The sequence below is a fragment of the Microbacterium sp. AG790 genome (genome assembly GCF_003634765.1).
Taxonomy (GTDB): Bacteria; Actinomycetota; Actinomycetes; order Actinomycetales; family Microbacteriaceae; genus Microbacterium.
Window position 1 is genome coordinate 1 of record NZ_RBWZ01000011.1, and the last position, 110,868, is coordinate 110,868.

At 69.0% G+C, this 110,868-nt stretch carries 114 protein-coding genes and 4 tRNA genes (1 of these 118 only partly in view); 42 read left to right on the top strand and 76 right to left on the bottom strand.

The features are described from left to right. Nucleotides 1-90 precede the first annotated feature (90 nt). Genes DEU37_RS12120 through DEU37_RS12130 form a run of 3 tightly spaced genes read right to left on the bottom strand, consistent with a single transcriptional unit; the run spans nt 91 to nt 2,626 of the window. Nucleotides 91-663, bottom strand: coding sequence for a dihydrofolate reductase family protein (locus DEU37_RS12120; protein ID WP_183043683.1), 573 nt, complete (start codon nt 661-663; stop codon nt 91-93). A gap of 47 nt (nt 664-710) precedes the next feature. Further along, on the bottom strand, nt 711-2,009 hold the full coding sequence (locus tag DEU37_RS12125; RefSeq protein WP_121190926.1) for an MFS transporter: 1,299 nt from the start codon (nt 2,007-2,009) through the stop codon (nt 711-713). Further along, the gene (locus DEU37_RS12130) at nt 2,006-2,626 is read right to left on the bottom strand and encodes a helix-turn-helix domain-containing protein (RefSeq protein ID WP_121190927.1); all 621 of its coding nucleotides are present in this window, start codon (nt 2,624-2,626) and stop codon (nt 2,006-2,008) included. Before DEU37_RS12130 ends, DEU37_RS12125 begins: the two co-directional genes overlap by 4 nt. A 70-nt stretch (nt 2,627-2,696) precedes the next feature. Here DEU37_RS12130 and DEU37_RS12135 point away from each other — a divergent pair, with 70 nt between their 5' ends. Continuing rightward, nucleotides 2,697-4,754 (top strand): M3 family metallopeptidase, encoded by a 2,058-nt coding sequence (locus DEU37_RS12135; RefSeq protein ID WP_121190928.1) that lies wholly within the window; start codon nt 2,697-2,699, stop codon nt 4,752-4,754. Between the two features lie 49 nt (nt 4,755-4,803). On the opposite strand, the gene DEU37_RS12140 is transcribed toward DEU37_RS12135, so the two are convergent. The 6 genes from DEU37_RS12140 to DEU37_RS12165 form a co-directional block, all read right to left on the bottom strand. Continuing rightward, nucleotides 4,804-5,319 (bottom strand): hypothetical protein, encoded by a 516-nt coding sequence (locus DEU37_RS12140; RefSeq protein WP_121190929.1) that lies wholly within the window; start codon nt 5,317-5,319, stop codon nt 4,804-4,806. A gap of 52 nt (nt 5,320-5,371) precedes the next feature. Further along, the gene (clpX, locus tag DEU37_RS12145; RefSeq protein ID WP_005050338.1) at nt 5,372-6,640 is read right to left on the bottom strand and encodes an ATP-dependent Clp protease ATP-binding subunit ClpX; all 1,269 of its coding nucleotides are present in this window, start codon (nt 6,638-6,640) and stop codon (nt 5,372-5,374) included. A 157-nt stretch (nt 6,641-6,797) separates the two neighbouring features. Beyond that, nucleotides 6,798-7,463, bottom strand: coding sequence for an ATP-dependent Clp protease proteolytic subunit (locus DEU37_RS12150; protein WP_005050337.1), 666 nt, complete (start codon nt 7,461-7,463; stop codon nt 6,798-6,800). 11 nt (nt 7,464-7,474) lie between these two features. Beyond that, complete coding sequence (locus DEU37_RS12155) at nt 7,475-8,059, bottom strand: ATP-dependent Clp protease proteolytic subunit (RefSeq protein ID WP_016465111.1); 585 nt, start codon at nt 8,057-8,059, stop codon at nt 7,475-7,477. Nucleotides 8,060-8,231: 172 nt separating this feature from the next. After that, the gene (gene tig, locus DEU37_RS12160) at nt 8,232-9,725 is read right to left on the bottom strand and encodes a trigger factor (protein ID WP_121190930.1); all 1,494 of its coding nucleotides are present in this window, start codon (nt 9,723-9,725) and stop codon (nt 8,232-8,234) included. A gap of 70 nt (nt 9,726-9,795) precedes the next feature. Further along, nucleotides 9,796-9,869 (bottom strand) — tRNA-Pro (locus tag DEU37_RS12165). Nucleotides 9,870-9,975: 106 nt separating this feature from the next. Between DEU37_RS12165 and DEU37_RS12170 the strand changes: the two genes are divergently transcribed. Further along, nucleotides 9,976-10,049: transfer RNA gene (locus DEU37_RS12170), tRNA-Gly, on the top strand. Nucleotides 10,050-10,250: 201 nt separating this feature from the next. On the opposite strand, the gene DEU37_RS12180 is transcribed toward DEU37_RS12170, so the two are convergent. Both DEU37_RS12180 and DEU37_RS12185 read right to left on the bottom strand, forming a co-directional pair. Beyond that, complete coding sequence (locus tag DEU37_RS12180) at nt 10,251-10,976, bottom strand: uridine kinase (protein ID WP_183043684.1); 726 nt, start codon at nt 10,974-10,976, stop codon at nt 10,251-10,253. Nucleotides 10,977-10,981: 5 nt separating this feature from the next. Continuing rightward, a complete protein-coding gene (locus tag DEU37_RS12185) occupies nt 10,982-11,521 on the bottom strand; it encodes a gamma carbonic anhydrase family protein (protein ID WP_036283518.1) in 540 nt (179 codons plus the stop codon). 132 nt (nt 11,522-11,653) lie between these two features. Between DEU37_RS12185 and DEU37_RS12190 the strand changes: the two genes are divergently transcribed. Beyond that, nucleotides 11,654-12,139 (top strand): Dps family protein, encoded by a 486-nt coding sequence (locus DEU37_RS12190; RefSeq protein WP_121190931.1) that lies wholly within the window; start codon nt 11,654-11,656, stop codon nt 12,137-12,139. Between the two features lie 60 nt (nt 12,140-12,199). Here the strand turns inward: DEU37_RS12190 and DEU37_RS12195 are convergent, their stop codons facing one another. Genes DEU37_RS12195 through DEU37_RS12210 form a run of 4 tightly spaced genes read right to left on the bottom strand, consistent with a single transcriptional unit; the run spans nt 12,200 to nt 15,960 of the window. Beyond that, nucleotides 12,200-13,696: an amidohydrolase gene (locus DEU37_RS12195; RefSeq protein WP_259457290.1), complete on the bottom strand. Its 1,497-nt coding sequence runs from the start codon at nt 13,694-13,696 to the stop codon at nt 12,200-12,202. A gap of 5 nt (nt 13,697-13,701) precedes the next feature. Next, complete coding sequence (locus DEU37_RS12200; RefSeq protein ID WP_121190933.1) at nt 13,702-14,412, bottom strand: FMN-binding negative transcriptional regulator; 711 nt, start codon at nt 14,410-14,412, stop codon at nt 13,702-13,704. A 7-nt stretch (nt 14,413-14,419) separates the two neighbouring features. After that, nucleotides 14,420-15,418 carry an Fpg/Nei family DNA glycosylase gene (locus DEU37_RS12205; RefSeq protein ID WP_121190934.1) on the bottom strand — a complete coding sequence of 333 codons (999 nt, stop codon included), beginning with the start codon at nt 15,416-15,418 and terminating at the stop codon, nt 14,420-14,422. After that, nucleotides 15,418-15,960, bottom strand: a complete 543-nt coding sequence (locus tag DEU37_RS12210) for a ribose-5-phosphate isomerase (RefSeq protein WP_121190935.1) — start codon at nt 15,958-15,960, stop codon at nt 15,418-15,420. The genes DEU37_RS12205 and DEU37_RS12210 overlap by 1 nt, the downstream gene beginning before the upstream one ends. Nucleotides 15,961-16,028: 68 nt before the next feature. Here DEU37_RS12210 and DEU37_RS12215 point away from each other — a divergent pair, with 68 nt between their 5' ends. From DEU37_RS12215 to DEU37_RS12260, 10 genes are all read left to right on the top strand, one after another. Then, a complete protein-coding gene (locus DEU37_RS12215) occupies nt 16,029-16,397 on the top strand; it encodes a helix-turn-helix transcriptional regulator (RefSeq protein ID WP_016465102.1) in 369 nt (122 codons plus the stop codon). After that, the gene (locus DEU37_RS12220) at nt 16,394-18,040 is read left to right on the top strand and encodes a SulP family inorganic anion transporter (protein WP_121190936.1); all 1,647 of its coding nucleotides are present in this window, start codon (nt 16,394-16,396) and stop codon (nt 18,038-18,040) included. Before DEU37_RS12215 ends, DEU37_RS12220 begins: the two co-directional genes overlap by 4 nt. Before the next feature lie 74 nt (nt 18,041-18,114). Continuing rightward, a complete protein-coding gene (gene pepN, locus DEU37_RS12225) occupies nt 18,115-20,661 on the top strand; it encodes an aminopeptidase N (protein WP_121190937.1) in 2,547 nt (848 codons plus the stop codon). 110 nt (nt 20,662-20,771) lie between these two features. Next, nucleotides 20,772-21,683, top strand: coding sequence for an ABC transporter ATP-binding protein (locus DEU37_RS12230; RefSeq protein ID WP_016465099.1), 912 nt, complete (start codon nt 20,772-20,774; stop codon nt 21,681-21,683). Beyond that, nucleotides 21,680-22,495: an ABC transporter permease gene (locus tag DEU37_RS12235; protein WP_121190938.1), complete on the top strand. Its 816-nt coding sequence runs from the start codon at nt 21,680-21,682 to the stop codon at nt 22,493-22,495. The genes DEU37_RS12230 and DEU37_RS12235 overlap by 4 nt, the downstream gene beginning before the upstream one ends. Before the next feature lie 10 nt (nt 22,496-22,505). Then, entirely contained in the window at nt 22,506-23,750 is a 1,245-nt protein-coding gene (locus DEU37_RS12240) for a sensor histidine kinase (RefSeq protein WP_121190939.1), read from the top strand. Then, nucleotides 23,747-24,469, top strand: a complete 723-nt coding sequence (locus DEU37_RS12245) for a response regulator transcription factor (RefSeq protein WP_121191060.1) — start codon at nt 23,747-23,749, stop codon at nt 24,467-24,469. The genes DEU37_RS12240 and DEU37_RS12245 overlap by 4 nt, the downstream gene beginning before the upstream one ends. Before the next feature lie 10 nt (nt 24,470-24,479). Further along, the gene (locus DEU37_RS12250) at nt 24,480-25,625 is read left to right on the top strand and encodes a mechanosensitive ion channel family protein (RefSeq protein WP_121190940.1); all 1,146 of its coding nucleotides are present in this window, start codon (nt 24,480-24,482) and stop codon (nt 25,623-25,625) included. Further along, the gene (locus tag DEU37_RS12255) at nt 25,622-26,080 is read left to right on the top strand and encodes a globin (protein ID WP_121190941.1); all 459 of its coding nucleotides are present in this window, start codon (nt 25,622-25,624) and stop codon (nt 26,078-26,080) included. Before DEU37_RS12250 ends, DEU37_RS12255 begins: the two co-directional genes overlap by 4 nt. A 41-nt stretch (nt 26,081-26,121) precedes the next feature. Continuing rightward, entirely contained in the window at nt 26,122-27,783 is a 1,662-nt protein-coding gene (locus tag DEU37_RS12260) for an FAD-binding dehydrogenase (protein ID WP_121190942.1), read from the top strand. Nucleotides 27,784-27,817: 34 nt separating this feature from the next. On the opposite strand, the gene DEU37_RS12265 is transcribed toward DEU37_RS12260, so the two are convergent. Next, a complete protein-coding gene (locus tag DEU37_RS12265) occupies nt 27,818-28,486 on the bottom strand; it encodes a hypothetical protein (protein WP_121190943.1) in 669 nt (222 codons plus the stop codon). Between the two features lie 56 nt (nt 28,487-28,542). Here DEU37_RS12265 and DEU37_RS12270 point away from each other — a divergent pair, with 56 nt between their 5' ends. Then, on the top strand, nt 28,543-29,409 hold the full coding sequence (locus DEU37_RS12270; protein ID WP_121190944.1) for an acyl-CoA thioesterase II: 867 nt from the start codon (nt 28,543-28,545) through the stop codon (nt 29,407-29,409). Between the two features lie 22 nt (nt 29,410-29,431). On the opposite strand, the gene DEU37_RS12275 is transcribed toward DEU37_RS12270, so the two are convergent. The 4 genes from DEU37_RS12275 to DEU37_RS12290 form a co-directional block, all read right to left on the bottom strand. Beyond that, entirely contained in the window at nt 29,432-29,905 is a 474-nt protein-coding gene (locus tag DEU37_RS12275; protein ID WP_005050305.1) for a thioesterase family protein, read from the bottom strand. After that, complete coding sequence (ettA, locus tag DEU37_RS12280; protein ID WP_061683240.1) at nt 29,898-31,577, bottom strand: energy-dependent translational throttle protein EttA; 1,680 nt, start codon at nt 31,575-31,577, stop codon at nt 29,898-29,900. The genes DEU37_RS12275 and ettA overlap by 8 nt, the downstream gene beginning before the upstream one ends. A gap of 92 nt (nt 31,578-31,669) precedes the next feature. Further along, a complete protein-coding gene (locus DEU37_RS12285) occupies nt 31,670-32,161 on the bottom strand; it encodes a DUF6993 domain-containing protein (RefSeq protein ID WP_121190945.1) in 492 nt (163 codons plus the stop codon). A gap of 19 nt (nt 32,162-32,180) precedes the next feature. Beyond that, nucleotides 32,181-32,705 carry a single-stranded DNA-binding protein gene (locus DEU37_RS12290; RefSeq protein ID WP_121190946.1) on the bottom strand — a complete coding sequence of 175 codons (525 nt, stop codon included), beginning with the start codon at nt 32,703-32,705 and terminating at the stop codon, nt 32,181-32,183. Between the two features lie 207 nt (nt 32,706-32,912). On the opposite strand from DEU37_RS12290, the gene DEU37_RS12295 reads away from it, so the two are divergent. Further along, nucleotides 32,913-33,203, top strand: coding sequence for a DNA mismatch repair protein (locus DEU37_RS12295; protein WP_259457280.1), 291 nt, complete (start codon nt 32,913-32,915; stop codon nt 33,201-33,203). 17 nt (nt 33,204-33,220) lie between these two features. On the opposite strand, the gene DEU37_RS12300 is transcribed toward DEU37_RS12295, so the two are convergent. Next, complete coding sequence (locus DEU37_RS12300; protein ID WP_121191061.1) at nt 33,221-34,636, bottom strand: PLP-dependent aminotransferase family protein; 1,416 nt, start codon at nt 34,634-34,636, stop codon at nt 33,221-33,223. Nucleotides 34,637-34,698: 62 nt separating this feature from the next. Here DEU37_RS12300 and DEU37_RS12305 point away from each other — a divergent pair, with 62 nt between their 5' ends. Next, complete coding sequence (locus tag DEU37_RS12305) at nt 34,699-35,346, top strand: YitT family protein (RefSeq protein ID WP_121190947.1); 648 nt, start codon at nt 34,699-34,701, stop codon at nt 35,344-35,346. A 37-nt stretch (nt 35,347-35,383) separates the two neighbouring features. Here the strand turns inward: DEU37_RS12305 and DEU37_RS12310 are convergent, their stop codons facing one another. Beyond that, nucleotides 35,384-35,593, bottom strand: coding sequence for a hypothetical protein (locus DEU37_RS12310; RefSeq protein WP_005050294.1), 210 nt, complete (start codon nt 35,591-35,593; stop codon nt 35,384-35,386). 68 nt (nt 35,594-35,661) lie between these two features. Then, a complete protein-coding gene (locus DEU37_RS12315; protein WP_121190948.1) occupies nt 35,662-36,603 on the bottom strand; it encodes a LysR family transcriptional regulator in 942 nt (313 codons plus the stop codon). Nucleotides 36,604-36,723: 120 nt separating this feature from the next. Between DEU37_RS12315 and DEU37_RS12320 the strand changes: the two genes are divergently transcribed. Beyond that, nucleotides 36,724-37,716, top strand: a complete 993-nt coding sequence (locus DEU37_RS12320) for a putative oxygenase MesX (protein ID WP_121190949.1) — start codon at nt 36,724-36,726, stop codon at nt 37,714-37,716. Next, nucleotides 37,713-38,774: a methionine synthase gene (locus DEU37_RS12325; RefSeq protein WP_121190950.1), complete on the top strand. Its 1,062-nt coding sequence runs from the start codon at nt 37,713-37,715 to the stop codon at nt 38,772-38,774. The genes DEU37_RS12320 and DEU37_RS12325 overlap by 4 nt, the downstream gene beginning before the upstream one ends. A 17-nt stretch (nt 38,775-38,791) precedes the next feature. Here DEU37_RS12325 and DEU37_RS12330 read toward each other — a convergent pair. Then, a tRNA-Arg gene (locus DEU37_RS12330) sits at nt 38,792-38,863 on the bottom strand. A gap of 86 nt (nt 38,864-38,949) precedes the next feature. On the opposite strand from DEU37_RS12330, the gene orn reads away from it, so the two are divergent. The 5 genes from orn (at nt 38,950) to DEU37_RS12355 (ending at nt 40,822) form a co-directional block, all read left to right on the top strand. Further along, nucleotides 38,950-39,573, top strand: a complete 624-nt coding sequence (gene orn / locus DEU37_RS12335) for an oligoribonuclease (protein ID WP_121190951.1) — start codon at nt 38,950-38,952, stop codon at nt 39,571-39,573. A 34-nt stretch (nt 39,574-39,607) separates the two neighbouring features. Continuing rightward, nucleotides 39,608-39,683 (top strand) — tRNA-His (locus DEU37_RS12340). Nucleotides 39,684-39,708: 25 nt separating this feature from the next. Next, nucleotides 39,709-40,059 (top strand): metallopeptidase family protein, encoded by a 351-nt coding sequence (locus DEU37_RS12345; protein ID WP_121190952.1) that lies wholly within the window; start codon nt 39,709-39,711, stop codon nt 40,057-40,059. Further along, complete coding sequence (gene clpS, locus DEU37_RS12350) at nt 40,056-40,340, top strand: ATP-dependent Clp protease adapter ClpS (protein ID WP_005050286.1); 285 nt, start codon at nt 40,056-40,058, stop codon at nt 40,338-40,340. The genes DEU37_RS12345 and clpS overlap by 4 nt, the downstream gene beginning before the upstream one ends. Beyond that, complete coding sequence (locus DEU37_RS12355; RefSeq protein WP_121190953.1) at nt 40,337-40,822, top strand: DUF2017 family protein; 486 nt, start codon at nt 40,337-40,339, stop codon at nt 40,820-40,822. Before clpS ends, DEU37_RS12355 begins: the two co-directional genes overlap by 4 nt. 12 nt (nt 40,823-40,834) lie before the next feature. Here DEU37_RS12355 and DEU37_RS12360 read toward each other — a convergent pair whose 3' ends face one another. From DEU37_RS12360 to gatC, 6 genes are all read right to left on the bottom strand, one after another. After that, entirely contained in the window at nt 40,835-41,410 is a 576-nt protein-coding gene (locus DEU37_RS12360; RefSeq protein WP_121190954.1) for a hypothetical protein, read from the bottom strand. Further along, the gene (locus DEU37_RS12365) at nt 41,394-41,714 is read right to left on the bottom strand and encodes a hypothetical protein (RefSeq protein WP_005050282.1); all 321 of its coding nucleotides are present in this window, start codon (nt 41,712-41,714) and stop codon (nt 41,394-41,396) included. Before DEU37_RS12365 ends, DEU37_RS12360 begins: the two co-directional genes overlap by 17 nt. A 22-nt stretch (nt 41,715-41,736) precedes the next feature. Then, nucleotides 41,737-42,996: a DNA polymerase IV gene (gene dinB, locus DEU37_RS12370; RefSeq protein ID WP_121190955.1), complete on the bottom strand. Its 1,260-nt coding sequence runs from the start codon at nt 42,994-42,996 to the stop codon at nt 41,737-41,739. Nucleotides 42,997-43,057: 61 nt separating this feature from the next. After that, nucleotides 43,058-44,572, bottom strand: coding sequence for an Asp-tRNA(Asn)/Glu-tRNA(Gln) amidotransferase subunit GatB (gatB, locus tag DEU37_RS12375; protein WP_121190956.1), 1,515 nt, complete (start codon nt 44,570-44,572; stop codon nt 43,058-43,060). Then, nucleotides 44,572-46,083, bottom strand: a complete 1,512-nt coding sequence (gene gatA, locus DEU37_RS12380) for an Asp-tRNA(Asn)/Glu-tRNA(Gln) amidotransferase subunit GatA (RefSeq protein WP_121190957.1) — start codon at nt 46,081-46,083, stop codon at nt 44,572-44,574. Before gatA ends, gatB begins: the two co-directional genes overlap by 1 nt. Further along, nucleotides 46,080-46,379: an Asp-tRNA(Asn)/Glu-tRNA(Gln) amidotransferase subunit GatC gene (gene gatC / locus DEU37_RS12385; RefSeq protein WP_005050276.1), complete on the bottom strand. Its 300-nt coding sequence runs from the start codon at nt 46,377-46,379 to the stop codon at nt 46,080-46,082. The genes gatA and gatC overlap by 4 nt, the downstream gene beginning before the upstream one ends. A 58-nt stretch (nt 46,380-46,437) precedes the next feature. Here gatC and DEU37_RS12390 point away from each other — a divergent pair, with 58 nt between their 5' ends. Next, nucleotides 46,438-48,156 (top strand): long-chain-fatty-acid--CoA ligase, encoded by a 1,719-nt coding sequence (locus DEU37_RS12390; RefSeq protein ID WP_121190958.1) that lies wholly within the window; start codon nt 46,438-46,440, stop codon nt 48,154-48,156. Nucleotides 48,157-48,162: 6 nt separating this feature from the next. Here DEU37_RS12390 and ligA read toward each other — a convergent pair whose 3' ends face one another. The 3 genes from ligA to DEU37_RS12405 form a co-directional block, all read right to left on the bottom strand. Then, nucleotides 48,163-50,490 carry an NAD-dependent DNA ligase LigA gene (gene ligA / locus DEU37_RS12395; RefSeq protein ID WP_121190959.1) on the bottom strand — a complete coding sequence of 776 codons (2,328 nt, stop codon included), beginning with the start codon at nt 50,488-50,490 and terminating at the stop codon, nt 48,163-48,165. A gap of 96 nt (nt 50,491-50,586) precedes the next feature. Continuing rightward, nucleotides 50,587-51,684: a tRNA 2-thiouridine(34) synthase MnmA gene (gene mnmA / locus DEU37_RS12400; protein WP_121190960.1), complete on the bottom strand. Its 1,098-nt coding sequence runs from the start codon at nt 51,682-51,684 to the stop codon at nt 50,587-50,589. Between the two features lie 9 nt (nt 51,685-51,693). Further along, nucleotides 51,694-52,902, bottom strand: a complete 1,209-nt coding sequence (locus tag DEU37_RS12405; RefSeq protein WP_121190961.1) for a cysteine desulfurase family protein — start codon at nt 52,900-52,902, stop codon at nt 51,694-51,696. A gap of 54 nt (nt 52,903-52,956) precedes the next feature. Here DEU37_RS12405 and glgX point away from each other — a divergent pair, with 54 nt between their 5' ends. From glgX to glgB, 3 genes are all read left to right on the top strand, one after another. Further along, entirely contained in the window at nt 52,957-55,056 is a 2,100-nt protein-coding gene (gene glgX / locus DEU37_RS12410) for a glycogen debranching protein GlgX (RefSeq protein ID WP_121190962.1), read from the top strand. Between the two features lie 188 nt (nt 55,057-55,244). Next, the gene (locus DEU37_RS12415; RefSeq protein ID WP_121190963.1) at nt 55,245-57,212 is read left to right on the top strand and encodes an alpha-1,4-glucan--maltose-1-phosphate maltosyltransferase; all 1,968 of its coding nucleotides are present in this window, start codon (nt 55,245-55,247) and stop codon (nt 57,210-57,212) included. Then, nucleotides 57,209-59,347 carry a 1,4-alpha-glucan branching protein GlgB gene (gene glgB / locus DEU37_RS12420; protein ID WP_121190964.1) on the top strand — a complete coding sequence of 713 codons (2,139 nt, stop codon included), beginning with the start codon at nt 57,209-57,211 and terminating at the stop codon, nt 59,345-59,347. The genes DEU37_RS12415 and glgB overlap by 4 nt, the downstream gene beginning before the upstream one ends. Before the next feature lie 31 nt (nt 59,348-59,378). Here glgB and DEU37_RS12425 read toward each other — a convergent pair whose 3' ends face one another. Both DEU37_RS12425 and DEU37_RS12430 read right to left on the bottom strand, forming a co-directional pair. Next, on the bottom strand, nt 59,379-60,308 hold the full coding sequence (locus DEU37_RS12425; RefSeq protein WP_121190965.1) for a tetratricopeptide repeat protein: 930 nt from the start codon (nt 60,306-60,308) through the stop codon (nt 59,379-59,381). After that, nucleotides 60,309-62,066: a glycosyl transferase gene (locus tag DEU37_RS12430; protein ID WP_121190966.1), complete on the bottom strand. Its 1,758-nt coding sequence runs from the start codon at nt 62,064-62,066 to the stop codon at nt 60,309-60,311. It abuts the gene before it with no gap. A gap of 167 nt (nt 62,067-62,233) precedes the next feature. Between DEU37_RS12430 and DEU37_RS12435 the strand changes: the two genes are divergently transcribed. Continuing rightward, the gene (locus tag DEU37_RS12435; protein WP_183043685.1) at nt 62,234-63,313 is read left to right on the top strand and encodes an AI-2E family transporter; all 1,080 of its coding nucleotides are present in this window, start codon (nt 62,234-62,236) and stop codon (nt 63,311-63,313) included. A gap of 3 nt (nt 63,314-63,316) precedes the next feature. Here DEU37_RS12435 and DEU37_RS12440 read toward each other — a convergent pair whose 3' ends face one another. The 9 genes from DEU37_RS12440 to rpsB form a co-directional block, all read right to left on the bottom strand. Further along, complete coding sequence (locus DEU37_RS12440; protein ID WP_121190968.1) at nt 63,317-64,030, bottom strand: alpha/beta hydrolase; 714 nt, start codon at nt 64,028-64,030, stop codon at nt 63,317-63,319. A gap of 1 nt (nt 64,031) precedes the next feature. Continuing rightward, entirely contained in the window at nt 64,032-64,313 is a 282-nt protein-coding gene (locus tag DEU37_RS15115) for a hypothetical protein (protein ID WP_121190969.1), read from the bottom strand. Between the two features lie 4 nt (nt 64,314-64,317). Then, nucleotides 64,318-64,920, bottom strand: coding sequence for a lytic transglycosylase domain-containing protein (locus DEU37_RS12450; RefSeq protein ID WP_121190970.1), 603 nt, complete (start codon nt 64,918-64,920; stop codon nt 64,318-64,320). Nucleotides 64,921-65,103: 183 nt separating this feature from the next. Next, on the bottom strand, nt 65,104-65,670 hold the full coding sequence (locus tag DEU37_RS12455) for a DivIVA domain-containing protein (protein ID WP_121190971.1): 567 nt from the start codon (nt 65,668-65,670) through the stop codon (nt 65,104-65,106). Continuing rightward, nucleotides 65,667-66,689, bottom strand: coding sequence for a phosphatidate cytidylyltransferase (locus DEU37_RS12460; protein WP_121190972.1), 1,023 nt, complete (start codon nt 66,687-66,689; stop codon nt 65,667-65,669). The genes DEU37_RS12455 and DEU37_RS12460 overlap by 4 nt, the downstream gene beginning before the upstream one ends. A 4-nt stretch (nt 66,690-66,693) precedes the next feature. Further along, nucleotides 66,694-67,248, bottom strand: a complete 555-nt coding sequence (gene frr / locus DEU37_RS12465; RefSeq protein ID WP_005050254.1) for a ribosome recycling factor — start codon at nt 67,246-67,248, stop codon at nt 66,694-66,696. Between the two features lie 57 nt (nt 67,249-67,305). Beyond that, on the bottom strand, nt 67,306-68,025 hold the full coding sequence (gene pyrH, locus DEU37_RS12470) for a UMP kinase (protein ID WP_016465040.1): 720 nt from the start codon (nt 68,023-68,025) through the stop codon (nt 67,306-67,308). A gap of 89 nt (nt 68,026-68,114) precedes the next feature. Further along, nucleotides 68,115-68,942, bottom strand: a complete 828-nt coding sequence (tsf, locus tag DEU37_RS12475; protein ID WP_121190973.1) for a translation elongation factor Ts — start codon at nt 68,940-68,942, stop codon at nt 68,115-68,117. Between the two features lie 89 nt (nt 68,943-69,031). Next, nucleotides 69,032-69,901, bottom strand: coding sequence for a 30S ribosomal protein S2 (gene rpsB, locus DEU37_RS12480; protein ID WP_061683708.1), 870 nt, complete (start codon nt 69,899-69,901; stop codon nt 69,032-69,034). Nucleotides 69,902-70,245: 344 nt separating this feature from the next. Between rpsB and DEU37_RS12485 the strand changes: the two genes are divergently transcribed. Next, the gene (locus DEU37_RS12485) at nt 70,246-70,773 is read left to right on the top strand and encodes a M23 family metallopeptidase (RefSeq protein WP_121191062.1); all 528 of its coding nucleotides are present in this window, start codon (nt 70,246-70,248) and stop codon (nt 70,771-70,773) included. Between the two features lie 116 nt (nt 70,774-70,889). On the opposite strand, the gene DEU37_RS12490 is transcribed toward DEU37_RS12485, so the two are convergent. From DEU37_RS12490 to DEU37_RS12530, 9 genes are all read right to left on the bottom strand, one after another. Continuing rightward, nucleotides 70,890-71,786, bottom strand: coding sequence for a tyrosine recombinase XerC (locus tag DEU37_RS12490; protein WP_121190974.1), 897 nt, complete (start codon nt 71,784-71,786; stop codon nt 70,890-70,892). Between the two features lie 87 nt (nt 71,787-71,873). Next, nucleotides 71,874-73,085, bottom strand: coding sequence for a DNA-processing protein DprA (gene dprA, locus DEU37_RS12495; RefSeq protein ID WP_121190975.1), 1,212 nt, complete (start codon nt 73,083-73,085; stop codon nt 71,874-71,876). Continuing rightward, the gene (locus DEU37_RS12500; RefSeq protein WP_121190976.1) at nt 73,082-74,614 is read right to left on the bottom strand and encodes a YifB family Mg chelatase-like AAA ATPase; all 1,533 of its coding nucleotides are present in this window, start codon (nt 74,612-74,614) and stop codon (nt 73,082-73,084) included. Before DEU37_RS12500 ends, dprA begins: the two co-directional genes overlap by 4 nt. Further along, nucleotides 74,611-74,973, bottom strand: a complete 363-nt coding sequence (locus DEU37_RS12505) for a YraN family protein (RefSeq protein ID WP_121190977.1) — start codon at nt 74,971-74,973, stop codon at nt 74,611-74,613. Before DEU37_RS12505 ends, DEU37_RS12500 begins: the two co-directional genes overlap by 4 nt. Nucleotides 74,974-75,085: 112 nt before the next feature. Further along, entirely contained in the window at nt 75,086-75,409 is a 324-nt protein-coding gene (locus DEU37_RS12510) for a DUF2469 family protein (RefSeq protein WP_005050243.1), read from the bottom strand. A gap of 53 nt (nt 75,410-75,462) precedes the next feature. Further along, on the bottom strand, nt 75,463-76,122 hold the full coding sequence (locus DEU37_RS12515; RefSeq protein ID WP_121190978.1) for a ribonuclease HII: 660 nt from the start codon (nt 76,120-76,122) through the stop codon (nt 75,463-75,465). Further along, a complete protein-coding gene (gene lepB / locus DEU37_RS12520) occupies nt 76,119-76,871 on the bottom strand; it encodes a signal peptidase I (protein WP_121190979.1) in 753 nt (250 codons plus the stop codon). The genes DEU37_RS12515 and lepB overlap by 4 nt, the downstream gene beginning before the upstream one ends. A 157-nt stretch (nt 76,872-77,028) precedes the next feature. Further along, the gene (rplS, locus tag DEU37_RS12525) at nt 77,029-77,376 is read right to left on the bottom strand and encodes a 50S ribosomal protein L19 (RefSeq protein WP_005050240.1); all 348 of its coding nucleotides are present in this window, start codon (nt 77,374-77,376) and stop codon (nt 77,029-77,031) included. 168 nt (nt 77,377-77,544) lie between these two features. After that, nucleotides 77,545-78,039: an MFS transporter permease gene (locus tag DEU37_RS12530; RefSeq protein ID WP_121190980.1), complete on the bottom strand. Its 495-nt coding sequence runs from the start codon at nt 78,037-78,039 to the stop codon at nt 77,545-77,547. A gap of 52 nt (nt 78,040-78,091) precedes the next feature. On the opposite strand from DEU37_RS12530, the gene map reads away from it, so the two are divergent. Then, entirely contained in the window at nt 78,092-78,874 is a 783-nt protein-coding gene (gene map, locus DEU37_RS12535) for a type I methionyl aminopeptidase (RefSeq protein WP_005050238.1), read from the top strand. 38 nt (nt 78,875-78,912) lie between these two features. Here the strand turns inward: map and trmD are convergent, their stop codons facing one another. The 4 genes from trmD to rpsP are packed head-to-tail and all read right to left on the bottom strand — an operon-like array spanning nt 78,913 to nt 80,905. Next, nucleotides 78,913-79,605, bottom strand: a complete 693-nt coding sequence (gene trmD, locus DEU37_RS12540; protein WP_121190981.1) for a tRNA (guanosine(37)-N1)-methyltransferase TrmD — start codon at nt 79,603-79,605, stop codon at nt 78,913-78,915. 1 nt (nt 79,606) lies between these two features. Continuing rightward, on the bottom strand, nt 79,607-80,239 hold the full coding sequence (gene rimM, locus DEU37_RS12545) for a ribosome maturation factor RimM (protein ID WP_121190982.1): 633 nt from the start codon (nt 80,237-80,239) through the stop codon (nt 79,607-79,609). Nucleotide 80,240: 1 nt separating this feature from the next. Beyond that, nucleotides 80,241-80,471: an RNA-binding protein gene (locus DEU37_RS12550; RefSeq protein ID WP_121190983.1), complete on the bottom strand. Its 231-nt coding sequence runs from the start codon at nt 80,469-80,471 to the stop codon at nt 80,241-80,243. Nucleotides 80,472-80,476: 5 nt separating this feature from the next. Further along, nucleotides 80,477-80,905, bottom strand: a complete 429-nt coding sequence (gene rpsP, locus DEU37_RS12555; protein WP_005050234.1) for a 30S ribosomal protein S16 — start codon at nt 80,903-80,905, stop codon at nt 80,477-80,479. Nucleotides 80,906-81,088: 183 nt separating this feature from the next. Here rpsP and DEU37_RS12560 point away from each other — a divergent pair, with 183 nt between their 5' ends. Next, the gene (locus DEU37_RS12560; RefSeq protein ID WP_121190984.1) at nt 81,089-82,252 is read left to right on the top strand and encodes a glutamate--cysteine ligase; all 1,164 of its coding nucleotides are present in this window, start codon (nt 81,089-81,091) and stop codon (nt 82,250-82,252) included. A 123-nt stretch (nt 82,253-82,375) separates the two neighbouring features. Beyond that, entirely contained in the window at nt 82,376-83,086 is a 711-nt protein-coding gene (locus DEU37_RS12565) for an SGNH/GDSL hydrolase family protein (protein WP_121190985.1), read from the top strand. Nucleotides 83,087-83,090: 4 nt separating this feature from the next. Here the strand turns inward: DEU37_RS12565 and ffh are convergent, their stop codons facing one another. Together ffh and DEU37_RS12575 are read right to left on the bottom strand one after the other, a co-directional pair. Continuing rightward, nucleotides 83,091-84,644: a signal recognition particle protein gene (ffh, locus tag DEU37_RS12570; RefSeq protein WP_121190986.1), complete on the bottom strand. Its 1,554-nt coding sequence runs from the start codon at nt 84,642-84,644 to the stop codon at nt 83,091-83,093. Nucleotides 84,645-84,711: 67 nt separating this feature from the next. Further along, nucleotides 84,712-85,260 (bottom strand): TetR/AcrR family transcriptional regulator, encoded by a 549-nt coding sequence (locus DEU37_RS12575; RefSeq protein ID WP_259457282.1) that lies wholly within the window; start codon nt 85,258-85,260, stop codon nt 84,712-84,714. Nucleotides 85,261-85,333: 73 nt separating this feature from the next. Here DEU37_RS12575 and lipB point away from each other — a divergent pair, with 73 nt between their 5' ends. Both lipB and lipA read left to right on the top strand, forming a co-directional pair. Beyond that, nucleotides 85,334-85,981 carry a lipoyl(octanoyl) transferase LipB gene (lipB, locus tag DEU37_RS12580; RefSeq protein WP_121190987.1) on the top strand — a complete coding sequence of 216 codons (648 nt, stop codon included), beginning with the start codon at nt 85,334-85,336 and terminating at the stop codon, nt 85,979-85,981. Then, nucleotides 85,978-87,006, top strand: a complete 1,029-nt coding sequence (lipA, locus tag DEU37_RS12585; protein WP_121190988.1) for a lipoyl synthase — start codon at nt 85,978-85,980, stop codon at nt 87,004-87,006. Before lipB ends, lipA begins: the two co-directional genes overlap by 4 nt. Nucleotides 87,007-87,027: 21 nt before the next feature. Here lipA and DEU37_RS12590 read toward each other — a convergent pair whose 3' ends face one another. The 4 genes from DEU37_RS12590 to smc form a co-directional block, all read right to left on the bottom strand. Beyond that, on the bottom strand, nt 87,028-87,528 hold the full coding sequence (locus tag DEU37_RS12590) for a DUF2004 domain-containing protein (RefSeq protein ID WP_121190989.1): 501 nt from the start codon (nt 87,526-87,528) through the stop codon (nt 87,028-87,030). A 48-nt stretch (nt 87,529-87,576) separates the two neighbouring features. Then, nucleotides 87,577-88,449 (bottom strand): signal recognition particle-docking protein FtsY, encoded by an 873-nt coding sequence (gene ftsY, locus DEU37_RS12595; RefSeq protein WP_121190990.1) that lies wholly within the window; start codon nt 88,447-88,449, stop codon nt 87,577-87,579. A gap of 59 nt (nt 88,450-88,508) precedes the next feature. Beyond that, a complete protein-coding gene (locus DEU37_RS12600; RefSeq protein WP_121190991.1) occupies nt 88,509-89,174 on the bottom strand; it encodes a hypothetical protein in 666 nt (221 codons plus the stop codon). Between the two features lie 73 nt (nt 89,175-89,247). Further along, nucleotides 89,248-92,754 carry a chromosome segregation protein SMC gene (gene smc / locus DEU37_RS12605; protein WP_121190992.1) on the bottom strand — a complete coding sequence of 1,169 codons (3,507 nt, stop codon included), beginning with the start codon at nt 92,752-92,754 and terminating at the stop codon, nt 89,248-89,250. Nucleotides 92,755-93,151: 397 nt separating this feature from the next. Between smc and DEU37_RS15120 the strand changes: the two genes are divergently transcribed. The 3 genes from DEU37_RS15120 to DEU37_RS15125 are packed head-to-tail and all read left to right on the top strand — an operon-like array spanning nt 93,152 to nt 95,497. Further along, nucleotides 93,152-93,283, top strand: coding sequence for a hypothetical protein (locus DEU37_RS15120; protein WP_005050221.1), 132 nt, complete (start codon nt 93,152-93,154; stop codon nt 93,281-93,283). Between the two features lie 58 nt (nt 93,284-93,341). Then, nucleotides 93,342-94,427, top strand: coding sequence for a GNAT family N-acetyltransferase (locus tag DEU37_RS12610; protein ID WP_121190993.1), 1,086 nt, complete (start codon nt 93,342-93,344; stop codon nt 94,425-94,427). After that, nucleotides 94,424-95,497: a GNAT family N-acetyltransferase gene (locus DEU37_RS15125; protein ID WP_259457284.1), complete on the top strand. Its 1,074-nt coding sequence runs from the start codon at nt 94,424-94,426 to the stop codon at nt 95,495-95,497. The genes DEU37_RS12610 and DEU37_RS15125 overlap by 4 nt, the downstream gene beginning before the upstream one ends. On the opposite strand, the gene mutM is transcribed toward DEU37_RS15125, so the two are convergent. Genes mutM through DEU37_RS12650 form a run of 6 tightly spaced genes read right to left on the bottom strand, consistent with a single transcriptional unit; the run spans nt 95,490 to nt 100,620 of the window. Continuing rightward, nucleotides 95,490-96,395 carry a bifunctional DNA-formamidopyrimidine glycosylase/DNA-(apurinic or apyrimidinic site) lyase gene (gene mutM / locus DEU37_RS12625; protein ID WP_121190994.1) on the bottom strand — a complete coding sequence of 302 codons (906 nt, stop codon included), beginning with the start codon at nt 96,393-96,395 and terminating at the stop codon, nt 95,490-95,492. The genes DEU37_RS15125 and mutM overlap by 8 nt on opposite strands. Then, on the bottom strand, nt 96,388-97,080 hold the full coding sequence (gene rnc, locus DEU37_RS12630) for a ribonuclease III (RefSeq protein ID WP_121190995.1): 693 nt from the start codon (nt 97,078-97,080) through the stop codon (nt 96,388-96,390). Before rnc ends, mutM begins: the two co-directional genes overlap by 8 nt. Before the next feature lie 16 nt (nt 97,081-97,096). After that, nucleotides 97,097-97,306 (bottom strand): 50S ribosomal protein L32, encoded by a 210-nt coding sequence (gene rpmF / locus DEU37_RS12635; protein ID WP_005050211.1) that lies wholly within the window; start codon nt 97,304-97,306, stop codon nt 97,097-97,099. A gap of 2 nt (nt 97,307-97,308) precedes the next feature. Then, nucleotides 97,309-97,857: a DUF177 domain-containing protein gene (locus tag DEU37_RS12640; protein WP_121190996.1), complete on the bottom strand. Its 549-nt coding sequence runs from the start codon at nt 97,855-97,857 to the stop codon at nt 97,309-97,311. A 52-nt stretch (nt 97,858-97,909) separates the two neighbouring features. Continuing rightward, nucleotides 97,910-98,407 carry a pantetheine-phosphate adenylyltransferase gene (gene coaD / locus DEU37_RS12645; protein WP_005050208.1) on the bottom strand — a complete coding sequence of 166 codons (498 nt, stop codon included), beginning with the start codon at nt 98,405-98,407 and terminating at the stop codon, nt 97,910-97,912. Nucleotides 98,408-98,442: 35 nt separating this feature from the next. Beyond that, a complete protein-coding gene (locus tag DEU37_RS12650; protein ID WP_121190997.1) occupies nt 98,443-100,620 on the bottom strand; it encodes an ATP-dependent DNA helicase RecG in 2,178 nt (725 codons plus the stop codon). Nucleotides 100,621-100,696: 76 nt separating this feature from the next. On the opposite strand from DEU37_RS12650, the gene rsmD reads away from it, so the two are divergent. Genes rsmD through DEU37_RS12675 form a run of 4 tightly spaced genes read left to right on the top strand, consistent with a single transcriptional unit; the run spans nt 100,697 to nt 104,175 of the window. After that, on the top strand, nt 100,697-101,257 hold the full coding sequence (gene rsmD, locus DEU37_RS12655) for a 16S rRNA (guanine(966)-N(2))-methyltransferase RsmD (protein ID WP_121190998.1): 561 nt from the start codon (nt 100,697-100,699) through the stop codon (nt 101,255-101,257). Nucleotides 101,258-101,314: 57 nt separating this feature from the next. Then, nucleotides 101,315-102,070, top strand: coding sequence for a hypothetical protein (locus tag DEU37_RS12665; RefSeq protein ID WP_183043686.1), 756 nt, complete (start codon nt 101,315-101,317; stop codon nt 102,068-102,070). Between the two features lie 48 nt (nt 102,071-102,118). Beyond that, on the top strand, nt 102,119-102,799 hold the full coding sequence (locus DEU37_RS12670) for a response regulator (protein WP_121191000.1): 681 nt from the start codon (nt 102,119-102,121) through the stop codon (nt 102,797-102,799). Next, entirely contained in the window at nt 102,796-104,175 is a 1,380-nt protein-coding gene (locus DEU37_RS12675; protein ID WP_121191001.1) for a sensor histidine kinase KdpD, read from the top strand. Before DEU37_RS12670 ends, DEU37_RS12675 begins: the two co-directional genes overlap by 4 nt. 26 nt (nt 104,176-104,201) lie before the next feature. Here the strand turns inward: DEU37_RS12675 and thiL are convergent, their stop codons facing one another. Then, entirely contained in the window at nt 104,202-105,185 is a 984-nt protein-coding gene (thiL, locus tag DEU37_RS12680) for a thiamine-phosphate kinase (RefSeq protein WP_121191002.1), read from the bottom strand. Nucleotides 105,186-105,207: 22 nt separating this feature from the next. On the opposite strand from thiL, the gene DEU37_RS12685 reads away from it, so the two are divergent. After that, nucleotides 105,208-105,687 carry a DUF3515 domain-containing protein gene (locus DEU37_RS12685; RefSeq protein ID WP_259457285.1) on the top strand — a complete coding sequence of 160 codons (480 nt, stop codon included), beginning with the start codon at nt 105,208-105,210 and terminating at the stop codon, nt 105,685-105,687. Between the two features lie 25 nt (nt 105,688-105,712). Here the strand turns inward: DEU37_RS12685 and DEU37_RS12690 are convergent, their stop codons facing one another. From DEU37_RS12690 to leuC, 6 genes are all read right to left on the bottom strand, one after another. Continuing rightward, nucleotides 105,713-106,795 (bottom strand): D-alanine--D-alanine ligase family protein, encoded by a 1,083-nt coding sequence (locus tag DEU37_RS12690; RefSeq protein WP_121191004.1) that lies wholly within the window; start codon nt 106,793-106,795, stop codon nt 105,713-105,715. Further along, nucleotides 106,695-107,831: an NAD(P)H-dependent glycerol-3-phosphate dehydrogenase gene (locus tag DEU37_RS12695; RefSeq protein ID WP_121191005.1), complete on the bottom strand. Its 1,137-nt coding sequence runs from the start codon at nt 107,829-107,831 to the stop codon at nt 106,695-106,697. Before DEU37_RS12695 ends, DEU37_RS12690 begins: the two co-directional genes overlap by 101 nt. After that, the gene (locus DEU37_RS12700; protein ID WP_121191006.1) at nt 107,821-108,606 is read right to left on the bottom strand and encodes a 1-acyl-sn-glycerol-3-phosphate acyltransferase; all 786 of its coding nucleotides are present in this window, start codon (nt 108,604-108,606) and stop codon (nt 107,821-107,823) included. The genes DEU37_RS12695 and DEU37_RS12700 overlap by 11 nt, the downstream gene beginning before the upstream one ends. Further along, nucleotides 108,603-109,961: a UDP-N-acetylglucosamine 1-carboxyvinyltransferase gene (gene murA / locus DEU37_RS12705; RefSeq protein WP_005050187.1), complete on the bottom strand. Its 1,359-nt coding sequence runs from the start codon at nt 109,959-109,961 to the stop codon at nt 108,603-108,605. The genes DEU37_RS12700 and murA overlap by 4 nt, the downstream gene beginning before the upstream one ends. Before the next feature lie 78 nt (nt 109,962-110,039). Then, complete coding sequence (gene leuD, locus DEU37_RS12710; RefSeq protein ID WP_005050185.1) at nt 110,040-110,636, bottom strand: 3-isopropylmalate dehydratase small subunit; 597 nt, start codon at nt 110,634-110,636, stop codon at nt 110,040-110,042. Between the two features lies 1 nt (nt 110,637). Further along, on the bottom strand, nt 110,638-110,868 hold the 3' end of the coding sequence (leuC, locus tag DEU37_RS12715; protein ID WP_121191007.1) for a 3-isopropylmalate dehydratase large subunit. The gene runs 1,215 nt beyond the window's last position; only the last 231 of its 1,446 coding nucleotides appear in the window; its start codon lies off the right edge, out of view — the gene reads right to left on this strand; its stop codon occupies nt 110,638-110,640.

Here is a 110,868-nt window from a genome sequence, read left to right on the forward strand (position 1 = left end):
GCTGCACTCCTACAATCACCACAGGCCCCACACCGCGATCGGCGGCCACCCACCCATCAGCAGATTGACCAACGTCCCTGGGCAGCACAGCTAGCCGTCGGCCCGCGTCGGTGTGACGACGTCGTAGACGAGCCGAGCGAACGGCCCGGCCACATCCGCCGATCGCAGTGAGAGATGCTCGGACTCGATGCGCCGAGGCAGGAGAGGCGCCCCCGAGCCGAGCGTGACGGGGGCGATCGACACGGCGATCTCGTCGAGGGCGCCGGCATCGAAGAACTGACCCGCCAGGTCGCCGCCGCCGACGACCCAGATGTCACGATCGCCGGCTGCGGCGCGGATGCGGGGCAGGGCTTCGGCGACCGCTCCGGAGACGAAGGTGACATCGGCGCCGGCAGGAGTCGGGAGTGTGCGCGTGGTGAAGACGAACGTGGGTGTGTCTGCGTAGAGCTGCCGCCAGCGCTCGGGGTGCGCCAGCACGTCCTCCGCGGCGAGCACCCAGTCGTACGTCGTCGCTCCCTCCACGAGCACGCCGGCGTTCGAGGGAAGCAGATCCGGATCGGGGTCGGCCCCACCCGCCGCAGCGAACAGCCAGGCGAGGGAGCCCTCCGCATCGGCGATGAACCCGTCGAGCGAGACGGCGGTGTCGAAGACGATTCGTCCCATGTCGTCGACCGTAGGGACCCCCTCCGACACCGCCGTCTCGAGCGCGCTCAGGCGATCTCCGCGCCCGCCTGCCGTGTTCCGACGATCAGCAGTCGCACGCCGAAGAGAGCGACGATCGCCGTCGCCGCTCCACCGATGAGGAAGGGCAGACGCAGATCGATACGCGCAACGAGGCCGCCGAGGATCGTCGCGATCGGGAACAGCCCCCAGGTGAGGGCGCGCGTGACCCCCAGCACCCGGCCGAAGATTTCGGGCGGGATGATCTGCTGACGAAGGCTGCCCCACGGCACATTCCAGATCGACACCGCGCACGCGGCGAGGGCGAAGGCGATGATGGCCGTCCAGACCGACGGTGCGATGCCGGTGAGCAGCATTGCGACGCCCCCGCTGAAGATGGCCCAGAACATCACCGGCCCCCGGCCCCATCGGGCGACGAGGCGGGGCGCGAGGAGCGATCCGCAGAGGGCCCCCACGCCGAGGCCGGCGGTGACGAACCCGATCGCGGCCGCCGGGACTGCCATCGCATCGACGAAGAAGAGGATGATCACGGCTTGCGCGAAGGCGAGTGCGCATCCGGTGAAGGCGGTGAAGACCACCATCGTGCGCAGATACCGGTGGTGCCACAGGTAGGCGAGCGCTTCGCGTGTGCCCGCACGCGGCGTGGCGGGCTCTGTTGAGCCGGCCGGATCAGGGACGGTGCGAAGGGAGCGTGCCGCCGAGAGGGGCAGGAACAGAGCGAGAACGACGGGGACGAGGTAGCCCGCTGAGCCGATCCAGAGCGGCAACGCGAGCGAGACGGCGAACAGGACGCCGGAGATCGGTGTGGCGATGAAACTGTCGACGGTGACCTGGGCGGCTTGGATCCAGCCGTTCGCCCGGTCGAGCTGATCCCGCTCGACCACCCCGGGGATGACCGCATTCGTGGCGTTGTCGAACAGGGTCTCGCCCAACCCGAACACCAGCGTCGCGACGAACAGCGCCCAGAGGCTGAGGCTTCCCGATGCCCCGAGGATCGCGAGCCACAGTGCGACGGTGCCGCGGATCACGTTGGCCAGCGCCATGACATGGCGACGGTCCATGCGGTCCACGATCATTCCCGCAGGCAACCCGAAGACCAGCCACGGAAGGAACGCGAGGGCCGTCAACGCGGAGATCACGAGAGGGTCGGAGCTCAAGGTGATGGCGATGAGTGGAACCGCGGTGCGTCCGATCCCGTCGGCGAGATTGCTGAAGACCGCTGCCGACCACAGGGTGCGAAAGCCGCGCCCGAGGGGGGAACGGTGCACACGCGGGCGCGGGGAGGATGCCGGTGTCTCGGCATCCTGGTGGGCGGTGGGAGCGGTCACGAGCTGAGTCCTTCTTCGGGGAGGGGGAACACATCGGTGCGGATGCTGATCGGATGGAGGTCCGCGCCGGTCTGGTCGCGGTAGAGATCGCCGTAGCGGAGCACGAGCTCGTGCATCTCTGTGATGAGCGCCTCCGTCTGTGCCGGCGTGAGTCGCAGGGTCGATGTGGCGACCATCGCGGTGGCCTCGTCGAGGCCTTCGGGAGAGGTCAAGGTCTCGTTGACGTACCGCATCAACTGCTGGTGACGCCGGGTGAGAAACTCGCTCATCACGAGCTGCGTCGCGGCTTTGCCGGCGGGTGTCTTCAACGCCTCGGGGTTGGTGAACGAGATGCCGCCCCTGGGCCGCTCCCACCACCGCTCGCGACCGGTGCCACGACCGCTGACCTCTCGGATGAGGTCGTGCTTCGCCAGCGCGCGCAGGTGATAGCTGGTCGCCCCGGAGGACTCCCCCGTCATCGCCGCGAGCGAGCTGGCTGTCTGCGGCCCGTACTGATTGAGGATGTCGTAGATCTCGATCCGCAGCGGGTGCGCGAGCGCGCGCAGAGCTCCGGGATCGAGGGGGTGCTCTTCCGCCCGCTCGCGCGGGGCTCCGGGAGCGGCATCGTCTGTTGTCATGGTGCAAAGATAGCGTTGCAAAGAATGCTTTGCAAGCAGAGGCTTGTACTTTCCGTCCTACGCTGGAGTGATGACCGATGTCGACGCCAATCCTCTGCTGGTTCCTTCCTCCTTGCCCTATGGCCTGCCCGACTACCCGTCGATCTCGCCGGCGCATTACCTGCCCGCCTTCACCGTGGGATTCGCGCGTCACCGCGAGGAGATCGACGCCATCGTCGCGGACGACTCCTCCCCCACGTTCGAGAACACGATCGTCGCGCTGGAGCGCGCCGGAGAGCTGTTGGGCCAGGTCGCGCGCACCTTCTACACGGTCTCCTCAGCCGACGCGACGCCCGAGATCCAGGAGATCGAAGAGACGCTTGCGCCGCTGATGGCCGCGCACCACGACGCCGTGCAGCTCGACGGAGCCCTGTACGCGCGGGTGCAGGCCGTCTATGAGAGCCGCGACGCGCTCGGACTGACCGCAGAGGAGTACTACCTCGTCGAACGTCGCTTCCGCGAGATGACGCACGCCGGCGCGGGACTCGACGATGCCGAGAAGCAGCAGCTCACGGCCCTCAACCAACGATTGTCGGTGCTCACGACGACGTTCGAGAAGAACCTGCTGGCCGACACGAATGAGCTCGCCGTCGTCTTCGACTCCGCCGACGAGCTCGACGGGCTGACGGAGGGCGAACTTTCTGCCGCTGCGCAGAACGCCGTCGACCGCGGACTGTCGGACCGGTACGTGGTGACGCTCACGCTCTTCACCGGACACCCGTATCTGTCCAGTCTCACGCGCCGCGAGAGCCGCCGGCGTCTGCTCGAGGCCTCGCGATCCCGGGGCTCTCGAGGAAACGCGAACGACAATCGCGACGTGCTGCGTCAGATCGTGAGTCTGCGTGCGCAGCGCGCGAGCCTGCTCGGCTGCGACAGTCACGCCGCGTACGTGACCAGCGACGAGACGGCCGGCTCTCCCGAGGCCGTGCACGCGCTGCTGCGGCAGCTCGCCGCACCGGCGGCGGCCAACGCGCGGGCGGAGCAGGCGGCCCTGCAGGCGATGGTGGATGCCGGGTCCGAGCCGTTCCCGCTCGAGGCACACGACTGGGCGTTCTATACGGAGCGCGTCCGCGCCGCCGAGTATGCCGTGGATCGCACGGCGCTGCGGCCCTGGTTCGAGGCTGAGCGGGTGCTCGTGGACGGCGTGTTCCATGCGGCGACCGCGCTGTACGGCGTCACGTTCACCGAGCGCCCCGATCTGCCCGCGTACCACCCCGACGTTCGCGTCTTCGAGGTCCGTAACGCAGACGGCTCCGAGCTGGGTCTGTTCCTCTTCGACCTGTATACGCGTGACACCAAGCGTGGCGGGGCGTGGATGAACTCGATCGTGACCCAGTCGCACCTGCGCGGTACGCGCTCGATCGTGGTGAACAACCTCAATGTGCCCAAGCCGGCCGCCGGGCAGCCGACGCTGTTGACGCTCGACGAGGTCACGACGATGTTCCACGAGTTCGGGCACGCGCTGCACGGCCTGTTCGCGACGGTGACCTTCCCCCACTTCGCGGGGACTGCCGTCTTCCGCGACTTCGTGGAGTTTCCGAGCCAGGTGAACGAGATGTGGATCCTCTGGCCGGAGGTGCTCTCGTCGTACGCGCGGCACATCGACACCGGTGAACCGCTGCCCGCCGATGTGGTCGACAGGCTTCACGCCTCCGAAGCCTTCAACCAGGGGTTCGCGACGAGCGAGTATCTGGCGGCGGCGTGGCTCGATCAGGCCTGGCACGGACTGGACATCGACACAGTGGATGCTGTGGCGGACGTCGCCGCGTTCGAAGCCGCGGCCCTCGCCGACATCGGGTTGGACAACCCCGTCGTTCCGACGCGGTACTCCTCGACATACTTCGCCCATGTGTTCTCGGGTGGGTACAGCGCGGGCTACTACTCGTACATCTGGAGCGAGGTGCTCGATGCCGACACCGTGGAGTGGTTCGCGGAGAACGGCGGCTTGACGCGTGCCGGGGGCGATCGCTTCCGCGAGCGGGTGCTCGGAGTGGGCGGATCGAAGGATCCCCTGGAGGCCTACCGCGATTTCCGCGGGCGGGACGCGGACATCGCCCCCCTCCTGGTACGGCGGGGGCTCGGAGGCTGACGAGCGGGCGGGAGACGGTGGGCGAACGCCCGGTCTCCCGCTTCGCCGTTCAGGGCGCCGCGGACGGGGTCGGAAGGGTTGTCGGCGACGGCGAAGCCGTCGCGGGAGGCTGCGGCGTCGGTGTCGCGGACGGCATCGACGCGGGGCACTCGATCGGGCGGTAGGACGCGCGACCCTGCCGGACGTGGAAGCGGAAGCACTCCGCGGCGCTTCCTGCGGCGACCCCCGGCTGGAACAGTTCGCGTGACGCCTGCGGCTGGACACTCGCGCGAAGGCGAACGTCCACGCGTGCGCCGTCAGCATCCGATGTCGATCCGCGCCACGCATATGCCTGCACGTCGGCACCCGCGACAGCGCCGGTGAACTGGGTGGCGGCAAGCGTCTGTGCATCCACGCCCGGTCCGGGCTGGTTGACCCTGCGCTCCAGTTCGCGCGCTGCCATGTCGACACGGGCGTGCGCGATCGATTCGCCATCGCGTGGGCCGAAGGCGTGCATGAAGGTGACGGCACCGACTCCGGCGAGGATGAGGGTAGCCATCACGATGGCGACGGCGATGCGGAGCACGCGAACGCCTTTGCGTGGCTGGTCCCGGTATGTGTGTGGTGCGGACACCGTTTCAGGCGCTCTTGCGCTTGTGCTCCAGCACGAGGGTCGGTGGAGCTCCCTCGGTGACGGCTGCGCGGGTCACGATGACCTTGGCAACGTCATCCGTGGAGGGGATCTCGAACATGATGGGACCGAGCACATCCTCGAGGATCGCGCGCAGGCCGCGGGCGCCGGTCTTGCGGGCGACGGCGAGGTCTGCGATCGCGCGGAGAGCGTCGTCCTCGAACTCCAGCTCTGCGCCGTCGAGTTCGAACATGCGCTGATACTGCTTCACGAACGCATTCTTCGGTCCGGTGAGGATCTCGATGAGTGCCGCCTGGTCGAGCGGCGCGACGGACGTCACGACGGGCAGGCGGCCGATGAACTCGGGGATCAGGCCGAACTTGTGGAGGTCTTCGGGCTGGACCTCGCCGAAGAGGTTGAGGTCCTCGGACTTGCGATGCAGCGGTGCACCGAAACCGATGCCGTGCTTGCCGACGCGCGCGGAGATGATGTCCTCGAGGCCCGCGAAGGCGCCCGCGACGATGAAGAGCACGTTGGTGGTGTCGATCTGGATGAACTCCTGGTGCGGGTGCTTGCGGCCCCCCTGCGGGGGCACGGAGGCGACCGTCCCCTCCAGGATCTTCAGCAGTGCCTGCTGGACGCCTTCGCCGGACACGTCGCGCGTGATCGACGGGTTCTCGGCCTTGCGGGCGATCTTGTCGACCTCGTCGATGTAGATGATGCCGGTCTCGGCGCGCTTCACATCGAAGTCGGCCGCCTGCAGGAGCTTCAACAGGATGTTCTCGACGTCTTCGCCGACGTAGCCGGCCTCGGTGAGTGCGGTGGCATCCGCAACGGCGAAGGGAACGTTGAGGCGCTTCGCGAGCGTTTGGGCGAGGTAGGTCTTTCCGCACCCCGTGGGGCCGAGCAGGAGGATGTTGCTCTTCGCGATCTCCACCTCATCGGCGCGCTGCTCGGCCGACTGCAGGGTGCCGTGGGCGCGCACGCGCTTGTAGTGGTTGTACACGGCGACGGCGAGAGCCCGCTTGGCCGGCTCCTGACCGACGACGTACTCCTCGAGGAACGAGAAGATCTCGCGCGGCTTGGGCAGATCGAAGTCGCTGACGACGCCGTCCGACGACTCGGCCATGCGCTCTTCGATGATCTCGTTGCAGAGCTCGACGCATTCGTCGCAGATGTAGACGCCGGGACCGGCGATCAGCTGCTGCACCTGCTTCTGGCTCTTGCCACAGAAGGAGCATTTGAACAGGTCGGCGCTCTCACCGATGCGAGCCATGATGCTCCTCCTCCAGAAACCTCTCAGGGATGCGATTCGAGCCTAACCGCTGCGACCGACATCTCGTCGGATTGCGACACGGTTGTGAAACTCTCGACACCTGACGAGGCCCCGCAGTCGGGGGTGACGGCGGGGCCTCGGTCGCGGTGTCGTCGGGTCAGGACGTCAGTGCCGCCGGAACGCGCTTGCGCGAGGTCAGCACCTGGTCGACGACGCCGTACTCCAGGGCCTCGGATGCCGACAGGATCTTGTCACGGTCGATGTCCTTGTGCACCTGCTCCTGCGTGCGGTTGGTGTGGTGCGCCATCGTCTCTTCCAGCCACGTGCGCATGCGCATGATCTCGGCGGCCTGGATCTCGATGTCCGACGCCTGACCGTGGCCGGACTCGCCGACGGCGGGCTGGTGCATCAGGATGCGGGCGTTCGGCAACGCCAGACGCTTACCCGGGGCTCCGGCCGCCAGCAGCACCGATGCGGCGGAAGCCGCCTGGCCGAGCACGACGGTCTGTATCTCGGGCGAGACGAACTGCATCGTGTCGTAGATGGCCGTCATCGCGGTGAAGGAGCCGCCCGGCGAGTTGATGTACATGATGATGTCGCGGTCGGGATCCTGCGACTCGAGCACGAGCAGCTGCGCCATGACGTCGTCGGCGGACGCGTCGTCGACCTGGACGCCGAGGAAGATGATCCGATCCTCGAACAGCTTGTTGTACGGGTCCTGACGCTTGTAGCCGTAGGCGGTGCGCTCCTCGAACTGCGGCAGGATGTAGCGGCTGGAGGGCATCTGAAAGCCCTGCGGGATGCCGGCGGTGGGCATGTTCATTCTCGGTTCCTTCAGTTCTTGGTGCCGCCGCCGCCGATGACATCGGTGGCCGACTCGCGGATGTGGTCGACGAAGCCGTACGCCAGGGCCTCCTCGGCGGAGAACCAGCGATCCCGGTCGCCGTCGGCGTTGATCTGCTCCACGGACTTGCCGGTTTGGGCGGCGGTGATCTCCGCCAGGCGCTTCTTCATGTCGAGGATGAGCTGCGCCTGCGTCTGGATGTCGCTCGCCGTGCCGCCGAAACCGCCGTGCGGCTGGTGCAGCAGCACGCGCGCGTTGGGCGTGATGTAGCGCTTACCCTTGGTTCCCGCCGTCAGCAGGAGCTGTCCCATCGAGGCGGCCATGCCGATGCCGACGGTGACGATGTCGTTCGGAACGAACTGCATCGTGTCGTAGATCGCCATGCCTGCGGTGATGGAGCCGCCGGGCGAGTTGATGTAGAGGTAGATGTCCTTCTCGCTGTCTTCGGCCGCGAGAAGCAGGATCTTGGCGCAGATCTCGTTCGCGTTCTCGTCGCGCACCTCCGACCCCAGCCAGATGATGCGGTCTCTCAGCAGCCTGTCGAAGACGCTCGTAGCGACAAGTGGTTCAGCCATGGATACTCCTGATTCCGGGTTTCCGTACGCCATTGAATCTATCTGCGCGGGCACGCCGCCTCGCCCGTGTTCGCCGTCGGCGGAGCCTCGTGTCGCGCGTATCGGCCCGGGCAACGACGAAGGGCCGGATGCCGCAGCATCCGACCCTTCGTGGGAACGCGTCCCCGTGGACTTACTCCGCGTCGGCCTTCTTCGCCGGCGCCTTCTTGGCAGCGGGCTTCTTGGCTGCGGGCTTCGTGGCGGCCGGCTCCTCGGCGGCATCCGTGTCGGCCTTCTTGGCGGCGGGCTTGCGCGCCGGTGCCTTCTTGGCCGGCTTCGCCTCGGCATCGGCTGCCTCGTCGGCGATCTCATCCGCCTCGGCGACAACCTCGGCCTCGGCTTCGGCCTCGTCCTCCACGACGAAGCCGGTCAGGTCGACCGCCTTGCCGTTGGTGTCGACGACCGACACCTTGCCGAGGGCGATGGCGAGCGCCTTGTTGCGGGCGACCTCACCGACCATCGCCGGGAGCTGGTTGCCCTGCTGGAGCGCGTCGACGAACTCCTGGGGTGCCATGCCGTACTGCGCGGCGGACTGGATCAGGTACTGGGTCAGCTCCTCCTGCGAGACCTGCACGTCGTGCGCCTCGGCGAGCTTGTCGAGGATCATCTGGGTGCGGAACTGCTTCTCGCTCGCCTCGGTGACCTCGGCGCGGTGCTCGTCGTCCTCCAGGCGCCCCTCGCCCTCGAGGTGGGTGTGCACCTCGTCTTCGACGAGCTGCGCCGGGACGGGGATCTCCACCTTGGCGAGCAGCGCCTCGATGAGCTTGTCGCGCGCGGCGGCACCCTGCACGTAGACCGACTGCTCGGAGACGCGCTCGGCGAGGCTCGCGCGCAGCTCCGCGATCGTGTCGAACTCGCTCGCCATCTGCGCGAAGTCGTCGTCGGCCTCGGGAAGCTCGCGCTCCTTGACGGCGGTGACGGTCACGGAGACCTCCGCCTCCTGGCCGGCGTGGTCGCCGCCGACGAGCGAGCTGCGGAACGTCGTGTCCTCGCCCGCGGTCAGCGACTCGACGGCCTCATCGATGCCCTCGAGCAGCTCGCCGGAGCCCACCTCGTACGACACGCCCTCGGCGCGGTCGATCTCGGCGCCGTCGATGGTGGCGACGAGGTTCAGCTCGACGAAGTCGCCCTTGGCCGCGGGACGGTCGACGGTCACGAGCGTGCCGAATCGACCACGCAGGCGGTCCAGCTCGGCGTCGATCGCGGCGTCGTCGGTGTCGACGGCGTCGATCTCGACGGTCACGCCGTCCAGGGCCGGCAGATCGAACTCGGGACGCACGTCCACCTCGACCTCGACCTTGAGGTCACCGGAGAAGTCCTTGTCGCTCGGCCACTCGATGACCTCCGCCGACGGGCGACCGACGATGCGGACCTCGTTGGCGGTGACGGCTTCGCGGTAGAACGTGTCGAGGCCCTCGCTGACCGCGTGCTCGATGACGGCGCCGCGGCCGACGCGCTGGTCGATGATGGGCGCGGGCACCTTGCCCTTGCGGAACCCGGGGATCTGGATGTCCTGGGCGATGTGCTCGTACGCGTGCGAGATGCTCGGCTTGAGCTCGTCCGGGGTGACCGTGATGTGGAGCTTGACCCGGGTGGGGCTGAGCTTCTCGACGGTGCTGGTGACCATGCCTGTGTTCTCCTCGTGTCCGGACGCACACGTGTGCGTCCGTGGTTTCTTAGGTCTGGCGGTCGTTCTGTCGGGGCGACAGGATTTGAACCTGCGGCCTCCCGCTCCCAAAGCGGGCGCTCTACCAAGCTGAGCTACGCCCCGGGCGCGCACTCACTTTTTCAGGTCGCATGCGCCGATTAACGGCCGTTGGTCAGTCTAGCCGACAAGACCTTGTAGACTCTTCGGGATGCCGCTCGCGGGCGGCCTCGGGGATGTAGCTCAATGGTAGAGCCTCAGTCTTCCAAACTGATGGTGCGGGTTCGATTCCCGTCATCCCCTCCACATGATCCCTGCGACGCCGGTCTTCCAGCGCTTCCAGAGCGCCGTCCCCAACCGTCACGGCAGATTCCCCGGCGTGTTCGCCCTCGTGAACGGTCTTCGGGACGAGGGCCGGTTGTCCCCTCGCGATGCCGCATGGGTGGGCGCGTCCCATCGTCGCGCCGATGCGCTCTACGCCGATCCGACATCGATCGTTGCGAACTGCTACGACCCCGTCGTCAACCCTGGTGCGCGTTCGTGGTTTCGCGCCTCCGCGACCGTCCTCACGCGGTCGCCGCGGGACGCGCGGACGATCTCCGGCGCGTGGATGTCGGAGTAGTCGACGAGAATGGACGCCCGGTCGCGGGGCGCGCAGGACTCGAAGTAGAGGCGTTGACCGTCGACATAGCGGCGCTGACTGCTGTCGGCGGCATCCGGCGTCGAGCCGTCGCGGTGAGACAGGCGCCGTACCGATTCCGCGAAGGGCACGTCCAAGAAGACGCTGCAGTCCCAGATATCGCGGAGCTCCGCGCGGTGCAGGAAGATGCCGTCGACGATCACCGTCGCCCCGGCGAGGACGGGATGCCGAGGAGCGGAGAGGTCGGCGTCACTGTCGACATCGTGGATCGCGGCAAGGTAGGTGCCTGTCCCTGACCGGAAGGGGGCGACGACCTCACGGTGGAAGGCCTCGTAATCGTAGGAGTCGAGCCAGAATCCCTCGGGCGAGCGGGGGCCCCGCGCGTGGCGTTCGCGGCGCGGTCGATGGAATCCATCGATGGAGATCCGCACGACCGGGGCCATGGGCCGCAGGACATCGGCGAGGTCGTCGGCGAGGGTCGTCTTTCCGGCACCGTCGACGCCGTCGATCCCCACGAGGACGCAGGAGTGCCCCGTGGGGCAGGGCAGCAGTCGAGCCAGTTCCTCGACGAAGTGGCGATGTGCCGACGACACCGACCTCACCGCGCGTCGGATGCCGTGGCGTGGGCTGCCGAGTGCGCGCGGTAGATCTGGGCGTTGCGGAGGATCCCCGCCTTCTCCTCGTCGGTGAGCTCGCGGCGGACTTTGGCGGGCACGCCGGCAACCAGCGATCCCTCCGGGATGACGGACCCTTCGAGCACGACGGCTCCCCCGGCGATCAGGCACCCCGAGCCGATGACCGCACCCGACAGCACCACGCTGCCCATGCCGATCAGCGAGCCATCGCCGATCGTGCACCCGTGCACCACGGCGTTGTGACCCACCGACACATCCCGCCCGATGACCACGGGGTGCTCGGCATCCACGTGCACCGAGACGTTGTCCTGCAGGTTGCTTCCGGCTCCCAGCGTGATCGAAGCGCTGTCGCCGCGGACGACGGCGTTGTACCAGACGCTTGCGCCCTCTTCGAGGGTGACGTCGCCGACCAGGCGTGCGCCGGAGGCGACGAACGCGGTCGCGTGTACGACCGGCCGACCGGCCGGGATGGACAGAATCGAGGCGTCGTCGGCGATCGTCATGTGGCCGACGATAGTCGCTGCGGCATATTCACGGCCCATCCGTAAGCCCAGCCTTCTCTACCTTGCGGAATGCAGGGCGCTCGGTAGCGTTGTCATCAACGTGGGAGAACCCCGACGAACGGAGACGAGATCATGACCAAGACGCAGAACATTTCCATGACCGCTGCCGGCCCCGAGGCGGCCGCCGGCACCGCCCAGTTCCTGACGCCCGTCGTGCTCGGACTGCAGGCCCTGGCTGTCAACGGCAAGCAGGCGCACTGGAACGTGCGCGGCGCGAACTTCATCGCGATCCACGAGCTCCTCGACCAGATCGTCAGCAACGCTCAGGGCTTCGCCGACCTCGCAGCGGAGCGCATCGTCGCCCTCGGTCTGCCGGTCGACGCGCGCGTGTCCACGGTCGCCGAGAAGACCGGCGCCACCTCGGTGCCGGCCGGCTTCGCGCAGTGGCAGGACGAGATCGTCGCCATCGTCTCGGACATGGATGCCGTCATCTCCGACGTGCAGGCCGCGATCGACGGACTCGACGAGACCGACCTCACCAGCCAGGACGTCGCGATCGCCATCAAGGCCGGCATCGAGAAGGACCGCTGGTTCCTCTCGGCCCACCTCGCCGCGTAATCACAGCTCGACACGAACGCCCCGGGAGGAGATCCCGGGGCGTTCGTTGTTCGTCGGGGCTCATGACACGTGCGTGAGACGTCCCTCGATCATCGTCGCCTGGGCGACTGTCGCGCGCAGGCTCGCCTCGGCGGCGCTCAGCGGGTCGCGGTCGACCACGACGAGATCGGCCACGTCGCCGGGGAACAGTGCCGAGCCGGTGTGCGATCCGCCGTCGGTGGAGGCGGCGAGGGCGGTCGCGGCATCCACGCCCTCTTCCGGGCGCCAGGCCGGGCGCCCGTCGCGGGTCCGGAACACGGCGGCGGCCATCGCTGCCCACGGATCCAGCGGGGCGACGGGCGCATCGGATCCGAAGAAGAGGTTGGCGCCGGATGCCGCCAGCGAACGCAGCGCGTACGGGATGCCGGTCTGCGTCGCCCAGATCGTGTCGGTCATATCGCGGTCATCGATCGCGTGCTCCGGCTGCACGCTGGCACCGACGCCGAGGCGCGCGAAGCGGGGGATGTCGGCGTGGGCGACCAGCTGTGCGTGCTCGATGGTGCCGGTCGCACCGGTGGTCGCGAACGCGTCGAGCGCGTGCGAGTTCGCGACGTCGCCGATGGCGTGCACGGCGCACGCCAGCCCTCCCCCGGTGGCGCGGGTCATCAGCTCCGCGAGCGTCTCCGGGGGCACGGTGAGCAGCCCGTGGTTGTGGGGGTCGCCGGGATAGGGGTGCGAGCATGCTGCCGTGCGGGTGCCGAGCGAGCCGTCGGTGATGATCTTCAGCGGCCCGACGCGGACGAGCCCCGCCCGATCCAGCGCATCGCCCGACGCCAGCCCCTCCGCCAGGGCGCGGTCGAGCTGCGCCGGATAGATGCCGAAGCGGACGCGGGCGGCGTCGAACCCGGCATCCAGCCGGCGGCGCCACGCATTCGCGTTCCACGCCATGTCGAGATCGACGATGCCCACGATCCCGCGCGCGGCGGCGTCGTCGAGTGCCGCCGTCACCAGCCGGTCGCCGACGAGAGGATCGGCGGCGTTCAGTCGACGGGAGATCTCGAACGCGGGTTCTTCCCGCAGCACACCGGTCTCATCGGCCGTGAAGCCCTCGCGTCGCAATGCCGCGGTGTTGAGCCACACGCTGTGCACGTCGGCGTTGATCAGGTACGTGGGCACATCGCCGGTCGCCGCGTCGAGAGCCGCGAGGGTCATCTCGTCGGGCCACAGCGCATCGCGAAAACCGGTGCCGATACGTCGACCGTCGCCGAGCGGCGCCGCACCGGCCATCAGAGCGGCGGCCTCGGCGGCCGAGCCCATCGAGCCCAGCGCCACGCGCTGCGCCACGAGTGCCCACTGGACGGTGTGCACGTGGTGATCCCAGAGCCCCGGGATCACCCAGCCGCCATCCGCGTCGAGCACCTCTCCGCGTCGGGGAAGGGCACGCACCGGGGCGATGTCGACGATCCGCCCCTTGGCGAGGTGGATGTCGACCGGGTCGTCACCGAACGGGTCGAGCCGGTCGGCACCGGTGAGGCGGGCGTTGGCGATGACGTCGACGGTCGCGCCTCGCGGCGGCATCCCGTTCACAACTCCTCCTCAGGACGCGTCGACGGCGCAGGTGAGGCCTCTTCCGTCCCGTTCAGGCGGAGTTGTGCACCACGCGCGGCCCGGAGAGTCTCGTGCGCGCGGCGCATCTCCCCCGCCAGCCGTGGATCGGCGTAGGGGCTGCCGGCCTCCAGCTGCACGATGACCTCGTCGACGGTCGCGTCGGGCTTGTTCTGGCTGAGCTTGCGCTTGGCCGCCACCTTTGTGGGCGTCAGCCGGAAGCCAACGGTGCCGCGCTCCAGTCGCCGGACGAACTCCTCATCGTTCGGCGGCTGCCACATCAGCCGCGGCTGCGGCAGGGCGCTCTCGAACCGTGCCACCAGTCGCTCCAGCACCCGGAGGTTCTCTTCCGGCGTGAGGATCTCGGGGATGCCGGACAGGTGCACGGCGACGTAGTTCCAGGTCGGGACGTTGGGTCCGGGGAGGTACCACTGCGGAGAGATGTACCCGTGGGGCCCTTGCGCGATGACCAGCAGCTCGTGCTGCCCGAGGCCGTGGATCGCATCGTCGGGCCTGCCGACGTGGCCGACGACCGTGAGATCGTCGCGGCCATCGTCCAACAGCACGGCGTAGTGCGAGGCGACCAGACCGTCGGGTCCCTGGCTCACGAGCGTCATCCAGGGGTTCTCGTCGAGGATGCGCCGCAGCTCGGCGACGTCGGTCATGGTGAAGCTGGGGTTCTGTCTCATCGGTGTTTCACTTCTGGCAGTTCGGGCACCAGTAGAGCTTTCGGGCGGCCATCTCCTCGAGGACGATCTCGGTGCCGCAGATGCGACACGGCAGCCCTGCCCGGTGGTATACCCAGTGTCGATCGTCGCGGCTCGCCATGGCGCGCCGGTAGGCCTCGGCGTCGAGGTCGTCCATGGTCATCATCTGGCCCGTCTCGACCCCGATCACGAGCAGGCGCGACCAATCGCGCCAGAGCTGTCGCACGAGCTCTTCGGGAACCAGCTTTCCCGGCGTGTGCGGGTCGAGCAGGGCGCGGTACAGCAACTCCGCCCGATAGACGTTCCCGATGCCGCTGACGACGGATTGGTCCATGAGCAGCAGACCGATCGGCGTGGGCTTGCGGCGGACGGCCGCGACGAAGCGTTCCTCGCTCTCGGCGAGATCATCGACCAGAGGGTCGGGTCCGAGTTTCGCGATCGTCGCCTGCACGTCGTCCGGAGTCTGCAGCTCGCAGGCGGTGGGGCCGCGCAGATCCGCGGAGGTGAGGGCGGTGAGCAGTCGCAGCCGGACCTGGCCGACGATCGGTGGCGGCCACTCGGTGTCGTCGGCGCCTTCCAGGCCGCGCGTCTGCTCACTCATCCGCACATGCACGCGGGTCTTGCGCGGCGCGCCGATCGAGCTCAGAGAGTTCTCGCCCGCGGCGTCGTAGACGGCGTCCGGATCGGTCCCGCGCTGATTGGTCTGTCCCATGCGCCCGTTGGCCGAGGCGATCGTGGGATCGATCTCGATTTCGCCCGCGAAGTCCCACGCGCCGTACATGCCGAGGTGCACCCGGAGCCAGACGTCTCCGTCGAAGGCGAGGAACATCTGCTTGCCGACAGCGCGCACCTCGATCGCTTCGCGGCCGTCGATGACCGCGGCGCCCTCGGCGAAGCGGCCCTGCGGACTGGATGCCGCGACCTCGCGTCCGACGATGTTTCGATCGAACTGGCGGGCGATGCGGTGTACGGAGTGTCCCTCGGGCATCAGCCGGCTTCGGGATCCATCGCGTCGACGGACTCGCCACCCGCCGGCGCGGGCGCCGCTGCCCGCGGGTCGGGAAGGAGACTGCCGTCGTGCTCGAACGCCGCCAGCTGGGCGATGCGGCGCGCGTGGCGCTCCTCCCCCGAGAACGGGGTGGCGATGAAACGGTCGATGAAGGCGATGGCCTCGTCGACGGTGTGCTGACGGGCTCCGATGGAGATCACGTTGGCGTCGTTGTGCTCACGCGCCAGCTCGGCGGTCGCGATGCTCCAGACGAGGGCGGCGCGGACACCGCGCACCTTGTTGGCGGCGATCTGCTCGCCGTTTCCCGACCCGCCGAACACGACGCCCAGCGTCTCGATCCCGGCGGCCTGATCGCGGACGACGGCCTGGGCGGCGCGGATGCAGAACGCGGGATAGTCGTCGAGCGGGTCGTACTCGATCGGCCCGTGGTCCACGACGTCGTGGCCCTGCCCCGCGAGGTGGTGCTGCAGCTGCGTGGAGAACTCGAGCCCCGCATGATCGGTGGCGATGTGGATGCGCATGCCCCCATCCTAGGGAGCCCCCGGGGTGCCTGCGGCGGCGCGTGAAGAGGCGATATGATGGCTTTATCATGCCATTCACTCAGAGCCAGCGCCCCCTCTACGAGGTCAAGGCGAACCTGTTCAAGGGGCTGGCGCATCCCCTCCGCATCCGTCTTCTCGAACTGCTCGCAGGGGCTGAGGAGGTCCGCGTCGCGGACCTCCAGTCCGAAACGGGCCTGGAGGCTTCGCATCTGTCGCAGCACCTCTCCGTGCTGCGCCGTCACCGACTCGTCGAGTCCGAGCGTCGCGCCAGCCACGTCTACTACCGGTTGGCCGACCCCCGCGTCGCGGACCTGCTGACCGCGGCTCGTGAGCTGCTTCTCGGCATCCTGAGCGCGGATGGCGAGCTTCTCGTCGATGCGCAGTCCCTGCCCGCCCTGCCTGCGGCGCGCTCGTGAACGTCCGGATCCGCAACCTGCTGCCCTCGGGTCGGGACTACGCGGGGCTGCGGCGCACGTGGCGCGGTGACCTCGTCGCCGGCGTGACCGTCGGCATCGTCGCGCTCCCGCTGGCGCTGGGCTTCGGCGTGAGCTCGGGTCTCAGCGCGGAGGCGGGCCTGGTGACGGCCGTCGTGGCCGGCGTGATCGCCGCGGTCTTCGGCGGCTCGCACGTGCAGGTGTCCGGGCCCACCGGGGCGATGGTCGTCGTCCTGGTTCCGATCGTGGCCAGCCACGGTCCGGGCGCCGTCGTGGTGGTGACGCTCCTGGCGGGCGTCCTGGTGGTCCTTGCCGGCGTGCTCCGGCTGGGGCGCGCCGTCTCCTTCATCCCGTGGCCCGTCATCGAGGGATTCACCCTCGGCATCGCGGTGATCATCTTCGCCCAGCAGATCCCCGCGCTCGTGTCGTCCCACGTCGCCGGTGCGAGCGAGCACAGCTCCAACGCGATCGTCGCGGCCGTGCAGGCCTTCGCCACTCTCGACCCTGCGTATGCCGCGTGGGCGCTGGGAGCAGTGGCCGTCGTCACGGCATGCATGTGGGGTGCGCCCCGGCTGCACCGCAGTGTGCCCGGCTCTCTGGTCGGCATCGTCGTCGTCGCCGTCGCGGCCCTCGTCGTCGGCGCCCCGTTGGCCCGGATCGGTGCCCTCCCCGGCACACTGCCCGCTCCCGCGCTGCCGGCGATCGACCTCTCCAGCCTCGCGGCCCTGACGGCCCCGGCCGCGACGGTCGCGGCGCTGGCCGCCATCGAGTCGCTCCTGTCGGCGCGCGTCGCCGCGAGCTTGGGTGACACGGGGACCTACGACCCGGATCGGGAGCTGATCGGGCAGGGGCTCGCATCGATCGGTTCGTCCCTGTTCGGCGGGATGCCGGCGACCGGCGCGATCGCACGGACCGCCGTCAACGTGCGATCGGGTGGGCGCAGTCGCCTGGCCGCGGTGACGCATGCCGTCGTTCTGCTGCTGGTCGTGCTCGCGGCCGCCGGCCCCGTCGGGCAGATCCCGCTGGCAGCCCTCGCGGGCGTGCTCATGGTCACGGCCGTCCGGATGGTGCATCTCGACACCGTCCGCGCCATCCTGCGCTCCACGCGAGCGGATGCCGTGGCCTTCGTCGCCACGGCGGTCATCACCGTCTCGTTCGATCTGATCGTCGCGGTCGTGATCGGCGTCGCCTTCGCGGGCTTCTTCGCGCTGCGCGGCATGTCGCAGGCGTCGCAGGTGCGGCGCGAAGCCGTGCGCGGACAGACGCAACCGGGCGACGAACGGATCGCGATCCTGCGCTTCGACGGGCCGCTGTCGTTCACCTCCGCTGATCGGGTGTCGGCCGAAGTCGACGCGGTTCGCGACGTGTCGGTCGTCATCATGCGGATGAGTCAGCTGGAACTGGTCGATGCGACGGGGGCGCACATGCTCGGCGAGATCACCCAGACGCTGGAGCGCCGCGGCATCACCGTGCTCATCAAGGGCGTGCAGCCCCGACACGAGGACCTGTTCCGCACGGTGGGCGTGCTGGCCGCCCTGCGCCACCACAACCACCTGTTCACCGACCTCCCCTCCGCCATCGCACACGCCCGCAGCCACGTGCAGCGTGAAACGACGACCGCGTAGGCTGGATGGGTTGCCGTCGGCGCCAGCAGTGCCGGATGGTTCAGACCCCACCCCTCACCCACGGGAGTACCGCAGTGCCTGGAGAGAACCTCACCCGCATCGAGGCGCAGGAGCGCCGCGCGATCGTCGACACGCAGTCGTATGACATCGCGCTCGATCTCACCCGTGGGGCGGAGGTGTTCGGCTCACGCACGGTCGTGCGTTTCGGCGCGACCGAAGGTGCGTCGACGTTCATCGACCTGATCGCCCGCGACGTCCGCGAGATCACGCTCAACGGCACCCCGGTGGACGCGTCCGCCTTCGGCGACTCTCGCATCGTGCTGGAGGGTCTGCGCGCCCAGAACGAGCTGATCGTCGACGCCGACTGCCTGTACACCAACACCGGCGAGGGCCTGCACCGCTTCGTCGACCCGGTCGACGGCGAGGTCTACCTCTACTCGCAGTTCGAGGTTCCCGACTCCCGTCGCGTGTTCGCCGTGTTCGAGCAGCCCGACCTGAAGGCGACGTTCCGCTTCACCGTGACGGCGCCCGCCGCCTGGAAGGTGATCTCCAACTCCCCCACGCCCGAGCCGGTGGCCGGCGATGGTGGCGCCGCGATCTGGGCGTTCGAGCCCACCCCGCGGATCTCGTCCTACATCACCGCCATCGTCGCCGGCCCGTACGAAGCGACCTTCAGCGAGCTGACCAGCGCCTCGGGCGCCGTCATCCCGCTCGGTGTCTACGGCCGAAAGAGCCTCTGGCAGCACCTGGATGCCGAGTACATCTTCGACAAGACGCGTGAGGGGTTCGCGTACTACGAGGAGAAGTTCGGCGTCCCCTATCCTTTCGCCAAGTATGACCAGCTCTTCGTCCCCGAGTTCAACGCCGGCGCGATGGAGAACGCCGGGGCCGTGACGTTCACCGAGACGTACGTCTTCCGCAGCAAGGTGACCGACGCCGTCAAGGAGCGCCGCGTCGTCACGATCCTGCACGAGCTGGCGCACATGTGGTTCGGCGACCTGGTGACCATGAAGTGGTGGAACGACCTCTGGCTCAACGAGTCCTTCGCCGAGTGGGCGTCGACGATCGCCACCGCGGAGGCGACCGAGTGGACCGAGGCGTGGACGACCTTCAACGCGATGGAGAAGACCTGGGCGTACCGCCAGGACCAGCTGCCCTCCACGCACCCGGTCGTCGCCACGATCAACGACCTCGAAGACGTGCAGGTCAACTTCGACGGCATCACCTACGCCAAGGGTGGCTCCGTGCTGAAGCAGCTGGCGGCGTGGGTGGGCATCGACGCCTTCTTCGCCGGCGTCGGTCAGTACTTCCAGAAGCACGCGTTCGGCAACACCGAGCTGTCCGACCTGCTGGTCGAGCTGGAGGCCACGAGCGGCCGCGACCTGTCCGGCTGGTCGCAGAAGTGGCTCGAGACCGCTGGCGTCAACACACTGGCACCCGAGCTGCGCGTGGGCGATGACGGCGTCATCTCACGGTTCGCCATCGTGCAGACCGCGCCTGCCGATTACCCGACGATCCGTCCGCATCGCCTCGGCGTCGGCTTCTACGCGCTCGAGGGTGGGGCGCTCGTGCGCACACGCCACATCGAGCTCGACGTCGATGGCGACCTCACGGAGGTGCCCGAACTCGTCGGTGAGCGTCAGCCCGACCTCATCCTCCTGAACGACGAGGACCTCGCCTACGCGAAGATCCGTCTCGACCCGCGCTCGCTGACCACCGCGATCGACCACCTCGCCGGTATCAGCGATCCGCTGGCGCGCTCGCTCGTGTGGGGTGCGGCCTGGGATCAGACACGGGATGCCGAGGCGTCGGCATCCGATTACATCGATCTGGTCCTGCGCAACATCGGCGCCGAAACCGAGTCCACGACGGTGCGCACCACCCTCGCGCAGCTGCAGCTCGCGGCGAACGCGTACGTCGCTCCCGACAAGCGCGAGGCTGCGCGGGTGCGTGTCGCCGACGGCCTGTGGGCGCTGGCTCAGGGCGCCGAGGCGGGCAGCGACAGCCAGCTCCAGTTCGTCACGGCCTTCGCCTCCGCAGCGGCGACGGCCGCACAGTGGGAGACGGTGCGCGCTCTGCGCGACGGTGAGCTGACGTTGCCTGAACTCGAGATCGACGCCGACCTCTCGTGGGCGCTGCTGGTGTCGTTGGCAGCCGGCGGCGTCGTCTCGTCCGAGCAGATCGATGCGGCGTTGGCAGCGGACAACACGGCGAAGGGCGGAGAGTTCGCGGCGCAGGCGAAAGCGGCCCTGCCCACGGTCGAGGCCAAGCGTGCGGCCTGGGCGTCGCTCGTCGACAGCGCCGACCTGCCGAACACCGTCGTGCGCTCCGCCGCTCTCGGATTCGTGCACCCCGCCGGCATCGCGGCGCTGGAATCGTTCGTCCAGCCGTACTTCGACATGCTGCTGCCGGTGTGGGAGTCGCGCACCTACCAGATCGCGAACTACCTCATCACGGGGCTGTATCCCGCGCCGCTCGCCTCCCTGGCGTTGCGCGACGCGACCCGTCAGTGGCTCGCCTCGCACACCGAGGCCCCGGCGGCCCTCCGCCGACTCGTGAACGAGAACCTCGCGGGCGTCGAGCGCGCCCTCGCTGTGCAGGAGCGCGACGCCGACAGCTGATCGCGTCCCGCCACGCTCAGCCGCGCATCCTTCGTCCGGACGAGGGTGCGCGGCTGATCTCATCCTCTCGCAGGATGTGGTGCCGACATCGGTCGCCGTAGCGTCGAAGCATGATTGTTGCTGAGAACCTCACGAAGAGATACGGAAGCACCACCGCCGTCGACGACGTCTCGTTCACGGTGCGACCCGGGCAGGTGACCGGCTTTCTCGGCCCCAATGGCGCCGGAAAGTCGACGACCATGCGCATGATCGTCGGGCTCGACGCCCCATCGGCGGGCCGCGTGAGCGTCGGTGGGCACCGGTACACGCAGAGTCGTTCACCGCTCACGGAGGTCGGCGTGCTGCTCGATGCGAAAGCCGTGCACACGGGGCGTTCGGCGCGTGGGCACCTGCGTGCCATGGCGGCGACCCACGGCATCGCGAACACGCGCGTCGACGAGGTCATCGCCCTCACCGGTCTGGAGGCTGTCGCGGGCAAGCGCGCAGGGAAGTTCTCCCTCGGCATGGGACAGCGACTCGGCATCGCGGCGGCGCTTCTCGGCGACCCGCAGACGCTGATTCTCGACGAGCCGGTCAACGGCCTCGACCCCGAAGGTGTGCGGTGGGTGCGTCAGCTCGTGCGTCATCTGGCGGGAGAAGGCCGCACCGTGCTGTTGTCGAGCCACCTGATGAGTGAGATGTCGCAGACCGCCGACCACGTGATCGTCCTCGGTCGCGGACGCGTGATCGCCGACGCGCCCCTTCCCGAGCTGGTGCGGGCATGGACGCGCAACGAGGTGCTCGTCCGTACCCCGCGCGCATCCGATCTCGCCGCAGCGCTCGGCTCGCCGGACGTCACGGTGACCGATGCCGGCGACGGAGGACTGCTCGTCGCAGGCGTCAGCGCTCGCGCGATCGGCGACCTCGCCGCTGAGCGCGGCATCCCCCTGCACGAGCTCACACCACGAACCGGTTCGCTCGAAGAGGCCTACATGGCGCTCACCGAAGGCGCCGTCCAGTACAAGACGAAGGAGATCGCATGAGCACCGCGACCGCCCCCACGGCATCGACCGCCTCGCCGACGCCTGCCCCCCGCTCGCCGTACCACCTCACCTTCCCCCGCGTCGTTCGCAGCGAGTGGCTCAAGCTCCTGTCGCTGCGCTCGACCTGGTGGTCACTCGCGATCACCGTCGCTCTGTCCGTCGGCATCTCGCTGTTGATGGCCTCCGCATTGCGCGACTTCGACGCGGGGTTCGCACCGGTGATGGTCATCGTCATGCCGATGCAGTTCACGATGCTCGTCGCAGGCATCCTGGGAGCGATCGCCATCACCGGCGAGTACTCCACGGGCATGATCCGCTCCACCCTGACCGCGGAGCCGCGCCGTGGCGCGGTGCTCGTCGCCAAGGCTCTCGTCGTGGCCGTGGTGCTGGCCGTGACGACGGCGATCACCTACGCGATCGCCGCCCTGGTGACGGCCCCGATCCTCAAGACCGCGATCGACTGGTCCGACCCCAAGACGTCGTGGTTCCCGCTGCTGGCGGGCGTTTTCGCCATGGCGACGTTCGCGTTGATCGGTCTCGGCTTCGGCTTCATCGTGCGTAACGGTGCCGGCGCGATCGCGGCGACCGTGGGCGTGCTGTTCGTCCTGCCGATCGTCCTCAGCATGTTCTCCTTCGCCGGCGAGGGCTGGAAGTGGATCGTGGATGCCAGCGCCTATCTGCCGATGTCGGGGGCGCAGTCCGCGACCACCGCCGGTGGTGAGGACGTGCTGCGAGGCGTGGCGACTCTCGCCGCATGGCCTGCCGCGCTGCTTCTCGGAGCCTGGGCGAGCCTGCGCGGTCGGGACGCCTGAGCTGCAGGAGATGACCGCTGAGAGCCGCAGCTCGCTGGACACGGGGTCCAGCGAGCTGCGGCTTCCGCGTCCACCCGGCGTGATCCGCCGCTTCTGGGCGCGCCATCCTCGCCTGACCGACGTCATCGTCGCTCTTCTCACCGCCCTGGTGACGTTTCCCGCCCCAGGACGGGACGATTTCGCCGGCGACGCGCGGCTGTGGACGGGGGTGCGTCCCATCGTCGTCGTCGTGCTCACCCTCGCGTGCGTGGCGATGCTCTGGCGTCGCCGTCTCCCGCTGGTGCCGTTTTCGCTCGCGGCCGTGGGCGCCGTTCTCGCCGTGTCATCCGGTGCGGGGGTGGGAGCGGCTACGACGGCCGTCGCCGTCTACGCCGTCGCGGTGTACGCGGGGTCGTCGGCCGCGTGGATCGCGTCGGGGATCGTCGTCGGTGGGGCGGCGATGGCTGCCGGAGCCACCGTCCTGGTCGGCGTGCTGCCCTGGTCTACGGCGGTCAACGGGTGCGCGGCTCTCGCGGTGGGACTTCTCGTCGGGTGCCTGGTCGGCGTCAATGTCGGAAATCGCGCGCGCTATGTCGCCGCCTTGATGGAAACGTCTCGTCGGCTGTGGGCGGAGCGTGCCCAGCAGGCGCAGCTCGCCGCTGCCGCCGAGCGCGCGCGCATCGCGCGGGAGATGCATGACGTCGTGTCGCACTCGCTCACGGTGATGGTCGCGCTGGCTGAGGGGGCGACGGCGACGGATGACGCGCCACGTGCGCGCGCAGCGACGGCGCAGATCGCGACGACCGGCCGGGGGGCGCTCGACCAGATGCGCGCCATGCTCGGTGTGCTGCGAGATGGCGACGCCCAGCGGGCGCCGCTGGCGCCGCTCGACGGCGACACCGTCCGTGACGCCGTCGCGGCCGCCCGAAGCGCGGGCGTGCCCGTCGTGCTGCGGACCACCGGTGGCGAGATCACAGATCTCCCTGTGCGCCTAGCCGTCGCGCGCGTGGTGCAGGAGGGTTTGACCAACGTCATCCGGCACGCGCCGTCGGCGCAGGAGGTGACCGTGACGATCTCGTCGACGGCGAGCGAAGTGGTCGTCGAGGTCGTCAACGACGGGGTCGAGGGCCCGGCATCCGGCGGAGGCTACGGCATCCGCGGACTGCACGAGCGCGCCGCTCGCGTCGGCGGCGTCGCGGAGGCGGGCCGCCGGCCCGACGGCCGGTGGCGTGTCCGGCTGACCGTGCCGAGACCGCCGGGGAGGACGTCGGCATGACAGAGCCGATCCGTGTCGTGATCGCCGACGACCAGCAGCTCATCCGGCTCGGGTTCGGGCTGGTGCTCGACGCGGAGCACGACATCACGGTGGTGGGCGAAGCCGCCGACGGCGCCGACGCCGTCGCCCTGTGCATCGCCCTCCGGCCGGACGTGGTGCTCATGGACGTGCGCATGCCCCGCCTGGACGGTGTGGCGGCGACGGCGCGTGTCGTCGCCGAGGCGCCGGAGACGCGGGTGCTGGTGCTCACGACGTTCGACCTCGACGAGTACGCTTTCGGCGCTCTGGATGCCGGGGCCAGCGGATTCCTGCTGAAGGACGTCGAGCGCAGCGCGCTGGTGACGGCCATTCGCGCCGTGGCAGCCGGCGATGCCGTGCTGGCGCCGCGGGTGACCCGTGAAGTGCTGCGTCGGCGCGCCGTCCGGGCGCCCGCGTCGCCCTCCGTGGACGATGCCGAGAGGTCGGCCATCGAGGCGCGGGTGGGCGAGCTCACGCCTCGGGAGAAGGACGTGTTCTTCGCGCTGGCGCGCGGGCTGACGAACGCCGAGATCGCGCGCGAGCTGTTTCTCAGCGAGACGACCGTGAAGACCCACGTCGGTCGCGTGCTCGCCAAGCTGGGTGCGCGAGATCGCATTCAGGCCGTCATCATCGCCCATTGGGGTGGGTGGGTCGACGACTCCCCCGCGGGTTCCCAGAACGGGCAGAGCCGGCCTCGTTAGGATCGAGGAGATGCGGTACTTCTCTGACTCCGGCGGCGGAGCGACGGCCCCCGTGATCGACCCCGGGGTGTGGACGGCGATCCTCACCTGGCTGGGCGAGGCCGGGGTGAACCTCCTCACGAGCGCGGGCATCATCGTCGGTGCGTTCATCGTCTCGTGGGTGCTGCGCCTGGTCATCCGGCGGATCGTCAACCGGATCGTCTCCGGCGCCAAGAGCAAGGCCAACGTCGATGACACGCAGGCGTTGGAGCGCTCACCGCTTGCCGCCATGCGGCTCGTGCAGCGCACCCGCACGCTCGGGTCGATCCTGCAGAACATCGTCAACGTCGCGATCGTCACCATCGCCATCCTGCTGATCTTCGGACGGATCGCTCCCGACGCGCTCGGCTCCTTCGCGCTGCTGTCGGCGGCCATCGGCGCCGGCCTCGGCTTCGGCGCGCAGAACATCGTCAAGGATGTGCTCAACGGCATCTTCATCGTCGCCGAGGATCAGGTCGGCATCGGCGACGTCGTCGATCTGGGTCTGGCCACCGGCATCGTGGAGTACGTCAGCGTCCGCATCACGCACGTCCGGGACGTCAACGGGACACTCTGGTATGTGCGCAACGGCGAGATCACCCGCATCGGCAACATGTCCCAGGGATGGTCTCGTGTGATCATCGACCTCGCTCTGCCTGTCGACGTCGAGATCGATCAGGTCGAGAAGACCATGCTCGCCACGGCGAAGAACCTCGCGAAGGATCCGAAGTGGCGCACCCGCGTGATCGAGCAGCCCGAGGTGTGGGGCCTGGAGTCGATCACCGGCGACGCGCTCGTCATCCGTCTCGTCATGAAGACGCGTGCCAACGCGAAGGACGATGTCGCCCGGGAACTGAGGATGCGTCTGAAGCGGGCGATGGACGACATGGGCGTCACCCTTCCGTCGATGAACACGGTCATGCTGGCCGGCCTCGAGGGCGCCCAGCGCGTGCGCGGCGCCAACCCGCCGCGCACGCGGCCGACACCCGTCGCGACGGCGGACGGCAAGGGCATCTGGAAGCCCAAGCGCGGCGGAAAGGCGGCCCCCGCGCCGACGGCCTCCGGCGGGGCGGATGCCGCGACGTCCCCGGACGGCTCGACGACGGCACCGAAGAAGACGGATGAGGAGAGTTCGTGAGCGACGACGCGGAGACGTTCTATGCGCAGGTCGGCGGGCACGAGACCTTCGTGCGGCTCGTGGATGCCTTCTACCGCGGCGTGGCCGCCGATGACGTGCTCAAGCCGATGTATCCCGAGGACGACCTGGGCCCCGCCGCCGAGCGGCTCACCCTCTTCCTCGAGCAGTACTGGGGCGGACCGACGACGTACAGCGAACGACGCGGGCATCCACGTCTGCGCATGCGGCACATGCCATTCCACGTCAATCCGGACGCGCGGGATCGATGGTTGACGCACATGCGCCGTGCCGTGGACGAGCTTGAGCTGTCTCCGCTGCACGAAGCCACACTCTGGGACTACCTCCAGCGCGCCGCGCATGCCATGGTGAACACATTCGAGCCGAGTGGGATCGGTCCCGAACGGACCCCCACGGCATCCTCGCTACCGCTTCATCCCGCGGATCCGACGAGCTGACGCTCCCCCTCCGGCACGGGACCACGACGAAGGAGTCGACGATGGCACAGTCACAGCATCACGAGGCGGACGTGCTCGTGATCGGGTGGGGCCTTGCCGGGCTCGTGGCCGCGACGGAAGCGGCCGCCGCCGGGCGGCGCGTGATCATCGTCGACCAGGAACCACGCGCCAACCTCGGCGGCCAGGCGTTCTGGTCGTTCGGCGGCCTGTTCTTCGTCGATTCTCCGGAGCAGCGACGGCTCGGAATCTCCGACTCCCTCGAGCTAGCCCGTCAGGACTGGTTCGCCACGGCGCAGTTCGACCGCGACGATGATCATTGGCCGCGCCAGTGGGCCGAGGCCTACCTCGACTTCGCGAGCGGAGAGAAGCGGGCCTGGTTGCGGGAGAAGGGGGTCGGCTTCTTCCCCGTCGTCGGGTGGGCGGAGCGCGGTGGATACAACGCGACGGGCCCGGGAAACTCTGTGCCGCGCTTCCACATCACCTGGGGAACAGGCCCAGGACTGGTCGCGCCCTTCCAGGCGTCCGTGGAGGCCGCGGAAGCGACCGGGCGCATCACGATCCTCCCCCGTCACCGCGTCACGGCGCTGATGACCCACGCGGGGGGTGTGACGGGCGCGCACGGCGACGTGCTCGCCCCCTCAGCGGCCGCGCGAGGAGAGCCGACGTCGCGCGACGTCGTCGGCTCGTTCGAGATCCTCGCGGCCGCGACGATCGTGTCCTCCGGCGGCATCGGCGGCAACCACGATCTCGTCCGCGCACAGTGGCCGGCGCGATTGGGCACGCCGCCGACGCGGATGATCACGGGCGTCCCCGCGTACGTCGACGGGTCCATGCAGCCCGTCGCGCGGGCGGCCGGGGCGCACCTGATCAATGGGGACCGCATGTGGCACTACGTCGAGGGCATCCAGAACTGGAGTCCGATCTGGCCGAACCACGGCATCCGGATTCTCCCGGGCCCGTCGTCGGTGTGGCTCGAGGCGACGGGTGCGCGCCTCCCGGTGCCGTTGTACCCCGGGTTCGACACGCTCGGCACACTGGCGCACCTGCGGCGCACGGGACATGACCATTCCTGGTTCGTGCTGTCGCAGAAGATCATCGAAAAGGAGTTCACGCTCTCCGGAAGCGAGCAGAATCCCGATCTCACCGGGAAGGACGTGCGTCTGCTGCTGCGTTCGCGACTCGGCAAGGGAGCCGCAGGTCCCGTCAGAGCATTCATGGACCGGGGAGCGGATTTCGTCGTCCGCAGGTCGTTGGACGAGTTGATCGAGGGCATGCGGGCCCTTCCCGGTGGCGAGGTGCTCGACCCGGAGCTCGTGCGCCGCGAGATCGAGGCGCGTGACCGCGAGATCGCCAACGACTTCACGAAGGATGCGCAGATCGCGATGCTCAGATCCGCACGCGCGTTCCGCGGCGACCGCCTCATCCGCACCGCGGCACCTCACCGGATTCTCGACCCGGCGAACGGGCCGCTGATCGCCGTCAAGCTCCACGTCCTCACGCGGAAGTCTCTCGGGGGCATCAAGACAGACCTGTCGGCACGGGCGTTGGACGAACGGGGCTCCGTGATCCCGGGGCTGTTCGCCGCCGGTGAGGCGGCGGGCTTCGGCGGCGGCGGTGTGCACGGCTACCGGGCTCTGGAGGGCACCTTCGTCGGCGGATGCCTCTTCTCCGGTCGCATCGCGGGACGGGCGGCAGCCGGTTAGTGTGCCATCGCCGCGGGGCTGGTCAGATCACGTTTCAGGCGACGCCCGTCGCCCGGACCTCCGTCAGCCCCGTGTGCACGCGCGTCCGTGTCAGCACGTGCCCGCGTTGCAGAGTGATCCGCGTCCACGGGCCGCTGCGCCGAACCGCAGCCGTCTCGCCACCGGCGATGAAGCCCAGAGCGAAGGCGGCGAACGCCACCCCACGCGGCAGCTGGCCCAGCTCCCCGTCGGCCTCCCCCCAGACCTGGGCGCGCACGAGCCGGACCACGTCTTCGCCGGCGGCTTCGGGGACCGCTTCGGCCACGGCCGCGATGCCCCATTGCGCGCGCGAGGCGAGTGTGGCGGCCTCGACGCCGCTCTCATCCACCCAGCCGCCCCGCGGCGGAGACACTCCCGCCCACGGTGCCGTGACGGCGGAGTCGGGGAGAACAACCGCGCGCGGGTCGTCGCCGATCGTGAGTGACGCGGCATCCACGACGAGATCGCACTCGAGTTCGGGGTCGACGCGCACGAACCGCATCCCCAGCACGGTCGGGGTGGACTCCAGCAGGCTCTGGGGTGCCAGCGGCGCCGACGTCAGCGCGAGTGTCCCCCCTGCGGCGCGTAGGCGCACGGCGCCGTCACCGAGTCTCGCAGCGCGATCGGCGAAAGTGAGGACGTCCGACGTCGTCGAAGGGTCGGGGAACAACAGCTGTGCAGACATCCGACTTAAACTATCAAGCGGTACGGATCACGGACGGAGAGCGTGTGGGAGCAGGGATGCGCGGCGAGACCGATCCGGTCGCCGAAATGCTGGACGTCCTGGATATCTCCTCCGGTGACGCCCGGACGACCGAGGACATCTTCACCGGGATCTCCCACCCGATGCCGACGGGCCGCATCTTCGGGGGCCAGGTGCTGGCCCAGGCCATCATCGCCGCGGACAGGACGACCGGCGACGATCGCGTGCCCCATTCGATGCACGGGTACTTCCTGCGCCCCGGCGACGCGACGCGGGGAGTCACCCTGTCGGTCGATCGCATCCACGACGGCCGCTCCTTCTCCACGCGCCGCACGCAGGTCTACCAGGACGGGGTGCCGATCTTCTCGATGATCGCCTCCTTCGAACACGAGGATGCCGGCCTGGACCACCAGAGCCGCATGCCGGAGGACGTCCTCGGTCCCGAAGAGGCGCTCGCGCGATGGGAGACGACGCGGCGGCATCCGCTGTCGCAGCGCCTTCTGGATCGCAACCCGATCGAGGTCGTGCATGCCGAGGGAGCGATCTACGACGCGGTGCATGGCGAGCACGTACCCGCCCAGAACGTCTGGATGCGCGCGAAGCGGCCTATCGGGAGCGATCCCGCGCTGCATCGCGCCGTCTTGGCCTATATGAGCGATCTGACCATCCAGGAGTCGGTGCTGCGCGGTCATGGGATCGCCTGGTCGCAGCCCGGGCTGAAGGTCGCCAGCCTCGATCACGCGATGTGGTGGCACCGGCCCGTGCGCGTCGACGAGTGGCTGCTGTACGTGCAGAACTCGCCCAGCGCGCGCGCAGGGCGCGGGCTGTCGTCGGGTCGGATCTTCACGCGCGAGGGCGACCTCGTCGCTTCGGTCGGGCAGGAGATCATGGTCCGCGTCCCCTGATACCGGGTGACTCGTTGCGCTGTCAGCGCCGCCGGAACGACACCGGGTCACCGAGGTAGGGAGCCCACGCGTCACGCATCGTGTCGGTGAGTCGCACCGGTCGGAAGGTGTCTGCTTCGACGAGCACGACGGATGAGGATGCCTTCGCATACAGCGTCTGACGCTCGTCGCCGCGCGGGCTGTAGACCTCGTAGCAGACCTCGATGCTCGATCCTCCGAGCTTTCCGAACCACATCTGGATGTCGAGCGGCTCGCGCCGGTACGGCACCGGCGCGAGGTACTCGATCTCCTGATGAGCGATGAGCGTCAGCACACCGGCATCCGTACCCGCCTCGATCACCGCCGTGTCGGGTGCTTCGTCGCCGAAGACCGGCGTCCAGAACACCCGCACACGCGCTTCTTCGAGCAGCTTCAGCATCGTCGCGTTGTTGACGTGGTTGAAGGCGTCGAGGTCGCCCCATCGCAGGTGGATGGGGACGTGCAGTCGCTCAGTCACGGGTGAGCTTGCGGTGGGTCGAACGGTGCGGGTTGGCTGCGTCCGGGCCGAGGCGCTCGATCTTGTTGGCCTCGTACGCCTCGAAGTTGCCCTCGAACCAGTACCACTTGTCGGGGTGCTCGTCGGTGCCCTCGTAGGCGAGGATGTGGGTCGCGATGCGGTCGAGGAACCACCGGTCGTGGGTGATCACCACCGCGCAGCCCGGGAACTCCAGGAGGGCGTTCTCAAGCGAGCTCAGCGTCTCGACATCGAGGTCGTTGGTGGGCTCATCGAGCAGGAGCAGGTTGCCGCCCTCCTTCAGGGTGAGCGCCAGGTTGAGACGGTTGCGCTCACCGCCGGAGAGCACCCCCGCCTTCTTCTGCTGGTCCGGACCCTTGAAGCCGAACTTCGACACATAGGCACGCGAGGGGATCTCGGTCTTGCCGACCGTGATGATGTCGAGGCCGTCCGAGACGACCTCCCACAGCGTCTTGTTCGGGTCGATGTTGGCGCGGCTCTGGTCGACGTAACTGATCTTCACCGTCTCGCCGACCTTGAGATCGCCGCCGTCGAGCGGCTCGAGGCCCACGATCGTCTTGAACAGCGTCGTCTTTCCGACGCCGTTGGGGCCGATGACACCCACGATGCCGTTCGGGGGCAGGCTGAAGCTCAGCCCGTCGATGAGGGAGCGATCGCCGAAGCCCTTCTGGAGCTTCTTGGCTTCGATGACGACGCTGCCCAAGCGGGGACCTGCCGGGATCTGGATCTCTTCGAAATCGAGCTTGCGCGTACGCTCCGCCTCGGACGCCATCTCTTCGTATCGGGCGAGACGAGCCTTCGACTTCGTCTGACGCCCCTTCGCCGAGGAACGGACCCAGTCGAGCTCGTCCTTGAGGCGCTTGGCGAGCTTCGCGTCCTTCTTGCCCTGGATGTCGAGGCGCTCGGCCTTCTTCTCCAGATAGGTCGAATAGTTGCCCTCGTAACCGATGAGCCGGCCGCGGTCGACCTCGGCGATCCACTCCGCGACATTGTCGAGGAAGTACCGATCGTGGGTGATCGCGATGACCGCGCCCTTGTACGACTGGAGGTGCTGTTCGAGCCAGAGAACGCTCTCTGCGTCCAGGTGGTTGGTGGGTTCGTCCAGCAGCAGCAGGTCGGGCTTCTGCAGGAGCAGCTTGGCGAGCGCGACACGACGGCGCTCGCCACCGGAGAGCTTGGTGACGGGCTCGTCCGCGGGCGGGGTGCGCAGCGCATCCATGGCCTGCTCGAGCTGTGAGTCAAGGTCCCATCCGTCGGCCGCGTCGATCTCCTCCTGCAGCACGCCCATCTCGGCCAGCAGGGAATCGAAATCGGCGTCCGGGTCGGCCATCAGCGCCGAGATCTCGTTGAAGCGGTCGACCTTGGCCTTGATCGCCACGCCCTCCTGGATGTTCTCCAGGACCGTCTTGGTCTCGTCGAGCTCGGGCTCCTGCATCAGGATGCCGACAGTGAAGCCCGGCGTCAGCTTGGCCTCACCGTTGGACGGCGCGTCCAGACCGGCCATGATCTTCAGGATCGTCGACTTGCCGGCGCCGTTGGGGCCGACCATGCCGATCTTGGCGCCGGGGAGGAACGCCATCGTGACGTCGTCGAGGATGAGCTTCTCGCCCACCGCTTTGCGGGCACGGACCATGGAGTAGATGTATTCGGCCATAACGGGCCAAGTCTACGCGGCCGTGGTGACCTCCACGGCGTGCGGGCGGCTCTCGCTCTCCCCCGCGGCGGTCGGCCACGCGGGCAGGCCTGTCACCAGTCGATGGGGCGGGTCTGTCCGATGAGACACGTGCCCTCCGGCACGAGCGGAAGAACGCGTGTCTGCGGGCCGGGCACCGACGGGCCGACCTGCCCCACCAGGCACTCACCCTTCCACTTCACCGAGAACTGGATCGAGTCGGCCTGATTGCCGACCGTCGTCAGATCCCGCGTCACCTCCATGGCGGACTTGTCGAACCCGCCGGCGGTGAGGGCGTCGATGTACGCCCGTCCCTGCGTCGCCTGCGGCCCCGCCGCCACGGCGTTCACGATCGATGCGAAGTAGGGCAGGTTCTGCGTCGCAGACCCGTTCGTCTGCAGTGCCGGCCCCGTCGGAGTCGGTGTGGGCGTCGCTGTGGGCGTGCTGGACACCGACGTCGTCGGCGTGGGCGCGGGAGTCGCGCCGGTGCAGCCGCTGAGCAGGAGCGCGACACCGATGCATGCAGCGATGGGGAGAGGGACCGCACGCTGACCGACGTTTCGCACGACACGAGTCTAAGCGGCGTCAGAACGGGGTCGTGTCCTCGCGATCCCGGTCCCCTCCGCCCACGCCCACGAGGACGGCCTCCGCCGGCTGCTCGGACGCGGCGTCGCTCTCCGCCCCCGACGCCGGGCTGGAGTGCGTATCGCCGGGCACAGCCCACCCGGAGTCGTCCGCGGCGGGCGGAGGTGTCGCGGACGACTCCCCCTTGCGGAATGTCGTGGTCCCGAACATGAGGTCGTGGCCGAGTCCCTCGGCGTCGATCTCGGCCGACGACCCGCTCTTGCCGCCCGATTCCCACTGCTTCACGCGGAAGCGACCGGTGACGATGACGCGCTGCCCCTTCTGCAGTGACGCCAAGGCATGATCGGCCAGTTTCCGGTACGCCGAGACCCAGTACCAGTTGGTGTGGCTGTCGACCCACTGGCCGTTCTCCAGCCGACGTTCGCTGCTCGCGAGTCGGAAGCTGATTGCGGGGATCCCGCCCGGCAACTCCCGACGCTCGGGCTGGGACGCGACGTTGCCGATCACGGTGATGCGATCGCTCATGATGATTCTCCTTCGCTCGTTGCCCGGTCGATCCGGGCGACGCTGCGGCGCTGGCGTGCCTGCGTGCGCTGCAGCACCCCCAGCGTCCGACCCGAGGGCGCTCGTCGACGCGCGGGAAGACCCGATTGTGGAGACAGTGCCGAGGGAGAGCGGTGGGGAGGAGGTGGCGGCCGCTCGTCGGGGAGCGCCGCGCGCCGACAATGTCGGATGTCGAACGTATCTTCGATCACATCAACGGTGAGGGGTGGCGAGATGACCAGTACAGCGAGCGTCCTGCCTCGTTCGGCGCGCGGGTGCTCATTACGCGCGGTGTCCGATCGGCGGTGGCGGGTGATCGACAGACGCGGCGTCGTGATCGGGCATGTGCGGCGCGAGCAGTCGACGCAGGGCGTGCGCTTTCACGCGGAGCGCTTCGAGTTCGCCCGAGCCAGAATGCGCGAGTTGGGCTCGTTCTGCAGGCTCGACGAGGCGGTCGAGTGCCTCGCGTATCTGCGCTGAGGCCCGCGCTGCGCTCGTCAGATCACGGCGTCGAGGATCTCGCCGCCGTTCACGGGCGCGGCGGCTCGTACCGAGGGCCAGGCGTCGGCGAGGGTGTCGACGGCACGTCGCAGCTCGTCCGGAGGCGCGGTGAACGGCAGGCGCAGATGCCGGTCGTGCGGTCCGTCGACCCCGAACCGAGACCCCGAAGACAGGTAGACGCCGTGGGCGCGCGCCGCGAGCACCAGTCCTGTGCTCAGCGGTGCGTCAAGCTCCACCCAGAGCGCCACGCCCCCGTCCACCCGCGGAGTCCTCCACTCCGGCAGGCGGCGCGAGAGTGCGTCGAGGAGGGCATCGCGGCCCGATCTCAGCAGCAGCGAGCGTTGCGCGAGGATCTCTGGAAGGTGGGCGAAGAGGCGCGTGGCCACGGCCTGTTCGAAATCGGGCGTGCCGAGTTCGCGCGCGGGGCGCGCCGCGACGATGCGCTGCACGAGGTCGACGTCGGCGCGGATCCAGCCCACTCGCAGCCCGCCCCAGACGATCTTGCCGAGCGAGCCCACGCGCACGACCGCGTCGTGGCGGAATGCCGGTGGATCGGCGGGGCCGTCGATGGCCAGATCTGCGGTCGTCTCGTCGATGACGAGGGTGGAGCGTGAGCCGCGCGCGGCGTGTGCGAAAGCCGCCTCTTCGGCAGCCGTCATCGAGCGTCCCGTCGGATTCTGAAAACGCGGCATCAGATACGCCATGCGCGGCTGTGTGCGTGCGAAGACCTGCGCCGTGCGATCGAGGTCCCATCCCCCGTGTGTCGTGACGGGCACGGCCACCAGCCGTGCGCCGGCAGCCCGGATCGCCTCTGCCGCGTGCGGATAGGTCGGCGTCTCGATGACGACGCGGTCCCCACGGACGACTAGCACCGTGGAGAGCAGGTGGATCGCCGATTGCGCACCCGTCGTCACGATGATCTGGGCGGGCGTCGTCGGGATTCCGCGCGCGCTGTAGCGCTCTGCAATGGCTTGGCGGAGCTCGATTGCGCCGCGGACGTCATAGCCTGAGCGAGCAACGATGCGCGCGGCGTCTGCCGCGGCATCCGCGAAGACGCCGGCAAGCCCCGGCCATGCTGCCGGACTGGCCTGCTGGAGATCGATTGCACCGGTCGTCGCCGCCACGCCGCCGATATCGCGACCCGGCCGAGCCGTCGTCACGCTTCCCGACCCGCGCACGCTCGCGATGTGACCGGTGTTACGCAGGCTGCGATAGGCGGCCGCCACCGTTGTTCGGCTCACCGACAGCGCCGCGGCGAGTTCTCGCTCGGAGGGCAGGGCGGTGTGCGCGGCGATGCGGTTATCCAGGCACAGGATGCGGATGCTGTCGGCGAGGGCTTCATACGCCGGCTCCCTCGTGCGCCACCCGCCCAGCATCCCGGCGAACGCCCGCGCGCCGATCCTCGAGTCCATGACGGCCACTCTATCCGGATTGGACTGCTGAAGAGTGTCCAATTATGAGATTGGATTGTCGCATGACAGCACGTCTTTCTCGCCTGCTCATCGGGCTCGTTCTCTACGGTGTCGGCTGCGGCATCATGGTGCAGGCGCACATCGGCGTGGATCCGTGGACGGTCTTCGCGCAGGGGCTGTCGGTGCAGACCGGTGTGGGCATCGGATGGATCACGAACCTCGTCGGTCTGCTGGTGCTGCTGCTGTGGATCCCGCTCCGGCAACGTCCGGGTATCGGCACCGTTGCGAACATCCTCGTCGTCGGCACCAGCATGCAGCTGACGATCTCGGTCCTGCCCGAGGTGGGGGGCCTCGGCGCTCAGGTGGCGGTATTCCTCGGGGGTATGGCGCTGGTTGCGCTGGCATCCGGGGTCTATATCGGAGCCCGCTTGGGGCCGGGCCCTCGCGACGGCCTCATGACCGGGATGAACTCCCGGCTGGGATGGCCCCTCTGGGTCTGTCGACTCACGATCGAAGCGACGGTTCTGCTGGTGGGCTGGCTCCTCGGCGGCACCGTGGGGCTCGGCACGGTGCTGTTCGCCGCCGGTATCGGCCCGCTGGTGCACATCGCACTGCGGCTGCTGGACGCCCGGCGCGGCGACACGCAGGTCGCCGTTCGGACTCCCGCCACGACGGAGATCACCGCAGCGAACGCCCGGGCAGTGGGCTGAAGCGATCACTCACAGCCCGACCCTCCGTGCCCGTTGCTCAGTGCTCGCGGAACTGTGGCCAGTCGGAGCCGGGAGCAAGGTGGCTGTGGAGGGCGTTCTTCGCGACCTCCATCGACGGATACGTGCCGACGCTCGCAGCGGCGCCGGCGACGGTTGACGTGTAGCCGTCCTCGCTCTTTCGTACCGTACCGACGACATTGCCCTCCGTGCCGTATGCGACCCACAGTGTGGATGATGCCGAGGTCATGGCGACTCCTCTCGTCACCGCCGACGGTACGCGCTTGCGGGAGAACTTTCGAGGGGTCGCCCGTGCCGTCAGCCGACGACCGATATGCCGAAGCCGGCCACGACCTCGCGTAGCTCTGAGAGGTAACGCTGAGCCTGGTCGGTCAGGGGCACCGCCGTACGCCCGATCCACCCGATCTCGATGTGCTCGTCGACGTCGAGGGGTACGGCGACGATCTCGGGATCGAGGTCGTCGCTGATGATGCCCGTCGAAATCGTGTACCCGTTCAAGCCGATCATCAGATTGAAGATCGTGGCGCGGTCGGACACGCGGATCTCCCGAGAGCTCGACAGTGTCGACAGGATCTCTTCGGCGAAGTAGAACGAGTTGTTCGCCCCCTGGTCGAAGGTGAGCCGCGGCAACGACGCGAGGTCGTCGAGACTCACGCTCTGCTGCCGTGAGAGCGGATTGCGGCGCGCGACGAAGACGTGCGGCGCGGCGACGAAGAGCGGGTGAAACGCCAGTCCAGAGTCGCGCAGGAGCTTTCCGATGACGTTGCGGTTGAACTCGTTGCGAAACAGGATGCCGAGTTCGCTGCGCAGCGTGCGAACGTCCTCGATGATGTCGAAGGTGCGCGTCTCGCGCAGCGAGAACTCGTACTGGGTCGCGTCCGTCGCTGTGACCATCCGGACGAAGGCGTCGACCGCGAAGGAGTAGTGCTGGGTGGACACGCCCAGCAGGCGTCGGGAGGGCGGCGTGCCCAGGTAGCGCTGTTCGAGCAGGGCCGCCTGCTCGACCACCTGCCGGGCGTAGCCGAGGAACTCGATGCCGTCGGGGGTCAAGGTCACACCGCGAGCGGACCGTAGGAGGAGGTCGCGGCCGACCTTCCTTTCGAGGTCTCGCATCGCGGCGGACATGGTCGGCTGGGAGACGAACAGCAGGTCGGCCGCGGCGCTCATCGATCCCTCCGCGGCGACCTCGATGAAGTACTGCAGGTGCTGCAGGGTGATTCCGATCGATGAGCGTGACATAGCAGCAGGCTATATCCCCGCATAGCTTGGATGCATTACCCGATGACCCGCGTCGTCACGCATGCTCGGAGCAGCATCATTCGTGGCCGTATCCGGCCCCTGTCCAGGATTGGCCTTCGCATGGCGAACGACATCGCTTTCAGCATCACGACGACCCGCTTCGACGAAGACTACGCACCGGCTGCCCATTCGCGTGTCACGACGAACTTCGCGAATCTCGCGCGTGGCGCCGGACGGCGCCAGAACCTTCGCAACGCGCTCTCGATGATCGACCGCCGGTTCAACGAGCTCGCCGTTCCCGATGACCCGAGTGCGGCGACCTACAGCGTCGAACTCGACATCGTCACCGTGCAGCTCCAGTTCGACGACACGGCCGGCGGCGAACGCTTCCCCATCATCGAGGTTCTCGACGTCGGCATCCTCGATCGTCGCACGGGTGAACGCCACCGCGGCATCGTCGGCAACAACTTCTCCTCGTATCTGCGCGACTACGACTTCAGCGTCGTGCTCCCCGCGGCGACAGCCGCTGCCGGCACGTTCACTGTTCCGGAGGACTTCGGTGTCCTGCACGGCCAGCTCTTCCAGCGCTTTGTGTCATCGGATGCCTATCGGCAGCGCTTCGTGGGATCTCCGGTGATCTGCATCAGTGTGTCGACGAGCCGAACCTACCGCCGCACGGGCCTCGTACATCCGGCGCTGGGTGCCGAGTACCAGCAGGACGACTTCTCGCTGACCGACGAGTACTTCGCCCGGATGGGCTTGGAGGTGCGGTACTTCATGCCGCGCGGCGCCGTGGCGCCGTTGGCGTTCTACTTCCGCGGCGACCTGCTCAACGACTTCTCCGACCTGCAGCTGATCGGGACGATCGCCACGATGGAGACGTTCCAGAAGATCTATCGTCCCGAGGTGTACAACGCCGTCCGCGCCGCCGGAGAGGTGTATCGCCCCACTCTCGACCAGGTCGACTTCGTCCGCACGGACATCGACTACGACCGTGAGGAGCGCAGTCAGCTCGCCGTGTCCCAGGGCCGCTACGCCGAGGAGTACTTCGTGAAGCCGCACCGGCAGACGCTCCAGCGGTGGATCGCCGACGTCGCGGAGCCCGTCGCATGAACGGCGACGGCACCGCTTCTCGCCCGCCGCTGCTGCCGGTCACCTCGGTGGGGAGCCTCCCCAAGCCGGCGTGGCTCGCCCAGCCCGAAGTGCTGTGGTCGCCCTGGCAGCTGCCGGAAGGTGTGCTCGCCGACGGCAAACGCGATGCTCTGCGCGCCGTCGTGCACGAGCAGGAGCGGCGCGGCGTGGACATCGTCACCGACGGCGAGCAGACACGTCAGCACTTCGTGACGACCTTCATCGAGCACCTCGACGGCGTCGATTTCGACAGACGAGAGACCGTGCGCATTCGCAACCGATACGACGCGAGCGTGCCGACGGTGGTCGGCGCGGTCAGCCGCCGGGCGTCGGTGTTCGTCGAGGATGCCGCGTTCTTGCGCGGTCAGACCGATCGCCCCATCAAGTGGGCTTTGCCGGGACCGATGACCATGATCGATACGCTGTCGGATCGGCACTACGGCAGTCGCGAGAAGCTCGCGTGGGAGTTCGCGACGATCCTCAACCAGGAAGCGCGCGAGCTCGAAGCCGCCGGAGTCGACATCATCCAGTTCGACGAGCCCGCCTTCAACGTCTTCTTCGACGAGTTGAAGGACTGGGGAATCGCTACGCTCGAACGCGCCGCGGAAGGTCTGCGCGCCGAGACCGCGGTGCACATCTGCTACGGCTACGGCATCAAGGCGAACACCGAATGGAAGGCGTCGCTGGGATCCGAGTGGCGTCAGTACGAGGAGTCCTTTCCGCTGCTGCAGCGCTCGAGCATAGACATCGTCTCGCTGGAGAGTCAGCACTCGAACGTGCCGATCGAGCTCATCGAACTGATCCGAGGCAAGAAGATCATGCTCGGTGCCCTCGATGTCGCCAGCGCGCGCATCGAGACGCCGGAGGAGGTCGCCCAGGTCCTGCGGCGGGCGCTCCCGTTCGTCGATGCCGACAAGCTCATCCCCAGCTCCAACTGCGGTATGGCTCCGCTGCCGCGCGATGTCGCCTTCGCCAAGCTCAGTGCACTGTCGGCCGGCGCTCACCTCGTGCGCGACGAGGTGGGAGGGGCTCAGGCCTGACGGCGTGCCCGCTTCGGTGCCCCCGGCAGGATTCGAACCTGCGACCAACGGATTAGAAGGCCGTCGCTCTTCCACTGAGCTACGGAGGCGCTCCCCCAGCGTACTGTGGTCCTCCGCCTGCCGCTCATCGTGACGCGTCGCCGTCGAGGTCGCCGCCCCTCATTAGGATGAACGCATGGTGAATGCCGCGGAGAACGACCGCCTCGTCTGGATCGATTGCGAGATGACCGGACTGGATCTGGAGGTCGACGAACTCGTGGAGATCGCGATCGTGGTCACCGACTTCGAGCTCAACGTCCTCGATCCCGGCTTCCAGGTGGTGATCAAGCCCGATGCCTCGGCGCTGGCGAACATGAACGACTTCGTCACGCGCATGCACGAGAGCTCGGGACTGCTTGCGGAGATCCCGGGCGGGATCAGCCTCGCCGAGGCTGAGTTCGAGGCCCTCGAGTACATCCAGCGGTTCGCTCCCGAGGGCAAGGCGCCGCTGGCCGGAAACACCATCGGCACCGACCGGATGTTCCTGGCGAAGTACATGCCGCGTGTCGATCGATGGCTGCACTATCGGAGCGTCGACGTCTCGAGCATCAAGGAGCTGTCGCGTCGTTGGTACCCGCGCGCGTACTTCAACGCGCCGACGAAGGACGGCGGACACCGCGCTCTGGCCGACATCCTCGAGTCGATTCGCGAGCTGGCGTACTACCGTCAGGCCGTCTTCGTTCCCGAGCCAGGCCCCTCGAGCGACCAGGCACGCGACGCGGCGGCCGCCGTCGTGTCGTCGTACGCCTCCGGTGTGTAATACAATCGTCTGGTTGCCTGGAAGCAGGCGCATGGTGGCTATAGCTCAGTTGGTAGAGCACCGCGTTGTGGTCGCGGGGGTCGCGGGTTCAAGCCCCGTTAGCCACCCCACTTTCTCCCCGATCGGGATGTCGACATGATCGAGATGGATGCCGACACGTTCGAGGCTCTCGTCTCCGACGAGCTCGATCTGCTGCCCGAGCGCATGCTCGTCGGGCTGGACAACGTCGTCTTCGTCGTCGACGATAGGCCCGAGGACGGCTCCCTCGACCTTCTGGGCCTCTACGACGGCCTGGCGCTGACCGAACGCGACCGTTACGGCACGGGGGAACTGCCCGATCGGATCATCGTCTACCGTGAGCCGCATCTGCACGCGTGCGCGTCGATCGCGGAGCTGCGCGATGAGGTGCACACCACGCTCGTCCACGAGATCGCGCATTTCTACGGGATCGACGACGAGCGTCTGCACGAGTTGGGCTGGGCATGACGATTCCCCTCGAGGATGTTCGCCGTGACGAGCGCACGGAGATCGCAGGCCCTTGGCAGGCCGTGGTCTGGAACGACCCCGTCAACCTCATGAGCTATGTCGTGCATGTCTTCCGCACCTATTTCGGGTACACCCGCGAGCACGCCGAGCGCCTGATGCTCCTGGTGCACCACGAGGGTCACGCGGTCGTGGCCGAAGGTGCGCGCGAGCAGATGGAACTCCACGTGCAGGCGATGCACGACTACGGACTCTGGGCCACCGTGAGGAGGGCGGACACATGACGGCGGTGCGAATGGAGGTGTCCGCTCTGGAAGCCGCACACCTCACCGACCTCGTCCTGCAGTTCACCGATCTGCTCGCCGAGTCCATCGATCGCACCGACGATCCGGCGATCGCACGCCTCGTTCCCGATGGCTACCGTGATGCTCCGGATGACGCCGCGGAGTTTCGCCGCCTGACGCAGGACGACCTCCTCGACCGGCGCCGTGACGATGCCGCTGTCGTTCTGACGACGCTGCAACGCGACGGGCGGCCCCTGCGGCCGGAAGACCTGGACCGCGCGGACGCCGAGGTCGAGGTGATCGTCGAACTGGATGCCGGGGCCGTGACGGCGTGGCTGCGAACGCTCACGGCCGTGCGACTGGTGATGGCGACCCGCCTCGGTATCACGACCGAGGAGGAGCAGGACGACGACCCTCGCTTCGGTGTGTACAACTGGCTCGGCTTCCGCCTGGAGGGCCTGCTCCAGGCGATTGACGACTGAGCATCGCGACCCTCACGGCACGTCGACGACGATCGTCGCAAGCGACTGCGGATGATGCGTGCGGAGGTGATGCTCCTCCTGGGCCGCCCAGCGGCTCCAGTGCGGGCGATACGTGTCGCCGTCGCGCGTGAGCGCGCGATCGCGCCGGCTGTCTTCCGGCGCCTCCAACCACACGCGCACGTGCGCAAGGCGCGCGGTGCGCGGTGTGAGCGCCCCCGCTCCTTCGAGGATGAGAGGCACGCCTGCCGGCGTGACAACCTCGGCTCCGGGGGCATCCGCTGCCCAGTCCCAGCGACGCCACGCGGCCGCTCTGCCCTCGCTGAGGGGGGTCAGGATGAACTCCCGAGCCAGCGTGGCCCCGGCCGAGAGCCCGTCCCAACCCGGATACAGTTCGTCGAGACCGATCACGGTGACGGGGCCCTGCCATCGCTCGCGCAGCCGCCGCGCCACGCTCGACTTTCCCGCACCGGATCGGCCATCGATCAGCACGATCGGGATGATCTCCGGTGCCAAGTCCGACACGGCGGCCTCGATGCGCTCCACGACGCCCGCGAGGGCCGCATCGACCTCGTCAGCGCTTGAGGGCACGGATGATGCGGCTGAGAGTTCGTCCCGCGACCCACACGAACGGGATCGCCACCGCGAGCAGGGACACGAGGTTCGGTTCGAAGCGCAGATCGTCGCCCTTGCGGATGTAGGCGCCGAGGGGAACCGCGAAGCCGCCCCCGCCCCCGCCGTTGTTGCCGCTCTCGTCCTCGCCGGCGCCGAAGCCCGACCACGACAGCGCCACGGGGATGAGGCGGATGCCGTCGACGTCCTGCTGCTCGCCGTAGACGCTGTTGACGCCGAGCGATGCGGACTGCTTGCCGAGTTCGAGTGCGAGATTGGGCATGGTCCCACCGTAGCCCGGAACCTCACTCGGTGCGAGGGAGCCGCGGATTCGTCGGCAGGGCGTTGACGTCACGGCGCGGACCGAGCACGCTGGCCCGGGTGACCGCTCCCCCGCCGAAGCGCTCCCGCGCGTCGTCCAAGGCGGCATCGACGCGGCGCCACTCGGCATCGTCGTCCCAGAGCGGTACGGCGCCGCCGTCGCCGCCGCGCAGCTTCTCTGCGCGCACGCCGATCAGACGGACCGGCTGGGTCAGCTCCAGGGCCTCGAACAAGCCGATCGCGACGTCGCCGATCCGCTGCCCGACGTCCGAGGGCTCCGCGAGCGACAGAGAACGCGAGAGCGTGGTGAAGTCGGCGTAGCGCAGCTTCAGCGCGACGGTTCCCGCGCGCCAGCCGCCGCCCCGCAGACGCGCCGCCACGCGGTCGGACAACCGGCGAAGCTCGCTGCGAAGAACCGCCGCATCGGCGACGTCGGTGAGGAAGGTCTCCTCATGTCCGATGCTCTTCTCCGTGCGCTGCGTCTCGACCGTCCGAGGGTCGATGCCGTGCGCGAGCTGCCAGATGCGCTCTCCACCGGCGGGCCCGAGCGCGCGATCCAGGACGGCCCGCGGGGAAGCGAGGATGTCGGAGACGAGTCGGATGCCGCGGCCCTCCAACGTCTCCGCGGCCTTCGGTCCCACTCCCCACAGCGCCGATACGGGCAGTGCGGCGAGGAAGGCGGCCGTGTCGGGCTCGCTGACGATGAGGAGGCCGTCGGGCTTCGAGCGCGTGGAGGCGATCTTCGCGACATGCTTGGTGGCCGCCACGCCGACGCTGCAGACAAGCCCCGTCTCCGCCTTCACGCGGGTTCGGAGCATCCGGGCGATCTCGCCGGGAGATCCCCAGAGCCGTCGGGCGCCGGACACGTCGAGGAACGCCTCATCGATCGAGAGCGGTTCGACGAGCGGGGTGATGTCGTGGAAGATCGCCATCACCTGACGAGACAGACTCGCATACCTCTCGAAGTGCGGAGTGACCACGATCGCGTGCGGGCACAGCCGGAGAGCCTGAGCGACACCCATCGCCGATCGCACGCCGAAGCGCCGAGCCTCGTAGGAGGCGCTGGAGACGACCCCGCGCCCCTCCATACCGCCGACGATCAGCGGCTTGCCGGCCAGCGAGGGATCGTGGAGGACTTCGACGGACGCATAGAACGCGTCCATGTCGACATGAAGAATGCGCGTACCGGTGTCGTCGGCGCCGGGCGGCGACACGACCCGTCCCGACCCGTCACCCCGTCCCATGTGTCCATTCTCGGTGACGCCGCCGACATCGCGGCGACACCGAGAACGTGGACGGTCGCGCCTACTGCGCCGCGCGCTCGAGGACGAGCTCGCGGACGCGTGCGGCGTCGGCTTGACCCTTCATCGCCTTCATGACGGCACCGATGACCGCACCGGCGGCCTGCACCTTGCCGTCGCGGATCTTCTCCAACACATCGGGCTGCGCGGCGAGGGCCTCGTCGATCGCGGCGATCAGTGCACCGTCGTCGGAGACGACCGCGAGGCCCCGCGCGTCGACGACCTCCTGCGGCGTGCCTTCGCCGGCGATGACGCCTTCGAGCACCTGACGGGCCAGCTTGTCGGTGAGCGTGCCGGCATCCACCAGCTGCTGCAGCGCCGCGACCGAAGCCGGAGTGACGAGCGATGAGGCGTCGACGCCCTGCGCGTTGGCGAGGCGCGAGATCTCGCTCATCCACCACTTCCGCGCGGCGGCAGGCGAAGCCCCGGCGGCCACGGTCGCATCCACCTCGGCGAGCAGACCCGCGTTCACGATTCCCTGGAAATCGATGTCGGCGAAGCCCCACTCGGCCTTGAGGCGGCGCCGACGCGCGGCGGGCGGCTCCGGCAGCGCGGCGCGCAGCGATTCGATGAGCTCCGTCGGCGGCGCGACGGGAAGAAGGTCGGGCTCCGGGAAGTAGCGGTAGTCGTCGGCATCCGACTTGGGTCGACCCGGCGACGTGGTCCCGGTGTCTTCGTGCCAGTGCCGCGTCTCCTGCGTGATCGTCCCGCCCGCGGCGAGGATGGCTGCTTGACGCTGGATCTCGTAGCGCACGGCGCGCTCGACGGAACGCATCGAGTTGACGTTCTTGGTCTCGGTGCGCGTTCCGAGCTTCTCCTGCCCGCGCGGTCGCAGAGACACATTCGCGTCGCATCGGAGGTTCCCGCGCTCCATGCGCGCCTCCGAGATGCCGAGCGAGAGCACCACGTCACGAATCGCGCGCACGTACGCGGCGGCCAGCTCGGGTGCCCGATGTTCGGCCCCGAAGATCGGCTTCGTGACGATTTCCACGAGCGGCACACCGGCGCGGTTGTAGTCCACGAGCGAGTACTCCGCCCCCTGGATACGGCCGGTGGCGCCGCCGACGTGCGTGAGCTTGCCGGCATCCTCCTCCATGTGCGCCCGCTCGATGGGCACCTCGAAGATCGTCCCGTCGGCCAGCTCGACCTCGACCTGCCCCTCGAAGGCGATGGGCTCGTCGTACTGCGAGATCTGGTAGTTCTTGCCGAGGTCGGGGTAGAAGTAGTTCTTCCGGGCGAAGCGGCTCGACGGGGCGATCTGGCATCCGAGGGCGAGCCCCAGACTGATCGAGAAACGCACCGCGGTCTCGTTGACCACCGGGAGCGAACCCGGAAGGCCCATGTCGACGGGTGCCACGAGCGTGTTGGGGGCAGCATCGTGGTTCGCGGCGTGCGCCGGGTTGCCCGCCGGCGAGAACATCTTCGTCTCGGTGTTGAGTTCGACGTGCACCTCGAAGCCGAGCACCGGCTCGTACAGCTTCAGCGCGTCGTCGAAGTCCATCAGTGCGGCCTTAGCCATCAGCGGTTCCCTCCCAGCAGCGGGGCGCGGTCCAGCAAGGGACCACCCCATGAGTCGACGAGCAGGGCCTCGGCGGCCGCACCCACGCGATACAACCGGGCATCCTGGCGCGCCGGGGCGATGAACTGGATGCCGACGGGCAGCCCGTCCTCCTCTGCGAGGCCCGACGGAATCGAGATGCCGGGGACGCCGGCCAGGTTCACCGGAATCGTGGTGACGTCGTTGAGGTACATCTGCAGCGGGTCGTCGATCTTCTCGCCCAGCTTGAACGCGGTGGTCGGAGCCGACGGCGTGGCGATGACGTCGACGTCGGCGAAAGCCGTGTCGAAGTCACGCTGGATGAGGGTGCGCACCTTCTGGGCGCTGCCGTAGTAGGCGTCGTAGTAGCCGGCCGACAGCGCGTACGTGCCGAGGATGATGCGACGCTTCACTTCGTCGCCGAAGCCCGCGTCGCGCGTCGCGGCCATGACGTCTTCGACGGTGCCGCCCGGAACCTCCACCCGCATGCCGAAGCGCACGGAGTCGAACTTGGCGAGGTTGCTCGAGGCCTCCGCGGGGAGGATCAGGTAGTAGGCGGCGACACCGTACTCGAAGTGCGGGGCGCTGACCTCGACGATCTCCGCGCCCTGCGCCTCGAGGAGAGCCAACGCTGCCCGGAAGGACGCCGACACGCCCGCCTGGAAGCCGCTGTCGGGCAGCTCGCGGATGACGCCGATCTTCAGGCCCGCCAGACCGGCGCCGGCGGCACCCTCTCGAGCGGCCGTGGCGAAGGAGGGCCAGCTGTCGGTCAGCGACGTCGCGTCGTGCGGGTCGTGACCGCCGATGACGTCGTGCAGAAGCGCCGAGTCGAGGACGGTACGGGAGACCGGACCGACCTGGTCGAGGGAGGAGGCCAGTGCGATGGCGCCGAACCGGCTCACCGCACCGTACGTCGGCTTCATGCCGACGGTTCCCGTGACATGCGCGGGCTGGCGGATCGATCCGCCCGTGTCGGAGCCGAGAGCCAGCGGCGCCTCGAACGCGGCGACGGCGGCCGCCGATCCGCCGCCGGAGCCGCCGGGGATCCGATCGAGATCCCACGGGTTGTGGGTGGGGCCGTACGCCGAGTGCTCCGTCGATGATCCCATCGCGAACTCGTCCATGTTCGTCTTGCCGAGCGGCACCAGGCCGGCGGCGCGCGAACGCGCGACGACGGTGGCGTCGTAGGGCGAGAGGAAGCCTTCGAGGATCTTGGATCCGCTGGTGGAGGGCATGTCCGTCGTGACGAGCACGTCCTTGATCGCGAGCGGGACGCCCGCGAGCTCGCCCAGGGACTCACCGGCGGCGCGGCGACGATCGATGTCTGCCGCCACGTCGAGGGCGTGGTCGCTCACGTGGAGGAAGGCGTGCACATCGCCGTCGACGGCGGCGATCCGGTCGAGATGCGCCTGCGTCGCTTCGACACTGGACACCTCGCCGGAAGACAAGCGCGCGGCCAGGTCTGCGGCGTTCAGCCGTGTGAGATCGCTCACTGCTCCTCCCCCAGAATCGCGGTGACACGGAACCGTCCGTCGGCGGCATCCGGCGCGTTCTGCAGCACCTGCTCCACCGTCAGCATCTGTCCGACGACATCGGGACGGAAGACGTTCTCCAGCGGGATGGGATGGCTCGTCGCGGGGACGTCGGGCGTTGCCACCTCGGACACCTTCGCGATGTTGTCGACGATCACGGAGAGCTGCCCCGTCAGGCGCTGCACCTCGTGCTCGTCGAGCTGAATCCGGGCCAGAACGCCGAGATGGCGAACGAGTTCAGGGGTGATTTCAGACACCCCTCGATTCTAGTCGGCCCCCTTCGACCCGCTTCTCACGGCCGATAGGCTGGCCGGCGTGAGTCCCGCTCCCCACTACGACCCGCCCCGTCCGTGGATCGCAAGCTACGCCGCCGGGGTACCGGACGATCTCGAACCGGTCACCGGCTCGCTCCTGGACATCGTCACGGCGTCGGCGCGTGACTATCCGGACGCGCCTGCCCTGCAGTTCTTCGGCCGAACGACCTCGTATCGCGACCTCGTCGAGGCGATCGATCGAGTCGCGGCAGGTCTCCGCGAGCGGGGCGTGGGCAAAGGCGACACCGTCGCGATCGTGCTGCCCAACTGTCCCCAGCACATCATCGCGTTCTACGCGGTACTCCGTCTCGGCGCCATCGCCGTCGAACACAATCCCCTCTACACGCCGCGAGAGCTTCGCAAGCAGTTCGAAGACCACGGTGCACGCACGGCGATCGTCTGGAGCAAGGTCGTCGCCACGGTCCAAGAGTTCCCCGCCGATCTCGCCGTCACCACGCTCGTCAGCGTCGACATCACCACCGCGATGCCCCTGTCGCTGCGTCTCGCGCTGCGTCTTCCGGTCGCGAAGGCCCGAGAGTCGCGCGCCGCGCTCACGACGCGCGTGTCCGGGGCTGTGCCGTGGGAGCACCTGGCGCGCACCGACGCGCTGGCGGCATCCCTGCCCGGACCGACCACCGACGATGTCGCCATCATCCAGTACACGAGCGGGACGACCGGCACCCCGAAGGGCGCGGTGCTCACCCACCGCAACCTCCTGGCCAACGCGCGGCAGGCTCAGGCATGGGTGCCGTCGATCCAGCGTGGCAAGGGGTGCGTCGTGTACGCGGTTCTGCCCATGTTCCACGCCTACGGGTTGACGCTGTGCCTGACGTTCGCGATGTCGATGGGTGCTCGCCTGGTGCTGTTCCCGCGCTTCGAACCGGCGATGGTCCTCCAGGTGACGAGGAAGCATCCGGCGACGTTCCTGCCGCTGGTGCCCCCGATCGCCGATCGCCTGCTGGCCGCCGCGCGCGCCGAAGGCGTGTCCCTGGCCGGCACGGAGGTCGCCATCTCCGGCGCCATGGCGCTGCCGCATGATCTCGTCGTGCCGTTCGAGGAGGCGACGGGCGGGTACCTCGTCGAGGGCTACGGTCTGTCCGAATGCTCACCTGTGCTCATGGCGAACCCCGTCGCTGAAAACCGCAAAGCAGGAACGGTCGGCCTCCCCCTTCCCGGCACCGAATGCCGCGTGGTCGACCCCGACGAGCCGACCGTGGATGTTCCCGCCGGTGAGCGGGGTGAGTTGATCGTGCGGGGCCCGCAGGTCTTCCAGGGGTATTACGGCAAGCCAGAGGCCACCGAGCAGGTCTTCGTCGACGGCTGGTTCCGCACCGGTGACATCGTCCAGATCGACGACGACGGGTTCGTGCGCATCGTGGATCGCATCAAAGAGCTCATCATCACCGGCGGGTTCAACGTCGCCCCCACCGAGGTCGAGAACGCGCTGCGGCAGCACCCACGCGTCGTGGATGCCGCCGTCGTGGGCCTGCCGAGCGAGCATTCCGGGGAGGAGGTCGTCGCCGCCGTGGTGCTCGACGGCTCCGGGGTCGAGGTCGACACGGAGTCCATCCGTGAGTACGCGCGCAGCATCCTCACGCCCTACAAGGTTCCCCGCCGGATCTTCGTCGTCGACGAGCTGCCGAAGTCCTTGATCGGAAAGGTCTTACGGCGTCAGGTGCGTGAGTCCCTGCTGAACCTCACCCAGCCCGGCGGCGACTGAGCGCGATCAGCCCGCGTCGGGAGCGAGCGTGTCGAGGGCGGCGGGCCCCTGCTCGACGAGGATGCGGAACTGCGCGGCATCGATGATGCGGATGCCGAGTTCCTCCGCCTTCGCGAGCTTCGAGCCGGCCCCGGGTCCGGCGGCGACGAAGTCGGTCTTCTTGGAGACAGAGGATGCCGCCTTGCCGCCGGCGGCGATGATCGCCTCCTGGGCACCCTCTCGGGTGTAGCCCTCCAGCGTTCCGGTCGCCACGACCGTGATGCCGTCCAGCACACCGCCTGCCGCGAGCGCGGCGCCCGGGCCGGGATGACCCGGGATCTCCAGGACGGCGCCCGCCGCTGCCCAGCGATCCACGATCTCCTGGTGCCAGTCGACCGTGAACCACTCGATGAGCGAGTCCGCGATGATGCCGCCCACCCCGTCGACGGCAGCGAGAGCGTCACGTTCGGCGGTACGGATCGCGTTCAGGGACCCGAACCACTGCGCGAGCGCCCGAGCAGCGACGGGACCGACGTGTCGGATGTTCAGCGCGACCAGAAACCGCCAGAGATCCTTCGTCTTGGCCTTCTCGAGCTCCTCCAGGAGAGTCAGCGCCTGAGCCGAGGGCTGCGGAGAGGTCAGCCCCTCCTTCTTCTCCGCCGATGAGGGCTGCCGACGGAAGGGTGCTCGGGTGATCGGTTCGCCGCTGTCATCGTCCAGCTTGGGTTCGCCCGTCTCGCTGTCACGCACGATCACCTCGATCGGCACGAGCTGTTCGAGCGTCAGATCGAACAGGCCGGCTTCGGTGACCAACGGCGCCGCAGCCGGAGCGGACGGCTGCGTCAGAGCCGCCGCCGTGACCTCGCCGAGGGCTTCGATGTCGAGGGCGCCGCGGGATCCGATGTGCTCGACGCGTCCCCGCACCTGTGCGGGGCAGGTGCGCGTGTTGGGACAGCGCAGGTCGATGTCGCCCTCTTTGGCGGGAGCCAGCGGTGCGCCGCACTCCGGGCAGTGGGTCGGCATCACGAAGGCCCGCTCGGTGCCGTCGCGCAGCTCGACCACCGGGCCGAGCACCTCGGGGATGACGTCGCCGGCCTTGCGAAGCACCACTGTGTCGCCGATGAGAACCCCCTTGGACACGACGACGTCCTGATTGTGCAGCGTCGCCTGCCGCACGACCGATCCCGCGACGCGGGCAGGGGCCATCACCGCGAAGGGCGTGGCCCGGCCGGTGCGGCCGACGGAGACGACGATGTCGAGCAGCTTCGTGTTGACCTGTTCCGGCGGGTACTTGTAGGCGATCGCCCACCGAGGCGCACGACTGGTGGCGCCGAGTTCGTCGTGCAGCGCGAGCTCATCGACCTTGACGACGACCCCATCGATCTCGTGCTCGACGTCGTGGCGGTGCTCGCCGTAATGCGCGACGAACGCGGTCACGCCGTCGATGTCGTCCGCGGTGCGGAAGGACGCACTGGTCGGCAGCCCCCACTCCCCGAGCAACGCGTAGACCTCGCTCTGCGAGGACACGGGCGGCGCCGGCCAGGCGCCGATCCCGTGCACGAGGAGCCGCAGCGACGCCAGGCGTGCGCGTCCGGCTTCGAGCTCCATGCCGCTCTTCTTCTCGAGCTGCTGCCGCAGGCCGCCGCTGGCGGCGTTGCGGGGGTTCGCGAACGCCGGAAAGCGGCGGGCGGCGCTGCGGGTGAGCTTCTCTTCGTCGCCGCCGCGTTCGCGCCCGTCCGCGATCACACGCTCGCGCAGTCGCGCCTGGAGGGCGTTGAGGTCGTCGAAGGCCGCGACGGGGATGTAGACCTCACCGCGCACTTCGACCAGCGGTGGATGCCCCTCACCGGCGAGGCGTGCCGGGATTCCCGCGACCTGGAGCGCATTGACGGTGACGTCTTCTCCCAACCGGCCGTCGCCGCGGGTGGCGGCGGAAACGAGCACACCGTTCTCGTAGCGGAGGTTGATGGCCAGGCCGTCGATCTTCAGCTCCAGCAGCCACCGAACCTGCCGTCCGGCCGCGGCCGAGGTCTTCGCGCACCAGTCCCGCAGCTCGTCCGTGCTGAAGACGTTGTCGAGGCTGAGCATGCGCTCGGCGTGCTCGACGCGCGCGAACATCGTACTCTCGGCGGCGCCCACCGACAGTGTCGGCGAGTCCTGGCCTTGCACCTCGGGGAAGGCGCGCTCCACCGCTTCCAGCCGCCGCATCCAACGGTCATAGGTCGCGTCGTCGACGATCTCGGCGTCGCGCCCGTAGTAGGCCTCCCGTGCGCCGAGGATGAGGTCGATCAGGCGCTCCGCGTCGTCGCGGGCGTCTTCGAGGCTCGTCGGAAGGGGGGCGTCGTCATCCGTCACCCGGCCAGTGTAGGTGGCACTTCCGACATCGCCGCGCGCCGGGCGCGCCCGGACGCTGCGTCGTCCACGCCGACAGATGCCGCCTGTTGCGCGCCGTCAGCCGGCGACGGGAACCGCCGAGACGGTGCGGTCGACCGTGAACTGGCCGATCACCCGCGTGCCGTCGTACAGCACCGCTGTCTGTCCCGGGGCGACGCCGTCGAAGGGTGTCTCGGGACGCACCGTCACGGTGCCCTCGCTGACCACCGCGGACGCCGGCACCGGTTCGGCGTGAGCACGGATCTGCACATGGCAGAAGAACTCGGCATCCGCCGGGGCTCGGCCGGCCCAGCTATGACGGGAGCCGGCGATCTCCGCCGTGGCCAGCGCTTCCTTCGGGCCGACGACGACCGTGTTCGAGACGGGACGGACCTCGAGGACGAAGCGCGGCTTGCCATCGGATGCGGGAACGCCCAGCTGCAGACCGCGACGCTGTCCCACCGTGTACGCGTGGGCTCCGCCGTGGCTTCCCACGACAGCGCCGTCGCGGTCGACGATGTCGCCCTGCGCCGTGCCGACCTTCTCTGCGAGCCACCCGCGGGTGTCGCCGTCGGGGATGAAGCAGATGTCGTGACTGTCCGGCTTCTGGGCGACCGTCAACCCGCGCTCGGCCGCTTCTGCGCGCACGAGGGCTTTGGACGGCGTCGAGCCGAGCGGGAAGTACGTGTGCGCGAGCTGGGGCGCGGTGAGCACGCCGAGCACGTAGGACTGGTCTTTCGCCTCGTCGCTCGCCCGATGCAGCTCGCGTCCCTCCGGCCCGTCGACGAGGATCGCGTAGTGACCGGTGCAGACCGCGTCGAAGCCGAGCTCGAGCGCCCGTTCGAGCAGGGCCGCGAACTTGATCTTCTCGTTGCAGCGCATGCACGGGTTCGGCGTACGGCCCGCGCGGTACTCGGCGATGAAGTCGTCGATCACGTCGTCGCGGAAGCGCTCGGAGAAGTCCCAGACGTAGAAGGGGATGCCGAGCCGGTCGGCCGCACGGCGCGCATCCATCGCGTCTTCGATCGTGCAGCAGCCGCGGCTTCCGGTGCGCAGCGTCCCCCCCGCACGCGAGAGCGCGAGATGGACCCCGACGACGTCGTGACCGGCGTCGACCGCGCGGGCAGCGGCGACAGCGGAGTCGACGCCGCCGCTCATGGCCGCCAGGATACGCATCGGTCCAGTCTACGAGGGCTGCATGCCTTCGGCTCCGAGCCGACGCGGTCGGGCGGCACTCGTCGCCCGGGCGTACGCACGTGGGAGGGCCGCGAGCAGCGCATCGACATCGCTGGGGACGGTGGTGCGCCCGAGCGTGAGACGCAGCACCGACCGTGCCACGTCCTGGTCGCGCCCGAGAGCGAGCACGACGTGCGAGGGCTCCGCGACACCGGCTTGGCACGCTGACCCGGTCGAGACCGAGATCCCCTCCTGGTCGAGCAAGAACAGCATCGTCTCCCCCACCGCTCCCGGCAGGTGGACGTGCACGTTGCCGGCGAGGCGGTCTCGAGCATCGCCCAGCAGCTCGGCAGCCGGGATCGCGGCGCGGATGCCGGACCAGAGTCGATCGCCGAGCGCCACCAGTCGCTCGTGCTCGCTGATGCGTTCGGCTTCAGCATCCTCGAGCGCGACAGCCAGCGCCGCGGCGCCGGCGATGTCCTGCGTGCCCGAGCGCAGCCCGCGTTGCTGACCGCCGCCGTGCAGGAGCGCCGCGATGCGGGCGTGACGCGACACGACGACGGCGCCCGTGCCGACGGGCGCTCCGACTTTGTGCCCCGAGACGCTGAGCGCGACAAGACCGACGCCGGGCGCGGCGCCTCCGCGCCAGGCGGAGAACGACACCGGCAGGTGCCCCATGGCCGCAACGGCGTCGAGGTGAAGCGGAACGTCGGCGGCGGCGGCGGCGGCCGCCAGCTGAGCGGCATCCTGAACGGTTCCGACCTCGTTGTTGGCGACCAGGGCGGTCGCCAGCGCCGCGGGAGCGGGGGCGGTCAGCGCCGTCCGGAATCCGTCGAGGGGAATGCGGCCGACCGGGTCGAGCGCGACGGCGCGCACGCGCGCGCCCCGCGCGCGCAGCCAGTCGACGGTGTCGATGCTCGCATGATGCTCTCCGTCGGGCAGCAGCACGGCTTCACGGTCGTCGGCTTTGCCCCACCACAGACCCTTCAGCGCCAGGTTGATGCTCTCGGTCCCGCCGGAGGTGAGCACGACCTCGATCGGGTCGCAGTCCAGCACCGCGGCGATACGCTCGCGCGAGTGCTCCAGCAGCCGTCGTGCCGCCTGCCCGGCACCGTGCACCGACGACGCATTGCCCGTCAGCGTCGCCGCTGCCAGCCATGCCTCGCGGGCGCTCTCGCGCAGGGGCGTCGACGCCGCATGGTCGAGATAGATCGACATGACCCTCCCGCACTCGTGACGACGCGGACTCACCGCGTCACTACTCTAGAGCGCATGGCCAGCCCGAAGCCGTCCCGTATCGTCGAAGCCCACCCCGCCACGCCCGCACCGTTCCTCGGGCCTGCCTATGACCGGCTCGGCGTCACCCTCGGCCCCGAGGGCGGCACCCTTCGTGTGTGGTCGGAGGACGCGACAGGGATCGATCTGGTCGTCTTCGACGCGGACGATCTCGACTGGATCACCGCGGGCATCCCGCTGACCCCCGCGGGCGACGACGTCTGGGAGGTGACGACGCCGCACCTGCGCGTCGGCGCGTGCTACGCGCTTCGCGTCACGGGTCCGGCCGGCCCCGGGCAGACCTTCAACCCCGAGAGCCTGCTCCTCGATCCCTACGCGCGAGGCCTGGTGCCGGTGCGTATCGGCCAGTGGCGCGCGACCGTCGTCGACGACGAGTTCGACTGGAACGGGATCGCGCGTCCGCAGACGCCGATGGACCGGACGGTGATCTACGAAGCCCACGTGAAGGGGCTCACCAAACGGCACCCCGACATCCCGCCGGCGCTGCACGGCACGTACGCGGGACTCGGGCATCCGGCGATGATCGCGCACCTGCGCGGGCTGGGTGTGACCGCGGTCGAACTCCTGCCGATCCACGCGTTCGAGACCGAGCCGCGCCTTCTCAATCAGGGGCTGACGAACTACTGGGGCTACAACACCCTCAACTTCTTCAGCGCGCATGCGCCCTACGCGACCGCTGACGCCGTCGCCGCCGGTCCCGACGCGGTGCTGCGCGAGGTCAAGACGATGGTTCGCGATCTCCACGCCGCGGGCATCGAGGTCATCCTCGACGTGGTGTACAACCACACGTCCGAGCTCGGTCTGGGCGGACCGCGATCCAGCTTCCGTGGTATCGACAACCGCGGCTACTACCGGCAGCAGGACGACGGCGCCTACATCGACGTCACCGGGTGCGGCAATGCCGTCAACACGGCGACGGGCGCCGCCGCGCGTCTCGTGCTGGACTCCCTGCGGTACTGGGCCGACAACGTGCAGATCGACGGTTTCCGCTTCGACCTGGCCGTGACCCTGGGGCGTGGTGGCGACAACGCGTTCGATCCTGAGCACCCGCTGCTTCGGGCGATCGTCGAGGATCCGTCGCTCGCGGGCCTGAAGATGATCGCCGAGCCCTGGGACGTCGGTATGGGCGGCTGGCAGACGGGCAACTTCGGCACGGGCTGGGCCGAGTGGAACGACCGCTACCGCGACCGCGTCCGCAACTTCTGGCTGAGCGACATCGATTACGCCCGCCGCGCCTCGACGTCGCCCGTCGGCATCGGGGGTTTCGCCACCCGGCTCGCCGGCTCGTCGAACACGTTCAGCGCCGAGCGCGGACCGCTCGCGAGCGTCAACTTCGTCACCGCGCACGACGGCTTCACCCTGCGTGACCTCGTCTCCTACGACGTCAAGCACAACCTCGGCAACGGTGAGCAGAACCGCGACGGCGCCGACACGAACCGTTCTTTCAACCACGGTGCCGAAGGGCGCACCGACGACGAGGCGATCCTGGCGACGCGCCGAAAGGCGATGCGCAACCTCATGGGAACGCTGCTGTTGTCGGCCGGTGTGCCGATGATGACCGCGGGCGATGAGTTCGGGCGGACGCAGCGAGGAAACAACAACGCCTACTGCCACGACTCGCCGCTGACCTGGCTCAACTGGGAGCATGCTCCGTGGCAGGACGACCTGCTGGCTCACGTGCGTCGACTCATCCAGTTGCGCCGCGACAACCCCGCCCTGCGGCCGCGTCGTTTCGCGCGTGACGCGCACGTCGTGCCCAGCGCATCGGTCATCGACTGGTACGACGAGAACGGCGAGACGATGTCGATCGAGCGATGGACCGATCCCGCGCACCGGACCCTGCAGTACGACGCGGCATCCACACCGGAAGAGGAGGATCCGAACCGGATCCTGCTGGTCGTGCACGGCACCGAGCGCGCGGTGGACGTGACGCTCCCCACGATCGACGGCGTGGCCGGGTACGTGTCGCTCTGGTCGAGCGTGCCGGATCTTCCCGACACGACCGAGCCGGTGTTCGCCCCGGGCGATGTCCTCACCTTGCCGGGTACCGCGCTTCACCTGTTCCGGATGCAATGACGCGACCCGGACTCGCGGTGGTGTGCCCGTTCGGGGTTCGGCGGTAGGTTCGAGTCGTGGCTTCGACGACGCGCTCCGCTTCTTCCGTTCCTCCTCGCGCGACGACGCTGCGCAGCGCTGCACCGATTCCGGTACGCCCGGTCACCGCGTGGCGCGGTGTGACAGACACGCGGGCGGGACGGATCCCGATGGCGCTGGCGCACCCGTCCGTCCCGGACGCGCTGTTTCGACCGTCCGCATTCTCCGGCGAGGCGGTTCCGTTCGTCGTCACCGCCTTCCGCGAGGGGCACGACCGGATCGGCGTGCACGTGCGGCTCTTCTCCCCCTCGGGAGAGGAGTCTCTGCATCGGCTGTCTCCGCTCGGTGACGGTTTCGATCGCTGGAGCGTCGACATCGCGCCCCTCGAAGAGGGCATCTGGCGGTTTCGCTTCGAGGCCTTCGGCGACGATGTCGCGACGTGGGATCACGCGGCGCAGCTCAAGATCGCGGCCGGCGTCGATGCGCCGCTCATGCGCGAGATGGGCGCCAGACTGTTCACCGACGCGGCCCGGGAGAAGGACCGCCCCGCCGCCGAGCGCACTGCCCTGAACGCTGCCGCCCGCGCCCTGCGCGAGCAGAGTACGAGCGACGACGAGGCGTTGGCGGTCATGCGCGATCCTGCGATCTGCGCCGCCTTTCGTGCCCGACCGGTTCAGTCGCTCCTCACGACAGGTCCCGACCTCGAGTTGCGGGTGGAGCGGGAGCGCGCGGGCGTCGGCGCCTGGTACGAGTTCTTCCCCCGGTCGGAGGGCGCGAAGCGGCTGAAGGACGGGTCGATCAAGAGCGGCACCTTCCGCACGGCGATCAAGCGCCTGCCGGCCGTCGCCGCGATGGGCTTCGACGTGCTGTACCTGCCGCCGATCCACCCGATCGGCGAGGTCAACCGCAAGGGACCCAACAACACGCTGACCGCGGGTCCGAGCGATCCCGGCTCCCCCTGGGCCATCGGGTCGGCCGCCGGCGGCCACGACACCGTGCACCCCGATCTCGGCACGCTCGCCGACTTCCGCGCTTTCGTGCGTGCGGCGCGCGCCGAGGGACTCGAGGTCGCGCTCGACCTCGCGCTTCAGGCGGCCCCCGACCATCCGTGGGTGGCGGCTCATCCGGAGTGGTTCACCACCCTTCCGGACGGCACGATCGCCTACGCGGAGAATCCGCCGAAGAAGTACCAGGACATCTACCCGATCAACTTCGACAACGACCCCGCCGGTATCCGCGCCGAAGTCCTCCGCATCGTGCGGCATTGGATCGCGCAGGGCGTGAAGATCTTCCGCGTGGACAATCCGCACACCAAGCCGCTGCAGTTCTGGGAGTGGCTCATCGCCACGGTGAACGCCGAACACCCCGACGTGGTCTTCCTGGCCGAAGCCTTCACCCGTCCGGCCCCCCTGCAGGCGCTCGCGCAAGCCGGGTTCCAGCAGAGCTACTCGTACTTCACGTGGCGCAACGCCAAGGCGGAGCTGGAGGAGTTCCTCCACTGGATCTCCCACGACACCGCGGACTTCATGCGGCCCAACCTCTTCGTCAACACGCCCGACATCCTCACCGAGTACCTCCAGTACGGCGGCCGCCCCGCCTACAAGATCCGCGCGGCCCTGGCCGCCACCGCAGGCGCCTCCTACGGCGTGTACGCCGGCTACGAGCTGATCGAGAACGTCGCCCGGCCGGGGTCGGAGGAGAACCTCGACAACGAGAAGTACGAGTACAAGCTGCGCGACTGGGATGCCGCGGCATCCCAGGGCCTGACCATCGCCCCCTACCTGACGCGCCTCAACGAGATCCGTCGCGCTCACCCGGCGCTGCGACAGCTGCGCGACATCTCGATCCACTGGAGCGACGACGACGCGATCCTCGTCTTCGTCAAGCACCTGCCCGCGGCGCTGAGCGTCGACGGGGTCGACGACACGATCATCGTCGTCGCGAACGTCGACCCGCATTCGACCCGCCAGACCACGGTGCACATCGACTCCACCGTGTTCGGCGTGGCGCGCGGCGCCGACTACGTCGTCGAGGACCTCGTCACGGGCGCGACGTGGACCTGGAACCAGGACAACTTCGTCCGTCTGGACGCGTTCGACGAACCCGTCCACATCCTGCACGTGAAGGAGACCCGATGAGCGACATCTCCGACCAGGTCCTGGACACGGTCGCGACGGGCTCCTACCACGCCCCGCACGACATCCTCGGCCCGCATCGACGCGCCGATGGGTCCTGGGTGATCCGCGCACGCCGGCCGATGGCATCATCGGTCACGGCCGTGGCGGACGACGGCACCGAGATCCCGCTCGAGCACGTGCGCGCCGGAATCTGGGAGGGCCAGAGCCCCGCGCAGCCCCGCGCGTACGAACTGGTGGCCACCTACGAGGGCGGCGCCGACTACCGCGTCGACGATCCGTACCGTCATCTTCCGACCCTGGGCGACGTCGATCGTCATCTGATCGCCGAGGGTCGCCATGAGCAGCTCTGGCAGGCGCTCGGTGCCCACGTTCGCCATTACGACGCGGTCAGCGGCGTGTCGTTCGCTGTCTGGGCGCCGAATGCGCGCGCGGTGCGTGTCGTCGGCGACTTCAACGCGTGGGACGGCCAGGGGCACGCGCTGCGCAGCCTCGGCTCCAGCGGCGTCTGGGAGTTGTTCGTGCCCGGGCTCGCGGCCGGCGCGGTCTACAAGTACGAGATCCTCACCCGCCACGGCGGGTGGATTCTCAAGGCCGACCCGATGGCACAGCGTGCCGAACTTCCCCCGGCGACCGGGTCCATCGTGACCGAGAGCGCGTACCGCTGGGGCGATGAGGAGTGGATGGACGCCCGCGCCGGCCGCGATGTCCTGGCCCAGCCGATGTCGACGTACGAGCTCCACCTCGGGTCGTGGCGACCCGGACTCGGCTACCGGGACGCGGCCGAGCCCCTCATCGCTTATCTCACCGAGACCGGCTACACCCATGTCGAGTTCCTGCCCCTGGCCGAGCATCCGTTCGGTGGCTCGTGGGGGTATCAGGTCAGCGGATACTACGCTCCGACGAGCCGTTTCGGCAGTCCCGACGATTTGCGTTACCTGATCGACCGACTGCACCAGGCCGGCTTCGGCGTCATCATGGACTGGGTTCCGGGCCATTTCCCGAAGGATGCGTTCGCGCTCGCCCGTTTCGACGGTGACCCGCTGTACGAGCACCCCGATCCCCGCCGCGGCGAGCACAAGGACTGGGGCACGCTCATCTTCGACTACGGCCGCAACGAGGTGCGCAACTTCCTGGTGGCCAACGCCCTCTACTGGCTGGAGGAGTTCCACGTCGACGGTCTGCGGGTGGATGCCGTGGCCTCGATGCTCTATCTCGACTACTCGCGCGAGGCCGGCGAATGGGAGCCGAACATCTACGGCGGCCGCGAGAACCTGGAGGCGATCCGGTTCCTCCAGGAGGTCAACGCCACGGCATACAAGCGCTACCCCGGCATCGCCATGATCGCGGAGGAGTCCACCAGCTATCCCGGCGTCACCTCGCCCACCAGCGCCGGTGGCCTCGGCTTCGGGTTCAAGTGGAACATGGGCTGGATGAACGACTCGCTCGAGTACATCAAGCGCGACCCTATGTACCGCGGCCATCACGAGGGCGAGCTGTCGTTCTCGTTCGTCTACGCCTTCAGCGAGCACTTCATCCTTCCGATCAGCCACGACGAGGTCGTCCACGGCAAGGGGACGCTGTTCACGCGGATGCCGGGAGACCATTGGCAGAAGCTCGCCAATACGCGGGCGTTCCTCGCCTACATGTGGGGGCACCCGGGCAAGCAACTGCTGTTCATGGGCCAGGACTTCGGCCAGCTCTCCGAGTGGTCGGAGGGTCGGGGACTCGACTGGTGGATGCTCGACCAGCCGCCGCACCGGCAGCTGCTCGACTTCGTCGGCGCCCTCAACCGGATCTACCGCGACAACGCGCCTCTCTGGGCGCGAGACAGCGACGGTTCGGCCTTCACGCGCCTGGGGGCTCCGACCTGGAACCCGAACGTCATCGCGTTCGCCCGCCACGACCACCACGGCAACACCGTCGCCGTCGTCTGCAACTTCTCCGGCGTTCCCCTGCACGACTACGCGCTGGATCTGCCGGCGGGCGGAGCGTGGCGGGAGCTGCTCAACTCCGATGCGCAGGCTTACGGCGGCTCGGGAGTGGGGAACTTCGGCACGGTGCACGCCGACGACAACGGACGCGCGACACCCGTTCTGCCCCCGCTCGGCGTCCTCTGGCTCGGCCGCCCGGCGTAGGTGCCGGCGGCCGATGCCGGAACAGTCGGTGTCAGAACAGCAGTGAGGTCAGCCGGCCGCGGGCACGGATGACGCGCGCGTCGCTGTTCCCGATGAGTCCGAAGAGCTCGATGAGGCGATCGCGGACGGCGCCGCGCTCATCGGACGGCAGCGCCGCGAACAGGTCGAGCAGGCGCGCGAACGCGTCGTCGACGTGACCGCCGGCGATGTCGAGATCGGCGACGGCGAACTGGGCCTCGATGTCGGTGGGCGCGGATGCCGCGGCATCCCTCGCCTGCTGCAGGTCGAGCCCCTGCACGCGCTGCAGGAGGCGCACCTGGCCGAGACCGGCCTGAGCCTGCTCGTCGCGCGGGTTGTCCGCGAGCGCCGCCTCATACGCCGAAACGGCGCGCGCGTAGTCGCCCGCCTCGATCGCATCGAACGCCTCCTGGTGCCGCGGGGGCAGTGCGGGCTCGTCGGGTTCAGCCGACTCCGCGCCGTCGACGGGGACGGTGCCCGTGACGCCGTTCTGGGCTGCCAGCTGCAGCAGCTGGGCGAAGACGTCGCGTACCTGCTGCTCCGGCACCGCGCCGGTGAACAGCGGAACGGGCTGACCCGCAACGAGGGCGACGACCATGGGGATCGACTGCGCGCGGAAGCCCTGGGCGATCTGCGGGTTCGCATCCACGTCGACCTTGGCCAGCACCAGACGTCCAGCGAGCTCGGTGACGACCTTCTCGAGGATCGGGCTGAGCTGCGTGCAGGGACCGCACCACTCGGCCCACAGATCCACCACGACCGGCACGGACCGCGACAGCTCGAGCACCTGACCGAAGCTCTCGTCGGTCGCATCGAAGATCAACGACGGGCCGGGGCCCGCTGAGGGCGCCGTCGCGGAGCCGGCGGGTGCCGACCGGCGAGAGCGCAGGGAAGACAGGTCGACGGCACCGCGCAGCACGGCGCCCGAGGTGGGATCGCTCACTTAGGGGGCTACTTTCGCGTCGAGGATGGAGGTCGAGTACCCCAGCAGCTGGATGCGCTTGCTGGAACTCTGGGAGGGGACGAAGAAGAAGAGCTGGTCGACGAAAGTGGTAGTGAAACCCGTCGAGGACTGATTCACGCCGGTGAGTGTCTGCACGATCGCGTTGTTGTCGAGCTTGATCACCGCGTCGGTGTTGGTGGGCTTGACGGTGTCGCTCTCGTGCACGGTCACCGCAACGATCGCGCCCGAATCCAGCGTGGCCAGTGAGATGGGTTCGTCCGGCCCCGCCGATGCCGCGTACGTCAGCGTCCCCGTCTGCGCGCCGGTCTGGTTGAACGCCTGCAGCCGGGAGGCGCGGTTGTCGGCAACGAGCTTTCGGAAGGGGTCGTTCGTCGAATCGAACTGCGACGCGAACGCGCTGCTGTCGCCGTTGGTGAGGATGTCGGCATAGGCTGCGGCCACCTTGTTGGGGGCGAGCGCCAGGAACGGCGAGTCGGGGTCGATCGAGATCGCGCCGACGTACGAGGGCGCGAGATTGAGACTGGCCTGCGACACCAGCTCGGCTTCCCGCGTGACCTTGTAAGGCGACCAGGGGTCCTCCTGGGTCACGCTGAGGATGACGTCGCCGGTCTCGATGACCGCGAAGAATGTGCGCGGCCACCCGTCGTACGCCTCGGGCAGGATGATCTTGACAGGCTTGTCGGGCAACGCGCTCAGTGCCGTGTGCCCGGCGACGTCGCGGAGCTTGTAGTCCGTCTCGCGGGCCGCCAGAGCCGAGCCCGTCAACCGCAGCGCAGCCGCCGCGGGATCCTTGGCGGCATCGGCCTTCGCCACCTGCTCGGAGACGCGCGTGAGGATGCGCTCGGCCTGCTGCTGGGTGACGGCGGGCTGTCCCTGATCCTGCGGCACGACGACACTCTCGGATGCCGTGGGCGTCGGCGTGCCGGCGAACTGCGGCCAGGCATCGGCAGTGCAGCCGGTGAACAGCAGCGCGGCGACGCCGACGGCCGGCACCGCGATGAGTGAGCGCTTGCCGCGGGTCAGCTGACGACGCGAGGGCGTGGCACTGATGACGCCCTTGTCGGCGCCCGCGACCGCGACGTCGATGGGCTCGGTCACCGGCATCGGCAGACCCTTGCGGCGCGGGCCGCGCGATCGGCGTGCATGCCGCACGCCGAGGACGTACACGATGATGCCGATCAGCAAGAAGATGCTGCCCAGGACGATGAGAGGACCCGCCCACGGGGTCGTCGCTCCCGTCGGCCAGGTCACGGTGAGGCTGCTCGGCGCCGGCTTCACACCGTCGGTGGCAACGAGCAGGCTCATGTCCGCCGGAAGCTGCAGGGGGGTGATGAGGACGTCATCCTGCTGGAACTCATCCAGCCAGAGATCCGAGCCGACGGGGGTGATCGGCGCGCTGCCGGCGGCCGGCGGGTTCTTCGCCGCGACGGCCGTCGTCGTGGTGGCTCCCCCATCGACGGTCACGTGCGTGTACGAGGACGGCGTCAGCCAGGCTTCGAGGTCGGCCGTGCGCCCGTACGAGGCGAAGATCGTGCCCGCCTCCTGGACACGGAGGGTCTGTGAGCCGGCGTGGCTGTTGAGCACGCTGCCATCGATCAGGATGTACGGCGCGTCGCCGGTGACGGAGATCGTCTCGGTCTCGGTCCGCGGACCCTGCAGCACGGTGCGCTGGGCGATGCCGGCGCCGATCATGACCGCAGCCAGCACGAAGGCCGTCACAGCCCAGACGAAACGCACGTAAGACACCTCCCGCGCGCACCGCAGACGGGATCGCGGCGCGCAATCGACGTTCCAGCCTAGCGACATCCTGCTGTGCGTCGCCCGGGAGGACAGTGATACCCCGGGCGACCGCCGCGGCCGTGTCGCCCGCGAAAGCGCCGCGCGGTGCGTATTCTGACATCACCATGAAGCTGCAGCATCCGTTCCGTACGGCTCTCGTCGCCACGCTCGGCGTGGGCGTCGGCATCCTGCTCATCACCAGCGTGCAGTCGCTGTCGACGATCCTGCTGTACGTGGGGACGGCCCTGTTCCTCGCGCTCGGGCTCGATCCCCTCGTCAGCTGGCTGGAGCGTCGTCGCCTGCCGCGGTGGGCGGCGCTGCTGATCACCTTCGCGGCAGTGCTGGCGGTGTTCACCGGCATCGTGCTGATCGTCATCCCGGTCCTCGTGGGGCAGATCGCTCAGCTGATCACGCAGGTGCAGCGACTCATCGACAGTGCTGTCAACGGCTCGTGGAACCCCGTCGACGATCTGTCGAAGTGGCTGCACGCCACCTTCCCCGCGCTGGATGTCGACATGGCGTTCAAGTACGTGTCCGACTGGTTCAACACCCTGGACTTCGCGCAGATCGGAACGTCGGCCGGCAACGTGATCCTCGGCATCGGCGCCTCGATCATCTCGCTCATCACCGGGGCGATCATCATCCTGATCCTCACGATCTACTTCACCGCGTCGACGCCCTCGCTGAAGGCGTCGGTCGCACAGCTCGTGCCCGCCTCGAAGCGGGCACGTTTCGTCGACCTCTCGGAGCAGATCACCGCATCCGTGGGTCACTACGTCATGGGGCAGGTCACGCTCGGTGCCATCAACGGTGTCCTCAGCGCCGCCTTCCTCTCGATCATCGGAGCCCCGTTCCCGGCCGTGTTGGCGGTGATCGCGTTCTTCTTCTCGCTGATCCCCCTCGTGGGCACACTCACGGGTTCGGCGATCATCGTGCTCACCTGCCTCATCCCCGGACTCAGCTCGCCGCTGACGGCGATCGTGGCGCTCGTCTGGTACGTGGTGTACATGCAGGTGGAGGCCTACCTCCTCTCGCCGCGCATCATGAACCGCGCGGTGTCGGTGCCTGGTGCCGTCGTGGTGATCGCAGCGTTGGCCGGAGGCGCCCTGCTCGGACTCCTGGGCGCGCTCATCGCGATTCCCGTTGCCGCGAGCATCCTGATCATCTACCGTCAGGTGATCATTCCTCGCCAGAACGAGCGCTGAGTCCTACTGCTGGTCCCACTCGGTGGCGAGGGGCAGCGCGTCGGGGTTGACGGCCGCGACGATCTCCGTGAGAACGCGGCGCGTCTGCGTCTCCCCCACCCACAGATGCTTGCCGCCGTCGACGGCGATGACCCGCGCATGGTCGATGGGGGCGAAACGGTCGTGAGCCTCGGCGGGGCGGAGGTAATCGTCGAACTCGGGGATGAGAGCCACCACCTGCCGGGTCTCTCCGCGCCACGCGGCGACGTCCGCCGCGGTGGCGCGATGCAACGGTGGGGACAGCAGGATGACGCCGTCGATCGCGTGATCCCGCCCGTACTTCAGAGCAAGTTCGGTACCGAAAGACCATCCCACGAGCCAGGGATGCGGCAGAGCCCGCGCCTCGACGAAAGCGAGCGCCGCGGCAACGTCGAACTCCTCGGCGCGTCCGCCGTCGAAGGCACCCTCGCTCGTGCCGCGGGGCGACGTCGTGCCCCGCGTGTTGAATCGCAGGACGGCCAGGTCGGCCAGGGCCGGCAGACGTCCGGCCGCTTTCCTCAGGATGTGCGAATCCATGAAGCCGCCGGCTGTGGGCAGCGGATGCAGTGTCACGAGCGTGGCGACCGGGTCGCGGTGTGCGGGCAGCGCGAGCTCTCCGACGAGAGTCAGCCCGTCGAGCGTTTCGAGCTCGATCTCCTCGCGCCGCGCGGGCAGAAGTACCGGTCCGCGAATCTCCATTTCATGCCACCTTCCAACAGGCCGTGTGCCAGTGCCGCCGCGCGGCCAGATCCGCGGCGTCGCCCAGGACACCGTCCGCCCGCCACACCACGACGTGAGCCGTGCGCGGCGCTATCGATCGGCCGCACCCCGGGCAGACGTAGGTCTTCTGCGCCTGGACGGCACTGACCGGTTGCACGGTCCACTCGGCGCCCCGCCGGGTCTCGGTACGCTTCCAGCCGCTCAACAGCCGATCGAACGAATCGTCGGCTGGTGAGGGCTGCCGTCGGTTCGCGCGCGGCATGTGCTCAATACCACCCCGTGGACTGTGAGTGCGACCACGCCCCGCACGGGCTGCTGTAGCGTCCCCCGATGTAGCCGAGGCCCCAGGCGATCTGCGTTGCAGGATTGGTCTCCCAGTCTGAGCCCGCCGACGCCATCTTGCTTCCCGGAAGCGCCTGCGGGATGCCGTAAGCGCCGCTTCCCGCGTTGTAGGCGCCCACACGCCATCCGGACTCCTTGTTCCACAGGGCGACCAGGCAGGCGAACTCGTCGTCGCCCCAGCCGCGCTGCTGGACCATTCCGTACGCGATGGACTGTGCCGTGCCCGGGTCGGGGGCCACGAACGGGGGCGACCACGACGAGCTCGACGTCGACGATCCCTTCGCTGCCGACGGCGTGGGCGTCGGCGTGGGCTTGGGCGTGACGTAGACGCTGTACACGACGCCGTCGCGTCCGAGGCCGACTGTCTGATCGGATGCCGCGAGGTACGCCTGGGCGTTGGCGATCGTCGACGCGTAAAGAGAAATGGGGGCGACCTCGGCGGCCTGGGCGCGCGGGCTCGTGGCCGTCATCGGTCCGATGTACGCGACGCCGAATCCGAGAACGGCCAGCACGGCGAATCCGCTCATGGCTCCGCGCCGTCGCGACCACTTCGCCGTGGGGGCAGGCGGACGCACGCGACGCGGGGAAACCTGATTTCTCCGTGCGGCGCGCGTCTCGGGAACATCGACGCGGGCGGGCGTCGATTCGGCGTCGGCAGTCACAGTCCTCCGATTCTAGCGCGCTGCTCCGAGCCCGCCAGGCTGTCCTGATCAGACGACGGCGAGCATGACCTCGACGGTGGCGTCCAGGACAGCGTCCACCTGCGCCTCGCTGTAGCCCCGCCGCTGCATCCGGAAAGCGACCGAACGCACCTGGTCGACGGTCACCGGTTCGCCGCTCTCGAGGAAGCGTGCGATCTTGTCGGCGACCAGATCGACCTCGTCGACCCGGTAGCCGAAGCGCAGCATTCCGACGCGGCGGAAGCGACGGCCCTTGGGGCGGGTGAGGCGATCCAGCACCTCCTGGGCCAGCTTGCGCGACTGTCCCACCCATGCTCGTGCGCCGCGACGAGACAGTGCCTGTTCGCGTTCGCGGGCGGCGAACGCGTCTTCGATGCGGCTGAGAGCAGCATCGACCGCGACCACCTGGTATCCGCGCCGCACGAGCGGAAACGCGACCGTGCGGACGGCGGACGCATCGATCTCTGTCGACTGCCCCGACTCGAACGCCGCGCGGGCGCGGGCCAGGAAATCGTCGACGGCGTCGGGACGATAGCCGCGCGTGCGGCCGGACGTCAGCGGGAACGGCGGCGCGCTCGTCGCGGGGGCGTCGTTCATGAGACCACCAGAGGAGAGAAGAGGAAATAGAGAGCGAGAGCGGCGGCAGCCGAGGGCAGGATCGAGTCCAGCCGATCAAGCACGCCCCCGTGACCCGGCAGCCATGAACTCATGTCCTTGATGCCCAGATCGCGCTTGATCATCGACTCGCCGAGGTCACCGACGGTCGCACACCCCAAGATGAGCAGCCCGAAGACCACGCCGGCCCACCAGGGGATGCCGAGGACGAACAGTGCCCACAGGACGGAGGCGATGAGAGTCGCCAGGGCTCCTCCAGCGAACCCCTCCCATGTCTTCTTCGGGCTGATCCGCGGCGCCATCGGGTGCGAGCCGAACGCGAGCCCGGACGCGTAGGCCCCGGTGTCCGTCGCGACCACGGCGATCAGCATGCCGAGTACCCAGTACTCACCCTGGTCCTGGCGCAGCAGGACGAGCGCGAGACTCGCCAGGAACGGGACGTACAGCGGGAGGAAGCCGGCGATCAGCACATCGCCGAGGACCTCGCCGTATCGACGCCCGTCGCGAGCGACCATCTGCGCGAGCAGCCGCCACACGATCACCGCGGTCACGGCCCCGAAGGTCAGCGCCCAATGCGTCAGGTGACCCGCGAAGAAAGCGGAGAGCATGATGACCGCGCCGGCGACGATCTGCGGCCACACATCGACGCGCCGGCCGGCGGTCTGCAGCGCCCGGCTGAACTCGAACACGCCGAGCAGACACACCGGCACCGCGAACACGAGGAAGAGCCACTTGATGAACAGCAACGAGCCCAGCACCACGGCTCCGACCGCCAACCCGATGAGGATCGCCATCAGAAGATTGCGACCGGTGCGCGCATTGATGCGGTCGGTGACTTCCTCGAAGTCGGCGCGAGCCCGGTCCATCTGGTGCTCGATCTCGGTGCGCGCGGCGCGCACGTGAGCCTGGAAGCTCGCCGAGCTGGCGGAGCGCGCGCGGTCCCCCTCCGGGTCCGGAGCGCCTCCGAGCTCGGCATCTCCCGGCGAGTCGGTGGTCGGCACGTCCTCAGACCTCGAGAAGCTCGGCTTCTTTGCGCTTGAGCGCCTCGTCGATCTCGTCGACGTGGCTGCGCGTGACGGCGTCCAGCTCCTTCTCGGCACGCACGAGATCGTCTTCGCCGACCTCGCTCTTGAGCGCGTCGAGCTCGTCCTTCGCCTTTCGACGGATGCCGCGGAGGTGCACCTTGGCGTCTTCTCCCTTGGTGCGAACGAGCTTCACGTACTCCTTGCGACGCTCGGCCGTCAGTTCCGGCATCGACACACGCACGATGTTGCCGTCGTTGGACGGGTTCGCGCCCAGGTTCGGCATGTCGCGGATCGCCTGCTCGATCGCTTTGAGAGCGGACTTGTCATAGGGCGTCACGACCAGCGTGCGCGCTTCCGGCGTGTTCAGGGATGCCAGCTGGGCGAGCGGGGTCGGGGAACCGTAGTAGTCGACCAGGATCTTCTGGAAGAGCTGGGGGTTTGCACGACCCGTGCGCACGGTCGCGAAGTCATCCTTCGCAGCCTCCACGGCGCGGTCCATGCGGGCGGACGTGTCGGCCAGGATCTCGGCGATCACGGTCACTCCATTCGTTCGGTACGTCAGGGAAAAGTCTAGTGCGCAGCCTTGAGCGGCTCAGACGGTGACGAGCGTGCCGATGGATTCGCCCAGGAGCGCGCGCGTGACGTTGCCCGCGGGTTCCATGCCGAAGACACGCATGTCGATGCCGTTGTCCATGCACAGGCTGAACGCCGTGGAGTCCACGACTTTCAGGCCCCGCTGGAGGGCGTCGCGATACGTGATGGTGTCGATCCGGACGGCATCCGGGTTCGTCTTGGGGTCAGCCGTGTAGACGCCGTCGACGCCGTTCTTGGCGACCAGGACCTCGTCCGCGCCGATCTCGAGAGCGCGCTGCGCGGCGACCGTGTCGGTCGAGAAGTAGGGCAAACCGGCGCCGGCGCCGAAGATGACCACGCGGCCCTTCTCCATGTGCCGCTCGGCGCGACGCGGGATGTAGGGCTCTGCGACCTGAGTCATCGAGATGGCCGACTGCACACGTGTGGCAGCGCCGGCCTGCTCGAGGAAGTCCTGCAGCGCGAGCGCGTTCATCACGGTGCCGAGCATGCCCATGTAGTCGGCGCGCCCGCGGTCCATGCCGCGCTGGCTCAGTTCCGCTCCGCGGAAGAAGTTGCCACCGCCCACCACGATGGCGATCTCCACCCGGTCGACCGCCGCGGCGATCTCGCGTGCGATCTGACCGACGACGTCGGGGTTGACACCGAGCTGGCCTCCTCCGAAGGCCTCCCCGGACAGCTTCAGGAGGACGCGACGGCGTCCGGTGTTCTCATCGGTCACGGGGGTTCCTCTCGTCGAGATGCAGACTATCGAAGGCGGGGCATGGAAAAGGGGTCCGCATTCGGTGAATGCGGACCCCTTGACGCGACTTACGCGCCGACCTTGAAGCGGGCGAAGTCGGTGATCGTGATGCCAGCGTCGCCGGCGACCTTGGCGACGGACAGCTTGTTGTCCTTCGCGTAGTCCTGATCCAGCAGAGCGACCTGCTTGAAGAACGCGTTCACGCGGCCTTCGACGATCTTCGGCAGCGCCGCCTCCGGCTTGCCCTCGTTGCGGGAGATCTCCGTGACGATCTCGCGCTCCTTCTCGACCTCTTCGGCCGGGACGTCCTCGCGCGAGAGGTAGGTCGGGTTGGCGAACGAGATGTGCTGCGCGATCGAGCGCGCGGTCTCGGCGTCGTCACCGGTGTAGGCGAGCACGACGCCCACCTGCGGCGGAAGGTCCTTGCTCGTCTTGTGCAGGTAGATCTCGAACTTGTCACCCGAGATCGTGCGCACGCGACGCAGCTCGACCTTCTCACCGATGATCGCTGCCTCATCGGAAATGAGCTCGGCGACCGTCTTGCCCTCGGCATCCGCGGCCAGCGCGGCCTCGACGGAGTCGGCGCTGACGGCGGCGGCGGCCGCGAGCACCTGGTCGGCGAGAGCGATGAAGCGCTCGTTCTTGGCGACGAAGTCGGTCTCGGTGTTCAGCTCGAGGATGGTGACCTTGCCGTCGTTGAGGGCAGCGGCGACGAGGCCCTCGCTGGTGGAGCGGTCGGCACGCTTCGCGTTGCCCTTCGCGCCCTTGAGGCGGAGGATCTCGACGGCCTTCTCGAGGTCGCCGTCGGCCTCCTCGAGCGCCTTCTTGGTGTCGACCATGCCCGTGCCGAGCTGCTCGCGCAGGGCCTTGATGTCGGCGATGGTGAAGTTTGCCATGGGTGGTGGCTCCTTGCGTGTCGTGAGTTCTCGTGGGATGCCGGTGCGAAGCCGCCCGTCAGGAGCGGCCCCGCACCGGCGAAGTGGTCTTACTCGGCAGCGGTCGCTGCGGCGTCGCCCTCGGCCTTGGCCTCGGCGCCCGCGACATCGGCGGCCGACTCGGTGGCGATGGTCTCGACCTCGGCGACGTCGGTGACGACGGGCGTCTCGAGCAGCTCGCGCTCCCAGTCGGCGAGGGGCTCGGCGTCGGCGGACTCGTCGGTCGGCTGGTGACGCTGGATGAGGCCCTCCGCGGCGGCGTCGGCGATGATGCGCGTGAGCAGGCCCACCGAGCGGATCGCGTCGTCGTTGCCCGGGATCGGGAACTGGAACTCGTCGGGGTCGGCGTTCGTGTCGAGGATGCCGATCACGGGGATGCCGAGCTTCTGCGCCTCGCTGACGGCGAGGTGCTCGCGCTTGGCGTCGACGATCCAGATCGCCGAGGGCGTCTTGGTGAGGTTGCGGATACCGCCGAGCGACTTGTGCAGCTTGTCGAGCTCGCGCTTCTTCAGCAGGAGCTCCTTCTTGGTGAAGCCGCTGTCGGCGGGGTTCTCGAAGTTGAGCTCCTCGAGCTCCTTCATGCGGGCGAGGCGCTTGCTGACCGTCGAGAAGTTGGTCAGGAGGCCACCGAGCCAGCGCTGGTTGACGTACGGCTGGCCGACGCGCGTGGCCTGCTCGGCGATGACTTCCTGCGCCTGCTTCTTGGTGCCGACGAACAGGATGGTGCCGCCGTGCGCGACCGTCTCGCGGACGTACTCGTACGCCTTGTCGATGTACCCCAGCGACTGCTGCAGGTCGATGATGTGGATGCCGGAGCGCTCCGTCAGGATGAAGCGCTTGACCTTCGGGTTCCACCGGCGGGTCTGGTGTCCGAAGTGGACGCCGCTGTCGAGCAGCTGGCGAATGGTGACGACGGCCATGGCCGTTCTCCTTCTCTTTGGGTTGATCGCGTGGGCCGATCGGCCCGAGCGCCTGGTGCCCGGCGCACACCCGCTCACCGCTGTCGCGGTGAGACCTCGAGGTGTGGATGCCGCGGAATCCGTCCGGGGACGGGGCCGCTGTGGGCACGCGGAGTCACCCCGACCAGCGGGGTGCTCAGCCAGTGTATCAGCCGCAGCGCCTCCTCCCCCGACGCTCGCTGACGTCGGCCGCCCACAGATGCCGGTCGCGGCCGCCGTGGGTGGGAGGCGGCCGCGAGGGTGGAGCGATGAACGCAGATCGACGACGTCGCATGGTGAAACGCGTGATCCGGGTGGCAGGCCCGGTGCTGGCGGTGACCCTCGCCGTCGTCTCCGGTGCATCCGGTGCCGCCGGGGCGGACGGGCATGAGCTGCGGCCGGCGAGTGGGTCCGCCGACGCGGCGTCTGCGCGGTGGTCGTGGCCGGTCTCGCCGCCGCGCATCACGGTCGCCTACCGAGCGCCCGCTCATGCGTACGGCCCCGGACACCGGGGCATCGATCTGGCCAGCGCGGTCGGTGCGGACGTACGGGCTCCCGACGACGGCGTCGTCGCCTTCGCCGGAGTCGTCGTCGATCGACCGCTGATCACAATCGACCACGGCGATGGACTGGTCTCGACGATGGAGCCCGTCAGCGCGACCGTGCCGGTGGGGACGAGTGTGCAACGGGGTGAACTGGTGGGCACCGTGGCGACGGGCGGTCACACGGCGCCCGGCGAGATCCACCTGGGAGCGCGGAGAGACGACGTCTATCTCAATCCGCTGCGGCTGCTGGGCGAGGTGCCGCGGGCCGTACTGCTTCCGTGCTGCGAGCCCGCTCAACAGCCGGGATAGGTGTGGCCGGCGCCCCTGGCGGCCTCATCTGGACAGCCGGTGAGCACAGACACCGCGATGACGGCGGCATCGACAGCGGGCGCGCGGGTCTTCACGAGAGCAGGCCCGCGGCGCACTCACGCGCGAGGATGCGCCTGTCGGTAGGCGGCCGCCAGTCGCTCCGCCGAGACATGTGTGTAGATCTGGGTCGTTCCGAGGCTGGCATGACCGAGCATCTCCTGCACGGTGCGCAGGTCGGCGCCGCCGTCGAGCAGATGAGTGGCTGCGGAGTGGCGCAGCGTGTGAGGACCGACGCTCTGCCCGACCGTCGGGGAGACGACGCGCGAGACGACGTCGTAGGCGGAACGCGCGCCCAGCCGTGCGCCGCGGGCTCCGACGAACAGCGCCGCCGTTCCGGAGCCGCGTCCCACGAGCACGGAACGACCGCGCGCCAGATAGGCGTCGAGAGCGTGAGCGGCAGGAGCGCCGTATGGCACGACACGCTCCTTGCTGCCCTTACCCACGACACGGACCGTGCGGCGCTCGCGATCGATGTCGTCGACATCCGTCCCGCAGAGTTCGGACACGCGAAGAGCGGAGGCGTAGAGAAGTTCGACGAGCGCGGCGTCTCTCAACGCGATGGCATCGCCGCCGTGCGCGCGCGTCTCGGCATCCGTCAGCACCGCGGTCATGGCGGGCGCGGTCGCCACCTTCGGCAAGGAGCGCCCCCGGCGCGGGGCCACCAGTCGCAGCGCAGGGTCGACCTCGAGGCGCGCCGTCTGCCGAGCCCACGCGAAGAAGCCGCGCACGGCTGCTGTGCGCCGCGCGAGTGTCGCCCGTGCGTCGCCGCGTCGTGTCGCGGTCCACAGCCATTCCCGCAGATGCTCCAGATCGACATCCGCCAGATCGCGGTCTCCGATCACCGCGACGAGATCGCGCAGATCCCCCGCGTAGGCGCGCACCGTCGCCGCGGACAGCCGCCGTACGTCCGCGAGCTCGCGCGCGTAGGCGTCGGCTGCTTCGGAGAGTCTCACCAGACCAGCATCCCTCGTCTCGAGGGTGCGCGGCGGGCGGCACACCGCAGTGCGTGGCTCGCACCGCGGTTCGCATGGCACCGCTCGTCACCACAGTCGCGCGGGTCGCGGCTCCGACCGGCGTCGCCATCCGTCGCCGCTGCGCTCGACACGTCCATCCAGTTCGAGGAGCGCAAGGATCCCGCTCGCCTCGGCGACGGAGAGGCCCGACAGGCGCGCGACCTCCGTGGTCGCGCGCGCCCGACGACCGCTCAGCGCGTCCAGTACTCGCGTGCGCTCATCGGTACGCCCGCCGTCGCCGGGATCAGGCTCGTCGGCTGTGTCGCCAGAGATCCCCAAGAGCTCCCAGGCATCGGCGGCGGAGGTCACACAGACCGCGTCCGCCTCGCGCAGGAGCCGGTGGCAGCCGGCGGATGCGGCGCTGGTCACAGGCCCTGGAACGGCGCCGAGGGCGCGTCCGAGCGCGGCGGCATGGTGAGCGGTGTTCAATGCCCCACTCCGGTGGGCAGCCTCGACGACGATCGTCGCACCCGCCAACGCTGCGATCACCCTGTTGCGCGCGAGGAAGCGCCACTTGGTCGGCGCTGTGCCGCAGGGCACTTCGGCGAGCACCAGCCCCGACTTCGCGATCGCCGCGATCAGGTCATCGTGACCGGCCGGGTAGGGCCGGTCCACTCCGCCGGCCAGCACGGCGACCGTTGTGCCGTCGGCGCGCAACGCGCCGCGGTGTGCCGCTCCGTCGATGCCGTAGGCCGCCCCGGAGACCACGACGACCCCCCTCGCCGCAGAGTCCGCGGCGAGCTCCGTCACGACGTGCGTGCCGTACGCCGTCGCGGCCCGCGCGCCGACGAGCGCCAGCGTGGCAGAACTCGACAGCGCGCCGACGTCGCCCCGAGCCCACAGACAGACGGGTGCGTGCACGCCCAGGTCATCGAGCGCGCGCGGCCAGACCTCCTCGCCCGGTACGAGGAGCCGAGCTCCCGCTCGGCGAGCGGCTGCCAGGACACGGTCGACGTCGCCACGGCGGGGCAGCCATCGGGCGCGCGCAGCACGGACATCCTCCTCGGTCACGCCGGCACCACCGGCGAGGCCCGATGTGCCTTCGCCCACGACACGCTCCAGCGCCTCGGCGGCGCCGTAGTGCGCGATCAGCGCACCGGCCGTCCCGTCGCCCGGCTCGACGAGCGTCGACCAGATCGCTGCGGCGTATGCGGTGCGCGCCTCGTCGTCGGAGAGCCCGTCACCGACCAGCCCGCGAAGGGCCGTGCGGGAGGCACCGGCGTCAGGCACGAGGCTCACGAGCCCACACCCTTCTTGAGGTACAGCGCCCGTCCGATATCGGCCGCGCGCAACCGATCGTGACCGGCGAGATCAGCGACCGACCAGGCCACTCGCAGCACGCGGTCGTAGCCGCGCAGCGTGAGCGATCCGCGTTGCAGAGCGGCGTCCAGCGGACGACGGATGTCGGCATCCGGGGCGAGAGGACCGTTGCGCAGCCAGGGACCGGACGCCTGGGCGTTCGTGGCCCACGGAGTGGAACGGAGGCGATGGCGGGCGCGTTCGCGCGCGGCACTGACCTGTTCCCGGACCTGCGCCGACGTCGTGGCCCCGGCCGCCGTCCCCGGCTGCGCGCTCGACACGCGCCGCAGTCCCAGTTCGATGTCGATGCGGTCGCGGAGCGGCCCTGAGAGCTTGCCGAGGTAGCGCCGAATCGCCAGCGAGGGACACGTGCACTCAGCGGCCGGCACGCCGTAGTTGCCGCACGGGCAGGGGTTCGTTGCGAGAACCAGCTGGAACCGCGCCGGAAACACCGCACGAAAGCCGGCCCGGTGGATCTCGATCATGCCGGACTCCAGTGGTTGGCGCAGCGCGTCCAGCGCGTGCGGGGCGAACTCGCCGGCCTCATCGAGAAACAGGACGCCCCCGCTCGCGCGGGCGATGGCGCCCGGGCGCACGGCGCGACTTCCGCCTCCGATCAACGCCGTCGCGCTCGCGCTGTGATGAGGTGCCTCGAAGGGAGGCGTGCGACACAGTGAGTCGACGGGTTCGCCGGCCAGCGACCGCAGCGACGCGGCCTGCACGGCATCCTCGTCGTCGAGGCCGGGAAGGATGCCGGGCAGTCGCCGCGCCAGCATCGTCTTGCCGGCTCCGGGCGGGCCGCTCATCAAGAGGTGGTGTGCACCCGCGGCGGCCACCGTGAGTGCGTCGACGGCGTCAGCCTGCCCGATGACGTCGACGAGATCGGGAACGTCGGCGTGGGCACGAGCACCGCCCGCGGCCGGGTGCGGAACGGGTTCGAGTGGCACCTCGTCCACGTCGAGGCCGTGCCAGCGTGCCACGTCGCGGAGGCTGACGGCCCCCAGTACCTCGACTCCTTCGACGAGGGCGGCCTCCTCCCGGTTCGCGAAGGGTACGACCGCCTTGCGGATTCCCATCCGGGCCGCGGCCACCACCGCCGGCAGCACGCCGGGGACGGGCCGCAGTCGGCCGTCGAGTCCGAGTTCACCGATGTGCGCCGTCTGCGCGAGCGAGTCGCGATCGAGGGCGTGCTCGGTCGCGAGCGCGGCGATCGCGATCGCGACATCGAGGGCGGAGCCCTGTTTGGGAAGATTCGCCGGTGAGAGGTTCACGGTGAGTTTGCGCCGCGGCAGCGGCAGCTCGCTGTTGGCGCAAGCGTTGTGCACCCGTTGATGCGCCTCGCCGATCGCCTTGTCGGCGAGCCCGATGATGACGAAGGCCGGCGTCTGACTCGACAGGTCCGCCTCGACCTCGATGAGATCGCCGTGCAGCCCCGTGAGCACCACCGCCCACGTCCTGCCGACCGTCATCGCACATCCTCGAGGTGCTCGATGCGCGCCGTGGCGGTGTCGCCGCCCGTGACACCGATGATGTCGACGCGGAGGCGGCGACCACGGGCGGCGGCGGGGTGCGCCGCCGCCCACGCCGTGGACAGACGCCACAGACGGGTGCGCTTTTGCGCATCGACGGCCTCGAACGGGTGCCCGTACGCGTCGGAACGTCGGGACTTCACCTCGACGATGACGACCTCCTCGCCGCGCAGGGCGACGATGTCGATCTCTCCGAACGCGCAACGCCAGTTGCGGGCGAGGATCGTGTACCCCGACTCGCTCAGATACTGCGCCGCTCTCTGCTCCCCCGACCGTCCACGCTCGTCCTTGGCTGCCATGGAAGAGAGCGTGCCCCCGCTTCGACCGCGCGTCGCGGCATGTCAGCCCGTCGGTGGACAGGCCCGCTCAACGGCTCGGTGGGGAGGAAGAGTCGACGTGCAGGTGGAGAGGTCAGGAGTCGAGGGCGAGCTCGTCAGGAAGCTGGAAGTCCCTGCGCTGCATCTCCTCGACGTTCACGTCCTTGAACGTGAGCACGCGCACCGACTTCACGAAGCGGTCCGCGCGGTAGATGTCCCACACCCAGACGTCGGTCATCGAGATCTCGAAGTAGAAGTCGTGCTCGGTGTCGCGACGCACGACGTTCACGTCGTTCGCGAGGTAGAAGCGTCGCTCCGTCTCGATCACGTAAGCGAACTGCGACACGACATCGCGATACTCCTTGTACAGCGCCAGCTCGAGTTCGCGGTCGTAGTCGTCAAAGCCCTCGTCGTCCATGGTGGTCCCATCCTATGCGGCCGGAGGAGCCGAGCGGATGCCGCGGCATCCGCTCAGAACAGTGTGGGAGCGTCGGCGATGGCCCACGACGCCCGGTGATGGGGGCTCAGACCGTGCGAACGGATCGCGCTGCGGTGCTCGAGGCTGGCGTAGCCCTTGTTGCGCTCCCAGAGATAGACCGGGTGCTCCTCGTGCAGGCGCATCATCAGGTCGTCGCGGGCGACCTTCGCCACGACCGAGGCGGCGGCGGCCGATGCGCAGTCGCGGTCGGCTTTGATGATCGGCTGCACGCGCAGACCCGACCCGCCTGCGGCGGTGATGTAGTCGTGATTGCCGTCGAGAATGACGATCGCATCGTCGGGGACGAAGCCCTGTGCGCGTAGCTCGCCGAGTGCACGCAGCGCCGCCAGGCCCAGCGCCCGCATGATTCCGACCTCGTCGATCTCGGCGGAACTCGCCCAGCCGACCGCGGAGGCGTCGACCCAGGCGGCTGCTCGTGCGGCGACATCGTGCCGACGATGCGCGGCCACGAGCTTCGAGTCGCGCAGCCCCTCCGGAATCCGCCGTCGGGCCGCCGCCGGTCCGAGTGCCGCGGCTCCGACGGCGACGGGGCCCGCGAGCGCACCCCGGCCGACCTCGTCGCACGCGATGACGATCTCGTGTTCGCGCAGCAGGCGCCGCTCGACGGTCAGCCGCGGCGTGACGACACTCATCCGGCGCCGGGGGCCGGCACCCCCGCGAAGACGGCATGGTGCCCGTCGATCGTGCCGAAGCGGTCGAACGGCCAGGTGATGAGGAAGGCGCGCCCGACGACGTTGTCCAAAGGAACGAATCCCTTGTTGGGCTGGTCCATGTTGTACCGAGAGTCGCGGGAGTGGTCGCGGTTGTCCCCCATCACCCACAGCGAGTTCTGCGGCACGACGACATCGAACGGGACGGGCTGCGGCGCGCTCTGACCGGGAGACAGATTCAGGTAGGGGGTCTCATCGATCGGTGTTCCGTTGACGGTGACCTGACCGATCGCGTTGCAGCACACGACGTGATCGCCACCCACACCGATGATGCGCTTGATGAGGTGCTCGTCGCTGTCCGAGGCGGTGATGCCGACGAGCGAGAGCAGCCAGTCGGCGGCCTCGGTCAGGGGCGGCTGCGCCGGGGTGGCCGGCGCCGGCGGCAGCCATCCGCCGGGATCACGGAACACGACGACGTCGCCGCGCTGATAACCGCCGAAACGCGGCGTGAGCTCATCGACGAGGATGCGGTCCTTGATGAGCAGCGTCTGTTCCATCGAGCCCGACGGGATGTAGAAGGAACGCACCAGGAAGGTCTTGATCACGAACGACACGACGACCGCGATCAACACGATGACGAACACGTCGCGCAGAAGCAGCCAGACGCCGCGGCGTCGACGCTGACGGGAGGGAAGCACCGTATCCGGGGCCGTGGTGTTGTCCGAGCTCATGCCTGTCTTTCTTCGCTCCCGGCACCCGTCTGTGCCGCCTCTCAAGGGTCGCACATGCGGGCTGTGTGCCGCGTGCGCGCCTCACCGGATGCCGCGCGGCGTGCAGACGACAGATGCCCCGGACCGCGGGGTCCGGGGCATCTGTCGTGACAGCGCGTCAGCGGTCGCGCTTTTCCTTGATCTTGGCCTTCTTGCCGCGGAGGTTGCGCAGGTAGTACAGCTTCGCGCGGCGCACGTCGCCACGGGTGACGACCTCGATGTGGTCGATCACCGGGCTGTGCACCGGGAACGTACGCTCCACGCCCACCTGGAAGCTGATCTTGCGGACCGTGAAGGTCTCGCGCACACCGTCTCCCGAGCGGCCGATGACGACGCCCTGGAAGACCTGGATACGGGAACGGTTGCCCTCGGTGATGTTGACGTGCACCTTGACGGTGTCGCCGGGGGCGAAGACGGGGATGTCGCTGCGCAGCGAAGCCGCGTCGACGGCGTCGAGAATCTGCATGATCGTCACTTCCTGCGACCGCCACAGGTCGATCGCGAGATGGGGATGGAAAAAGGTGGCGTGTGCCCGAGGCATCCGTTGCCGGCGCCGTGCTCCCCTGAGGCAGAGCCTGTTCAGGGCACAAACATCCATTCTGCCATGGATGCCGAGCGCGTCAAAACCGACGCGTCACGAGCCCGGTGGCGTGTTCTCTCGGATGACGATGATCTCCTCGGGGCTCGAGGCGCTGGTGGGCTGTGGGCGAGGCGGCGCCACATAGCCGACGCCACTCGCGGTGCGCAGAATGGACACGCGCGGACCCGTCTCACGCCACAGCTGGCGCAGCGACGAGGACAGCGCCACGACACCGAGGATGACGGCCACCGCCAACGCGGGCCACCACCACCGACTGTCGAAGATGCCGAGCGCCACCACCAGCAGGTGCCAGGCGCCGATGATCCCGGCATCCGTCCACGAGACCGCGCGCTCGGCGCGGACGGTGCCGCGGGCGCGTACGAGCAGGGCGAGAATCAACTGCCAGACGAAGACGATCGGTGCCGACAGGAGAACCCACAGCAGCGCCCAGGGACTGGCGCCGAAGACGATCCATCCGACGACGAGCCACAACGGCAGCACGAACGCCGCCGGAATCAGCCACCGGAAGAACGTCTGACGCAACCACATACCTTCGATGCTACGCCGGTCAGACAGAATGGATCCTGACGAAAGGATCACGATGATCGAGTTGCGCACTCCCGCCGAGATCGAGGCGATGCGTCCCGCGGGGCGTTTCGTCGCAGAAACTCTGGCGACGCTACGGGATGAGACGAAGGTCGGCACGAATCTGCTGGCCATCGATCGTCGTGCGCACGATCTGATCCGCCGGGCCGGCGCCGAGTCCTGCTACCTCGACTACCACCCGTCGTTCGGCGCGAGCCCCTTCGGAAAGGTGATCTGCACATCGGTCAACGATGCCGTCCTGCACGGCCTGCCGCACGACTACGCGCTGCGCGACGGCGACCTGGTGACGTTGGACTTCGCCGTCGCCGTCGACGGCTGGGTCGCCGACTCGGCCGTCTCGTTCATCGTCGGGACGCCTCGCGACGAGGACCTCGCCCTCATCGACACGACACAGCGTGCCCTGGATGCCGCGATCGGCGCCGCCACCACGGAGGGGCGGATCGGGGACATCTCGCACGCCATCGCCGAGGTCGCGCACGCCGACGGATACCAGATCAACACCGACTTCGGCGGCCACGGCGTCGGACGCACGATGCACGGCGACCCGCACGTCCCCAACGACGGCAAGCCGGGTCGCGGCTACCCCCTGCGTCCGGGTCTCGTGCTGGCCCTCGAACCCTGGTTCCTGCAGACCACCGACGAGCTCGTCACCGATCCTGACGGCTGGACGCTGCGCAGTGCCGACGGCTCACGCGGCGCGCACGCCGAGCACACCGTCGCGATCACCGCCGACGGTCCGATCATCCTCACCGATCGCTCGTTCCTCGGCGTCGACTGAGGCCGCCGGTGGCGGCGCGGCCGCCGGTGGGGACGCGGTCAGTCCGGGAGAAGATCCGGCCGTCTCGCGCGGGTGCGCTCGATCTGCTGCTCTCGGCGCCAGTCGGCGACACGGCCGTGATGGCCCGAGAGCAACACGTCCGGAACGTCGTAGCCGCGCCACGCCGCGGGCTTCGTGAAGGAGGGGTACTCCAGCAGGCCGTCTTCGTGGGACTCCTCGACGAGGCTCTCGGGATTGCCGACGACGCCGGGAATCAGGCGGCCGACGGCCTCGATCATCGCCATCGCCGCCACCTCGCCGCCGTTGAGGACGTAGTCTCCGATGCTGGTCAGACTGACCTCGCCCAGAGTCGCCGCGTACGAGAACACCCGCTCGTCGATGCCTTCGTAGCGGCCGCATCCGAAGACGAGATGCTCTCCGCTGGACGCCCAGGAGCGCGCCGCCGACTGCGTGAAGACCGCACCCGCGGGCGAGGGAAAGACGAACCGAAGCGGCCCGGTGGCGTCTGCGGCGATGGCGTCCAGCGCCTGCCCCCAAGGTTCGGGCTTCATCACCATGCCCGCGCCCCCGCCGTACGGTGTGTCGTCGACCGTGCGATGGCGGTCATGCGTGAAGTCCCGCAGGTCGTGGACACGCACGTCGAGGATGCCCGCATCGCGGGCGCGCCCCAGGAGCGAGACCTCCAGGACGTCGAAGAATGCGGGAAAGATCGTGACGACGTCGATCCGCACGTCAGACCTCGGAGTCGACGGCTGCGGCATCCGCGTCGTCGTCATCCTCATCCGACGTCGACGGCTCACGATCGTCGCCATCGCCGGGCAGCTCCTCGAAGAGTCCGGCGGGCGGGGTGACGGTCACGGTTCCCGCGGCGACATCGACGTCGGGCACGATGGCCGAGACGAAGGGGACGAGGATCTCGGCATGCGCTTCGTGCGTGCGAACGACGAGGAGATCCTGCGCAGGAAGGTGGTCGACGCGAACGACGCGGCCGACATCGGTGCCATCTCGCAGTACGGTGAGGCCCACCAGCTGGTGGTCGTACCAGGCGTCCTCCTCCGCGGAGGGGCTCTCGTCCTGATCGACCCAGAGGATGGCGCGCACCATGCTCTCCGCCGCGGTGCGGTCGTCGACGTCGTCGAAGAAGACGACCGGGTGGGAGTTCATCCACCGGAACTCGCGCACGGTGACGGTCTTGCCGTGCCACGGCGACGATTCCGGCACCTGAAGCGTGAAGACAGCTCCGGGCACGAAACGGCCGTCGGGATCGTCGGTGTAGAGCTCGAGCTTGAAGGCGCCCTTCAGGCCATGGGCCTTCACGAGACGCCCGACGCGCAGTTGGGTGCGCGCTGGTCCTGCAGCAGCCATCTCAGTCGTCCGCGACATCGACACGCACGCGTGCGCCGTCGGCCAGGGCCAACACGAGCGTCCGCAGGGCCTTGGCCGTGCGTCCGCCGCGCCCGATCACCCGACCTCGATCATCGGGGTGCACGCGCACCTCGAGGACGTCGCCTCGCGGCGACGAAGAGGAACGGATGGTGACATCGTCAGGGTGATCGACGATCCCCTTGACGAGGTGTTCGAGCGCGGCGGAGAGCAACGGACTTACTCTGCGTCGGTCGACTCAGCCTCGGCCGGAGCCTCGACCTCGGCAGCCTCGGCGGCGGGCTCTTCAGCCTTCTTCTCCGCCTTGGGCTTGATGACCGACTTCTTGGCGGCGTCGACCTGGAACTCTTCCTTGGTCGCCGCCGTCTTCACGGTGGACACGGCGTTGGCGTCGCCCTTGAAGCGGCCCCAGTCACCGGTGAGCTTGAGCAGCGCGGCGACCTGCTCGGTGGGCTGAGCGCCGACCGAAAGCCAGTACTGCGCACGCTCGGAGTCGACCTCGATGAACGAGGGCTCCTCGGTCGGGTGGTACTTGCCGATCTCCTCGATCACGCGACCGTCGCGCTTGGTGCGCGAGTCGGCGACGACGATGCGGTAGTAGGGGGCGCGGATCTTGCCGAGGCGCTTGAGACGAATCTTGACAGCCACAATTCTCCTGAATGCTGTTGTGAGGTGATGAACGACGCTCGGGCTGTGGGGTGCACACCCGGCGGAGGCTCTAGGGTGGACGTGTTCGCCGGATAGAGGGTCGAGCGAACGGTCCAGCGTCCTATTTTGCCAGATCGTGACGGATGCCGCGAACCATCGCTGTTGGCGTGTCAGACTGTGCCCATGACGGTGCCCTTCGCGACATCCCGCCGTTCCTCTGTCGGCGTCGAATGGGAGCTGATGCTCGCCGACGAGCGCACCGGTGATCTCGTCCCGCGCGCTCCGGAGATCCTTGCAGCCGTCGGCGGCGGAGCCGCCCTCGAGCGTCACACGATCACGGGCGAGCTGCTGACCAACACGATCGAGGTGACCAGCGGTGTCGGCGACACCGTGGCGGCGGTCATCGACGACATCGCCGACGCGATCGCCGAGATCCGTACCGCGACCGACCCGCGCGGCATTGCCCTGCTCTGCGCGGGCAGCCACCCGTTCGCGCAGTGGTACGAGCAGAGCGTCACCGACAAGACCCGATACCACAAGCTCATCGAACGCACGCAGTGGTGGGGGCGAAACATGATGATCTGGGGTATCCACGTCCACGTGGGTGTCGAGGACGTCAACAAGCTCTTCCCGATCATCGGAGCGCTCACCGCGTACCTCCCCCACCTCCAGGCACTGTCGGCGTCGAGTCCGTTCTGGGCTGGTGAGCGTACCGGGTACGCGTCCAATCGCGCGCTCGTGTTCCAGCAGCTTCCCACCGCCGGACTGCCGTGGCCGCTGACGGAGTGGTCGCAGTACGAGGCGTACCTCGATGACATGGTGCGCACGGGTGTGATGGAGGACGCCACCGAGGTGCGATGGGACATCCGTCCGGCCCCGAAGTGGGGCACGATCGAGGTGCGCGCATGCGACGGCATGTCCACGCTGCCGGAGCTGGCAGCGGTGGCCGCGCTGGTCCAGGTCCTCGTCGAGCACTTCTCGCGCGAGCTGGATGCCGGACGCGAGCTGCCCACGCTGCAGCCGTGGTTCGTCCGGGAGAACAAGTGGCGCGCGGCGCGCTACGGTACCCAGGCGCGGGTCATCGTCGACAGGGACGGCACGCAGCGCCCCGTGTCGGAGCACCTGCGCGAGACGATCGATGCCCTGGCCGACGTCGCCGGCGACCTGCACTGCGCTCGCGAGTTCGCCGGCGTCGGGACCATCCTCGACGAGGGCGGCAGCTCGGCGCGTCAGCTGTTGGTCGCCGATGCCGCCGACGGAGATCTTCGCGCCGTGGTCCACCACCTGATCAGGGAGTTCCGGGCGGGCCCGACGCTGCACGAACATCTCGCCTCCCTCCTTCCCTGAGGGCGGCTGTCGGGCTCGCCCCGGCGCCGCGATCGGCTCCCGACAAGAGCAGGTCTCGGACAAAGGGCTTTCATATCCCGCCCGACGTAGAGTGACGTGGTGTCCGCCCGCAGGTTCCCCCCGATGATCGCGATTCGCGTTGCCGTCGCCGGCATCGCTGTGGTGACCATGGCGGGATGCAGCGCCTCGGCGCCGGATCGGAGCGTTCCCGCGTCCCCGGCAGATTCACTGTCGGTGGCCGCGGTCGACGCCGCGACGCTGCCCCCGCGCGCCAGCGGCGGCGTCGTGGTCACGATCGGCGATTCGATCATGGCTGGTCTCGGTCTCGACGCCGACGAATCGTGGCCGGCTCTGGTCGCCCACGACACGGGCGCGGACATCGTGAACCTCGGATGCAGTGGCGCGGGGTTCACGATCACCGGCGACTGCGGCGATGACTATGCCGGTCTCGTTCAGCAGGCGATCGCCCTGCACCCCGCGGTCGTGCTCATCCAGTCCTCGGACAACGACAGCGGCGCCTCGCAGGACGAAATCGACGCGTCGACGCGCGCGACGGTCGACGAGTTGCGCGCCGCACTGCCGGACGCGCAGTTGATCGGGATCGCGACGCTGTGGCATTTGGATTGGGATGAGCCCGACGCGATCGGGTGGTCCAGCGATGCGCTGCAACGCGCCGTCGCCGACGACGACGGTGTGTTCCTCTCTCTCGGTCAACCCCTGCGAGGCCGACCGGAACTGCTCCAGTGGGACGGCGAACACCCGAACAGCGACGGCCAGATCGTCCTCAGTGACGCCGTGGAGGCAGCACTGGACGATGCGGGAATCGTCCTGTGAACGCTCAGTTCTTGCCGAACAGCTTCTGAATCTCGGCGAGATCGGCTTCGCTCGGCGGCGTCGCGGCGGCACCGAGTCCGAAGCCCGAGCCCGTCGGGGCGCCCGTGTGGGCGGCGGCGAGTCCCGCGTTCTCGGCGGCGCGCTTGGCGGGGTTTCCCGACCGTGAGCCCGCCTGCGACTTCTGCTTGCCGCGCTTGCTGGACGCGCCGGGCTTGCCGCCCATCGGACCCATCCCGGGGATGTTGGGCACACCGCCGCGAGCGACGGTCTTCATCATCTTCGCGGCCTGCTCGAAGCGCTGCACGAGCTGATTGACGTCGGTGACGGTCATCCCCGATCCACGCGCGATGCGAAGTCGCCGCGAGCCGTTGAGAACCTTCGGGTTGCGACGCTCGCCGGGGGTCATGGAGCGGATGATCGCTTCGGTGCGATCGATCTCACGGTCGTCGAAGTTCTCGAGCTGCTGCTTCATCTGGCCCATGCCAGGAAGCATGCCGAGCATCTTCTTCATCGAGCCCATCTTCTTCATCTGCTGAAGCTGCTCGAGGAAGTCCTCCAGGGTGAACTGCTCGGTCGCGAGCTTCTCGGCGACCTTGCGTGCCTCCTCCTCGTCGAACGCCTGCTGCGCCTGCTCGATGAGCGTCAGGATGTCGCCGAGGTCGAGGATGCGGCTGGCCATGCGATCGGGATGGAACGCTTCCAGGTCCTCGAGGTTCTCGCCGGTCGATGCGTAGATGATCGGGCGACCAGTCACGGACGCCACCGAGAGTGCCGCGCCACCGCGCGCGTCGCCGTCGAGCTTGCTCAGCACCACGCCGGTGAAGTCGACGCCGTCCTGGAAGGCCTTGGCCGTGTTGACGGCATCCTGTCCGATCATCGCGTCGATGACGAAGAGCACCTCGTCGGGGTTGGTCGCCGTGCGGATGTCCGCCGCCTGCTTCATCAGCTCGGCATCCACACCGAGCCGGCCGGCGGTGTCGATGATCACCACGTCGTGCTGCTGGCGCCGGGCGGTCTCCACGCCCTCGCGCGCGACGCGCACGGGGTCGCCGACGCCGTTGCCCGGCTCGGGCGCGTAGATCGCGGCGCCGGCACGTTCGGCGACGACCTGCAACTGGTTGACGGCGTTCGGACGCTGGAGGTCGGCGGCGACGAGGAGCGGGGTGTGCCCGTCCTTCTCCAGCTGCCGGGCAAGCTTGCCGGCGAAGGTCGTCTTTCCCGAGCCCTGGAGGCCGGCCAACATGATGACCGTGGGCGGGTTCTTGGCGAACTGCAGTCGGCGCTGCTGTCCGCCGAGGATGGCGACCAGCTCCTCGTTCACGATCTGCACGACCTGCTGGGCAGGGTTGAGGGCCCGGTTGACCTCGTCGCCGAGGGCGCGCTCGCGCACCTTCGCCGTGAAGTCCTTGACGACGACCAACGCCACGTCGGCATCCAGCAGGGCGCGCCGGATCTCACGGACGGTCCCGTCGACATCGGCGGGGGTGAGCTTGCCCTTCGTGCGAAGGTTGCGGAAAGTCTCTGTCAGCCGGTCGCTGAGGGTGCCGAAAGTCGCCATGATCCCCCGATTCTACGGGAATCCCCTCAGCCGGCTCTGCGCCGCGGCCTCTGGTCGCCGTCGTGCGTCATCGTGACGCGCCGGCGGCCCCGAGCGCGCGGTCGACCAGTCCGCTGAGGGCGGGGCGGGGCGCGTCGGACGCCGCCCAGGCCCAGATGGCGGCGAAGACGGCGGTGGACAGCGCAGCGGCGTGCACGTCGGCCTCGAGGCGCGCCATGCCTGTGGACACCAGGCTGTCGGACACGGCACGGCTGAGGATCCCGGTGCGGATCGCACGCTCGTCGGCGAGCTCGTCCGACAGACCCATCACGGAGCCGTGGATGATGGCCAGCGCGAGGCTGTCGGCTTGGATGTCGACGGCCGCCGCGCGCAGGGCAGCGCTCGGCGCTGCGCCGGCGCGCAGCGCCTCGACCGCGCTGTGGATGGCGTCATCGAGCGCGGCCCACAGAACCGCGGACTTCGACGAGAAGTAGTTGAAGAAGCTCGAGCGGCTCACGCCGGCGCGCTGCGTGATGTCGGCGATCGTCGTCTCGGCGAACCCGCGTTCGAGGAAGAGCTCTGTCGCCGCCTCCGCGATCGTGGAGCGCGACGTCGCGCGCGGGCGGCCGGAGGACATCTGTCCACTGTAGCGAGGCGTATTGTTGGACGCGGTACACAAACCTCGAACTCCCCCCGCGAAGGAGCCCACCATGCTCGACGTGCAGACCGTCGGCCTCGCGCCCGACGTCGTCCCTTACACCGATGGATGGGCGCTACAGCGCTCCGTGCACGCCGATGTCGTCGCCGGCGAGCGTCCCGACACCCTGCTGCTGCTGGAGCACGAAGCCGTCTTCACCGCGGGTGCCCGCACGGCCCGCAACGAACGTCCGACCGACGGCACCCCCGTCGTCGACGTCGACCGCGGCGGCAAGATCACCTGGCACGGGCCGGGCCAGCTCGTCGGCTATCCGATCGTCCGCCTCACCGAGCCGGTCGACGTCGTCGCGCACGTGCGCCGGCTGGAGCAGATCCTCATCGATGTGCTGGGCGGGCTCGGCGTCGACGGGTACCGCGTCGAGGGCCGCAGCGGCGTGTGGGTGCGTCGGCCGCTGTCCGAGGACAAGATTGCGGCGATCGGCGTGCGCGTCCAGCGCGGCGTCACGATGCACGGCTTCGCCCTCAACTGCGACAACTCGCTGCTGCCCTTCTCGCAGATCGTCCCGTGCGGCATCTCGGATGCCGGGGTGACGACCATCAGCGAGGTGCTCGGGCGCGACGTCTCCCCCGCCGCTGTGCTCGACGCGGTCGCCGATGCCTTCCGCGCATCGTTCGCCGCGCCCGCGGAGGTCGCCGCATGAGCGCCTGCGGGGTCACGCCAGGCGGGGCTGATGCCGGTCCCGCGAACGCCCCGGCAGGGCGCAAGCTCCTGCGGCTTGAGGTGCGCAATGCGCAGACACCGATCGAGCGCAAGCCGGAGTGGATTCGCACGAAGGCGAAAATGGGACCCGAGTACCAGGCCTTGCAGTCCCTCGTTAAGGGAGAGGGACTGCACACGGTCTGCCAGGAAGCGGGATGCCCCAACATCTACGAGTGCTGGGAGGATCGGGAGGCCACGTTCCTCATCGGCGGATCGCAGTGCACGCGACGGTGCGACTTCTGCCAGATCGACACGGGCAAGCCCGCGGACTATGACACCGATGAGCCGCGACGCGTCGCCGACAGCGTCCGGCGGATGCAGCTGCGCTACGCCACCGTCACGTGCGTCGCGCGCGACGATCTGCCCGACGGGGGTGCGTGGCTGAACGCCGAGACCATTCGACAGATCCACACCGTCAATCCGGGAACCGGTGTCGAGCTGCTCGCGACGGATTTCAACGGCGAGCCGCGGCTGCTCGACGAGGTGTTCGCTGCACGCCCCGAAGTCTTCGCGCACAACGTCGAGACGGTTCCCCGCATCTTCAAGCGCATCCGACCCGCGTTCCGTTACGAGCGCTCGCTCGACGTGCTGACGCAGGCGCGGGCAGCGGGGCTGATCACGAAGTCGAACCTCATCCTCGGCATGGGCGAGGAGCCGGAGGAGGTGATCCAGGCGTTGCAGGATCTGCACGACGCGGGCACCGACATCATCACGATCACGCAGTACCTCCGCCCTTCACCGCGGCACCTTCCGGTGGCCCGCTGGGTGAAGCCGGACGAGTTCGTCGGGTTCAAGCAGGAGGCCGAACGGATCGGCTTCCTCGGCGTTCTGGCCGGTCCCCTCGTCCGCTCGTCGTACCGCGCGGGCCGACTGTGGGCGCAGTCGATGGTCGCCAAGGGCCGGGAGATCCCGACGCACCTGTCGCACCTGGCCGACGCAGAGCTGGGCTTCGCGCAAGCGGTGTGAGGCGCGGGCCGCGAGCGATCGTCAGTCGGCGCTGGTGACCGACTGCACGTCGCCGTCACTGGTCAGGTTCACCAGCAGCACTTCGTCGGTCGCGTCGGGATCGAGAGCGTACTCCAGGACGGCGAAGGGATCCGTTCCGCCGTGTTCGTCGGCGAGGATCGTCATGCTCACCAGCTGCAACGACCGGATGATGTCGATGTGCGTGTCGCCGGAGATGTCCACCAGGACGTCCTCCAGGTCGTCGCCCAGCGTCTCCTGCTGCTGCAGGAGGTACTCGGTGACCTCGCTGGTGCGATCATCCAGCTCGGCGACCATGGCGTTGCGGGCCTGCAGGTCGATCTGCTCGAGTGCGTTGATCATGGCAGCCGCGACGTCCAGCGCGGCCTCGGAGACGTCGTCCTGATCGGGCGCGGTCAGATCGACGGTGACCCGCTGGTCGGCGAAGTCGACGACCTCGGACCAGAAGATGGATCCGTCGGGCCCGGACTCCAGCAGTCCGAAATAGTCGTGCTCGATCGCCATGTCCCTATGCAACCACCCTCCGCGTCCGTGCGCGACCCCGCCGCGCCATCAGTCGACGAGCGCTGACGCGAAGACGTGCGGGGTGAAGCCGGTGAGGTCTCCGATGCCTTCCCCCTGGCCGAGGAGCTTGACGGGGATGCCGGTGCGCTCCTGGACGGCGAGAACGAATCCGCCCTTCGCCGAGCCGTCGAGCTTCGTGATCACGAGACCGGTGACGCCGGCATGCTCGAGGAAGGCCTCGGCCTGCATGACGCCGTTCTGACCCGTCGTCGCATCGAGCACGAGCAGCACCTCGCTGATGGGGGCCTGCTTCTCGATGACGCGACGGATCTTGGTGAGCTCGTCCATGAGCCCGCCCTTGGTGTGGAGGCGTCCGGCCGTGTCGACCAGGACGATCTCGACACCGTTCTGCTTGGCGTAGTCGATGGTCTGGAAGGCCACGGATGCCGGGTCCTGTCCCTCTTGCTGCGGTCGCACGATCGCAGCTCCCCCGCGTTCCGCCCACGTCGCCAGCTGATCGACGGCCGCAGCGCGAAAGGTGTCGGCGGCGCCGACGACGACGGAACGACCATAGCGCTGGAGGAACTTCGCGAACTTGCCGATCGTGGTCGTCTTGCCGACGCCGTTGACTCCCACGACGAGGACGACCGCCGGGCGCTCGGTGAGCCGGAGCGTCGTGTCGAACTTCGCGAAATGCTCTTCGAGAGTCTCTTTGAGCATCCGCTGGAGGTCACGCGGATCCGTCGTGCGGAACCGCTCGACCTTCTCTCGGAGCTCGTCGATGATCCGCTCGGTGATGTCAGGACCGAAGTCGGCGGTGAGCAGTGCCGTTTCCAGATCGTCCCACGTGTTGTCGTCGATCGTCGGCTTCACGAACATGCCGCGCAGAGCGCGACCGAGCGACCAGGAATTCTCCGCCATATCTTCAGCCTACGGGTGCGCGGCACACGGCGACGGCGCCCCGCCCAGACGCGGATGCGTCAGAACGCGGGATACACCGTCAGACCCAGATATCGCGGCGTGAGGGCGGCGAACAGGGCCGTCGCGGACTGGCCCGACGGGCACTCCACCTGAGTCAGAAAACCGCCGCGCAGCCCGCGCAGGCCGCGTGCCGCGGTGACGTAGGTCTTGTCCTGCGCGGACCCGGCGATGATGCGCACGACCGCCGTCGCCTCACCCGACAGCTGATAGCCGACGGTGCCGTCAGCCGCGTGGGCGGTCACGTCTGCCGGGCTCACCCTGGTCCACACGGACAGGATCGCGTCGGAGAGCTCCCGATCGGAGGATGCGGCAGGGAGGTCGGCGACCGACCCCTGCCAGAAACGTACGACGCACTGCGTGGCGTTGTGCGTATAGGCCCAGTTTCCCTTCCCGTCGTCGGGCGACGAGAGGGTGAAGTCCTTGTCGGCGATCATCGCGTCGATCCACTGTGCCTGCATGCGGTTGTCGACGTCGTTTCCGTCGTCGAAGCCCAGAGTGTCCGGGACCCGAACGTCTGTCTCGCTGCCCGTCGGCTTGGGAGACGCCGACGCCGAGGAGTGCGAGGGAGTCGACTCGGAGGAGGAAGGACCCCCCGCCGCGCAGGCCGTCAGTCCGACCGCCACGACCAGCAGTACCGGGAGTGACATCGGGTGAGAGGACTTCATGAGCAGAACCTATCCATGCCGCGACGCGCGCCGTCGCTCGACGTGGACACCTGTGGATAACGCACGAGGCGCGTCACGCGCTCTCCCGTTCGCGGACGCGCTGACCGACCACAGCAGACACGCCGTCCTGTCGCATCGACACCCCGTAGAGCGCGTCCGCGATCTCCATCGTGCGCTTCTGGTGTGTGATCACGATCAGCTGGCTCGATGCGCGCAGCTTCTCGAAGACGCCCAACAACCGTCCCAGATTGGCATCGTCGAGAGCGGCCTCGACCTCGTCGAGGATGTAGAACGGGCTCGGCCGCGCCATGAAGATCGCGGTCAGCAGCGCGACGGCGGCCAGGGAACGCTCGCCGCCCGACAGCAGCGACAGGCGCTCGATCTTCTTGCCGACCGGACGCACCGACACCTCGATTCCCGTCGTGAGGGGGCTGTCGGGATCGGTCAGGGAGATGCTGCCGGAGCCGCCCGGGAACAGGATCGGGAACACCTCGCCGAACGCCACGCGCGTGTCCTCGAACGCCGCCAGGAAGATCGTCTGCATGCGTTCGTCCAGCTCCGCGATGATCGTCTGCAGGTCGCTGCGCGTCTGGACGAGATCGGCGAGCTGCTCGGTGAGGAAGGCATGACGCTGCTCGAGCGCGGCGTACTCCTCCAGGGCGAGCGGATTGACGCGTCCGAGCTGCCCGAGCTTGCGTTCGGCATCCTGCAGCCGCTTGCGTTGCGCCGCACGATCGTACGGCAGCGGTTCCTCGCCCTCGTCCGCGGGCAGGGCAACGTCCGGGCCGTATTCCGCCACGAGAATATTCTCTTCGAGGCTGAGCTCGGAGCGAACGCGATCGAGCAGGCTCGTGACATGCAGGCGTTTCTCGTGCATTTGCAGCTCGAGTCCGTGCACGCTTTCGGTGAGCCGACTCAGTCGCTCGCGCACGATCGCCTCCTCGGCGCGCAGTGCGCTCAGCTCGGCGGTCAGGGCGGTGCGCGCCTGCTCGGCGAGCTGCAGTTCCACGCGCGCCTGGGTCACCGAACGGTCGACCGAGTCGAGAACCGGGGGCAGCGCGTCGGCGACCTCGGCCGCCAGCGCTCGCTGCGCACGACGGATCACGGCGCGGCGTGCGGCCTCCGCCGCCGCGGCGCGCTCGCGCTCGCGCTGGCGCACGAGCTGATCGACCCGGCCTTCGCCGGCGCGCACGCGCTCACGCAGCGTCTCGACGTCCAGACGCGCGCGCATCTCGCGGTCGCGCGCACCTTCCAGAGCGTCGAGAAGACCGTCGCGGGCTGACGCGTCGAGGATGGGGCGGGGAGCCTGCTGGGCGCTCTCGAACGCATCATTGGCCGTGCGTGCCGCCCTCTCGGCATCCGCGACCGCGGACGACGCCTGAGCGAGGCCGGCTTCCAACCGCTCGCACTCCGCGACGGCCGCTTCGTGGCGCACGGTGGCACGGTTGACCTGCTCGGTGTGTGCCGCCAGAGCGGCGTCGTGCTCGCGCAGGCTCTGCAGAGCGTCCTTCGTCCGCGTTCGCGCGTCGTTCCACGACGCCTGGGCGTCGGCAAGGGCTTCGCGGAGGGAATCCGCGACGACCGTGATCTCCGCAAGGCGTTCAGCGGCCGCATCCCGCTCCGCAGCCAGCTCCAGGCGCGAGCGTCCGGCCCCGGAGCCCGCATGGATCGTGTAGGCCGTCAGCAGTTCACCGGCGCGGGTGACGATCGTCGTCCCGGCTCCCGAGCCGTCGATGAGCGTGCGCCGGACGGCGTGCGCGGAGTCGAGGTCATCGACGATCAGGACACGGGCGAGGATGCCGAGGATGCCGGCTGGTGCGGTGACGACGTCCGCCGCGGCGATCGCGCCATCGGGGATCTCTGCCGTCGGCACGACCGCCGCGACGTCGGCGATCGTGATGTCGACCCGGCCGAGGTCGGCGTCGCGCGCGCCGCGGGCCGCCGCGATCGCCGCGTCGATGTCGTCCACCAGCAGACCCTCCGCCAGGGCACCGAGAGCGGCCGCGATCGCCGCTTCGTATCCCGACCGCACCTTGACAGCGTCGCCGACCAGGCCACGGATGCCGGCGCCTCCACGCGCGATCAACTCGGCCGCGGCGTTACGGACGTCCAGGGCTCGTCCCAGTGCCGCCGTCTGCGCGGTCAGAGACTCCCGCTCCCGTTCGGCGGCGTGCAGCCGCTCACGGATCGCCCCGAGCTCGTTCTCGGCGGCCGTGGCGTCGCGCTGCGCCCGCTCGTAGGCGGCGGCGCGCTCGGCGGATGACCCCTCGGTCACCAGATCGGGGTCGACACCCGCGAGAGCCTCCTCCGCCTCGGCGCGGCGCGCGAGGGCCGCGTCGAGCGCGCGCTGCTGGCGCTCGACGCCCGCGCGCACGGCCTCGAGGCGGGATGCCGCGGCATCCGCCGCTCCGCGCAGCTTCGTGATCCGCATGTCGTGCTCGGAGACGAGGGCGCTCTGGGCGGCGATGTCGGAGTCGAGCGCGTCCAGTTCTGCACGCGCACGCATCACGTCGCGGGACGCCGCTTCCGCGGCATCCTGGGCACCGCCGAGCCCCGCCGAGATCTCATCGATCTCCGCGCGTGCCTCGTCGATCGAGGCTTGGCTGACCGTGGCGACTTCGATTCCCAGCGTGCCGTCGTCCTCGAGGAGAGCGAGACGCTGGCCCGCGAGGGAGAAGAGACCGCGGAGCCGCTCCTGCACGCGCTCCAGACCGAAGGCGACCGCGCGCGCGGCGTCGACGGCTTCCGAACGTTGCTGCGCCTCGAGCGCGTCGATGCGCAGCTTGAGCTGCTCGGACTGATCCTGCAGAACCAGGCGCTCGGCGCTGCGCTCCTGCTCCGTGCGCGCATGGTCGGCCAGCTGCGTGCGCAGGCCGACCAGTTCGTCCGCGAACAGTCGCGCCTTGGCATCGCGCACGACGGCCGCGATGGTGGCCGCCTCGCGCGCGATCTCCGCCTGCTTGCCGAGGGGCTTGAGCTGTCGACGCAGCTCCCCGGCGAGGTCGCTGAGTCGCGTGAGGTTCGCCTCCATCGCGTCCAGCTTCCGCAGCGTCTTCTCCTTGCGCCGCCGGTGCTTCAGGATGCCGGCAGCCTCCTCCACGAAGCCGCGCCGGTCCTCGGGGCTGGCCTGCAACACGCTGTCCAGCCGGCCCTGCCCGACGATGACGTGCATCTCCCGCCCGAGGCCGGAGTCGCTCAGCAGCTCCTGCACATCGAGCAGTCGGCAGCTCGCGCCGTTGATCGCGTACTCGCTGCTTCCGTTGCGGAAGAGCGTGCGGCTGATGGTCACTTCGCTGTATTCGATGGGCAGCGCGCCGTCGCTGTTGTCGATCGTCAGCTGCACCTCGGCACGGCCGAGCGGGCCACGCGTGGAGGTGCCGGCGAAGATGACGTCCTCCATCTTGCCGCCGCGAAGGGTCTTCGCACCCTGCTCCCCCATGACCCACGCGAGGGCATCGACCACGTTCGACTTGCCGGATCCGTTCGGACCGACGATGCAGGTGACGCCGGGCTCGAGCGCGAAGGTGGTCGGCTGTGCGAACGACTTGAAGCCCTTGAGCGTCAGGCTCTTCAGGTGCATTCGCGGGTCCTCCTGGAGTGGGTGTGCGCTCCACGCTATCGGAACGACACGCGAACACCGGCTTGACGCGCGCCGAGAGCACCCGCTAACGTGACAGACCGCGTCTGAAGTCGAGAAAGGAGGTCCCCGACATGATTCTGTTGAACGCCACCGGCACCATCGCCCCCGCGATGCCCGCATACCCGTTCCGTGAGCGCACGGGGACCGTCTCCTTCGGCGCCGTCCGCGGCGTCTGCTGACCCGCGCCGACGAGAGCTCTGCCCCGTCACCGGGCACGACCGCGTCGTCCCTCAGCATCCTCGGCACACGCATCTTCGTCGCGTCTGCCGCCGCCGTAGCCCGGCACCTTCCCGCCTCCTGAGCGCGTCCGCGCTCTCCCACATGAAAGCACCACACGATGCACACCTTCATCGCGTCGGCGCTGCACGCCAGCGACCCCGAACGCCGCCGCATCCGTCTCGCCGAGCGCGAGCGCGAGCAGCGCGAGCTCGAATGGCAGCGCCGCCGACAGATCCTTCCCTACCTCTGATCCGCCTCTGCCGGGGCGTCCGTCTGCGGCGCCCCGGCCCCCACCTCAAGGACATCTCGTGACCACCACGGTTCCCGGACTCCAGTTCCGTTCCCTCACCATTCCCGCCTCGATGGATGCCGGCGATGCCGCCGACTTCCGCGAGTTCACCCGCGTCCGCAACCTCGTCTACCGCGAGATCGCCGGCACCGATGACGACGCGATGACACCCGAAGAGCTGCTCCCCCACTACCAGGCCGACCCGGACGAGATCCGTCATGCCTGGGTGGTGATCGTCGACGGCGCGTTCGTCGGCCGTGTGGGCGTCGATCTGCCGCTCGAAGACGGATCGCGCAACGCCTTCTGGCTCGTCGAACTGCTCGCCGCGCACCACGGACGTGGCATCGGATCGGCCGGATACCGTCTGATCGAGCAGACCGCACGCGAACACGGGCGCACGATCCTGCAGTCATGGGCGCAGCATCCGGATGCGGACGGAGATCGATTGGTAGCCCCGACCGGCTATGGATCGATTCCTCGCGACCACGCGGCACGGTTCTACCTGCGCCACGGCTATACCCTCGAGCAGATCGAGCGTCAGAGCGAGTTGATCCTCGCGGGTGCGGACGCGACCGTCCGTCACCTCCTTGCCGAGGCGGAGACGGCATCCGCCGGCTACCGCGTCGTCCAGTGGCAGGGCGCGACCCCGGCGACACACGTCGACGCGTACGCCTGGATGAAGTCCCGGATGTCGACCGATGCGCCCAGCGCCGATCTCGACTTCGATGAGGAGACCTGGGATGCCGAGCGGGTCGCCCGTCACGACGCGAAGTACGTCGAGTCGGGTCGCACCAAGCTGGTCACCGCTGCCCAGCACGTCGACAGCGGTGAGCTGGTGGCCTTCAATGAACTCGTCATCGGGACCGATCCGACCGGGCCCAGCCACCAGGAGGACACCCTGGTGCTTCGCGAGCACCGCGGCCACCGGCTCGGCCAGCTCGTCAAATGTGCGGGTCTGCAGACCTGGCGCCGCGACATCGCCCCGCAGTCGCCGAAGGTCATCACCTACAACGCGGAGGAGAACCGACCGATGCTGGACATCAACGAGAGGATCGGCTTCGTGCCCGTCGCCTACAACGGCGCCTGGAAGAAGGTGCTGACGTGAGCGATGTCACCATCCGGCCCATCCGGGTCCCCCCGTCGATGGACGCGCCGGAGATCGTCGACCTCGAGGCGCTGCGGCAGCTGCGCAACGCGCACGCTCGTCAGGTACACGGCTCGAGCGCGTACGACCTGACGCTGCCCCAGGTTCTCGCCGCGTGGCAGGATCAGGCGGATCGCACGGTGATCGGTCGTCTCGCGGAGCGCAACGGCCTCGTCGTCGGCACGGTGGGCGTCGACTACCTGCCTGATGCCCAGTCGCGGACCGCCGGTGTGATGGTGAGGGTGCGCGAAGAACACCGTCGTCGGGGCATCGGTACCCGTCTGCTCCGCGAGGCCGAGGGCATCGCGGCCGACTTGGGGCGATCGGTGCTGCAAGGGTGGACCGAACACCGCCATTCCGGTGGTGCGTCCGTGGGTGCCTCGACCGGGTTCGGCGCCGTTCCGCGCGATGCGACAGCAGCGTTCGCGCTGATGCACGGGTACCGGTTGGAGCAGGTCTATCGCCAGAGCACGCTCGACCTCACGGCCACCGCGTCTCATACAGCTACGCTCGGCGCGCGTGCGCGCGCCCACGCGGGCGACGCGTACCGCTACGTGAGCTGGCTCTCGCCCACGCCCGCAGCGCTCGCGCCCGCGCTGGCCGACCTGAAATCGCGGATGGCGACCGATGCGCCGTCGGGCAATGTCGATGTCGAAGACGGAGAGTGGGATGCCGAGCGAATCGCCCGAATCGAGAGGCACGATGCCGTCGGCGGTGTCCGTCGGCTGATCGGTGCAGTGCGCCACATGCCGTCCGGAATGCTGGTCGCGCTCAACGAGCTCAACACTTCTCCGGCAGATCCGACGATGGCCCATCAGAACGACACACTCGTGCGTGCCGAGCATCGCGGTCGGCGTCTGGGCATGTGGGTGAAATGCGCGACTCTCGCGCGGTTGCGTGAGCTCTTTCCGCAGGTGACACGAGTCGAGACCTACAACGCCGAGGAGAATCGACCGATGCTCGATATCAACGAGGCCATCGGCTTCACGCCGATCTCCTCAGCGGGCGAGTGGCAGAAGCGCCTCAGCTGAGGCGCTGACAGCGTGGGCAGTAGTGGCTGGACCGGTTCATGAATGATGCCCGGACGATCGGACGACCGCACCGCGGACAGGGCAGCCCGTCTCGGCCGTAGGCGTTCAGCGAGTGGGCGAAGTAGCCCGCTTGACCGTTGACATTCACATACTGGGCGTCGAAGCTGGTGCCGCCCTCGGCGAGGGCCTTCAGCAGCACGGCCCGCACTTCGGCGAACAGGCGGCGCAGAGCACGCACGCTGAGTGCAGCGGCCGGCGACTCGGGGTGGATCCGCGCGGCCCACAGCGCCTCATCCGCGTAGATGTTCCCCACGCCGCTGAGCACGCTCTGATCGAGAAGGATGCGCTTGATGGCTGAACGCTTCGTCCGCACACGTGCCACGACCGCGGCTTCATCGAACGCGTCATCGAGGGGATCGCGCCCGATGTGGGCGACCTGCGAGGGAACGAGCGCCTCGGTGCTGCCCCAGCCGCCGGCCCATCCGTCCGCCGTGGGGACGAGGTCGTCGATCGCGAGCGAGCCGAAGGTCCGCTGGTCGGCGAACACCACGACGAGCTCGCCGTGCTCAGGATGAGCGATATCGATGCGTACGCGTTCATGACGTTCCACAGGCGCACCCGAGGGACGTAGCAGCATCTGTCCGCTCATCCCGAGGTGGGCGATGATCGCGGGGCGGTCCGCAGCTGATGCCGGATCCAACGGCATCCACAGAAACTTCCCACGCCGCGCCACCGCGGTCACCTCGCGACCGGTGAGCGCCGCCTCGAAGGACGCACCGTCTCCCCCGTGCCGGGTCAGCGCTCGGGGGTCGCGAGCATCGACCGCCACGATCCGTGAGCCGATCAGGACCGGCGCGAGACCGGCGCGCACGACCTCGACTTCGGGCAGCTCAGGCACGATCGCTGAGCGTGCGCCACAGCGTCAGAGCCGCAGCCATCTCCGCCTGCTTCTTGCTGGAGCCCACTCCGGTCGCCATCGCGTCGCCGACGCTGACCGTCGCGGTGAACACGCGATTGTGATCGGGGCCTTCGGCCGAGATGACGTAGGCGGGCGGCGCGAGAGTGAGCCGTGCCGCGAGTTCCTGCAGGCTCGTCTTCGGGTCCATCGCGGCGCCGTAGCGGTCGGGGTCGGCCATCAACGGCTCCACGAGCCGCAGCACGAGTGCCGTGGCCGCGTCCGGTCCTGCTGAGAGGAACGTGGCGCCGATGACCGCTTCCATCGTGTCGGCGAGGATCGAATCCTTGTCACGTCCGCCGGTCTGATCCTCACCGCGTCCGAGGCGCAGGTGCTCCCCCAGATCGATGCCCCGGGCGACCTCGGCGAGGGCGACCGTCGACACGACGCTCGCCCGACGCTTCGCGAGGGCGCCCTCTTCGAGCTCCGGGTGCGTGAGGAACAGATGCACCGTCACGGCCTGTCCGAGGATCGAATCGCCGAGGAACTCGAGTCTCTCGTTGTGCGGGATCCCGCCGTTCTCGTAGGCGAAGGAACGGTGCGTGAGCGCAACCGACAGAAGCTCGGGGTCGATGTCGACCCCGAGCTTGTCGGAGAGCACACGGTGCTCGATCACGGCATCCGCCATCAGATGGCCGCCGCGATCAGATGTCAGCGACCTTGCGGCCCTTGTATTCGAGGAACAGCTCCGTACCCTGCGAGTCGGTGACGACCTTCGCCTGGTGGGGACGGCTGTAGACGACCTTGCCGTTCTCGACGGTCTTGACGAGCGTGGGGGCCTCGGCCTTCCACTGCGCGCGACGCGAACGAGTGTTGGAGCGGGAGACCTTCCGCTTCGGGGGGTTACCTGCCATGGCTAGCTCTTCTCTGTATCGGTGGCGACGCGGCTCGCGGCCTCGTCATCAGGGTCTGGGGTGAGGGCCTTCAGCGCGGCCCAGCGCTCGTCGATCGGAATCTCCGGCACGGTTCCTGCGGCCAGCCTCTCACCCGTGATGGGGTCGAGCCCCGGGCAGTCCGGCTGGCACACCGGCTGGAATGGAAGCGAGAGGACGATCGCATCCCTGACGAGAGTTTCAAGATCCACGTGGTCGTCTTGAACCTCGAAGTCGATCGCTTCGGTCCCAGGATACCCGAAGAGCTCCTGAAACTCGACTTCGACAGGCCGGGCGATGTCGGTGAGGCATCGGCCGCACACGCCTGTGTACTCGGTGTCGATCTCGGCCGTCACCAGAATGCCCTCGTGAACAGACTCGAGACGGACCGCAAGTTCGATGGGCTCACCCTCAGGAACGGACACGAGACCCTCGCCCCATTTCGCCGGCGCAGGGACCTCGATGTCGAACTCGCGCATCTCTCCCGCGCGATGCGAGATATCGCGCACCGGGAACACGAATGGACCGCTCACATGCTTTCTGACCACCACGCAATGGTAGCCGCCTCGTGGGCAGCCGAGACCGTCAGCCCGCCCGCGCTCCCGTGTCGAGGAAGCGGGCGACCGGCCCGGGGACGAACGGTGAGACGTCGCCGCCGAGGGCGGCAACCTGACGCACGAGCGAACTCGACACCAGCGCGTGCGCAGGGTCGGGCAGCAGGAACACGGTCTCGATCTCGGCCAGGTGCCGGTTGACGATCGCCATCGGAGTCTCGTAGGCGACGTCGATCTGCGAACGGATGCCCTTGACCAGCACGCCCGCATCGACGTCCTGCGCGTAATCGACGAGGAGACCGACACTCCACGAGGCGACGACGACATTGCCTTCGACGCCCTCTTCGGCGATGGACTGCTCGAGGAGACTGAGCCGCTGCGCGATCGGCAGCATCGCCTCTTTGCCCGGATTGTGCACCACGAGGACGTGCAGCTCGTCATACAGAGCGGCCGCACGGCGGATGACGTCGAGATGACCGAGGGTCGGCGGATCGAACGAACCGGGGACGACCGCGATGCGGTTGTTCATGCCGCCAAGCCTAGCGGGGCCGCACTCCGGCGCCGTCAGCTCTTGGAGAGCGCTGCGCGTTCCTGCTGTCCGACGCGCCGCTCGATCGCCGCGACGAGCCCCGGATGACGTTCGAGCGTCGGATCGCCGGACAACACGTCCTCCGCGGCCGCGCGAGCCCGTGCGATCAGGTCGGCATCCTGTACGACGCGAAGAAGCCGGAGCGACGTCCGTGCTCCCGATTGCGCATCGCCGAGGACGTCGCCTTCGCCGCGGAGTTCAAGGTCGATCTCGGCGAGGAGGAAGCCGTCCGTCGTGGAGGCGACCGCCTCCACCCGCGAACGGGCCGGGGTCCCCTCCGGCGCCTCTGTGACCAGCAGGCACAGACCGGCGACCGCACCACGGCCGACCCGGCCGCGAAGCTGGTGAAGCTGCGAGACGCCGAATCGATCGGCCTCCATGATGATCATCGTGGAGGCGTTGGGAACGTCGACGCCGACCTCCACCACCGTGGTAGCCACGAGCACGTCGATCTGCCCGGCCGCGAAGGCCTGCATGACCGCGTCTTTCTGCTCCCCGGGCATCTTGCCGTGCAGGATCTCGACCCGCAGGCCGTCGAAGGAGGGGATGCCGGCGAGCATCTGAGCGACCTGGACGACTCCCCATCGGGTGCGAGGCTGTTCGCCCTCGACGGCGCCCACATCGACCGGCTGGTCGTCCGCGGCATCCTTTGCCGGGGTGCCGAGCGCTTCGGCATCGATGGCGGCGCAGACGACGAAGACCTGGTGCCCAGCGGCGACCTCTTCTGCGGCGCGCTCCCACACGCGTGCGAACCACCCGGGCTTCTCTGCGAGCGGCGCCACGTGCGTCGTGATCCCTGCCCTCCCGGTCGGCATGGTCCGAATGGTGGAAACATCCAGGTCCCCGAAGACGGTCATCGCGACGGTGCGCGGAATGGGCGTCGCCGTGAGCACCAGGACGTGCGGCGCGGTTCCCTTCGCGCGCAACGTCTCGCGCTGCTCGACTCCGAAGCGGTGCTGCTCATCGACGACGACGAGACCGAGGTCGGCGAACGTCGTCGACGCGCTCAGCAGGGCGTGTGTGCCCACCACGATCCGCGCCTGTCCCGACGCGACCCGCAGTGCCGCCTTCCGCCGCTCGGCGGCGGGCAACTGCCCGGTCAGCAGCGTGGGCATCAGCTCCGGCGCGAGCTGTGGTCCCAGCATCCGGGCGATCGAGCGGACGTGCTGCGCCGCGAGGACCTCGGTGGGGGCGATCAGGGCCGACTGACCACCGGATTGCGCGACCTGCAGCATGGCGCGCAGCGCCACCAGCGTCTTGCCCGAACCGACCTCGCCCTGAACCAGACGGTTCATCGGCCAGGGGCCCTCCAGATCGGCGGCGATCTGCGTGCCGACCGCGTCCTGGTCGGCGGTGCGCGTGAACGGCAGGCGGGCATCGAAGACGTGGAGCAGCTCGCCCGCCGGGCGCGCGGTCGCCGCCATGGCCCGCACCGTCTCGCGCTGCTGGAGGAGCGCGGTCTGCAGAATGAACGCCTCGTGCATGCGCAGCGTTCGTCGCGCGTCGTCGATCTGATCGAAGCTCTCCGGAATGTGGATGCGCCGGAGGGCCGTCGTCGCATCCAACAGCCCCTCGTTCGTGCGCACAGCGTCCGGGAGGGGGTCGGGAATCGGCGCCAGCGCGGCCAGCACGGTCGCGACGGCTTTCTGCACCTGCCACGTCGCCACGGTGCTCGTCGCCGGGTAGATCGGAATCGGCGTGTGCTGCTGCGCCTCGGCGTTCAACCGCGCCGCGTCGACGTCGTCGAAGATGGTGTAATCGGGATGGGCCAGCTGCTGGTGACCCTGGAACTGGCCGACCTTGCCCGAGAACATGCCCTGCCGACCGACCTGGAGATCATTGGCGCGCCAGGCCTGGTTGAAGAAGGTCAGTGTCAACGCTCCCGCGCCGTCGCTGATCACGACCTCGAGGATCGAGCCGCGACGCTGACGCATCTGCCGCGACGACACCGAGCGCACCTCGGCGACGATCGTCACCTGCTCGCCGAGCGGCAGCGAATCGATCGGCGTGAGCTCGCCGCGCCGGGCGTAGCGCCGGGGGTAGTGCGTCAGCAGATCGGCCACCGTGCTCATGCCGAATGCCCGCTCGAACAGCTTCGCGGTCGGCGCTCCCAGCGCGTCGCCCAAGGCGGTGTCGAGCGTGATCGCGGGCATGCGACGAGTCTATGCAGACCTACCGACGCCCCGTTCGCCACGCGAACCCGCGCAGCGGTCGCGCTATCGTGAAGCGGTGACGCGCATCATCTCCGGTCTCGCGGGGTCTCTTGTCTTGACCGTTCCCGATGCCGGCACACGGCCCACGAGCGATCGCGTGCGGGAGTCGCTTTTCGGCGCCCTGGATGCTGCGGGCCTCATCGAGGATGCCGTCGTCGTCGACCTCTACGCCGGCTCCGGGGCCCTCGGTCTCGAGGCCGTCAGCCGGGGTGCGGCCTCCGCCGATCTCGTGGAGAAGTCTGCGCGAGCCGCTGCCGTCGCCGCTCGCAACGCGCACGCCGTCGGCACGGCGGTCCCCGACGTCGCGATTCGCGTGCATCGGGTGAGCGTCGACGTTTTTCTGCGCAGCGGCACAACGCTCTTCGATCTCGTGTTCGTGGACCCGCCCTACGACCTCGCGGACAGCGAGCTGCGGGACGTCCTCGAACTGCTCGCCGCACGCCTGGACCCTGACGCCGTCGTCATCGTCGAGCGGGCCACACGTTCCGGCGCGCCCACGCTTCCCGACTCGTTGACACTCACACGCGAGAAGGCCTACGGCGACACGACCGTGTGGTGGGCGCGCGTGCGCGTCTGACACGACCCGAACACTTCTCGCATTGCGTCCTGACAAACGTGGCTCATCGTGGTGGTCATGAGAATCCCCCGTGTTATCGCCCCCTTTGCCATCGCCGCTGTCGCGGTGGGCGCTTCCGCGTCGGCGGCGTCCGCCGCTACGACGAATGACCCGACCTCGACCTCGACGCACGCGCACCACCCCGCGTCCCGAGCGCCGCATGTCACGTCATCCTCTTCTCTGGCCGATGATCAGGCTGCCGGCGCCGCGCTGACCACGGCGCGCATTGCCGCCCTCACCGCCGAGATCGCGAAGATCACGGCCGACACGTCGATGTCGGACAGCGATCGCGCGGCGGCCCTGTCCACCATGAACACCGACCTCGCTGCGATGAAGACCCTCCAGAGCACGATCGCCGCCGACACGGCTGCCGCGAAGGCACTCGCCGACGTCCGCAGCATCGACCGGGACTACCGCGTCATGTCGGTGGCCATCCCCCAGGTCCGCCTCGCCGCGCGCGCGGATCGTCTCGCCGACCGTGTTCTGCCCCGCGCGGAGGCTGCGCAGAAGTCGCTGCAGTCCAAGCTCGACACGGCCTCTGCCGACACGGGTGACGCCGCGGCGGCGATGTCGGATCTCACCACGCAACTGGCGGCAGTCCAGAAGGGGACCGACGGCGTCGCAGCCGCAGCCCTCGCCGTCACCCCGTCCGCCTTCAACGCGAACCACGCCGCCCTCAGCGCGGTGCGCACGGCACTCACCTCGGCGCGCACGGCGGCGAAGTCCGCGACGCACGACCTCAGCGTCGTCCGCTCGGCGCTGCACAAGAAGTGAGCACCGGTCTCCCAGCGATCTGATCAGCTCCCTGTCTACGCTGTCGCGGTGAACGAACGTCGAGGGCTCGTCGTCGTGGTGGAAGACGAGTCGTCCATTGCCGACATCGCACGGTTGTACCTCGTCGATGCGGGCTTCGGGGTGCACGTGTCGCGGGACGGACGAAGCGGCCTCGCCGACATCCGCAGGTTGAGGCCGGTCGCCGCCGTCGTCGACATCGGCTTGCCGCAGCTCGACGGTCTGGACCTCGTGCAGCACTTGCGCGCGGAGCAGAACTGGACCCCGGTTCTGTTCGCGACGGCACGCGACAGCGAGGTCGACCGGGTGCTGGGTCTCGAGCTGGGCGCCGACGACTATCTGACCAAGCCGTTCTCACCCCGCGAGCTCGTCGCCCGCGTGCGCGCTCTCGTCCGTCGAGCCCAGCGCCCCGCCGTGGCGGGCCCCGTGCGGGTCGGGCATCTCACGCTCGACTCCGCGCGGCGGGCGGTCACGGTGGGCGGACGGCCGGTGACCCTGACCGCAACCGAGTTCGATCTGCTCGCGCACCTCGTCGGCAGTCCCGGCCAGGTGTTCTCCCGAGCGCAGCTGCTGGCGGCGGTGTGGGCGATGGCGGACGTCTCGGGCAGCCGCACGGTCGACGTCCACATCGCGCAAGTGCGCGCCAAGCTCGGGCACCCCGACCCGATCCGCACGGTCAGAGGGATCGGCTACGCCCTCGATGTCTCGTGAAGGGCCCGCTGCAGCGCTTGATCCTGATCGCGACACTGGTCGTGGCGGTCATCGCCGTCGGCGCGACGGCGCTCGCCGCGGTGTCCCTGATCCCCACGGCGGATGCCGCGGAGGCCAAGGCCGCTCTCGCCACGCAGATCGATCGTCTCGCGGCGGCGTCACCGGCCGCCCGTGACGCTCTCGTCGAGGGTCTGTCCGGCGTGTCCGATGCCAGTCAGCCCCTCGTGGCCGCCATCCCGGCCACGGGCATCGTCATCGGATCGGCCGCCGCGGTGGTACCCGCGCGGGTGATCGCCGATGTCCGAGAGGGGCGAAGCGTCTCGACGGAGGTGCGCCGAGACGGCGTGTCGTATCTCGTCGAGGGGCGTCCCACGGGGGCGGGCGCCGGCGTGGTCGCGGCGCAGGATGTGCGCACGGCGCGCTCGCTGAGCACGCGCGTGCTCTGGTCTCTCGGCGCGGCGCTCGCAATCGGCTTCGCGGCGGCCGTTCTGGTCGCCCTCATCGCCGCACGCCGCCTCTCGCGCCCGCTCATACGCGTCGCCACCGCGGCGCGCGCCCTCGCCGCCGGCGATCGCGAAGTGCGTCTGCCCCCGAGCGGTGTCGCCGAAGTCGCCGATGTGGAGACGGCGCTCGACGCCCTGGCGTCAGCCCTCACGCGCTCCGAAGAGAGACAGCGGGAGTTCCTCCTGTCGATCTCGCACGAGATGAGAACTCCGCTGACGGCCATTCGGGGCTACGCGGAGGCGCTCGCGGATGGTCTTGTCTCCCCCGATCGATCGCATGAGGTGGGAGAGGTGCTCCGCGCGGAGACAGTGCGTCTCACCGCCTTCACCAGCGACCTTCTCGCCCTGGCCAGGCTTGAAGCCGACGACTTCCCCGTCCGCGCCTCGTCCGTCGACGTCGCCGAAATCGCGGCCGACGCCGCTCGTGCCTGGCGTGCGACGGCCGAGGCGGCTCAGGTGAAACTCGAGCTCGACCTCGTCCCGACGCGGGCGCACGCGGACAGCCACCGTCTGCGCCAGATCATCGACGGGCTCCTGGAGAACGCCCTCCGCGTCAGCCCGCCGCACACCACGATCACGCTGCACACACGCCAGCTCGCTCCGAACGAGGTCCTCGTGGAGGTCGCCGACGAGGGCCCCGGGCTGACGGCGGACGACGCCGCCCACGCCTTCGACCGCGGGCTGCTGCGCGAGCGGTACCGGGATGTGCGCGCGGTCGGCTCCGGCCTGGGGCTGTCGATCGCCGCGCGCCTCGTGCAACGCATGGGCGGCGAGATCATCGCCCGCCCGCGTGAGCCCAGCGGAACGTCCTTCCGTGTCACGCTCCCGGCGCCGGTCGCCTCACCGGACCCGTCCGCTGCGCCGACGGCGTGAGCGCGGGACGAGGACGACACACGCCTTCAGCCGCGACCCGCATCCCAATCACGGTGAGGGTCCCATCCTCCGATGCCGGAGAAGGGCGAACCGCCGACGGTCACACGCGGCTGCGTATCGGCGTACACCGCGCCGATGGGGCGAAACCCGTCCGGCAGAGGAGCATTCGGTGGGAAGCAGGCGAGCAGCCCATGGTCCTCACCCCCGTGCAGCGCCATCTCATCGAGCTCAGGGCTGAGATCGATCCGTACCCTTGAGGCCTCCGCCATCCGGCGGGCGTCGAGCACGAGACCGTCCGAGATGTCCATCATCGCCGTCGCCCCCGCGCGCGCCGCCCGCGGTCCCTGCGCCAGCTGAGGACGCGGGCGCAACTGGGCCGCGAGGTCATCGCGCTCGGAGGCGCTGAGCGCGACGGGATCGACCGGGACGGGTGTGCCCTCGGCGTCCCGGAACCGGTCGAACAGCAGCGCCAGCCCCCGCGCCGCCGCGCCCAGCCCGCCCGTGACGGCGACGACGTCACCCGGCCGTGCTCCCGAACGCAGCACGGGCGCTTGGCCGTCGAGCGAGCCCAGCACGGTCACGGCGATCGTCAGGGTGTCGGATGCCGCGAGATCCCCGCCCTCCACGGCGCACCCGGGCGCGAGCGTGTCGCAGGACTCCCGCAGCCCGCGGGCGACATCCTCCGCGAAGGAGACGGGAGTGTCATCGGGTAGGGCGAGCGCCACGATCAGCGCGGTGGGACGGGCGCCCATCGCGGCGATGTCGGAGAGGTTCACCGCCGCCGCCTTCCAGCCCAGATCCTCCCCGCTCGACCACGCAAGCCGGAAGTCGGGCCCGTGCACCAGCGTGTCGGTCGAGACGACGACGCGACCATCCGGCGCCGAGAGCACGGCCGCATCATCGCCGGGGCCGAGAAGCGCCCGCGACGACCCGTCGAGTACGGCGAGGATGCGGCGCAGCACCTCACGCTCGCCGAGGTCGCGGACGGTCGGCGCGATCGGTGTGCTCATCGCTCCACGGTAGCCTGGAGTGGTGTTCCGCTCGCGCCTGCTCGTCGTCCCTCTGACCGTGGCGCTGGCTCTCGGCGTCGCGGTGGGCGTCACCGGCTGCAGCTCGACGGTCTCGATGACACCGGCGAAGGGCGCGAACGATCCCGCCTGCGCCGAGGTGACCTCCAGGCTCCCCGCGACCGTCGACGGGCAACCGCGGCGATGGACGGATGCGCAGGCCACGGGCGCTTGGGGCTCCCCCGCCAGCGTCCTGCTCACCTGCGGTCTCGACGCCCCGGGCCCGTCGGCTCTCGTCTGCCAGACGGTGGACGGCATCGACTGGATCATGGACGACTCCGAGGCGCCCAAGTATCGGTTCACGACGTTCGGTCGGACCCCTGCCGTCCAGGTCTATCTCGACTACGACGTGGTGAGCGGTCGCGACGTGCTCAGCGCACTGTCATCCGCCGTGCAGCAGCTGCCCACCGACGGTCGCAGCTGCATCGCCCGGCCCTCGTCCTGACGCGCCGTCGCGACAGCCGAGCGCCTCAGCGCACGCGCGCGAGATCGATGAGCTCGCTGATGAGGTCCCGGTAGCTCATTCCCGTCGCGATCCAGCACTTCGGGAACATCGAGATGGGCGTGAACCCCGGCATCGTGTTGACCTCGTTGACGAAGAACTCGGTTCCCGTGAAGAAGAAGTCCACCCGCGCCAGTCCCTCGCCGCCCAGAGCCTCGAACGCGCGGGCCGCGACGCGCTGCATCTCGGCGAGTTCGCCACTGTGCAGCTGTGCGGGGCAGACGAGGTCGATACCGGCGGCATCGAGGTACTTGGCTTCGAAGTCGTAGAAGTCCCGCCCTGTGATCACGATCTCCCCGGCGACGCTGACGCGCGGCGCGGCGCCGTCCCGACCGGCGAGGACGCCGCACTCGACCTCGCGGCCCACGATCGCTTGCTCGACCAGCACCGTTCCGTCTTCGGCGAACGCGGTCGCCAGCGCGGCATCCAACTCGGACCAGTCGGACACCTTCGACACGCCCACGCTCGACCCGGCCCGCGCCGGCTTGACGAACGCCGGAAGGCCGAGCGCGCGGATCCGCCGCTGCCACAGGTCGCTCTCACGGGCCAGAGCCGCCTCGGTGACAGTGACCCACGGCACGACCGGGACGCCGGCAGCCTTCAGCACGCTCTTGGTGGTGTGCTTGTCCATGCCGATCGCCGACATCAACAGTCCGGCACCGACGTAGGGCAGATCGAGCAGCTCGAGGAAGCCCTGGATCGTGCCGTCCTCGCCGAAGCGGCCGTGCAGGATCGGGAAGACGACGTCGATGTCGCCGAGCGAGCGGATGCCGTCGGCATCCTGAACGCGCAGCTCACGGGAGCGGACGGAGTCGGGCCACAGGATGCGCGTGCCGTTGTCGACGACTTCCGGCAGACGTTCCGGGTTGAGCGCGAACTTGTCGGGGTCGTCGTCTTCGAGCACGAACGCGCCGTCGCGCGTGATGCCTACCGGGATGACGTCGAAGCGATCACGGTCGATCGCCCGAAGCACGCCGCCCGCCGTCGCGGAGCTGATCGCGTGCTCGCTGGAACGCCCTCCGAAGAGCACCGCCACTACCGCTTTGTCCATGCTGGGTCCTCTCGCCCGTGGGCTTGTCGTCGTCGGTGGTCAGATGCGGCGCGATGTCGCGAGGATTCATCGTGCCGTCCAGAACCATCTTGACCTGTTCCACGATGGGCATCTGGACGCCGGAGGCGCGGGCCAGCTGCAGCACCGGTGCCACCGACGCGAGTCCCTCGGCGGTCTGGTTCATCTGCTTCACGACGTCCTGGAAGCTGTAGCCCTGACCGAGGAGTCGCCCGGCGGTGTTGTTGCGGCTCAGCGGAGACTGACACGTCGCGATGAGGTCGCCGAGACCGGCCAGCCCCTGCAGCGTCTCCGGCTGCGCGCCCTGGGCCACGGCGAAATCGGTCATCTCCACGAGACCGCGCGTGATGATGGAGGCCTTCGTGTTCTCGCCGTAACCGACGCCGTCGACGATGCCGATCGCGACGGCGATGAGGTTCTTCAGCACACCACCGAACTCGGTGCCGATCACATCCGTGTTCACGAAAGTCCGGAAGTAGTCGTTGCGAGCGCGCCGGGCGACCGCCTCGGCCGTGTCACGGCTGGTGGAGGAGATGACGGCTGCCGTGGGCTGCTCCCGGGCGATCTCGAGCGCAAGGTTCGGGCCGGACGCGACGGCGATGCGGGCCGGGTCGCAGTGCAGCTCCTCGGCGATCACTTCGCTCATCCGCCGCCCGCTGCGCTTCTCGACGCCCTTCATCAGCGACACGATCGGCGCGTCACTGTCGCGCACGAGAGGACGCACCGCCTTCAGGTTCTGTCGCAGCGCCTGGCTCGAGATCGCGAGATAGATCTGCGAGGCACCCTCGAGCGCCTCCGAGAGGTGCGTCGTCGCCGACATCGTGCGCGGCAGGTTGATCCCGGGCAGATACTCGCTGTTGCGGTGCCCTTCCTGAATCTCCTGCGCGAGCTCGGCGCGGCGAGCCCACATCACCACGTGGGCGCCGCCGTCAGCGAGCACCTTGCCGAACGTGGTTCCCCAGCTGCCCGAGCCGATCACCGCGACCCGCGGCAACGCCGACTCGCCCCTACGCGTCAAGGCGACCCGTTTCGTTCTGCCCGTGGGCGGAGGGGTTCCACCGTTCGGTCGGCGGCTGTTCGTCGCGCAACGTGCCCAACAGGGCCGAGATGTCGGCCATCACGGCATCGGTGGCGGCGATGAGGTTGGCCGATCCCGTCGCACCCGGGCCGGTGAACGCCGACAGGTCTGTCGCCGGTCCGAGGGCGAGACGAACGCGCCGGCGCGGCGGCCAGAGGCGGAGCTTGCCGTAGCGCGGGAGGATCTGCTGCACACCCCACGTCGCCGCCGGAATCACGGGGATCGGCTCGCCGGCTGCCAGGGCGAGACGCACCGCACCGGTCTTGCCGCGCATCGGCCACATGTCGGGATCGCGCGTGAGCGAGCCCTCCGGGTAGACGATGACGCCGCGACCATGGGTCACGAGGTCTTGTGACTGCTGAAGGGTCTGCTTCGCGGCGGCCGACGACGACGCGCGTGCCACCGGGACCATACCGGTTGCGCGCAAGGCGGCTCCGAGCACGGGCACGCGGAAGAGGCTCTCCTTCGCCATGAACCGCGGCGCGCGCCCCATTCGCCACGTGCCGACGGCGATGATCAGCGGGTCGAACTCGCTGTAGTGGTTCGGAGCGAGCACGTAGGGGCCCTCCGCCGGGAGGTGCTCCGTGCCGGTGATCTCGATCTTCGCGAACCATCCGACGGCAGGCACGATGATCGCCGCGAGCGGCCAGAAGACGGAGGGACGCGTCTTCTCAGCGGAAGCCCGGCGGCGTGCCGGGCGGGCGGCGCCCGTCATCCGACGACGTCGAAGTCGGCGCCGAGGATCGTGAGCTTCTCGAGGAACTTCTCGTATCCGCGACGAATGATGTCGACGCCCGCCACGCGCGAGCGCCCCTGCGCAGCCAGCGCTGCGATCACATAGCTGTAGCCTCCGCGGAGGTCCGGGACGACCACGTCTGCGCCGTGCAGCGGCGTCGGACCGGTGATCACCGCGGCCTGCTCCAGCGCGCGGCGCGCCACGCGCCGCTCGGGGCTGGCGATGCCCTCGGGGTGCACGACGATGTCGGCACCCATCTTGTTCAGAGCCTGCGTGAAGCCGAGACGGTTCTCATAGACGGTCTCGTGCACCGTCGAGACGCCCTCGGCCTGCGTCAGGGCCACGATGAGCGGCTGCTGCCAGTCGGTCATGAATCCCGGGTGGACGTCGGTCTCGACGACGACGGGCTTCAGGGCTCCCCCGCGGCGGAAGCGGATGCCGTCCTCGTGGATGTCGAAGTCGCCGCCCACCTTGCGGAAGACGTTGAGGAAGGTGAGCATCTCCTGCTGCTTGGCTCCACCGACGAAGATGTCGCCGTCGGTGGCCAGGGCCGCGCACGCCCACGAGGCGGCTTCGTTGCGGTCGAAGATGCTCCGGTGGTCGTAGCCGCGAAGGGTGTCGACGCCTTCGATGAAGATGACGCGGTTGGGCTCGTAGGAGATGATCGCGCCCATCTTCTGCAGCACGGCGATCAGATCCATGATCTCGGGCTCGATCGCGGCGTTTCGCAGCTCGGTCGTGCCCTTCGCGCGCACCGCGGTCAGCAGCACCTGTTCCGTCGCGCCCACGCTGGGGTACGGCAGGGCGATGTTCGCGCCTTTGAGTCCGTTCGGCGCGGACAGCCGGATGCCGCTGGGCAGCTTGTCGACGGTGGCGCCGAAGGCGCGCAGAGCGTCGAGGTGGAAGTCGATCGGACGGTCGCCGATGCGGCATCCGCCGAGATCCGGAATGAACGCCTGCCCGAGCAGATGCAGCAGCGGGCCGCAGAAGAGGATCGGGATACGGGACGCGCCTGCGTGCGCGTCGATCTCTTCCATGTGCGCGGAGACCGCACCGCGCGGGTCGAGACGCAGGACCCCTTCGCCCTCATCGGTGACGGTGACCCCGTGCACCTCCAGCAGGGAGCGCACGACCTTCACATCGCTGATGTCGGGGACATCGCGCAGCACGCTCTCGGTCTCCCCGAGCAGTGCCGCCACCATCGCCTTGGTCGCGAGGTTCTTCGCGCCCTTCACCTCGACGCGCCCCTTCAGCGGCCGTCCTCCGCGGATCTCGAGGACCGAAACCTCGCCTCCGGCCGGTGTCGACGCCGAAGCGCTCAGAAGGGTGTTCATGGATCGGACCTCACAGTGTGTGTCGAGGACGGGGAAGCGAAAGACAGATGATCGGCGCCGGTGAAGGCGCGATCCGTCCTAGCGAACGGGGAGCGTCCGCGGGCGCCACGCCTCGCGGCGCGCCTCGAACTGCGCGATCTTGTCCTCATTGCGCAGAGTCAGCCCGATGTCGTCGAGACCTTCGAGGAGCCTCCACCTAGTGTAATCGTCGATCTCGAACGAGACCCGGAGCTCGCCGATCACCGCCGTGCGCTCGAGAAGGTCCACCGTCATCTCGATCCCCGGCTGCGCCTCGATCTGGGCCCAGATGGCCTCCACGTCAGCCTCGGAGATCACGCCGGTGACCAGGCCTTGCTTGCCCGCGTTGCCCCGGAAGATGTCGGCGAACTTCGGGCTCAGCACGACCTGGAAGCCGTAGTCGCGCAGGGCCCAGACGGCGTGTTCGCGGCTCGAGCCGGTACCGAAGTCCGGCCCCGCCACGAGGATCGAGGCGCGCGCGAACGCCGGCTGGTTGAGGACGAAATCAGGGTCCTGACGCCAGTTGGCGAACAGTGCGTCTTCGAAGCCCGTCTTGGTGACGCGCTTGAGATAGACGGCGGGGATGATCTGGTCGGTGTCGACCGCGGACCGCGTCAGCGCGGCGGCGATACCGGTGTGCGTCGTGAACTTCTCCATGTCAGGCCTCGACCTTCTCGACGGCGGGCAGATCGGACGGGCTGGCGAGCCGACCCAGCACCGCCGTCGCGGCGGCCACCAACGGCGAGACGAGGTGAGTGCGGCCGCCCTTGCCCTGGCGTCCTTCGAAGTTGCGGTTGCTCGTGGATGCGCACCGCTCTCCGGGGGCCAACTGGTCGGGGTTCATCCCGAGGCACATCGAACAACCCGCGAAACGCCACTCCGCACCGAA

Excerpts from the sequence above, each read along its gene's own strand:
- murA (WP_005050187.1), bottom strand. The coding sequence starts at position 109,961 with ATGAACACCCTTCTGAGCGCTTCGGCGTCGACACCGGCCGGAGGCGAG.
- tig (WP_121190930.1), bottom strand. The coding sequence starts at position 9,725 with ATGGTCACCAGCACCGTCGAGAAGCTCAGCCCCACCCGGGTCAAGCTC.
- DEU37_RS12365 (WP_005050282.1), bottom strand. The coding sequence starts at position 41,714 with ATGCCCAATCTCGCACTCGAACTCGGCAAGCAGTCCGCATCGCTCGGC.
- DEU37_RS12215 (WP_016465102.1), top strand. The coding sequence starts at position 16,029 with ATGCCATTCACTCAGAGCCAGCGCCCCCTCTACGAGGTCAAGGCGAAC.
- DEU37_RS12690 (WP_121191004.1), bottom strand. The coding sequence starts at position 106,795 with ATGGACAAAGCGGTAGTGGCGGTGCTCTTCGGAGGGCGTTCCAGCGAG.
- DEU37_RS15115 (WP_121190969.1), bottom strand. The coding sequence starts at position 64,313 with ATGCCGCGCGCGAACCGACGGCAGCCCTCACCAGCCGACGATTCGTTC.
- coaD (WP_005050208.1), bottom strand. The coding sequence starts at position 98,407 with ATGAACAACCGCATCGCGGTCGTCCCCGGTTCGTTCGATCCGCCGACC.
- DEU37_RS12305 (WP_121190947.1), top strand. The coding sequence starts at position 34,699 with ATGACAGCACGTCTTTCTCGCCTGCTCATCGGGCTCGTTCTCTACGGT.
- DEU37_RS15120 (WP_005050221.1), top strand. The coding sequence starts at position 93,152 with ATGCACACCTTCATCGCGTCGGCGCTGCACGCCAGCGACCCCGAACGC.
- rimM (WP_121190982.1), bottom strand. The coding sequence starts at position 80,239 with ATGGCTGCTGCAGGACCAGCGCGCACCCAACTGCGCGTCGGGCGTCTC.
- DEU37_RS12405 (WP_121190961.1), bottom strand. The coding sequence starts at position 52,902 with ATGTCGATCTATCTCGACCATGCGGCGTCGACGCCCCTGCGCGAGAGC.
- glgX (WP_121190962.1), top strand. The coding sequence starts at position 52,957 with ATGGCCAGCCCGAAGCCGTCCCGTATCGTCGAAGCCCACCCCGCCACG.
- lipB (WP_121190987.1), top strand. The coding sequence starts at position 85,334 with ATGCTCGACGTGCAGACCGTCGGCCTCGCGCCCGACGTCGTCCCTTAC.
- DEU37_RS12505 (WP_121190977.1), bottom strand. The coding sequence starts at position 74,973 with ATGGCAGCCAAGGACGAGCGTGGACGGTCGGGGGAGCAGAGAGCGGCG.
- orn (WP_121190951.1), top strand. The coding sequence starts at position 38,950 with ATGGTGAATGCCGCGGAGAACGACCGCCTCGTCTGGATCGATTGCGAG.
- ftsY (WP_121190990.1), bottom strand. The coding sequence starts at position 88,449 with ATGGCGGAGAATTCCTGGTCGCTCGGTCGCGCTCTGCGCGGCATGTTC.
- DEU37_RS12245 (WP_121191060.1), top strand. The coding sequence starts at position 23,747 with ATGACAGAGCCGATCCGTGTCGTGATCGCCGACGACCAGCAGCTCATC.
- DEU37_RS12195 (WP_259457290.1), bottom strand. The coding sequence starts at position 13,696 with ATGCCGCCGCGAGGCGCGACCGTCGACGTCATCGCCAACGCCCGCCTC.
- ettA (WP_061683240.1), bottom strand. The coding sequence starts at position 31,577 with ATGGCCGAATACATCTACTCCATGGTCCGTGCCCGCAAAGCGGTGGGC.
- DEU37_RS12290 (WP_121190946.1), bottom strand. The coding sequence starts at position 32,705 with ATGAGCGATCGCATCACCGTGATCGGCAACGTCGCGTCCCAGCCCGAG.
- DEU37_RS12310 (WP_005050294.1), bottom strand. The coding sequence starts at position 35,593 with ATGACCTCGGCATCATCCACACTGTGGGTCGCATACGGCACGGAGGGC.
- clpS (WP_005050286.1), top strand. The coding sequence starts at position 40,056 with ATGACGATTCCCCTCGAGGATGTTCGCCGTGACGAGCGCACGGAGATC.
- DEU37_RS12565 (WP_121190985.1), top strand. The coding sequence starts at position 82,376 with ATGATCGCGATTCGCGTTGCCGTCGCCGGCATCGCTGTGGTGACCATG.
- DEU37_RS12155 (WP_016465111.1), bottom strand. The coding sequence starts at position 8,059 with ATGGCTGAACCACTTGTCGCTACGAGCGTCTTCGACAGGCTGCTGAGA.
- lipA (WP_121190988.1), top strand. The coding sequence starts at position 85,978 with ATGAGCGCCTGCGGGGTCACGCCAGGCGGGGCTGATGCCGGTCCCGCG.
- ffh (WP_121190986.1), bottom strand. The coding sequence starts at position 84,644 with ATGGCGACTTTCGGCACCCTCAGCGACCGGCTGACAGAGACTTTCCGC.
- DEU37_RS12250 (WP_121190940.1), top strand. The coding sequence starts at position 24,480 with ATGCGGTACTTCTCTGACTCCGGCGGCGGAGCGACGGCCCCCGTGATC.
- DEU37_RS12435 (WP_183043685.1), top strand. The coding sequence starts at position 62,234 with ATGAAGCTGCAGCATCCGTTCCGTACGGCTCTCGTCGCCACGCTCGGC.
- DEU37_RS12210 (WP_121190935.1), bottom strand. The coding sequence starts at position 15,960 with ATGCGCATCCACATCGCCACCGATCATGCGGGGCTCGAGTTCTCCACG.
- DEU37_RS12455 (WP_121190971.1), bottom strand. The coding sequence starts at position 65,670 with ATGAACGACGCCCCCGCGACGAGCGCGCCGCCGTTCCCGCTGACGTCC.
- DEU37_RS12230 (WP_016465099.1), top strand. The coding sequence starts at position 20,772 with ATGATTGTTGCTGAGAACCTCACGAAGAGATACGGAAGCACCACCGCC.
- smc (WP_121190992.1), bottom strand. The coding sequence starts at position 92,754 with ATGCACCTGAAGAGCCTGACGCTCAAGGGCTTCAAGTCGTTCGCACAG.
- rnc (WP_121190995.1), bottom strand. The coding sequence starts at position 97,080 with ATGGCGGATGCCGTGATCGAGCACCGTGTGCTCTCCGACAAGCTCGGG.
- dinB (WP_121190955.1), bottom strand. The coding sequence starts at position 42,996 with ATGGGACGGGGTGACGGGTCGGGACGGGTCGTGTCGCCGCCCGGCGCC.
- DEU37_RS12300 (WP_121191061.1), bottom strand. The coding sequence starts at position 34,636 with ATGGACTCGAGGATCGGCGCGCGGGCGTTCGCCGGGATGCTGGGCGGG.
- DEU37_RS12120 (WP_183043683.1), bottom strand. The coding sequence starts at position 663 with ATGGGACGAATCGTCTTCGACACCGCCGTCTCGCTCGACGGGTTCATC.
- DEU37_RS12575 (WP_259457282.1), bottom strand. The coding sequence starts at position 85,260 with ATGTCCTCCGGCCGCCCGCGCGCGACGTCGCGCTCCACGATCGCGGAG.
- DEU37_RS12185 (WP_036283518.1), bottom strand. The coding sequence starts at position 11,521 with ATGACGATCGCCGACGACGCCTCGATTCTGTCCATCCCGGCCGGTCGG.
- glgB (WP_121190964.1), top strand. The coding sequence starts at position 57,209 with ATGAGCGACATCTCCGACCAGGTCCTGGACACGGTCGCGACGGGCTCC.
- DEU37_RS12415 (WP_121190963.1), top strand. The coding sequence starts at position 55,245 with ATGGCGCTGGCGCACCCGTCCGTCCCGGACGCGCTGTTTCGACCGTCC.
- DEU37_RS12325 (WP_121190950.1), top strand. The coding sequence starts at position 37,713 with ATGAACGGCGACGGCACCGCTTCTCGCCCGCCGCTGCTGCCGGTCACC.
- DEU37_RS12590 (WP_121190989.1), bottom strand. The coding sequence starts at position 87,528 with ATGGCGATCGAGCACGACTATTTCGGACTGCTGGAGTCCGGGCCCGAC.
- DEU37_RS12440 (WP_121190968.1), bottom strand. The coding sequence starts at position 64,030 with ATGGAGATTCGCGGACCGGTACTTCTGCCCGCGCGGCGCGAGGAGATC.
- DEU37_RS12530 (WP_121190980.1), bottom strand. The coding sequence starts at position 78,039 with ATGTGGTTGCGTCAGACGTTCTTCCGGTGGCTGATTCCGGCGGCGTTC.
- DEU37_RS12650 (WP_121190997.1), bottom strand. The coding sequence starts at position 100,620 with ATGCCCGCGATCACGCTCGACACCGCCTTGGGCGACGCGCTGGGAGCG.
- DEU37_RS12665 (WP_183043686.1), top strand. The coding sequence starts at position 101,315 with ATGAGAATCCCCCGTGTTATCGCCCCCTTTGCCATCGCCGCTGTCGCG.
- DEU37_RS12240 (WP_121190939.1), top strand. The coding sequence starts at position 22,506 with ATGACCGCTGAGAGCCGCAGCTCGCTGGACACGGGGTCCAGCGAGCTG.
- DEU37_RS12260 (WP_121190942.1), top strand. The coding sequence starts at position 26,122 with ATGGCACAGTCACAGCATCACGAGGCGGACGTGCTCGTGATCGGGTGG.
- thiL (WP_121191002.1), bottom strand. The coding sequence starts at position 105,185 with ATGAGCACACCGATCGCGCCGACCGTCCGCGACCTCGGCGAGCGTGAG.
- DEU37_RS12515 (WP_121190978.1), bottom strand. The coding sequence starts at position 76,122 with ATGAGTGTCGTCACGCCGCGGCTGACCGTCGAGCGGCGCCTGCTGCGC.
- DEU37_RS12270 (WP_121190944.1), top strand. The coding sequence starts at position 28,543 with ATGCGCGGCGAGACCGATCCGGTCGCCGAAATGCTGGACGTCCTGGAT.
- lepB (WP_121190979.1), bottom strand. The coding sequence starts at position 76,871 with ATGAGCTCGGACAACACCACGGCCCCGGATACGGTGCTTCCCTCCCGT.
- DEU37_RS12700 (WP_121191006.1), bottom strand. The coding sequence starts at position 108,606 with ATGACGGGCGCCGCCCGCCCGGCACGCCGCCGGGCTTCCGCTGAGAAG.
- DEU37_RS12450 (WP_121190970.1), bottom strand. The coding sequence starts at position 64,920 with ATGAGCGGATTCGCCGTGCTGGCCGTTCTCGGATTCGGCGTCGCGTAC.
- DEU37_RS12320 (WP_121190949.1), top strand. The coding sequence starts at position 36,724 with ATGGCGAACGACATCGCTTTCAGCATCACGACGACCCGCTTCGACGAA.
- clpX (WP_005050338.1), bottom strand. The coding sequence starts at position 6,640 with ATGGCTCGCATCGGTGAGAGCGCCGACCTGTTCAAATGCTCCTTCTGT.
- DEU37_RS12130 (WP_121190927.1), bottom strand. The coding sequence starts at position 2,626 with ATGACAACAGACGATGCCGCTCCCGGAGCCCCGCGCGAGCGGGCGGAA.
- DEU37_RS12345 (WP_121190952.1), top strand. The coding sequence starts at position 39,709 with ATGATCGAGATGGATGCCGACACGTTCGAGGCTCTCGTCTCCGACGAG.
- mnmA (WP_121190960.1), bottom strand. The coding sequence starts at position 51,684 with ATGCGTATCCTGGCGGCCATGAGCGGCGGCGTCGACTCCGCTGTCGCC.
- DEU37_RS12500 (WP_121190976.1), bottom strand. The coding sequence starts at position 74,614 with ATGACGGTCGGCAGGACGTGGGCGGTGGTGCTCACGGGGCTGCACGGC.
- DEU37_RS12600 (WP_121190991.1), bottom strand. The coding sequence starts at position 89,174 with ATGAAGTCCTCTCACCCGATGTCACTCCCGGTACTGCTGGTCGTGGCG.
- rplS (WP_005050240.1), bottom strand. The coding sequence starts at position 77,376 with ATGCAGATTCTCGACGCCGTCGACGCGGCTTCGCTGCGCAGCGACATC.
- rpsB (WP_061683708.1), bottom strand. The coding sequence starts at position 69,901 with ATGGCCGTCGTCACCATTCGCCAGCTGCTCGACAGCGGCGTCCACTTC.
- DEU37_RS12200 (WP_121190933.1), bottom strand. The coding sequence starts at position 14,412 with ATGAGACAGAACCCCAGCTTCACCATGACCGACGTCGCCGAGCTGCGG.
- DEU37_RS12135 (WP_121190928.1), top strand. The coding sequence starts at position 2,697 with ATGACCGATGTCGACGCCAATCCTCTGCTGGTTCCTTCCTCCTTGCCC.
- DEU37_RS12265 (WP_121190943.1), bottom strand. The coding sequence starts at position 28,486 with ATGTCTGCACAGCTGTTGTTCCCCGACCCTTCGACGACGTCGGACGTC.
- gatB (WP_121190956.1), bottom strand. The coding sequence starts at position 44,572 with ATGGCTAAGGCCGCACTGATGGACTTCGACGACGCGCTGAAGCTGTAC.
- rpmF (WP_005050211.1), bottom strand. The coding sequence starts at position 97,306 with ATGGCAGGTAACCCCCCGAAGCGGAAGGTCTCCCGCTCCAACACTCGT.
- DEU37_RS12355 (WP_121190953.1), top strand. The coding sequence starts at position 40,337 with ATGACGGCGGTGCGAATGGAGGTGTCCGCTCTGGAAGCCGCACACCTC.
- DEU37_RS12510 (WP_005050243.1), bottom strand. The coding sequence starts at position 75,409 with ATGGACGACGAGGGCTTTGACGACTACGACCGCGAACTCGAGCTGGCG.
- DEU37_RS12205 (WP_121190934.1), bottom strand. The coding sequence starts at position 15,418 with ATGCCCGAGGGACACTCCGTACACCGCATCGCCCGCCAGTTCGATCGA.
- DEU37_RS12235 (WP_121190938.1), top strand. The coding sequence starts at position 21,680 with ATGAGCACCGCGACCGCCCCCACGGCATCGACCGCCTCGCCGACGCCT.
- DEU37_RS12315 (WP_121190948.1), bottom strand. The coding sequence starts at position 36,603 with ATGTCACGCTCATCGATCGGAATCACCCTGCAGCACCTGCAGTACTTC.
- map (WP_005050238.1), top strand. The coding sequence starts at position 78,092 with ATGATCGAGTTGCGCACTCCCGCCGAGATCGAGGCGATGCGTCCCGCG.
- DEU37_RS12190 (WP_121190931.1), top strand. The coding sequence starts at position 11,654 with ATGACCAAGACGCAGAACATTTCCATGACCGCTGCCGGCCCCGAGGCG.
- tsf (WP_121190973.1), bottom strand. The coding sequence starts at position 68,942 with ATGGCAAACTTCACCATCGCCGACATCAAGGCCCTGCGCGAGCAGCTC.
- leuD (WP_005050185.1), bottom strand. The coding sequence starts at position 110,636 with ATGGAGAAGTTCACGACGCACACCGGTATCGCCGCCGCGCTGACGCGG.
- DEU37_RS12560 (WP_121190984.1), top strand. The coding sequence starts at position 81,089 with ATGACGGTGCCCTTCGCGACATCCCGCCGTTCCTCTGTCGGCGTCGAA.
- DEU37_RS12150 (WP_005050337.1), bottom strand. The coding sequence starts at position 7,463 with ATGAACATGCCCACCGCCGGCATCCCGCAGGGCTTTCAGATGCCCTCC.
- DEU37_RS12295 (WP_259457280.1), top strand. The coding sequence starts at position 32,913 with ATGTCGAACGTATCTTCGATCACATCAACGGTGAGGGGTGGCGAGATG.